The following is an 87194-nucleotide window of genomic DNA, read 5'->3' as shown; positions in this document are numbered from 1 at the left end:
TGTCAGTAAAAACTCTTCAACGTTGGGACAGAGATGGAATTCTCAAAGCAAATCGTACTCCAACTAACAGAAGATATTATATCAATATTACATGTGTTCAGTTGTAGATTGTATGGATTTCGCAAGTAAATAAAAATCAGATAAAGGGGGATGAGGAAATTGCGAAAGAGTTACAAAACGGAAATAAACCCAACGCAGGAACAAATACAAAAGATAAATAAAACAATTGGAACTTGTAGATTTATTTATAATTTTTATATTGCCCATAATAAAGAACTTTATAACAAAGGTGAAAAATTTATGACAGCAAAATCTTTTAGTGTATGGCTAAATAATGAATTTCTACTAAATAGTCCAGAATATTTATGGATAAAAGATGTGAGTTCTAAGTCAGTTAAAAAATCCATGGAAAATGCGTATACTGCTTTTACCAGATTTTTTAAAAAGCAAAGTAGATTTCCCAGATTTAAAAAAAAGAATAAGTCAGATGTGAAAATGTATTTTGTGAAAAATAATCCAAAAGATTGTTTCTGTGAAAGACATCGAATTAATATCCCTACTCTTGGATGGGTAAGATTAAAAGAAAAGGGTTACATTCCAACAACAAAGCAAGGATATGTGATTAAAAGTGGTACAGTCTCCTGCAAGGCTGGAAGATATTATGTATCAGTTTTAATAGAGATTCCTGATTGGAATAAACCACAATTAAATAATTTTGGATTAGGGATTGATTTGGGACTTAAAGATTTTGCAATTATTAGTAATGGTATTACAAAGAAAAATATCAATAAAACTGCAAAAATAAGAAAATTAGAGAAACAATTAAAAAGAGAACAGCGTTGTCTATCGAGAAAATACGAAGACTTAAAAAAACGCAACAATAAAATGAAAGGAGAAGCCACTAGACAAAATATTCAAAAACAAGTCTTAAAGGTACAGAAACTTCATCATAGAATAGACAATATTCGTACCGATTATATCAATAAATGTGTAAATGAGATAGTGAAAACCAAACCATCTTATATTACCATTGAAGATTTGAATGTAAAAGGAATGATGAAGAATAAGCATCTGTCTAAAGCAGTTGCTTCACAGAAATTCTATGAGTTTAGAACAAAACTTGAAGCAAAATGCAAAGAACTGGGAATTGAATTAAGAATTGTAGATAGATGGTATCCATCAAGTAAGCTATGTCATGAATGTGGTTGTATTAAGAGAGATTTAAAACTTTCTGATAGAGAATATATTTGTGAGTGTGGATATCATGCTGATAGAGATTATAATGCAAGCCTTAATTTAAGAGATGCAATATCCTACAAAATAGCATAAAACAAGCGTTTGTAGGCATGTACCGATGGCTTTAGTCGGGAATTTACGACTGTGGACTGTACAAGAACTTGTGAGTAGCGTATTACTTGTAATCGCAAAAGCATACAGGATGAAGCAGTAAGAAAAGTTTGTGAAAACTTTCAATATCTCGATATGGATATATTTGTCCATATTTTGAGTGGCAGGATATCGCAGATGACAACCAATGAAAAAGCTCTGGCACTTCATAAGGAATGGGCCGGAAAAATAGAAACTACTGCCAAATGTAAAGTTGCTTCTAAGGAAGATCTTGCACTTGCCTATACACCAGGTGTTGCAGAACCATGTAAAGTCATTGCACAAGATCCGGAAGCTGTCTATGAATATACGATCAAATCCAACACGGTTGCTGTTGTTTCCGACGGAAGCGCGGTTCTGGGCCTTGGCAATATCGGTGCCAAGGCTGCTATGCCGGTTATGGAGGGAAAGGCTGTTCTTTTTAAGGAATTTGCCAATGTCAACGCCTTTCCAATCTGCCTGGATACTCAGGATGTCGATGAAATTGTAGAAACCGTCGTTCGAATCGCACCTGCTTTTGGCGGTATCAATCTGGAGGATATTTCTGCTCCACGATGTATCGAAATTGAAAACCGCTTAAAAGAGCTTCTGGACATTCCAGTCTTTCATGATGATCAGCATGGAACTGCCATTGTTGTACTGGCAGGTGTCATCAACGCCATGAAGGTAACGGGGCGTACAAAGGAAAGCAGCAAGGTCGTGATCAATGGAGCAGGCTCTGCCGGCATGGCCATTGGAAAGCTTTTACTCCGCTATGGATTTCAGAATGTAACCATGTGTGATATTTCCGGCATTCTTGGTAAGGACTCTGAAGGTCTGAACTGGGCACAGAAAGAGATGGTAGAAGTTACCAACCTTTCCAATGCCAAAGGAACCCTTGCCGATGCATTAAAAGGCGCTGATATCTTCATAGGTGTATCTGCACCAGGCATCGTTACGAAGGAAATGGTCGCTTCCATGAACAAAGATGCTATTATCTTTGCCATGGCCAATCCAGTTCCTGAAATCATGCCAGATTTGGCCAAAGAAGCTGGTGCCCGTATCGTTGGAACCGGACGTTCTGATTTTCCAAACCAGGTGAATAATGTAGAAGTTTTCCCTGGTATTTTTAAAGGTGCCTTAGAAGGACGCGCTTCTCAGATTACAGAAGAGATGAAGCTGGCTGCTGCCACTGCAATCGCTTCTTTAATTCCAGATGATGAATTAAGCGATACCCGCATTCTTCCAGAACCTTTTGATCCAAGACTGGCAGAAACGGTTTCAAAGGCAGTAAAGGATCATATTTAAGATGAGTCATCCCAACTGGCATGGCAAACGGTTCTATTCCTTTGACAGCTATATTAAGGAGCATTTTGGAAAAAAATTATATAAAGTATCTTTAGATGCCGGATGTACCTGTCCCAATCGGGACGGGACTCTGGGATTTGGCGGATGTACCTTCTGCAGCGCGGAGGGCTCAGGTGATTTTGCCTCTTCTTCTCATCAATCCATAACCGAACAGATTGAAGAAGGCATCACATTGATCGCAAAGAAGGCAGAAACAGACCAATACATCGCTTATTTTCAGGCATTTACCAGCACCTATGGACCTGTGGAACGTCTCCGTTCCATGTTTTTAGAAGCCGCCCATCACCCAAAGATTGCGGCCATCTCCATCGGTACCCGTCCAGATTGTCTGCCGAATGAAATTTTATCCCTTTTAGAAGAGATTATGAGCATCAAGCCACTTTTTATCGAATTGGGACTACAGACCATTCATGAAGAAACAGCAAAACATTTTCACCGGGGATATGAACTGGATATATTTGAAGATGCCGTCCATGCGCTTTCCAACCGCCAGATTCCCATCGTCGTCCATCTGATTCTTGGACTTCCCGGCGAAACCAAACAACAGATGCTGGAATCTGTTTCTTATCTAAATCATCTTCCCATTCATGGAGTAAAGCTTTCTATGCTTCATGTGCTTTCCGGTACCCAGATGGGAAAGGAATATGAACAGAATCCTTTTCCAGTCTTTTCTCTGGAAGAATATGTAGATTTTCTTATTTTATGTCTGGAGCACATACGAGAAGATATTGTCATTCATCGTATCACTGGAGATGGACCGAAGGATTTATTAATCGCTCCATTGTGGAGTACACATAAACGGCTGGTACTCAATACCATTGCCCATGAAATGAAAATAAGAAATAGTTATCAGGGCACCCGCGTGTCCATCCATGAGGAATACCGATTTCCTTCATGAGAAAATAAGGAGTGATCAAAACATGCAAAAGGATGCAGCTACCCTTTATAAATTAATCGTTTTGTACATGCTGTATAAAGTGGATTTTCCTTTGACCAATTCACAGATTTCTGAATTTATTTTAGATCAGGGATATACCAATTACTTCAGTCTTCAGACAGCAATCAATGAATTGATTGAATCGGATATGATTCGTGTAGAAAATATCAGAAATTCCTCCCTTTATCATCTGGAAGCCGCTGGAGTTGAAGCCATTGAGATGTTCGAGGATCGTATTTCTGACGGAATCAAACAGGACATTATGACTTATTTTGAGAACAATAAGTATCATCTGCGAAATGAAGTAGAGATCACTGCGGATTACTATCCGAGTAAAAAGGAAGAATATTTTGTTGACTGTAAGATTAAGGAGAAAGGAAATGTCTTATTAGAATTAAAACTAAATGTTCTTTCCAAAGAACAGGCCATTGCTATCTGTGATGACTGGCATAAAGACAGCTCTGATGTCTACTCCTATTTGGTAGAAAAGCTTATGCTAAAGTAATGATTGAAAAACGGAAATATTCCCTTGTTGGAACATTTCCGTTTTTTTATCTTCTACTCTTCTTCCTGTTTCAGGACAAATTCTTCAATAAACTCCCAAATCTCATCTCTGCCCTGCTTCGTCAGTGCAGAATATGGAAAGATTGGTGTATTCCCCCGCAATTTCAATTTGGTACGAATCGCATTGATATGCTTCTTCACCTGGCTTCTTTTCAATTTATCCAGTTTTGTAGCAATAATAACCGGATAATAACCATTGGAGATAATCCAATCGTACATCTGACAGTCATTGGCAGATGGATCATGACGAATATCCACCAACAGGAATACGATTGCCAGCTGCTCTGACTGATGCAGATAATCTTCGATCATCTTTCCCCACTTTTCCTTGACAGATTGGGAAACTTTCGCATAGCCATATCCTGGCAGATCCACAAAATATAATTCTTCATTAATATTATAAAAATTGATGGTCTGAGTCTTTCCCGGCTGTGCAGAGGTTCTTGCATAGGACTTCCGATTCATCAGACCGTTGATCAGGGAAGATTTCCCTACATTGGATTTTCCGGCAAATGCCACCTCGGGAAGAGTATTCTTTGGAATCTTACTGGTGATTCCACAGACCGTCTCTAAATGAATTGATTTTATGACCATAAGCGCTCCTTTCTAAAGAAATGCTCCGGAAATTACCTCTCGCATATTGGATACATATGTAATCGCCAAACCTCCAGTAATCTCTTTATCAATATCTTTTACATTTTTCTGATTCTTTATTGGAAGAAAGACCTCTGTTACGCCTGCATTTTTGGCAGCCAGAAGCTTCTCCTTCAATCCTCCGATCGGAAGTACATTTCCACGGAGGGTCACCTCTCCAGTCATAGCAATATCGCCCCGTACCTTTCGTTCTGTTACAGCAGACAGGATTGCAGTTGAGATGGTAATCCCTGCAGATGGCCCATCCTTTGGTACTGCCCCCTCTGGAACATGGACATGAATGTCATGATTTTCAAAATAATCTTCTGGAATCTTTTCGCACTCACCAATCGAACGAACGTAGCTGACTGCAATCTGTGCAGATTCCTTCATCACATCGCCCAGATTTCCGGTAAGCAAAAGCTTCCCTTTGCCCGGCATCGTGTTGACCTCAATCTGAAGCGTATCGCCGCCTGCACTGGTCCATGCCAGTCCTCTCACCACGCCACATTGAGGCTCTAAGTTGTTATCTTCCTCATCAAATGGAGCCGTTCCCAGCATATCCCGTACTATTTTTTTCGTAATGGTCATATGCTCTTTCTTCTTCTCCAGGATGATTCTGGCTGTCTTACGGCAAATATCGCCAATTTTATGCTCCAAAGAACGAACGCCGGCCTCCCTTGTATAGAATCGAATCATTTCTTTTAAGGCTTCGTTGCGAAATGTGAGTTGTTCTCCACTTAAGCCGTTTGCTTTTTTCTGTTTATCCACAAGATAGTCTTTGGCAATGTGGAATTTCTCATTTTCTGTATAACTGGAAACCTCGATGATTTCCATACGGTCATACAGTGGCTTTGGAATCATAGATGCATCATTGGCGGTTGCGATAAAGAGTACCTCGCTTAAATCCAGAGGAACCTCCAGATAATGGTCTCTGAAATTCACATTCTGCTCACCATCCAGCACTTCTAATAGTGCTGCAGCCGTATCCCCCCTCTGATCCTTTCCTGTCTTGTCAATCTCATCTAGTAAAATCAGTGGATTACACACACCTGCTTTCTTGATTGCCTCTGCAATACGCCCTGGCATAGCTCCGATATACGTCTTTCTATGACCACGAATCTCTGCTTCGTCTCGTACTCCACCCAGAGAAATTCTTACATATTCCTTATCCAATGCTCTGGCAATAGACTTACCAATGGAGGTTTTTCCAGTTCCAGGAGGTCCCACCAGGCAAATGATCGGTGCTTCTCCTTTTTTGGTAAGCGTACGAACTGCAAGGAATTCTATGATTCTCTCCTTAATTTTCTTAAGACCATAGTGATCCTCTTCTAATATCCTGGATGCCTGTATGATATCATGATTTTCTTCTTTTGTACGATTCCAAGGCATCTCCAGCATTGTTTCAATATAATTACGCAGCATACCACTATCTCCTGCCATAGCCGGCATGCTTTTAAAGCGATTGATTTCTTTTGTAATTTTTTTCTTTACTTCTTCAGATGCTTCTAACTTCTCTACTTTTTCCAGAAAAATATCTGCATCTTCTTCTATCGAGGTTTCTCCCAGCTCCTTACGGATAATCTGCATCTGTTCCCGAAGCATATACTCTCGCTGACTTTTATCAACAGCAGCTTTTACCTTTATCTGGATATCCTTCTGCACTCTTGCAATTTCGCATTCCTCTGTCAGAAGCACCAGCATTCTCTCTGCCCTCTGCTTCAAATCGGCAATTTCCAAAATATCCTGCTTCTTTTCCAAAGAAAATGGAAGATGGGTTGCAATTTCATCGATCATCTCTTCCAGACGATTCATATGAAGCACCTTTCCAACAAATTCCCGGTTTAATTTTACATTTTCTGCATAATAAGCTTCCAGCCCGTTTTTCATATAGCCTATATAAGCCTCTTCTTCATAAGAAGCAAATTCCTGAATCGTCTCCACACTTTCCACTTCTACGCGGAAGGATGGATTGCTTTCGCAGACCTCTGTAATTTTACCACGTTCGATTCCCTCTACGAATACACGAATCAGGTTCTGTGGCAGTTTTACGATCTGCTTGATTTTTGCTACCAGCCCAATCTGAAAAAGCTCTGATGCATCTGGATTCTCCTCATTGGGATCCATCTGATTGCTCAGGAAAATCATCTGATTATTTTGCATAGCTTCCTGTACTGCGGCTGCAGATTTCTCTCTGGATACATCAAAATGTACCGTAGTTTTCGGATATATAATCTTTCCTCTCAATGCAATCATAGGTAATACTCTAATCATATTTCCTCCTTATATCCCAAAACAGGCTGCTCTCATAAAGTCAAACTCTATGAAGCAGCCTGATCTTAGGCGATTTCTCCGTTATTCTTTTTTGCACTTCTCTTCGCAGCCAGCGCTTTGACTGCTTTCTTTTCCTCTGAACGGACAATGACCGGATCTGCTCCGTTTTCCACTACGTCCTTGGTAATGATACATTTTTCAATATATTCATCAGATGGAACCTGATACATTAAATCCATGATCACGGATTCCATAATCGCACGAAGCCCTCTGGCTCCTGTATTACGCTCAATTGCACGTTTTGCAATTGCTTTTAATGCTTCTTCTTCAAATTCCAGCTCTACGCCATCTAGTTCAAACAGTTTACAGTATTGCTTCACAATCGCACTCTTTGGCTCTGTCAGAATGCTTACCAATGCTTCCTCATCCAGCTTATCTAAAGAAACGACTACAGGAACACGGCCTACAAATTCTGGGATCAAACCAAATTTGACCAGATCCTGTGGAAGCACCTGCTGCAATAGCATACCAATATCCTTCTTGCTCTGCTGCTCAATCTCAGCATTAAATCCCATGGATTTCTTGCCGGTTCTGGATTCGATAATTTTCTCCAGTCCGTCAAAGGCTCCACCACAAATAAATAAAATATTGGTTGTATCAATCTGAATGAATTCCTGATGTGGATGCTTACGCCCTCCCTGAGGTGGGACAGAAGCAGTGGTTCCTTCGATGATCTTTAACAATGCCTGCTGTACGCCTTCCCCAGATACATCTCTGGTAATAGAAGTATTCTCAGATTTTCTTGTAATCTTATCAATCTCATCAATATAGATAATCCCACATTCCGCACGCTCAATATCATAATCTGCTGCCTGAATGATCTTAAGAAGGATATTTTCTACATCTTCTCCCACATAACCAGCCTCAGTAAGTGCTGTAGCATCTGCGATTGCAAACGGTACATTTAATACTCTTGCCAGAGTCTGCGCTAATAAGGTCTTACCTGAGCCAGTTGGTCCAAGCATCAGAATATTACTCTTCTGCAATTCAACATCGGAATTCTCATTGGCCAGAATTCTTTTATAATGATTATATACGGATACAGCCAAAACCTTTTTCGCCTCGTCCTGTCCAATGACATAATCATCCAGAAATTCTTTTATTTCTTTTGGCTTTAATAAGTTAATGCCATCCTGATTCTCATATGGAACAAATTCATCTGCAATAATCTCACTGCAGACTTCAATACATTCATCACAAATGTAGACACCCTTGGCCTTTGGTCCTGCAATCAGCTTGCGTACCTGGTCCTGGGATTTATTACAGAAAGAGCATCTTAGCTGCTTTCTATCATCCATTCTTCCTGCCATTAATTCTCTACCTCTTACTAATTACACTGTCGATCAGTCCATATTCCATTGCTTCCTGTGCGGACATATAATTATCGCGTTCTGTATCCGCGCAAATCTTTTCATATGGCTGTCCTGTGTTCTCACTTAAAATAGTGTTCAATTTATGTTTTGTCTTTATAATATGATCGGATACGATCTTAATATCCGTTGCCTGCCCCTGAGCACCGCCGGATGGCTGATGGATCATAATTTCTGCATTCGGAAGAGCCATTCTCTTTCCTTTCGTTCCACCAGCTAATAAGAAAGCACCCATGCTGGCAGCCATACCCATACAAATGGTAGATACATCGCATTTGATATACTGCATCGTATCATAAATTGCCATACCAGCCACTACGGATCCACCTGGGCTATTAATATAAAAGCTAATATCTTTGTCCGGATCTTCAGATTCCAAAAAAAGCATCTGAGAAACTACCAGATTCGCAGATACATCTGTTACTTCTTCTCCTAAAAAGATAATTCGATCCTTTAAAAGTCTTGAATAAATATCGTAAGAACGTTCACCTCTACCAGTTTGTTCAATTACATAAGGTACAAAACTCATAGAAATTCCTCCTATCTTTACATAGTACAAAGAAAGGGAAGGTATCTTCCCTTTCTTTTCTTGTCATATTACCTGATCATGTTCTTTACAAAAACACGCCAATTATTTTGCTTCTGCAACTAATAGATCAACCGCTTTCTGAACAGCGATGTCTTTCTTCATCTGTTCTTTTTCAGCATCTCCCATGAATCCCTGAAGTTTTTCAGCTTCCATCTGATACATTTCTGCCATCTTAGCGATTTCTGCATTTAATTCATCATCTGTTGCTTCGATATTCTCAGCTGCAACAACAGCTTCTAATAATAATCTGGATTCGATGCGTTTCTTAGCCTGTGGTTTTAAGTCTTCCATGAATTTTTCCTGAGTCATTCCTGTGAACTGGAAGTACTGTTCTAACTGTAATCCCTGGTAGCTTAAGTTCTGTGCAAATTCCTGAGCCATCTGATTTGTCTGTTCTTCGATCATAGCTTCTGGAATATCCATAGATGCATTTTCCACAGCTTTATCTACAACTTTGTTTTCTTTTTCTGTCTGAGCAGCTTTTTCTTTCTGTTCTACTAATTTTGCTCTGATATCTGCTTTGTATTCGTCTAATGTATCAAATTCAGATACTTCAGATGCAAATTCATCATCGATCACTGGTAATTCTTTTACTTTGATTCCATTGATCTTTACTTCGAATACAGCTGGTTTTCCAGCTAATTCTGGTGCATGATATTCTTCTGGGAAGGTTACATGAACTTCTACTTCTTCACCAATATTCTTACCGATCAACTGTTCTTCAAAGTTATCGATGAAGGATCCAGATCCAATGACTAATGTCTGGTTTTCAGCAGTACCACCTTCAAATTTTTCACCATCAACAGATCCAGAGTAATCGATCAATGCAATATCACCATTTTCAATCGCACGGTCTTCTACTGTGATCTCTCTTGCATTTTCTTCCTGCTGTTTTACTAATTCTGCAGAAACTTCTTCATCTGTTACTTCTTCTACAGTTACTTCTACTTCTAATCCTTTGTATTCACCTAAAGTTACTTCTGGTTTTAAAGCAACTTCTGCAGTAAAGATAAATGGTTTTCCTTTTTCAATCTGTTCAATATCCACTTCTGGTCTGGAAACGATTTCCAAATCGCAGTCTTTCATTTCTTCTGCATAAGCTTTTGGAATAATAATATTCGCTGCTTCTTCATAAAATACTTCTGGTCCATACATCTTTTCAATGAAAGCCTGAGGTACTTTTCCTTTTCTGAATCCAGGAATGTTGAAGTTCTTTTTCTGTTTTTTATAAGCTTCTGTTGTCGCTTTTTTAAATTCTTCCGCATCCACTTCAATGGTCAGCTTAGCCATATTATGTTCCAATTTTTCAACTTGTAAACTCATTTCACAAATCCTCCTAAAATTTATCTTCTATACTGTATTTCTTATCTCAGTCGGAAAAACTATCATAACTTTCCACGTTAGACATTTTGTAATTATATCATAACACAAATATCGTGTCCACTACTTTTCCTCATCAATTCCTTTTTTATACTGATATTCTGCGGATCTTCGGAGAGTTCTTGGTGCTTTACTGATAATATCCACTTCGAATACATCTCCGTCCTGAATATCCTCTTTGGAAATCTCCAGAAGATGCTCATTATGGAAGGTCGTGGAGATTTTATTGCCTGCTACCAGAACATTACAGTAATTGGTAAAATTATTACCGACAATAAATATACTGTCATCAGATTCATATATCTTGGTTACCTCCAGATTCCGACATCCAAAAGTAATATCCGTAGGCTTATATGGATTTTCCTGATCGTAAATATAATTCTTTCCATAGAAAATGTCATACTGCAGATCTGTAAGATTTTTCAGATATGTATCGGAGCCCTTTTGTGTCTGGTGGAACTTTGTTAAGATGCCATCGTGAATGCCAATTCGATCCATAATCGTAGAAGCCAGCTGATATGCTTCGATGTTGCCATCCTGCTTTTTCAATCCTATGTTATCCCAGATAAAGTAGCTTGTCCAATATTTATTACCATAGGTCAGATCCTCATCTTCAATTCCCAAGCTCGGTAAATGATCTCCATACATAACCAGAATCGTCTCTTCATCCCGTTTCTCCAGGGATTCTACTAATTGTTTTACGAAATCATCCATCTCATCTACCTGATTCGCATAGTAGATATATTTGTTACGGAGTGCCTCATCCTCAATTCCTTCTACTTCGATCGTTGGATTCTCCAGGACCTCTGTAGTTGGATAATCACCATGTCCCTGCACGGAAATGGTATAGATAAAATCTTGATCCTCCGTAGAATCCAAGACGTCATTAATCTGTTCTGTCAGAATCGCATCCTCTGCCCAACCATTCTCCGTCCATTTCTTAATATCCATACATTCTTTTGAAGTAAAGGTATCATATCCCAAATTGGAAAATACCAAATCTCTGTCATAGAATGCAGCACTGTTATTGTGAATAGCATGTGCAGTATATCCCTCTGCCTTTAAATCAGTAGGAACACTTTCGGTTGTTTTCTCCTGTAATACTGTCTTATATGGATATTCTGCTGCACCGAACACATCCAGATCCATCTGTGTCATGATCTCAAACTCTGTATTAGCAGTACCTGCCCCATAGGATGGCATCATTGTATGACCGGAAGAATATTCTCTCATATATTTATGGAAATTTTCCAATGGATCCTTATTAAACTTTACACCTTTTACCTGAGTAATATCAAAGTGAGATTCCAGCTGGACAAAAATGATATTCGGCTTTTTCTTTTTTACATTTGATTTTTTTACTTCTTTCTCGCTGGCATCTTCCACATTCTTTACGATCTTCTTCATATGTTCTTCTGAATAATTGCTTGGACGATCGATTCCCGTCTTCAATGCGGTAACACTAAAACAGTATGGAGTACCATAATCAGAATATGCCAGACGGATATTATGAATCTCTGTTGTAATAAATCCATTCTTTAATCCATATTGTGTCGTTCCGATAAACGCTGCCGCAATGATGATCACTCCTGAAAGATTACGTATAAACTTACGCCTTTGATCCTTTCCTTCCTTTTTCTCTTCCGTAGGAAGATATAAAAATCCAGTTACCAGCAGAACAAGTCCAATCATAATCATAGCTGCCATCCCAATAATCTCTGGAATGGAATAATAATTTGTGATAACTGGAAGTACTGATTTCATCAACGTAACATCTACATAGGTAAATGGTGTATTACGGCTGCTAAGCATCATAAAGTTTACAAGGCCCACAATCCCCCATAATGCTGATATGACTATGTATAGAAAAATACGCCGACTTACAATCAAAACAATGGAATATGAGAAGAAAATAATAAATACACTATATAAGAACATCGGTGTATTCTCAGTGATAAATTCCAGCGTACTCACATCGAACGTCTGTCTTCCACAGAATTCTAATACCGTTGCTAACAGCAAAGATAAAATCAGATTCAACAGAAGAGGTTTCTTATATAACGCCTTCATCACATAAGCAATTCCTCTTCCAAATGGCCTTAACACAAATTTAATTTTTTCCTTTATGCAATTTTTGATATTTCTTAGTTGTTTTAATCGTTCCTTCATCATAATTCACCTATTCTATCCTAAATTAACATTGCTATTATAGCATTTTCAAAAAAAACTATCCATATAAAAACTCTTATAATTTTCTTAATATTATAAAAATGTTAATTTTTTGTTAGAAATTACGTTTCCCATTATATAGAAGAATTCCCTTGCACTTTCTCAGTTTATACTTTTTTAACTTGACTTTTTCATACGTTGATGATAATGTTTATTGAGATTTTAGGGAATTCCGGTTTTTCTTCCCAATGATCAAATACAGGAAAGGAGATTTTTTTAGACAAATAGCAAGCGCCAGATCCTGCTCGTTCGTGATAATAAGGGTAGGATGACGAGGAGAAAAGTTATCGAAGATTCGGCGGATGCTTTTCCGTGTCGCTTTGGACACGTATTTCCTGGCAAACCCTGGAAGTAATTTCGGAAACAGATTCAGGATTACCAAAGCATGAAAAACCACCATATGATAATAACAAACAATAGAATAAAAGGAGATTTTTCAATATGTGTGGAATTATTGGATTTACAGGAACCAGTCAGGCAGCAGATATTTTAATCAATGGCTTACAGAGTTTAGAGTACCGCGGTTATGACAGTGCAGGAATCGCACTTGTTCAGGATGATCAGACAAAGGTCATCAAGACAACTGGTAAGGTTGCAGAATTGCGCGACAAGGTTGCTGCTACAGAAGGAACTCATGGAACTTGCGGAATCGGTCATACCCGCTGGGCTACTCATGGCGGTGTTACAACTGTGAACGCTCACCCCCATCAGACACCTAAAGTAACATTGATTCATAATGGAATTATTGAAAACTATAAGGAAGTCGCTGCTGATCTGGCAAAGAAAGGATATACTCCTGTTTCTGAGACAGATACTGAAATCGCAGCATTACTGATCGACTCTTTATACGAAGGTGATCCATTTGATGCTTTAAAAAAAGCAGATGACATCTTAGAAGGTGCTTATGGTTTCTGTGTTATGTTCAAAGACAGACCAGGTACTATCTACTGCATGCGTAACGCAAGCCCATTGGTTGCAACACATACAGAAGACGGTTCTTATATCGGATCTGACGTAGTTGCATTGATTCCTTATTCCAAGGATTATTTCGTTGTACCAGAACACCACATTGTTGTACTGGAAAAAGACGCGATTACTTTATATACTATGGACGAAAAAGAAGTAGAGCCTAAGATGCTTCATGTTGACTGGGATACGACTGCTGCACAAAAAGGTGGATATGATTACTTCATGCAGAAAGAAATCTATGATCAGCCTGAAGCAGTTGCGAATACGATCATGCCTCGTATCCATAATGGTAAAGTTGATTTCTCTGCAGACCATATCAGCGATGACCTGTTTAAAGATATCAACCGTGTAATCATCACTGCATGCGGAACTGCAATGCATGCTGGATTAGTAGGAAGAAGCATCATTGAATCCCTGATCCGCATCCCTGTTACTGTAGAGATTGCTTCCGAATTCCGTTATATGAATCCTATCATGGATGAACATACACTGGTAATCGTAATCACACAGTCCGGTGAGACAGCAGACTCCCTTGCTGCACTTCGTCTTGCCAATGAACGTGGTGCTAAGACTATGTCCATCGTTAACGTAAAAGGTTCTAGTATCGCCCGTGAAAGCGATTATGTATTATATACACATGCTGGTCCGGAAATCGCAGTTGCAAGTACAAAAGCATTTACTGTACAGTGCTGTGGTATGTATCTGATCACAATGAAATTAGCAGAGATCAACGGCATTTTAAACGATGAAGAAATTGCTTCTTATCTGGACAAATTCGTAGAAGCAACTAAGACTATCGGTCCTGTATTAGAAATGGATGAATATATCAAGACTATCGCATACAAAATCAAAGATACCTATTCTGCTTTCTATTTAGGAAGAGGATTAGATTATGCAGTTGCATGCGAAGGTTCTTTAAAATTAAAAGAAATTTCTTATGTAAACTCTGAAGCATACAATGCAGGAGAGTTAAAACATGGTACGATTTCACTTGTTACAGAAGGTGTGCCAATCATCGCTGTTGCTACTCAGGATCATATCTTCTCTAAAACAGTGGCAAATGTAGAGGAAGTAAAAGCACGTGGCGCACACGTAATCTTCATTACTGATGAAGATGTATCTGGTTATGATGGATTATATGATGATCTGATCCAGGTACCTAAGACAGATGACTTCTTCGCTGGTTTTGGAGTTACAGTTGCAATGCAGCTGTTAGCTTACCATACTACTGTTTACAGAGGATACAATGTTGACCAGCCTCGTAACCTTGCAAAATCAGTAACCGTAGAATAAATTTTAATTGCCTTCGTGTTTTTACACGGAGGCTTTTTTTAAGGAGAATGTATGATGTTAAAAGCAGTTATTTTCGACATGGATGGAGTTATCGTAGATACGGAACCTGGATATAAGATTGCTACCGATGAAGTTCTAAGAGAACACGGCATCATCACCTCCGATGAATATCAGGATCAGTTTATCGGAGTTACCAATGAATATATGTGGGGAACCATCATCCGGGAATTTCATCTTCCCCTCACCATCGACCAATGTGTAGATATGGTAAATAAAAAGCGGGCAATCATGGAAGAACGGGATGGTCTTCATCCGCTTCCTGGTGTCATCGACCTGATCAAATATTTCTACGACCATGGCCTGTCACTTGCTATCGCTTCTTCCTCCCCAATGTCTGAAATTAACCGTGTTGTGGATTTATTTGGTATCCGCAAATATTTTCAGGCCTTTATCACCGGAACAGATTGTAAGGAATCCAAGCCACATCCAGAAGTATTCTTACGAGCTTCCAGCGCTTTAGATCTAAAGCCTGAGGAATGCCTGGTTATCGAAGATTCCAAAAACGGTCTGTTAGCTGCCAACCGCGCCGGAATGAAATCCATCGGATTTGCCAATCCGGCATTCGGCAATCAGGACCTGTCTTCTGCTACCAAAGTGGTTCCTTACTTTTCTCAGGTAACCATGGAAATGTGCCAAACGATTATGAACAAATAATTTTAACGCCACTGGCCAATATACTTTGGTCAATGGCGTTATTTTTTCTCATTCCTACTCTATCCCCGGATAAACATAATCTTCTCTTTGGAAATATCAATCTTGACTTTCTGCTCTTGGCCCCGTGTCTCTCCATCCGTATGTACATACTGGCCACTTTCACTTCGCATTACCGCTTCTTTGCAACGGAATTGATATACACCCTTGCACTTTGTATGCCGGCCCATCAATGCCAGAGGAATGATAAACGGAATCTTCCACTTGGAAATTCCCTTTGCCACACATATATCCAGATAGCCATCCTCCGGATCTGCATTTGGACAAAAGCAAAATCCCCCTCCCTCGTATGGCAGTATATGAACAGATGCGAAAAAGAATCCTTCTCCCTCCAATACCTTTCTTCCATCCACTTCCAGAGAACCATGAAAAACCTCCGCTCCGATCAGATACTTAAGTCCAACAACCAGATACACCAGCTTGCCCATCCGCATGCGATTTAAAACTTTTTTTATTTTGGTATGATTGGCTTTATAGCATACCCTGGCATCATATCCCATACCTGCACTGACAAAAAATCTTTTTTCCCTGCCGGATGGAGCTGTCACAATGCCATAATCCAGGCTCATTCTGCGCGGATGATCCAATAACCGGACAAATTCCTTCTTATAACACTTTGAAATCTTCATTCCTCTGGCAAAATCATTACCAGATCCCACGGGAATATACCCCAATTCGATTCCCTTTGTCCGTTCCATTCCATTTAAAAATTCATTCAGTGTTCCATCTCCGCCAAGAACAATAATCCTTCTTTTTCTCGTTCCTGCAGTCAGCCTCTTTGCATAAAGAACCGCTTCCTTCGGTCTTTTCGTCACATAATATTGATAAATCTCCCCTCTTCTTTTTAATTCCTTCTCCAGCTGCTTCCAGACAAACCATCCATATCCTGTCCGACTTACCCCTGGATTAATTACAAAGTATAACATACCTTTCTCCTTTGCTTTTTCATTAAATCTATTGTACCATAGAATATAAGTATATGTATTTTATAAAAGGGGATTTTGCTATGAATTTTGAACATTTAAGATATTTTCTCGTATTATCCAGATTGGAACATTACGGAGCTGCTGCAGAAGAATTATCCATCTCACAGCCTGGATTAAGCCACGCCATCTCTTCCCTGGAGGATGAGCTTGGCGTCCCACTTTTTCGAAAAAAAGGACGTAACATCACACTAAACCAATATGGACGACTGCTGCAAAATGATGCGGAAAAGATTATTTCTCTCGTTGATAAATGCACAGATTCCTTCTCTAACATCTTAGAGGGCGGTGGTGCCCTTCATCTGGCGGGCATTACAAGGCTTGCCAGCCATCTGCTCCCTAATCTGGTTCGTGAATATAAGACGGATACTGACTGCTGTGCAAACTTTCATTTTTATACCGGCAATACTCCAGATGTCCTTCAGGGAGTTCGAGACGGCCGTTATGATATTGGCTTTTGCTTCCGAAGCGATTGGAAGAACGACATTGAAGCCTTCCCATATAGCAAACAGGAGATGTCTGTGATCGTACACCCAGAGCATCCTCTGGCATCCCAGACAGCAGTATCCCTGATGGATACCCTTCCATATCCACAGATCATCTTCAGTACCAAAAGTGCTCTGCGCCCTTCTATGGATGAGTTCTTCGAGCAGATTCATCGTTATCCGAAAGTAGCCTACGAGGTGGAACAGGACGAGCTGATCGCAGAGATGGTATCCTGTGGCTTTGGAATTGCCGTCATGCCAAAATTTCCAAACGTGGAACGACATGGCCTGGTTGCCATCCCCATTACTGAACCACACTGGGAAAATATCTTTTTTATGATTCGGAGAAAGGAAGACTTTCACTCTCCACTGGAAATAGATTTCTGGGAATATTGTAAGAAAAAACATCCTTACAGAGAATAGCAACGCCATTAAAACATTGATTCCTGTAAGGATGCTCCTATTGGGATCAAAAAGGTTAAACTTTGATATTAACTGACAATCCCTTTTGTAAACTGACAATCCGTCGGAGGATACTTAAAATATTTTGATGTGTGTGTGTTAAATTTTTTCTACCCTATTACTTTTATTGGACGGATTCATCGATTTTATTACTTAGTAAAACCGTATTCGGTTCTTCAGGCAATCTTAAATCTTACCTACTGTCTTTCCTGTCATGACACGTATTACTATAATATAAAAATCGATAAATTTCCAATGATTGTTTTGCATCAATTAATTCTAATATTGAATGATTGCAAATTATAACTGATCTGCCAGATCATAAATCAATCGTTCCGTCTTCTCCCATCCCAGACAAGGGTCAGTAATGGATTTTCCGTAAATTCCTTCTCCAATCTTCTGATTACCATCCTCAATATAACTTTCAATCATCAATCCTTTTACCAGGCTCTTTACTTCTGCAGAATGACGGCAGCTGTGCAGTACCTCCTTACTGATACGGATCTGCTCCAAATATTGCTTGCATGAATTAGAATGGTTACAATCCACAACTACAGATGGATTTGCAAGATCTCTTTCCTGATATAATTCATATAAACGGATCAAATCTTCATAATGATAATTCTGACGGTTCTGTCCATGTCGATTTACCAGTCCACGTAAAATCGCATGAGCAAATGGATTTCCTTCTGATTGTACTTCCCATCCACGATATAAGAATGTATGCTGGCTCTGTGCAGCTGTTATGGAATTCATCATTACAGTAAGATCTCCAGAAGTTGGATTCTTCATTCCCACAGGAATTCCTACCCCGCTAGCTGTCAGACGATGCTGCTGATTCTCTACAGAACGGGCGCCAACGGCTACGTACCCTAAAATATCAGAAAGGTATTTATGATTTTCCGGATACAACATCTCATCCGCACAAATCATTTCCGTTTCCTCTACTGCACGTGTATGAAGCTTACGAATGGAAATAATTCCTTCCAGCATATCCGGTTTTTTCTCAGGATCCGGCTGATGGACCATTCCTTTATAGCCTTCTCCTGTCGTTCTAGGCTTATTCGTATAAATTCTTGGAACGATCATAATCCGATCCTTTACTTTATCCTGCATATCTGCCAATCGATATGTATAATCCATAACAGACTCTTCATTGTCCGCAGAACAAGGTCCAATGATCAATAAGAGACGATCATCTTTTCCAGTAAAGATATCCTCCATCTCTTTTAAACGTGTTTCACGAATCTGCTTTACTTTTTCGGATACAGGAAACTGCTCCTTAATCTCCATTGGAATTGGTAATTTTTTAATAAATTTCATCTGCATAGTTTTATCCCTCTCTATTTTATATTTAAATACTCTTTCACTTCAACGCATTAAAGTGTTCGTATAAAAAATAACTCTAAATCCGACATTTGTCAAGACCTAGAGTTATTTTTTTTATTTTATTATGATACCAAGCAATTTTTATACGTTAATTTCTGCTTTCATTCCAAGAATATCTTTATTAGATTCCAAGATAGGATTGATAACCTCTGTAATAAATTCTTCTGTCTGCTGTGGTGCACGACCAACAAAGTTCTTTGGCTCCATAATAGCCTGAAGCTGCTCCATTGTCATTCCGAATGCTGGATCTGCAGCGATACGTTCCAGAAGATCATTTTCCTTTCCTTCTACTTTTACAACCCTTCCAGCAGCCATAGAATGCTGACGAATCTTTTCATGCAGTTCCTGTCTGTCTCCACCAGCTTTTACGGCATCCATCATGATATTCTCTGTTGCCATAAATGGTAATTCCTTCATCAGACGTGATTCGATTACCTTAGGATATACAACCAGTCCATCTACTACATTTAAATATAAGTCTAAAATTCCATCAATTGCCAGGAATCCTTCTGGGACAGAAAGACGCTTATTGGCAGAATCGTCTAAGGTTCTTTCAAACCACTGTGTAGAAGCTACCAGTGCTGGATTCATAGCATCTGACATTACGTAATTTGCCAGAGATGCAATTCTTTCGCTTCTCATTGGGTTACGCTTATAAGCCATGGCTGAGGAACCGATCTGGCTCTTTTCAAATGGCTCTTCAACTTCTTTCAGATGCTGGAGCAGACGAATATCATTGGAGAATTTATGTGCAGACTGTGCAATTCCGCTTAAGACATTGAGTACACGAGAATCTACTTTACGTGAATATGTCTGTCCGGATACTGGCTGACATGCAGAAAATCCCATCTTCTCTGCGATCATTCCATCAATCTTCTTGATTGTCTCATGATCTCCTTCAAATAATTCCAGGAAGCTTGCCTGTGTTCCTGTCGTTCCTTTGGAACCTAACAGTTTCATATTATCGATTACATGATCCAAATCTTCTAAGTCAAGAAGCAGATCCATTAACCATAATGTTGCACGCTTTCCAACGGTGGTTGGCTGCGCAGGCTGGAAATGTGTAAATGCAAGTGTTGGAAGATCCTTGTATTCCATAGCAAATTTAGATAATTCATCAATCACGTTGATCAATTTCTTCTTCACAAGACGCAAAGCTTCTGTCATGATGATAATATCCGTATTATCCCCTACATAACAGGAAGTTGCTCCTAAATGGATGATTCCTTTTGCCTTCGGACACTGCTGTCCATATGCATATACATGAGACATAACATCATGGCGCACTTCTTTTTCACGTGCTTTTGCCACATCATAGTTGATATCTTCTGCATTAGCCTTTAACTCATCAATCTGTTCCTGAGTAATATTCAATCCCAATTCGTGTTCTACTTCTGCTAATGCGATCCATAATTTTCTCCATGTTTTAAACTTCTTATCTGGAGAGAAAATATACTGCATCTCTTTGCTTGCATAACGTTCAGATAATGGACTTTGGTAACGATCTGTCATCTTTTTCTTTCTCCTTTTCCTATCTCTGCTCTTGTATAATTGTTATTTGTCATAATTTCCCCGAATATCTTCTTTCGGCGGTTCCATTGGATATGTTCCGGTAAAGCAGCCTTTACAGATACTCAAGCCTCCGACCAGCTCTTCTAGACGGTCAATTTCCAGATAACCAAGAGAATCTGCACCGATTACTTCACAAATCTCATCGATGGTTCGGTTATAGGCAATCAACTGTTCTCTTGCCGGAACGTCGGTTCCAAAGTAACAAGGCCATAAAAACGGAGGTGAACTAATACGTACATGAACCTCCTTGGCACCGGCATCGCGAAGCATTTTTACGATACGGTCGCTGGTCGTACCTCGTACGATGGAATCATCGATCATAATGATCCTTTTCCCTTCCACGGCTCCACGAAGAACGTTCAACTTCACCTGCACACTGGATTCACGGCTACTCTGCTTTGGTTTAATAAAGGTACGTCCCACATAAGTATTCTTCACAAATGCTGTTCCATATGGAATGCCAGACTCCATCGCATAGCCAAGTGCTGCCGGATTTCCTGATTCTGGTACCCCTACGACCAGATCTGCCTCTACTGGTGAATCCTGTGCCAGGAATCTTCCGGCCTTCACTCTGGATTGATATACACTGATATCATCGATATAACTGTCTGGTCTTGCAAAATAGATATATTCGAAGATACATCTTCCTCTTTCTTCTTCTTTCAGGCACAGACTCTTATCAGATACAATTCCGTCTGGAGTAATGGTTACCAATTCTCCAGGCTCTACATCACGGATAAATTCCGCACCGATAGTATCTAATGCACAGCTTTCAGACGCCAGAATATATGCATTGTCTCTCTTACCGATACAAAGCGGCTTAAATCCAAAAGGATCTCTTAATCCCATCAGCTTCCTTGGAGACATAACTACCAAGGCATATGCGCCTCTGATCTTCTTCGCAGCATTCTTAACCGCATCTTCTACTGTCTTTGTCTTCACACGCTGTCTTGCGATATGATAAGCAATCACTTCGGAATCAATGGTCGTCTGAAAAATCGCACCATCATGCTCCAATTCTTTTCTAAGCTCCAATGCATTAATCAAATTTCCATTGTGCGCCAGTCCTAAAGTACCTTTAATATAATTTAATACCAATGGCTGTGCATTCTCGATACAGCTTTCTCCTGCTGTAGAATAACGTACATGTCCAACGCCGATATCTCCGTTCAGACTACCTAAATCCTCTGGAGTAAATACTTCATTGCACAATCCCATGCCTTTTTTTGATACTATATTGCCTCTTGATCCATTCGTATCGCTCACTGCAATTCCGCAGCTTTCCTGTCCCCGGTGCTGCAAAGCAAACAATCCATAGTAGATTGAAGATGCTACGTTATTGCCGTCAAAATCATACATTCCAAAGACACCACATTCTTCTTTTAAATGGTCAAAATTCTCTTCTGATGCTCTCAACATGCATATCCTCCTGGTTTATTTGTATTTATATTAAATTATTAATATGTAATTATAATCCCAATCGTCTGGCTACCTCAATGTAAGCTTCTTCCACCTCTCCTAGATCCTGGCGAAAGCGATCTTTATCCATCTTATCATTGGTCTCTGTATCCCACAGTCTACAGGTATCTGGGGAAATCTCATCGGCTAAGATAATCTGATCCATATATCTTCCAAACTCAAGTTTAAAATCCACCAGCCGAAGCTTCTTCTCTTCCAGAAATGGCATCAATATCTCATTGATCGTAAGTGCATATTCTACCATCTTATTCATCTCTGTCTGAGACGCAATTCCTAGTGCAGGCATATAAGAAGCATCGATCAACGGATCACCTAATCTATCATCCTTATAGCAAAATTCTACCGTCGGATTTAGCAATTCGAGACCTTCCTCAACAGCCAGTCGCTTACTGAAGCTTCCAGCTGCAGCATTACGGACGATCACTTCCAGTGGCAGGATCTTAACCTTCTTTACAACCGTTTCTCTATCGCTCAATTCCTGAACATAATGAGTTGGAATTCCTTTTTCTTCTAATATTCTGAATATATAATTAGTCATACGATTGTTCACCGCACCTTTTCCTGGAATCGTTCCTTTCTTCTCTCCATTCCATGCGGTTGCATCGTCTTTATAATCAACAATTAGTAAATCCGGATCGTTTGTTTTAAATACCTTTTTCGCCTTCCCTTCATATAAGAGCTCTCTCTTTTCCATAAATACCCCTTTCCAAATACTCTCTCTCAGCCTAAATCGGCATTCATACGATTTAAGCAAACGTATCCTTTAAAATGTTATCATACTTTATGTTCAAAAGCAAACCACATTTCTTACAAATAATTGTGCAAGAATTTTATTTTTTTCATATTTTATCCAAAAAAACTTACATTATTTCAAATTTTTTCTTCTTATTTTTCATCTCATAAAGAAATTCACCTCCCATTTTCAACGAAATAATAAAAAAGAAGCCATGCCCAAAAAGAAACTCCAATCAAATTTCTTTTTTAGAGCAATGGCTCCTGTCATAAATCTCTTTATCCTATGCTTAACTCTTTTTTCGGAAATAAAAGTTTCACCATGAATTGATCTCCATCAATCTTTATCTTGAAATCCCCTCCACAAAGCCCGGTAAAGCTCTGTGCAATGGACAATCCCAATCCATTTCCTTCTGTTGTTCTGGACTTATCCCCTCGATAGAATCTCTCCAGGATTTCTTCTTCGGTAAACTGCATACGGTAGGAGGCCGTATTCTTGATGGACAACATCCATTTTCCTTCTTCTTCACAAATACGAATGTAGATTCTAGACCCCTTCAGAGAATACTTTAATGCATTTTCCAAGATATTTTGTACTACCCGGTACATCCGGTTGGCATCTCCCTCAAAATGCGCCTGCTCCACCTCATAATCTGTAACAATTTCAAAACCACTTGCCTGAATCTTATCCTCCATCTCCACCATAGTCTGATCCATCAGCTTTCTCATATCTAGAATGGAGAAATCCACTTTTGCGTTGCCACTGGTGCTTTTGGCCAGATCAAACAAATCTACAACGATATTTTTCAGTCTCTCGGATTTCTGTCCCAGAATAGTTACATAATCCCTTGCCTCATCAGACAGCGTCTCATCCTTAGCAAGCAGATCCACATAGCTGATAATGGACGTGAGAGGTGTCTTAAGGTCATGGGATACATTGGTGATCAGATCAATCTTCATCCTTTCTCCCTTTAACTGTTCTTCTACACTCTTTTCCATTCCCTGTCCAATGCTCTCCAGATCCTTCGTTGCTTTGTAATAGAGAGAGTCTTCCTCAATATCCGTCTGTGCCCGAAGATTACCGTTAGAAATCTCATAAATCTGCTGCAATACCTTTTCTAGATCCAGAAGGTCCTGAATATCTCTTTGGTAATCATAGAACATCTTTTTAAAAAGAAGTACCATGAAGCATCCACATAAGATTCCAAATGGGAAGAAACCACCCAGCAGGAAAAGTGTACAGATCACACCTGCAATCCCAATGATGATCAGACTTCTTCTCTTCCGCTTTAATTCCTTTTCCTTCTTAGTCAGTGTACTGGACTGCTTATTCTTCCAATAATCCCATTCCTTCTTCTGACCGACCACAGCTTCTTTCGTAAAATGTATTGCCTTATAGCATACAGAGCTTTTGATCAATTTTCGCTCTTTAATTCTACGAACCATGGACATAAAGCAATATCCAAAGACCAACTCTAAGATCAGCATTCCTGCATAACACCAATTGATCAGGTAACTGCTAAAATGTTCAAAGTAAAGAGAAATACTTCCAACGGCACACACTACTGCCAGTACTCCGCTTCCTCCCATAAAAATCAGAAGAATTTCTAACCAGATTCCATCTACCCATGCTCCAAATCTGCTTCTGGCCTTTGGTGAATCAGCAATGATAAGTACGATCAATGCTGCCAGAATGATTCCACAGTATATAGTAAGTAATGAAACAGAATCTTTGCACTGAACTTTCCAATGCTCCCAGGCATTTTTCACTTCCTGAATCCGTGCAGAAGGAATTCGAATCGTCAACTGTATGTTTTCAACATCTCGAATATCGATGGCATCATCCTTCATCCGGTAAACATTGGTATCCCCATAATAATGAACGTTGTCATAATTACCAACTGCTTCCAGATAGTAATCCTTTACAGTCTTAAGACGCCCATTCTCATCATAGTACTCGGATGAATCTACTTGCAGCGTTACTTCTGCCTTTATAATACCAATTCCATCCTGAACATCCTTTTGGGTGATTTTATCTCCATACTGAAGCTTTTTCTTTTTTCCAGAAGTTTGATACTGGATGGTTCCTTCCACATCAGCATTCAGATGCTGATCCACCCCTTTAAACTTTCCTGTTCTTACATACTGGGTCAGATTTGCTTCCAAAACTCTGCTGCAATACCTTTCATAAGTACTACTTTTTTCAAAGCTGGTTCCTGAAAAATAGTCCCCAATCTCAAATTCATTGCCAATCAGCTCATTTCCTGACTCAATTCCCTCAACTAGTATCTGTACTTCTCCGACTCCGACAAAGGTAAACACCAATATCACAGCCACTGCACACCATGTAAAAATTTGTCTGCTAATATTTTTCCATTTTATATCCAATTCCCCACACCACCTTTAAATATTTCGGAACTTTGGGATTGATCTCTATTTTTTCCCGGATTCGTCGAATATGAACCATCACTGTATTCTCTGTTGCAAATGCCTGTTCCTTCCACACTCTTTCGTAGATTTCCTCTGCTGAAAAGACTCTGCCTCTGTTCTTCATAAGAAGCTCTACAATGCGATATTCGGTAGCAGTCAGCTTCACTGGATCACCATCCACATAGATCTGCTTTTCATCCAGATTCAGGAGCAGCCCTCCATTCTCAATGGCATTGCTCTTTTCTTCCTTTGCCTTTTCCCGGTTACCCAGATACAGGTACCGGCGCAGAGAGGATTTTACTCTGGCCACCAGCTCAGCTGGCTGATATGGCTTAGAGATATAATCGTCCGCTCCCATAGAAAGTCCCAAAACCTTATCGCTTTCTTCTGTCTTGGCAGATAATAGTAAGATCGGAATATTTTTACTCTCTCGAATCTTCATCATTGTGGATAATCCATCCATTTTCGGCATCATAATGTCTAAGATGATCAGATGAACTTCCTGTTCCACCAGCTGCTCTAAGGCTTCCAACCCATTGTATGCGCAGAGCACACGATAGCCCTCCATCTCCAAAAGCTTTTGTATTGCCCTTACGATTTCTCTGTCGTCATCTGCAACTAAAATTGTTTCCTGGCTCATAATTCTCCTCCTCCTTGTTCCTGACTTTATAGTAGCAAAAGAATCTTTCTAGAAAGTCAATTGAATTCTGACAAATTTCTTAATTTCCCTATATAAAGAGAACAGGGAATGCCTCCAAAACCAGATGCATTCCCTGTTCTCTTATTTGATCTGCAGTGGAATTCCGGATATGCTCAAATGAACCTCATCGCATACACTTCCAAGAATCTGGTTCACTTTACCAGTAATATCTGAAAATATTCTTCCCATGCGGTAAGGGGATACTACACACATCCCCACCTCATTGGTTACAATGATCAGATTCTTATTCTGCTCCTTTACTGCGTGAATCAATGATTGTATCTCATTTATAATGTCTTCTTCCATATAAGCGATTTCTGCTTTCGAAAGCTCCTCGTAATCCCGATCTTCTTCCATCAGAAAATTCGTGATCAATACAGTGATGCAATCTAATAGTATCGTCCCATATGAAGTTTCCGATACTTCAGACGCTAAATCTCGGTAACCTTCAAAGGTACCCCAGTTTGGATTCCTACGCATCTTATGAAGACGAATCCTCTCTTCCATATCATCATCCGTAGCAATTCCCGTCGCCATATACAGAACATCATCGCCTCCTAATATGGTAGCCTTTTGTTCTGCCAGCTGACTTTTTCCACTTCTGCTTCCTCCTGTCACAAGAATCAATCGTCCCATACTATCACCTCTTTAATTGATACATTCTTTTATCTTGCACTGTCTGTTCGGCCGCTTCCTTCTGATTCTCTGATGCCCATGTATAAATATACTAAGATAATCCCAAATTCTACAAAAATCCATGTCATAGAACTGAAAAATCCGATATCTGCAGCTTTTCCCATGCTATCCAAAATGCTTGTAGTCGCCTTCGCCATAACCGCATATACGAACATCTGTCGAAACGGAAGTTCTTTTCCCATCATCCGTCCCATGCTTTTACCGCAAACCGCAAAGACAAAGCTTCCGAACGCATATCCAATCGCTGCATAGACATACACGATCACAAGTCCTATAGCAATTCCTGTGTAGAACAAAGGCATCATTGCCAACAGATCCTGATTATCAAAAGTGCCCTTCCCCAGATCTGCAAAGTCGATTTCCACGTTCTGACCCACTGCCGCATTCTTCATGCGCATATTATGCTTACTGATCAGAACTTCTACCAGAGTATCATCTTCAAAATCCTCTGCCTTAAATCGATCCACATCATCGTCCGCTACAATCCTGAGTTGATCATTGTTGATCTCGATTCTCTGATCAATCTGAAATTCTCCATCCTTGTATTGGAAATCGGGAAGTGTCTCCATAATAAAATGCTTTGGCCCTCCTATGCTTACGCCAAATCCCAGGATTGGAAAAACCGATCCCAGAAACATCGTCAAAAATGTGATCACCATGATAAAAAAGAGAATGGTTCTTTTGCGAACCTGCACCATGCTCTTATAATCCTTTGGTCTCATCACTGCAGTCTGAAACATCCTGCAAAAACCAATTCTTTCCTTTTGTTCCATAAATCATCTTTCTCCTATTCAAGTCCATCTTGAGGTGGAATGGCATCCTATCCCTGATATACAATGCTCTCCAGTACCTCGTCTGCAGTCTTTTTATCTTTCAAGACTTCGATCAGCTTGGCAGAAAAAGCAATGGCTGTCCCAAGTCCTCTGCTGGTGATGATCTTGCCATCCACTGCCACTTCATCATATACATAATTACTCTTGCTCAATGCCTCTTCGAAACTTGGGTAACTGGTCGCTGTCTTACCATCTAACAGCCCCAGTTCTACAAAGATGCTCGGTGCCGCACAAATAGCTGCGATATACCTTCCTTCTTCATGGTTATTTAAAACCATAGATTCTACGCCCTTATGTGCCTTTAGATTTAAAGTTCCCGGCATACCTCCCGGAAGTACTACCATGTCGGCCTTTTCATCCTTGATCTGTTCAAATACGGTATCTGCAATGACCGGAATCTTATGGGCTCCCATGATCTGTCTCTCTTCCTTAATAGACACAGTTGTCACGTCAATATCTGCACGTCTTAACAAATCAACGACTGTAAGACCTTCAATCTCTTCAAATCCATCTGCTAAAAAAACCAAAACTTTCATTCCATCTGCCTCCTGTTCCTTCTATTCCTCTTATACATTTCTACTGGTGCTCGTGCAAACGGATCACCAGTTCTCTTCATGCATAGAACGCAAGAATTACTTGACATCTTTCTTGCCTAAGTTATATTATACTTCATATGATTTACTTTTGGCAAGCGGGTTCATCCCTACCAGCCAGAGAGGAGTAGAATAATGGAAATTGAACGCAAATATTTATTAAAGCGACCTCCCCATTCCCTGTCCGACTATCCCTGTTCTAAAATCCAACAGGCCTATCTTTGTACGGAACCAGTGATTCGTATTCGAAAAAAGGACGATAACTATATCCTTACATATAAATCTGCAGGGTTAATGGAACGGGAAGAATTAGAAGTCCCTCTGACAGAAGCAAGTTATCATCACCTGCTAAAAAAATGTGATGGCAACATCATCTCAAAGATTCGCTACTATCTTCCGTTAGATTCTGGACTCACTGCAGAAATCGATGTTTTTCAACATGGATTCGACGGTCTGATCATTGCAGAGGTAGAATTCCCAGACCGAGATACTGCCGATCATTTTATGGCACCAATGTGGCTTTCCAACGATGTTACTCAGGATGCCAGATTCCAAAACAGCAATTTATGTATGATGTCTGAAAACGAACGGATTACTTTGCTAAAAGAAATCTTATTCGCTTAATAAATCATACTAACACAAAAGAAAAACCCAGCGTAAACTTCCAGTTACTGTTCAAAAGAAACAGCCTGTTGGTTACGCTGGGTTTTATTCAAGTCCTCCCCAGGGAACCTGGCAAAACACACATCTTATTTCTCACGACAAAATGATACTTTCCGTCTGCGTCATCACCTGATCCATTGTGACATCCAATTCACTGACCGGAACTTCCTCAGCCATAATCTCATTAAAACACAATATAGTTTTCCAGATTTTTGAGTTTTCCAGATATCTGTCATAATATCCTGCTCCATGTCCCATCCGGTTTCCCCGGTGGTCACAGGTCACACAGGGAATGATTCCATATTGAATTTCTTCCTTTTTTATCACCTCTGTATCCAGCTTTGGTTCCAAAATCCCATAAGCTCCTGGATGCAGATCATCCAAGGAATCAATCCTGCGAACTTCCATGATACCTTTGGACATGCAAAGTGGCACTCCCACCTTCTTCCCAGACATTAAGGCATCTGCAAGTATTTTCTGTGTCTGAACTTCTTTTCCAAAACTGACATAACAAAAGATCACTTCTGCCTGTTTATACTTCTCACTGGCAAGAACACGTCTTTCAATCTTTCTGCTCTCTTCCCGGATCCATTCCATGGAATAGCCTGCAAGCTTTTGCACAGTTTCCATCCTCAGTGCCTTCTTATCCTCCAACAGGCTCATAACAAGACCTCACTCCAGTCTGCTTCTTTAAATCCTACCAGTACAAAATCCTCACCAATGATCAATGGTCGCTTTACCAACATCCCATTGGTTGCAAGCAATGCATACTGCTCCTCTTCTGACATCGTTGGAAGCTTATCCTTCAATCCCTCCTGACGATAAATCATCCCGCTGGTATTAAAAAAGCGCTTCAATGGCAAACCGCTTTTCTTATGCCATTCCTTTAACTCCTCTTGGGTTGGATTCTCCTCTACAATATGACGATCTTCAAATTCTACCGAATGGTCCTGCAACCATTTCTTTGCTTTTTTGCATGTACTGCATTTTGGATATTCTACAAATAAAACACTCATATTTCTTTCCTTTCAAAATCATTTTTTTCTTACTGCGGCAAACGTCCTTTCTATCAAATATTCTCAATCTGCCAGTCAATCGGTTCTATGCCATGCTCCTCCAAAAACTGATTGGTCTTGCTAAATGGCTTACTTCCAAAAAATCCACGATATGCAGACAATGGACTTGGATGCGGTGCCTTTAAAATCAAATGATTTGGATTATTTAACATCTTCTCCTTCATCTGAGCAGGACGTCCCCACAAAATAAATACGATCGGACGATCTTGTTCATTTAAAATACGAATGGCCGCATCTGTAAATTCTTCCCACCCGATTCCCCGATGAGAATTGGCCTGATGGGCCCGCACTGTCAAAACAGTATTTAGCATAAGCACTCCCTGCTCAGCCCATTTTGTTAAATACCCATTATTCGGTATATAGCATCCCAGATCATCATGAAGCTCCTGATAGATATTCACCAGAGACGGTGGTGGATCTACCGGCGGCTTGACGGAAAAACAAAGTCCATGTGCCTGTCCATCGTTATGATAAGGATCCTGTCCCAGAATCACTGCCTTCACATTATGAAGCGGTGTCAGATGAAATGCATTGAAGATATCCTCTGCCGGCGGAAAAATCTTATGCGTACGATATTCCTCATTGATCTTCAAATACAATTCTTTATAATAAGGCTTTCCATATTCCGGTTTTAAATACTTGGCCCAATCGTTGCTGATCGGTGGCATAGTATCTCCTCCTTTTTCTATATTTTTCACACTCCATGAGGAGCAGATTCTTATTTTTCTTATTATAACACAGAGAAAGACCCAATTACACATGAATCGGTAATTGGGTCTTCCTTATGATTATTTACATCTGGCCGTTAACGCTCCATTTTCAACATCAATCAGGATAGTATCCTCAGCACGCACACCGTCTCCTAAGATCAAACGTGCTGCCAGTGTTTCCACATTTTTCTGTAGATAACGCTTTAATGGTCTCGCACCATACATTGGTTCATATCCATGATCAGCCACATATTCCTTGGCTGCCTGTGTCAATTCTACAGCTAATTCCTTATCTTCCAGTCTGCGATTTAAATCTTTTACAAGCAGGTCGATGATACTTGTAATATTTTCCTTTGTCAATGGCTTGAACATAATGGTCTCATCCAGACGATTTAAGAATTCTGGACGGAAATGATTTCTCAGATCATTCATAACCATACTTCTGGCCTCTTCGCTGATTTCTCCACTTTCATTGATTCCATCTAATAAATAAGAAGATCCAATATTAGATGTCATAATAATGATGGTATTCTTAAAATCTACCGTCTTGCCCTGAGAATCGGTAACTCTTCCATCATCCAATACCTGTAATAATACGTTGAATACATCTGGGTGTGCCTTTTCAATTTCATCGAAAAGAACAACGGAATATGGTTTTCTTCGAACTGCTTCTGTCAGCTGTCCACCTTCTTCGTATCCAACATATCCTGGAGGAGCTCCGATCAATCTGGATACGGAATATTTCTCCATATATTCACTCATATCCAATCTGACAATGTTATTCTCATTGTCAAACAAGCTTTCTGCCAGGGCTTTCGCTAATTCTGTCTTACCAACTCCGGTAGGTCCAAGGAATAAGAAGGAGCCAATTGGTTTGCTTGGATCCTTAATTCCTGCTTTTGAACGGATGATAGCCTCTGTTACCAGGTCTACCCCTTCATCCTGTCCAATGACTCTCTGATGAAGCACCTGATCCAGGTGAAGAACCTTATTTCTCTCACTTTCTGTTAACTTGGCAACCGGAATTCCTGTCCAACGGGAAATGATCTTGGCAATCTCTTCTTCCGTTACCCGTTCTCTTACCATAGATCGGTCTTCCTTCTTGACCTTCTCTTCTTCCAGTTCCAGCTGTCTCTTAAGCTCTGGCAGCTTTCCATATTGAAGTTCTGCAGCTTTATTGAGATCATAATTTCGCTGTGCAATCTGAATTTCGCTATTGATAGATTCGATTTCTTCTCTTAACTTCTGTACTTTTTCTACAGAAGCCTTCTCATTATTCCAGGTAGCCATACGGGAATTAAAGTCATCCTTCATCTCCGCCAATTCTTTCTGGATATTTTCCAGACGATCCTTGCTTAATTTATCGTCCTCTTTCTTCAATGCAGCTTCTTCGATCTCTAACTGCATAATCTTTCTCTGAATTTCATCCAGTTCTGCTGGCAGAGAGTTCATCTCTGTTTTGATCATGGCACAGGCTTCATCCACCAGGTCAATGGCCTTATCCGGCAGGAATCGGTCTGAAATATATCGATTGGACAGGGTTGCTGCAGCCACTAAAGAACTATCCGTAATCTTAACTCCATGGTATACTTCATAACGTTCCTTAATTCCACGTAAGATGGAAATCGTATCTTCTACTGTAGGCTCATCCACCGTAACCGGCTGAAAACGTCTCTCAAGAGCCTGGTCTTTTTCGATATACATGCGGTATTCATCCAACGTTGTAGCACCGATACAGTGCAGCTCTCCTCTGGCAAGCATTGGCTTTAACATATTGCCTGCATCCATGGCTCCTTCTGTCTTTCCTGCACCTACAATGGTATGAAGCTCATCGATAAACAGAATGATCTGACCGTCACTTTGCTTTACTTCTTCCAAGACTGCTTTTAATCGTTCTTCAAATTCACCTCTGTATTTTGCTCCTGCTACCAGAGATCCCATATCCAAAGCGAAAATCTTCTTGTCCTTTAACTGTTCCGGAACATCCCCACGAACAATTCTCTGCGCAAGTCCTTCTACAACTGCTGTCTTACCAACACCAGGTTCTCCGATCAATACCGGATTATTCTTAGACTTACGAGAAAGAATCCGAACTACATTACGAATCTCCTGATCTCTTCCGATTACTGGATCTAACTTCTGCTCTCTGGCACGCTCTACCAGATCATATCCGTACTTCTCCAGGGTTTCATACGTAGCTTCCGGATTATCGCTGGTCACTTTTTGATTGCCCCGCACCTCCTGAAGTGCCGTTAAGAATCTTTCTCTTGTGATTCCATAACCCCTTAATAACTCCTTGACAGATTTACTTGGATGCTTTAATAAGCTTAAGAATAAATGTTCCACAGATACATATTCGTCTCCCATGGCCTTCATTTCATCTTCAGCGCTGATCAATACTTTATTCAGATCATTGCTGATATAAACCTGACCTCCAGAGACCTTTGGACACTTGCCAAGCATCTGCTGAACCTGAGATAAAAATGCCTCTTTATTAATCCCCATCTTATCCAGAAGCTTTAAGATCAGACTGTCATCGATGGTTAAAATACTGTATAAAAAATGTTCCTGTGTGATTTCCTGATTTCCATACTCATACGCCAGTTTTTCACACTTTTGAATTGTCTCCATTGATTTTGTCGTAAATTTATTAATATTCATAGCCACTCCTCCTTTTCAAGCAAGCTATTGTTCTGTTCTAGTCGTAATATAACACTTATTATTAGCACTGTCAAGCATTGAGTGCTAATTTTTTTGAAAAATATCTATTTTCTTAAAAGAAATTTCCTATTCCATGAAAAAAGCATACACCGTTTCCAATGTATGCCTTACTGATTATTCTTTTTATGACTGCCACCTTTTTAATAATGTAAGAATGTCCTGAAACACCTGCTCTTTTCCATCTTCATGAAAGATCTCATGTCTCATCCCAGGATACAGCTTTGCTTTGGTATTTTTATACCCCACTTCCCGCATAAAACGCACTGCATCCTCAAATGCTTCCCTGCTGTTCATACATGGATCCTCTGCTCCAGATAAGAAAAAGACAGGAAGCTTTGGGTTCTTCATTGTCCAACCCTTTGTGCTATAAGTTTCCTTTACCAATAAGAACAAATTCAAAAATCCATTGAGAGTAAAAATAAATCCACACTTAGGATCCTTATCATATTCTCTTACATTGTCCTTGTTTGCAGAAATCCAACCATTTGGAGAGGTAACATTCTCAAAACCACGATTATAGGCTCCAAATGCCATTTTCTCAAAGAGATTTCCTTTTCTACGCTCCCCTTTGATCTTAATCAATATCTTAGAAAGCAATATGGCCATGCCTACTCCCGGATTATCACCTGGACATCCGCATACGATAAGCCCCTGAATCTCATTATCGTATTTCTTCGTATAAGAGCGTACGACCAAAGATCCCATGCTGTGTCCAAAGAGGTAGAGCGGAAGCTCCGGATAACGCTCTTTGATCCATAAAGTTATCTGATGGGTATCCTGGATCAGAGCCTCTTTTCCATCCTCATAAAAGTATCCATAATCCTCTTCGGAACGCACGCTTTCGCCATGTCCTCTGTGATCATGTATGATGCATACGTATCCTGCATCACACAAATGCTCCATCATCTCCAGATAGCGTTCTTTGTGCTCCGCCATCCCATGGACCAGCTGTACGATTCCAATCGGTTCTGTCTTTGGTAACCCCAGACACATCTGGATTCCCAATCCATCCATATGTGATGTTAATTCATACCGCTGCACCTTCATACCCATAAATACACCTTCTTTTCTATCTCTGGTTAATCGGTACATACTCCTTCGCCTGAGCTACGTTGGCATATGCCGGACGAATGATCTTACCGCCACTTACTAATTCCTCCAGACGATGTGCACTCCAGCCTGAAATTCTTGCAATGGCAAAAATTGGCGTATAAAGTTGCTCTGGAAGACCCAGCATACGATATACAAATCCACTGTAAAAGTCCACGTTAGCACTGACTTCTCTAGCAGACTGTCTTTTCTTTTTGATTTCCTCTGGTGCAATTCTTTCAATCAATGAATACAGTTCATATTCCTCCTGAAGTCCTTTCTCTTCAGCCAGCTTCTGAACAAAGCCTTCTAATGCCTTCGCACGAGGGTCAGAAATAGAATAAATCGCATGCCCCATTCCATAGACTAATCCTGCACCATCAAATGCTTCTTTATTCAAAATTTTATTTAAATAATCACGAATCTCTTCTTCATCTTTCCAATCATGGATATGTTCCTTAATATCATCTAACATTTGAATGACTTTAATATTAGCACCACCATGCTTTGGCCCACGTAAGGATGCCAGTGCTGCTGCAACTGTAGAATAGGTATCCGTTCCAGAAGAAGTAACTACATGAGTCGTAAAGGTTGAGTTGTTACCACCACCATGCTCTGCATGCAGAACCAGACAAAGGTCTAAAATCTTTGCTTCTAACTCTGTATATTTATTATCTGGTCTTAATAAATACAAAATATTCTCAGCAGTAGATAAATGTGCCTGTGGTTTATGAATGAACAGACTCTTTCCATCATGATAATGTGCATATGCCTGATATCCGTAAATAGCCAGTACCGGGAACAAAGCAATCAACTGCAGACTTTGACGAAGTACATTCGGAACAGAAGTATCGCTTGCATAATCATCATAAGAGAATAATGTCAGCACACTTCTTGCAAGTGTATTCATCATATCTCTGCTAGGAGCTTTCATAATAATATCCCTTACAAAGTTTGTCGGAAGCTGACGATATTCAGATAACAAATCATTTAATTGGGCCAATTCCTGTTTATTCGGAAGTTCTCCAAATAATAATAAATATGTAATTTCCTCAAATCCAAATCGGTTTTCATTAATAAACCCATTGACCAAATCTTCTATATTAATCCCACGATAATACAATCTACCATCACATGGAATCATTGCTCTATCTTCAATAACATAAGACACTACTTTTGAGATTTCAGTCAATCCGACTAAAACCCCTTCTCCAGTATCCTCACGAAGTCCACGCTTTACTGCATATCGTTTGAATAATGCAGGATCAATTCCTCTGGAACATTTTTCAGATAACTTTAAAATCTCCGGTGTGACCTCTGAAAATTTATTTGGCATTTCTTTTACCATGACTGTTTCTTCCTTTCTATTATAGCGTAATATCATATCCAAGCTTTTTGAAGGATTGAAAACAAAATCCTTCATAGACCATCAAAAAAATGAAGGTCCGCTGACCTTCCTCTACATAGTATATGCGTTTTGATATTATAACAGATAAAGCTTTTTTTGTCAATCAGTCCTGCACTTCAAAAACAAAAGAAAATTTCCCCAAAAATATTACAAAAGTATGAAAAAATCTTGTAATTTTCTTTAAATAATTGTATAATTGTAGAGATGTTAACCTACAGATAAAAAGACACAAGTATTAAGGAATAGAAATTATTTTTAGAAAGCGAGGACTTTTATGAAACTATTGAAAAAATGCACATCTTTAATTTTGTCATTGGCAATCTGCCTGACATTAACCGTACATATTACAGCTCCTGTATCAGCTGCAACTCTATCAATTGTACGAGCTGGACAAGCCGTAAGCTATACCGGAAAACAGATCACCAAGGTCTCTTATAATGGAAGTTCTTATTCTTTGCAGGACACACCTGCATTGCTTTTAGATGGATATGTAATGGTACCATATTATCAGACCTATGTTACCAATGGACCAAAACTGTCAAAGTCCTATAATTCTGACAGCGGAGTCCTTACTTTAAAGGATTCTAATACTACTGTAAAGTATTACGTCAATGAAACATACGCTTATGTAAATGGCACGAAGAAAAGCATAGGCGTTGCTCCATGCTTTGTTACATATAAGAATACAGACACTTCTGTATTGATGATTCCAGCAAAGACGACCAGCAATTATTTTAATATTTCTTATACCTATGACAGCTCAGTACCAAATATTACTTTAAAGAAAACAACTAATTCTTCTAGTGCAACGGATAACACGGACAGTACAGCCTATACCCGTTATACTACGGCAAACTCTCTGGCTATCCGCAAGTCTGCCTCATCCTCTTCCGATGTGGTCGGACACTACAGTCGTAATACAAAGGTAAGCTGCTATGGAACATCCGGCAACTTTACGAAAGTAAAATATAATGGAAACTATCGTTACTGCGGAACCTCTTATCTGAATACAGAACAGGTATACTACCGCTATGTTAACATTAATTCCTTAAAGATTCGCAAATCTGCATCTTCCGATTCTGAAGGTGTTGGATATTATAAACTTGGTACCAAAGTTCTCTGTTATGGTAAGAGCGGTGACTATACAAAGATTAAATACGATGGTTCTTATCGTTATTTAAAGACATCCTGTCTGACCTCTAAGGCTCCCCTACAGGCATCTGCTTTCTCCGATATGTCTACCAGCGAGTTTATTAAGACAATTGGACCAATTGCTCAGAAAAACTACAAGACAAGCGGTGTTTTAGCTTCTGTTACGATTGCTCAGGCCATCTTAGAGAGCGGCTGGGGCAAATCCGAACTGGCAAAGAACGCCAACAATATGTTCGGTATGAAGAAAAGCCTTTCCGGCAATACCTGGTCTGGAAGCGTATGGACCGGCAGCGTATACAAAAAGAAAACAGCAGAATATCGCTCTGATGGTTCTAAATACTACATTACTGCAGAATTTAGAAAATACAACGGTGTAAACAGCTCCATTGCTGACCATTCTGCTTACCTTTTAGGAGCGAAAAACGGAAGCAAAAAGCGTTACGCAGGCCTTGCCGATACTACCAGCTACAAAAAGCAGCTGACCATTATCAAGAACGGTGGTTATGCAACAGACCCTGACTACGTTTCTTCCCTTTGCAACATTATTGAAAAATATGATCTTACAGATTATGATGTAAAATAAAATCAGAAAAACAGCCTCTCAAGTCTGGATTCTTCTTCCGCCTTGAGAGGCTTATTTTTATCTCCCTCTAAGTTATATCATTTCTTCAATCTGAGATAATGGAAGCTGGGTCTTTCGTGCCGTTTCCTCCAGTCCCATTCCCTCTTCTAAAAATCTTTTGGCCACATACTCTAAAGATTCCCCGATTTCAATCACATGCCCATCCAGATCATATATGCGGATAACTCTCTGTCCCCAGTCATGCTCCATACATCGATGGATATACGTGATCTCATAAGAGCTCTTCTCCAGTTTTTCGATGAAGGAATCCATATGATCTTCTTCAAAATAAAGCTCAGCATCATTGCCACCCATAACTGCTTTTCTATCAATAAAGGTCTCCCACAACTTCTTCTCCTGCAGGACCAGACCTTCCGTTAACACTACATTTTCCCCAAAGTCACTTACCACTTCCAGCCCAAATAAATCTTTATAAAATTTCTTTGAGCACTCTATATCACTTACCACAATTAAAATATTCTTTAATTTCATCTGTGTCTGTTCCCTCCTCTCTGGTATCTTCATTTTATCATAGAAACTTTGTTTTTTACAGGTATTTCCCAACTCTCTTTTCCAGAGTGCTGATCACTCCAAACAATGCCATTGCAATGATACACAGCACCAAAATACTTAACATTACCCAGTCAAGCTTAAATACCTGACTTCCATAGATGATCAGATATCCTAATCCGGCCTTTGCTGCCAAAAATTCTCCAATAATAACTCCCACCAGCGACAACCCGATATTGACCTTCATGGTACTGATAATCAATGGAATGCTGCCAGGAATGATGATATATCGAAGACAATGTGTCTTATTTCCTCCCAAAATGCGTATCAGCTTTAACTGTTCTTCACTGATTTCCATAAATCCGGTATGCAGGTTGATGATACTTCCAAACACAGCAATGGATATAGCTGTAATAATAATGGTCTTCATATTGTTTCCCAGCCAGACAATAAGTATCGGAGCCAGTGCTGACTTTGGAAGACTGTTGAGCAATACAAAAAAAGGCTCCAAAATCTGTGCCAGCATAGGAATCCACCATAAGACCATTGCCACAACAAGGCTCAATACCGTAATAAGCAGGAAACTTCCCAATGTCTCAAACAGTGTAATTCCAATGTGATAGAATAAGGATCCATCTTTTAACATCTCATATCCGGTTACAATGATTCTGCTTGGACTGCTGAAGATAAATCCATTTAACCATCCTTTCCGGGTTCCCATCTCCCAGAAAAATAAAAGGGAAATCAACAGCAAACCCTGCCATAGCTTTATCTGGTATCTTTGGCGCTTATATTGTCTTACGAACCTCTCATGACTCGTTCGCATCATCTTCATTGATCTCCCTCCAAATCTCTTGAAAGTAATCATTGAACTGCCGTTCCTTCCGGCGTTCTTCCGGTGTCAATGTATCGACGGTAAAGGATATCCGCATCTCCTTCACTATGCGGCCAGGTCTGTGGCTCAATACAAAGACCTTATCCGCCATACTGACTGCCTCCTGCAGGTCATGGGTAACCATAACCGTGGAAATATGCTCCTGCTTTATAATCGAACCAATATCATTGGATACCTGAAGCCTTGTCTGGGCATCCAGGGCAGAGAATGGTTCATCTAGCAACAATAGCTTTGGCGATAAAGCCAGCGTACGCACTAGTGCAGCCCTTTGCCGCATTCCTCCCGAAAGCTGTCTTGGATAAGCATTTCTAAATTCATACAGACCGTATCTTTTTAGCATGGCATTGACTCTTGCCAGATTTTCTTCATTGATCTGCTGCTTGATTTCCAAACCTAGAATTACATTTTTATAGATAGAACGCCATTCCAACAGCTGATCTTTCTGAAACATATATCCAATGGGTTTTTGTACAGTCAAAGTTCCCTCATAGTCTTTTAATAAACCTGCGATCACATTTAACAATGTGGTCTTTCCACATCCGCTTGGTCCTACGATTGCCGCAAACTCCCCCGGCATGATAGAAAAGGAAACGGCATCTAAGGATTTCGTTTCTCCATGTAAACTCTGATACGTATAGGAAATGTCTTTCAGAGACAATGCAGTTTCCATAGAATCCTCCATTTTTTTGATACTATAGATTATGCATTACGTAAGATTTTTGACATCAGAAAATCTCTTTGCTACAATAGACAAAAGAAACTTTACAAAAATTGCAGGAGAATCATTATGTATTATGAAGCTATACGAAAGGGTATCTTTCGAAAGCGTCCCAACCGCTTTCTTGCCCATGTAGAAATTGATGGAAAAGAGGAAATCTGTCATGTGAAGAATACCGGCCGGTGCAAGGAACTTCTGATTCCAGGAACCACCGTCTATGTTCAGGAGCATGACAATCCAAAACGAAAAACCAGATTTTCCTTAATTGCGGTGGAGAAAGGGCATAGATTGATCAATATGGATTCCCAGGCACCTAATCAGGCGGTGGAAGAATGGATTCAAAATGGCAATTTTTTTCGTGAACTGTCATTTTTAAAGCGTGAAAAGACATATGGAAGTTCCAGATTTGACCTTTACGCAGAATATGGAAAGCAAAAAGCCTTTATCGAAGTGAAAGGAGTCACATTAGAAGAAGATGGTATTGCCAGATTTCCTGATGCCCCCACTGAGCGCGGCATTAAGCATATAGAGGAACTCATCCACTGTCATCAAAATGGATACGAAGCCTACCTTTTCTTCGTCATTCAAATGAAAGGCATTACACATTTTGAACCGAACCGGCGCACCCATCCGGCTTTTGGCGATGCTCTGCAGAAAGCACAGTCCGCTGGTGTTCACATTCAAGCACTGGACTGTATCATAACACCGGATACGATGCAAATTGATCAGGAAATTCCTGTAATTCTTTCTTAAATTCAATCATTTTTAAAGGAGGTCCGACTATGGATATGAATAAAATCGCACAACTACAGTCCATCATCGACGAAAGCAACCGTATTGTTTTTTTCGGAGGTGCCGGCGTGTCAACGGAAAGCAACATTCCAGATTTTCGAAGCACCGATGGATTATATAACCAGACTTATAAATACCCACCAGAAACCATTGTCAGCGCTACATTTTTCTGGAACAGAACGGAAGAATTCTATGATTTTTATAAAGATCGTATGCTCTATCTGGATGCCAAACCAAACAAAGCACATCAGAAATTGGCTGAGCTGGAACAGGCCGGTAAATTATCCGCTGTCATCACTCAGAACATTGATGGTCTCCATCAGGCTGCTGGAAGCAAAAAGGTCTATGAGCTTCACGGCAGCGTACTAAGAAACTATTGTGTGAAATGCCATAAGTTCTATCCTGTGGAAGCAGTAAAAAATGCACCAGGCGTTCCATATTGTGAATGTGGCGGTCTGATCAAGCCAGACGTGGTTCTCTACGAAGAGGGATTGGATAATGACGTTATCTCCGGCGCAGTTCATGCCATCGCTCAGGCAGACACCCTGATCATCGGCGGAACCTCTCTGGTTGTCTATCCTGCTGCTGGGCTGATCGATTATTTTCATGGAAAACACCTGGTAGTCATCAACCGAGATGCCACATCCAGAGATAAACAAGCTGAGCTTTGTATTTCTGATAGCATCGGAGAAGTACTGGGACAGATTGAGGTACATGCATGAAGAAACGAGACATCATTCTGATTCTTGTTCTTTTCTTCCTTGCAGGAGTCAGCTATTTTCTCATAGCTATTTCTTCTCATACAGGAAATCGTGTCATCGTCACTGTTGATAAAAAAGTAGTCATCGATGAACCCCTGTCTGAGAATCAGGAGCTTACGGTTCCTCTTACAAACGGGGAAAATACTATTGTCATTAAAGACGGACAGGTTGCTATGAAGGAAGCAGACTGTCCTGATCAGATCTGTGTCCGCCATAGGGCAATTTCTAAATCAGGAGAGAGCATCGTCTGCCTTCCACACAAGGTTGTTGTTGAGATTTCCAGTGAGGAAGAACAGGATGTTGATATCGTTGCATGAAAAGGAGAGCGCGTATGATAAAAGCTGATCTACACACCCATACCAACCTTTCCGATGGGTATTATTCAGTAAAAGACTTAATCGACCAAGGAAATCGCATGGGATTAGACTATATGGCCATCACAGACCACGATACTACCGCCGGGCTGATCACTGCTATGACCTACGGAAAAAGAGTAGGATTAAAGATAATTCCTGGAGTGGAATTCTCCACGAGAAACTATAAAACCGGACGAGCTGTCCACATTTTATGCTATTACCCAGGGGATTTATTTGCCTTCCAGGATTTTCTGGATAAAACTCTTGAGATCCGGATAGAAATGAAGTTAAAAACAGCCCGATTATTGGAAAAGGATTTTTCAGTACAGGTAGAGGATTTTCTAAAAGCTTCCAGAGATAGTGAATCTCTCTATAATCCTCATCTGATGCTTCCTTTTTTTGAAATGGGATATACAGACACTTTGATCGGAGATTTTTTCAAGGAACACGCTTCCAGTAAAAGCTCCCGCTATTTCACGATTCCTTATCCCGATGTATACGAGGCATTGGATCTGATTGATCGATATGGAGGTGTTCCAGTCATTGCTCATCCCGGGGAATATGACTCTCTGGAAATTACAGAACAACTTGCCAGCGAAGGCCGCATCAAAGGAATCGAATATAACCATCCTCGGAATACCGAGCACGATAAAAAAGAAATTTTAAGAATTGCACAGGCCTATGACCTATTCCTAACCGGAGGTACCGATTACCATGGTCCTTATACCAAGACAGTACATCCTCTCGGAAGCTATCTATGTCCGGAATATGGATTGAAAAAACTGTTAACGTATGCCAGACCATAAACAAAGTGGATTCCACTTCAAATACCATCAAAATACTCCTCTTATCCCTGAGCAAACAGAAGGTAAGAGGAGTATTCTTTTCTTCTCAACTATTTCTTTTCCTGACAATCTACCGTAATTTCTCCACATTCGGTACATACCGCATAATAGTAGACACAAGTTCCCAAACCAAAAGGAACCTCTCCCATCAAATGCGCTGTTCCTTCTTCCTTTTCACCACAGATCATTGCTACGAATTTCATCGGTTTTCCACACTCGGGACATTTTAATTCTACTTCTTCCTGTGCCCAGATTGGATTGCCTCCGACCTTACATAAAAATTTGGTTCCAAAATCCTTCCAAAACTGTTCTATATCACTGTCATTATATTCTTCCAGCTTTACTGGAATCACAGGCAATGGTGTTGGTATCCTGTCCTCTTCTGTCATAACATCTGCTTCTTCCACATCCTGATAATCCCATTCGATGCGGTTATTGCTGATAACATAGCCCTGTCTCCACCAGCTGGCAGAACAGTTTAAGCAGGAGACCATCGGAATTCTTCCTGCAGTAGGATTGCGAAAATCTTCTAGTCTTGGATCTTCTAAGTCAAGTGTAATAATCTGATGGATATCTCCCTTACATATATTGCAGGCATCCATATCCCATTCATCGCCTCCGAACTGATGCTCATATTGATCCTTTCCCGGAACGGCGATATATGCTTTACATTCACTCATTTCTCTTATGTCCTTTCTTTCTTAACTTCTACTCTCTATTATGCAACGGAATTTTCTTTTCGTCAAATTTCTATCAATTTCTATTCCAGTATTCTGATTAAATCCTCTGCAGATTCTACGATTCTATCTGCACCTGCTGCTTCCAACTCTTCCCGGCTTCCATATCCATATAAGACACCTATGGAATCCACTCCCATGGCTTTTGCTCCGAGAACATCATGTTTACGGTCTCCGATCATGACCACCTCATTCATATTTTGAATATTGCAGGACTCCAACGCATACGCAATCACTTCTGCCTTTTTGGTTCTCGTCTCATCCATATTAGAACCCGCCACATATATAAAATATTTAGACAATCCATAATGCTCCACAATCTGTCTGGCATACTCCTCTGGTTTGGAAGTGGCAATGATCAAGACCTTTCCTCTCTCCTTTAGCACCTTCAATACTTCTTCCATGCCTTCATATACAGAATTCTCATACAGACCTTTGGTTCCATAGTATTCCCGATAGATATCAACCATCTCTACTGCCTCTTCCATTGAATACCCATAATACCTGCGATAAGATTCGATGAGAGGCGGCCCTACAAATTTCAAAAGCTCTTCCTTATCTTCCACGTCGATGCCCTTCTTCTGCAACGAATATGCTACAGAATTGACAATTCCCATTCCAGAATCCGTTAATGTTCCATCCAGATCAAATAATATGTACTGATATTTTCTATTCATATAACTCTCCTATCATTTTTTCCAATAGCTTTCTTTATACACGAGAAAAAAGCACCGCTTTTGCGATGCTTCTTTCCACTAGCATAATGCAAGGAGTTCATTATGCCAGCTTTGAGTAATTGGCTTCGATTGTTTGTAGCAAGGATTCATCCTCAATACCAGAGACTTCTTTTAATACGCCTCTGATTCCCAGTTCTTCCACTTTCTGCTGGAGTTCAACGCTCTGTGGATCCTGGTCATTTTTATAATGAAGTGCAGCGGCGATTCCCACTAATAAATGATCTACAGGTAAGCCATAACCAGCTGCTGTTAATGTTGGTTTTGCCAAACGGTCTGTAGCACTTAATTTACGCAATGGTTCTCTTCCTACACGCACCACATCATCTTTTAAGTAAGGGTTTTTGAAGCGGTTAATGATTTTATCAATATATTTTAAGTGTGCTTCCTTATCTAAACCATGTTTCTTTACAAGGCCCATACCGCTTTCTGTCATAGCACTCTTAACAACTGTAAAGATTTCTTCGTCAGCAATACTTTCGTCGATTGTTGCATATCCTTTTAAGAATCCAAGGTATGCTGTAATACAATGACCTGTATTTAATGTAAATAATTTTCTTTCAATATATGCCATTAAGTTACCAGCCAGGTTCATTCCTTCAATCTGAGGAATTTCTCCTTTGAAAGATGCTTCTTCTACATTCCATTCATAGTAAGCTTCTACTACTACATCGATTGGATTTTCACATCTTACTGGAGGTACGATTCTATCCACAGAACAATCTGGGAATCCTACGTATTTATCAGCATATGCCTTTGCTTCTTCAGAAAGCTGTCCATATACTGCTTCTTTTAACTGTGAGCTTGCTTTGATCGCATTTTCACAGGCAATGATATTCAGATAAGCATCTACGCCTTCTGCCATTCTCTTTTCAATTCCCTGAGCGATTGCTGGAGCAATTCTTGGAAGAATAACCAGTCCAACTGCTGTTGTGATGATTTCTGCTTCTACAATCTCATCTACCATAGCTGGAGTTGTAGAATTTACGCCACTGATATTTGTAATAACCTGTTCGCTGCTTTCAACATCCATAACATGAATTGTATATGTTCCGTCTTCATTAATCTTATCGATCACCTGCTGATTCACATCTGCAAATACTACATGATAGCCAGCATTTGATAATAAACCACCGATAAAACCACGTCCAATGTTACCTGCTCCAATTTGAATTGCTTTTTTCATACTAATACTCCTTTATACCTTGTACTTATCCCGGCCAGATGCAGCCGGGATAAGCAAATCAACCTAGATTATTTAAACATTGCTAATACTTCTTCTACACTGTTTGTTGTTTTTAATTTATTTAACTGTTTTTCATCCCCGATTACTTCTGTGATCTTACCTAATAATGCCAGATGTTCATCACCGATACCAGCAATACCGATTACCAACTGTGCTTTTTCATCACCAAAATCAACACCTTCTGGATACTGAAGTAATACAATACCAGTTTTCTTTACTTTATTTTTTGCATCTGCAGTACCATGAGGAATCGCAACACCCATTCCCATATATACAGAAGCTGTTTCTTCACGTTTGATCATTGCAGGAATGTATTCTTCATCTACATATCCCAACTCATTTAATAATTTACCTGCTGCTGTGATCGCTTCTTCTTTTGAAACCGGTTTTAATCCAACTTTGATTCCTTCTTCTACCATGATCTTGTCATTGGTTGGAGCTTCTTCTACTGCTTCTTCCACTGCTGGAGCTGCTTCTGCTGCTGGAGCCTTTGCAGTTGTAACCTGATCATATAATGCATCTAATGCCGGGTCAGCCAGGAAGTTGTTGATCACAACCATCTGAGCCTGTGGTGCAGATGCTTTTGCCCGGTCTACTAAGATTGCCTGTACAACTGCGATATCACAATCTCCAGGAATATTATCTACAGATGTATTGATAACCGTAACGTCTGGACGTAATGCTTTAATACGATTACGGAATTTTGTTGCTCCCATTGCGGAAGATCCCATACCTGCATCACATGCGAATACGATTTTCTTAACTTCGTCAGCGTTTTTCTTTTCACCAGAAGCTACAGCTGTACCTTTTGCCTCTGCTTTCTTGGCAGCCATATCAGCCTGTGCATCTTCTAAGTTCTTTGCTCCAGACATTTTAACGATTGGAGCTGCAATTACGAAAGATACAACGGTTGCTAAAGCAACACCGATGATTGTTAATAACATCTGTGGTTTTGGTGACATTGATAAGTAAGCGATAATGGATCCTGGAGAGGATGGGCCTACTAAACCACATTTTGTCAATGAGAAGAATGTAATTGCACAAATGTTACCAACGATTGGTGCGATAATAACAACTGGATTCATTAATACATATGGGAAATAGATTTCATGAATACCACCGAAGAAGTGGATGATGATTGCACCCGGTGCGGAATCCTTTGTTGCTTTGTCTTTTGCGAACATCCAGTATGCAAGAAGTACTCCAAGTCCAGGACCAGGGTTTGCTTCTAACATATACATGATAGATTTACCAGTCTGAGCTGCCTGCTCAATACCGATTGGTGTAAAGATACCATGGTTGATAGCATTATTTAAGAATAATACTTTTGCAGGTTCAATAAAAATTGCTGTTAATGGAAGCATATTGGCTTTTACCAGAATATTTACACCTGCCGTTAAAACTGCTAATACAGCACTCATGAATGGTCCGATTACGAAGTAACCAATAATGGCTACGATCATACCAAGAATACCAACTGAGAAGTTATTGATCAACATTTCAAATCCGGCTGGCATATGTCCGTCCATAGCCTGGTCAAATTTCTTGATCACGAATCCGGCAAATGGACCCATAACCATAGCACCCATTAACATAGGCTGTCCATCAAATCCACCAACACCTGCGATACATCCCATTACGGCAATGGCACCCATAACTCCTCCACGGGCTCCACCCACCATCTTACCACCTGTATAAGCAATCAGGGTTGGTAATAAGAATGTCAGCATATATGGCTGAATTGATGCAAGTTTTTCATTAGGAACCCATCCAGCTGGAATAAATAAAGCAGTGATGAATCCCCATGCGATAAATGCGCCGATGTTTGGCATTACCATTGCACTTAAAAATTTACCAAATTTTTGTACAGCGTTCTTCATATTAAAATTCTCCATATTCTTTCATAATACGTTGATAATAGTTACCTAAATATTTCTCCAATTCAAAGGAGACGTTATTTCTTTTCTTTAAACACAGATTTGCAATAATCTGCTCGTTTTCCGCCAGTGAGCCGCTGACCTCACTCATAACCTCCCGATAGATTTTCCTTTTAGACTCCTCTCCTTCTGGTATTAACATGACCATAGCTCCCAAAATGATTCCTTCCCCTGCCAAAAGAGGCTTTTTCAGGGATACATAACCAAATCGGCAATGCTTCACTCCCTTTGTCATACAATGCAGAAACAGCATTCGAAATGTGGAAATATAAGTTCCAGCTATCATCTCCCGTGCTTTTATGTCCTGCTCGATGAGTTCTCCATAGGCTTCATTTCTTGCAAAAAGCATGCTCGCCCTTGCAATCAATGCTTCCTTATCAACCACTTCATCCACGGATGAAATCTTTATGTTCTCCAATACCTGAAGAATCTCTTCCCCAAGAGTCACAAAGTATTCTATCGCTGCTCTTCTGACCCTTTTCTTTCGGATTCCCTTTGCCCTTTGTACATTCCGCCTCTTCTTTAAATCTTTAATGGCATTCCTAAGAACCATCCTGTCATTCTCCAGAAGCACCGGATTGACACATACATAGGGAAAATCCGTATTCAGTTTTACCGTAGATACGATCAGTTCCACTCCTTCTTCCCGTAATGAGTCACCATCAACCTCCGAGGTTGCGATCACTTTTCTTACTACAATTTCTGAAAAGGTCTTTTGCAGATGAACTGCTAACATATGTGAGGTCCCAACTCCACTAGGACAGGCAACGACAATGGCTACTTTTCCGCCTTCGGAGCGTTGTTTCTCTACTGCCGCACAGAAATGCAGAACAATAAATCCCAGCTCCTCATCACAAATCGTATCGACCCCTGACTCTCTTTCCAATATTTTTGCTGCAGCTTTCACTGCTTCATAAATATCACCATACTTTTGCTTTAACATATCCACATTATGATTTTCAATGCGAACATGCATTCTCATCCGGCTTATTGCCGGCCCAATATGATTGCACAACCCATCTATCAGCATCCTGTCATCCAGAAAATCCATATCCAACAGCCTCTCGACTTTTAAGATCATATGTATGACAATCTGCCTGTTTTTCATATTTTCTGTTTCATACTTGTTGATCATCTGCGGTTGCCACACCTTGGCACTTAGAAGCTGCATTGTAACAAATGCAATTTCCTCCTGCGTAATTGACAATTGAAAATCTGCTTCCAGCATACTCCCCATCCAGGTAGCCACCTGATATTCCGGATACCGCATCAAAGCTTCAATTTCTGTTGCAAAATCCTTGATGACATGTCCTTCCCTCATTCTCTGAATGACAACTGCCAAAAGGACAGTCATACGTTGAACGGCATTATCCGTATACCTGGTCTGCAGATTCTGTTCCGCAGCCTTTATCATATCCTGTATGAATGGCACCTTTTCCTCCGCATAAAGGGTAAACAGAGGATGTTTCTTACGCTTCTTTTCTTTCTGATCAGAGACTAAGTTTTCTTCCTTTCCCAGCTCCTCCAAAATCAGCGTAACGACTGCCTGGCGATAATCCTGCTCTTTTCCTGTCCAATAAACGCCCAGTCCTTTCCTTCGAATCAAGATAAGTCCATAATTCTCCATCCACTTTTCGATTTCATCCAGATCACTGACCAGTGTTCCTTCTGAAATCTCAAATTTTGAAGTAAAATAGTAATATTTTAATGGTCCATCATTGGCAAGAATCTCGCTTTCAATCCAAAACAGCCTTTCCTCTTTGCTCATGGCTGAAGATTTCGTTCGGTCCGCTTCTACCAACTCTAAGATCAAAGCACGATTTTCTTCATTCTCCTCCAAATAAATTCCGACTCTCGGCTTTCTGACCATGTGGAAGTCATTCTTCTGCATCCACTCTTCAATCTTTGGTAATTCTCTCAAAATGGTTCTTGAACTTAACTTTAATTTTTCTGAAATGGCCTGAACAGTTACAGGATTGCTGAATGTAAACTGCGCAAGCATTTGAATGATAACCTTTTGTCTTTTTGTTAATCCGGATTCTTTTGACATTGTATTATCTTCCCCTTTGTTTATATTATAGTATCGGTCCCAATAGAACTCAATCAAATGAAATGTCACTTTTGTCACTATTATTTTAAGACATGACCTGTCACTTTGTCCATGTTTTTAAATAATATTTTCTGTTTTTTGTGCAAAAATTTGCTATAATTAAGAAAAAGGAGCAATTGTAGAAAATGGCAGTACTTTCTACAATCACTCCTTTGATTCAACTAAGATTCCCCACATATATAAATCGGCATACCAGCCTGCTCAATCGCATCCCTGTCTCGGTCTTTGATATGATTGTCCGTAATCATACACTCAAAATCTTCCAGTCGTCCAAACTGACACATCGCTTTCTTACCAATCTTATTGCTGGTACAGAGCAAATAGCTCTTATCTGCGGCCTGAATAAATGCCTTCTTCGTATCAGCTGTGTCAAGGCTTGGCGTAAATGCGCCCCGGGAAATAGATAAAGCATTTGGGGAGATAAATGCTTTATCCACGGATAGTCTTTGAATGAATGTTATGGCTTCTGCTCCTGCCGTACATCCATACATGGGGCGCATAATTCCGCCACAAAAAATAATCTTTATATTCTGGCACTGATAGATTTCACCAGCAACCATAATATCATTTGTAATAACCGTCAGATTCTCTACCTCTTTTATCTGTCTGGCCAGATACATATTCGTCGTGCTTCCATCCAGTATAATCGTCTCTCCTGGATTCACAAATCTTGCTGCTGCATGTGCAATCCATTCTTTTTCCTGTCCGTAGAAATCTCTGGATGCAATTCCATCCTGATCTGACAGCATATCTTCTCTGTAAATAGCACCTCCATGGGTCCTTTTAATCAATCCCAATCCTTCCAGCTCCCTTAAATCCGCGCGAATCGTAGCGCCAGACACCTGGAAAGTGTCGATCAGTTCATGAATATTGGCCCGCTTATGCTCTCTCAGAAAAGAAATAATCTGTTCTTTTCTTTCTTCTGCAAACACTTTATAACCACTCCAGATTTTTTATTTTCTTTCATTTACAACTAATATCCTATCATATATTTTCATTTTCTGCAACGTGTATTTTCATTTATTTTTATTACTTCCTTTTCAAACCATCTACGAGATGATATACTAAATGCAACCAATGAATGAGAAAGTTGAGGAAATCCTATGAAAGCAAATGCCACCTGTATCGCCTGTCTCTTAAACAAACAGGAAAAAAATATCCGTCCGTTTCAGGATGAGAAGAAAAAATCAGACTATCTCCATGAAGTATTAAAACTGCTCTACGAACATGGACAAAGCCATTCTTCTCCCTGGCTTTTTATGAAGATCGAAGAAATCTATTCAAAATATTATGAGCCGGTAATGGACTATCCTGCTATCAAGCATAAATACAATCAATTTATGCTATCAAAAGAACCAGTGATCGAGGCCAACATTCGAAAAGCAGATGATATCATCGCTTCCTGTATTCAGTACGTATGTGCCGGTAACTATATCGATTTTGGTGCCATGAGCAAGGTCGATGACTCCATCTTAGACCAGATGCTTTGTAAAGCCCAATCAGAAACTGTTCCTGCAGATCAATTATCTCTTTTCAAGTCAGAACTTGCTCCCGCCAAAACTCTGGTCTATCTGACAGATAATTGTGGGGAGATTGTTATGGATAAGCTTTTTATCAAAATCTTAAAAGAAGAATATCCAGACCTTGCCATTACTGTAATCGTTCGTGGCGGACTGGCTCTTAATGATGCGACCATGGAAGATGCTGACGAAGTTGGTCTTACGAACCTTGTTCCATGCATTGGGAACGGCTCAAAGCTTACGGGAACTGATTTGTGTGGCATCAATGAAGAGTCCAGAAATGCTTTAATGAACGCTGATATTATCATTTCCAAAGGGCAGGGAAACTTTGAAGGGCTCTATGGAGAAGGATTACAACCTTATTTCCTTTTCCTATGCAAATGTGAGTTATTTGTAAGGCGTTTTGGTCTAAAGCAGTTTTCATCTGTTTTTGCACGGGAAGATCATATTCATATTGTATCTGGTGAATAGGATAACCGGCTTGTATAATAAATGAAGAAGAAAATCACAATTCCAGATCTATTTCTTTTTCTGCTAGTTTTCCATCCATCCATTTTCCGACCAGATACTGAACAACTGCAAATACCGGTACTCCAAGGAACATACCGACTGCTCCAAAATAAGCACCACCTACGATAATAGCCAGTAAAATCGCAATCGGACGAACTCCTGTGGAATTTCCCAGAATCTTTGGTCCCAGAATATATCCATCAAACTGCTGCAGCAAGAATACCATAACTCCAAACTTCACGGCTCCATAAGGACTAATAATGGCTATTAAAAAGACCCCTGGAACCGCACCGATAAATGGACCAAAATACGGAATCATATTTGTAACACCTACGATCAGACTGATCAGTACTGCCAGTGGCAGCTTTAACAGTGTCATCAAAATAAAACATAAAATTCCTATGATCAGGGAATCAATGGCTTTTCCTGATAAATATCTGGAAAAGATCTGATTGCACTCCTTCAGGGTCAAGATCAGATTCCGTGCCTGTGAAGTCGAAAATGCCGCATAGACAAACCGTTTTCCTGCATTCAACAATATCTTCTTGTCTAATGACAGATAAATAGAGATAATAATAGCAATGACCATATTGAAAACGATTTTTATTGCCTGCATGGAGAAATCATACAGCATTGGCAAAGATTTTCCCATAAATGCTTCCAGATAACCATAGACCTTTGGCAAATTCTGATTCAGAAAAATATTGATTGCCGCCGGTGTACTTAAATTCTGTCCATGCTTGGTCAAGTTAGTTACCCTGTCCATAATGGATGTATACAAATCCGGTATCAGCGTGGTCAGTTCTGTAATGCTTTCCACCAGCTGTGGAATCACAAACGTCAGGCAGGTTCCCAAAATCCCAAATACTATGATATAAGAAATTACAATGGAAATCAGCTTAAACAACTTTTTACGCTTCACATTCAGCTTTCGCTTGAAAAATGAATAATAAAATAAATTAATAAATGGATTCATCATATAAGCGATCAAAAGCCCGATCAAAAATGGTGACATTACACCAAGAAAATGTCGAATTACTTCCAGAGTAGCCGCCAAATTCAAAATCAAACGGAATATGATGCATCCAGCTAGAATCACAAATATAGAATATACAGAAATCGTAAAATACTTGCTATTCCATTCAAAATTGTGTCTTTTCTTATGTGAATTCATCCTCTCTCCCCTTTCCTTTTTATCTATTTTATATCCAATAAATTCTTTGTAATCAATCCACTTGCTGTCACACTATCTGTAATCAGTATATTGATCATTCCACTGTTTAACGCTCCGCAAATAGCCAGAATCCGATCCTTACCATAAGCCAATCCAATACGCAGTGGAAGCTTCATCAGCTGCTCTCTGCCAATTCCAATAATCCGCTCCTGCATATCGGTCTCTATAATAGTTCCATCCTTTTTGAAAAAATTCCCCAGAATTTCGCCTACTCCACCGTTCTTTTTCAGTCTCTCCATCCGATCTTCTGGAAGCACTCCTGTCTTCACGATAGACGCTTCTTTGGATAGCTGTCCCACTGGCAGAAGACCCACATCCGCTTTTTCTGACAATTCCAGAACTTGTGCGATTGCCGGATCTTTTTTAAAAACCTGCTTGATTTCTGGACTGGAAGCATACATTGGTGCTGGAAGCTGATAGCCGATTCCTTTCAGGACCTCTGCCAGTTCCACCGCATACAGACTGGCATGATTTTTCTGAAAAAGGCGATCTGTCTCTCTGGAAACTACAGTTCCAACAAAAGGAACTACTTTGATTCCTTTCAAGTAAACTGGCTGATTTCTTACATATTTTTTTAAATCATCAATCAGGCTTCCAATAGTCAGACCCCAGGTAATTCCAAGCGTCATATGATCTTTCAAAACACGAAATAAATATTGAGCTGCCTCATAATTGACCTTTTCTCTCACATCTTCTCCTTCTGCCACCGGAACAACAATACATTCCTTTAATCCATACTGTCGCTCTATCTCTTCCTCCAGCAAATGCTGTGAGTTATGTGGGTGATGAATAGTAATACTGACAACTCCTTCCTGCTTTGCCTTCCAAATAGTACGGGAAATGGTAGCTCTGGATACATTCATCTTCTTCGCAATTTCCGCCTGCGACATCTCGTTGGTATAATACATTTCTAACACCCGGAACATAAAACGATCGTCTCCCATTGTCCTCCTCCTTCGTACTTATGTGATGAAATTATGTTCACCCATTGAACATAATTCGATTATAAAATAGGAAATATAGAAAGTCAATGGAACTACGGGGAAAATTGGTGTATAATAGCCTTATATCAACATACTCAGGAGGTAAATAATTATGACTGTTTTAGTAACCGGGGGCGCAGGATATATTGGCAGCCATACCTGCGTAGAATTACTCAATGCGGGCTATCAAGTTGTGGTTGCTGATAACTTATGTAATTCTTGTCAGGAAGCATTAGAACGAGTTCAGGAGATCACAGGGAAAGTATTGACTTTTTATCAGGTAGATATACGCGACGAAGAGGGACTTCGCCAGCTTTTTCAAAAAGAATCCATCGATGCGGTGATTCATTTTGCCGGCTTAAAAGCTGTGGGAGAGTCTGTACAGCAACCAATGAAATATTATGATAATAATATTACCGGCACACTTACCCTTTGCCGTGTTATGAATGAATTCGGCGTTAAGAATATCGTATTCAGTTCTTCTGCAACTGTATATGGAAGTCCAAAGACGGTTCCGATCCTGGAAGATTTCCCACTTTCCGTTACAAATCCTTATGGTCGTACCAAACTGATGCTAGAAGAAATCCTTCAGGATTTCCATACTGCTGATCCAGAATGGAACGTAATCCTTCTTCGTTACTTTAATCCTATCGGAGCGCACAAAAGCGGAAGAATCGGAGAAAATCCAAAAGGAATTCCAAACAATCTGATGCCTTATATTACGCAGGTTGCTGTTGGTAAATTAGAATGTCTTGGTGTATTTGGAGATGATTACGATACCATCGATGGAAGCGGAGTCAGAGACTACATCCATGTTGTGGATCTTGCTCTTGGACATGTAAAAGCCATTGAAAAGATAGCAGAAAATCAGGGTGTTTTGATCTATAATCTGGGTACTGGCAATGGATACAGCGTACTGCAAATGGTCAAAGCCTTTGAAGAGGCATCCGGGCAGAAGATTCCATATGTCATTAAACCACGAAGATCCGGCGACATCGCTACCTGCTATGCTGACTGCTCCAAAGCGAAAAAAGAACTGGGATGGGAAGCACAATATGGCTTAAAGGAAATGTGTGAAGATTCCTGGAGATGGCAGAAAAATAATCCAAATGGATACGAAGAAGCATAAATATGGGGAAAGAGGCTGCTTTCGCAGCCTCTTAATTATCATTTCATCTTTTCTTTTGTCAACCTGCCTGTTTGTCAAAATTTATCAGTTTTTGATGTTCTCTTTCTCTGATCAGGCCTTCTAATAAACAGGCAACGCCCTCATCTACATTCGTCCCACACACCTCTTTTGCTGTCTGTTTTATGGATGCCATGGCATTTCCTACGGCAACGGTGCGGGCAATGGGAAGTTCTAACATGGAACGATCATTTTCACTATCTCCCACTGCAAGAATTTCATCGGGCCCAATTTTCATCTGTCGGGCATAGCTCATAAGAGCCACTCCCTTTCTGGCATCTTTATGTGTCAGTTCAATGTCATAATCGGATGTATAGGTCATGGAAATATCAGACATCTTTTTGCATGCCCTCCTTACCTTCCATAGCCTTTCTGTATTCAAACTACAGCTGCAGATTTTATAGATTTTTACATCTGAATCAAACAGCTGTCCTGCTCCATCAAAATATACGGTCTGTTCAAACAGGGCTTTTAAATCCTCCCCTGTACGAAAATAAATCTTTCCTTCTTTTTGGGATGCTGGAAGTACCTGCTCATGATAGTATTTTGCCATATCAAATGGTGGTACAATGGTTACCTTTCCAATATCCGTATATAGATCCACGTACATGTGGTACTGATCCAGGATATCTATCAACTTCTGTGCCAATTTTTTTGGAAGGACGTGCTGTTCCAATACTTCTCCATATTTATCATATATTACTGCTCCGCCTGAGCAGATAATATCACAGTAAACTCCTGCTATGTCCAGTTCTCGCTTGGCACTACTATATTCTCTGCCTGTATTTACAATAAATTTTCCACCCAGCTGCTGGAAATCTACAATCGCTTTCTTCGTCCGCTCTGTAATCTGACTTCTGTTATTTAGTAATGTTCCGTCCATATCCGCTGAAAACAATCGAATCATTCTATTTCCTCCTCTTTTTATTTTTAATCTACCACCCTAATCATAAGTTTCTATAAAACCCATGTTAAAAAAACATGAAAATTGTGATATAATTAAGTTTCAAATAATATACGAATTTTAATACCAAAATAAAGGAGAATTGGTTATGGTTGCGCAAAACTTAACACTACTTACAGATTTATATGAGCTTACGATGATGCAGGGTTACTACAAATCTGGGGAGAATGAATCTGTTATTTTTGATGTATTTTACCGAAGCAATCCATCTGGCAGCGGTTATGCCATTGCCTGTGGTCTGGAACAGGTGATCGATTATATCAAAAATCTTTCTTTTTCTTATGATGACATTGACTATTTAAGAGGCCTTGGTATCTTTGATGAAGATTTTCTGGAATACCTTGCCGGCTACCATTTTACAGGAGATATCTATGCGATTCCAGAGGGAACCGTCGTATTTCCAAAAGAACCACTCTTAAAAGTCATCGCTCCAATCATGGAGGCCCAGTTAGTAGAAACTGCGATCCTGAATATCATTAACCACCAGAGCCTGATCGCAACAAAAGCATCCCGTGTATGCTATGCTGCCAACGGTGATGGTGTCATGGAATTTGGTCTTCGCCGTGCCCAGGGACCAGATGCCGGAACTTTAGGAGCCAGAGCTGCAGTTATTGGTGGCTGTGTTGGTACTTCCAATGTACTTGCCGGACAGCTTTTTGACGTACCCGTACTAGGAACCCATGCTCACAGCTGGATCATGAGCTTTAAAGATGAATACACAGCCTTTAAGACCTATGCAAAGATGTATCCAGATGCATGTACCCTTTTAGTCGATACTTATGACACATTAAATTCCGGAGTTCCAAACGCAATTCGCGTATTCAAGGAGATGCGTGAGGAAGGTATTCATTCAAAATCTTATGGTATCCGCTTAGACAGCGGTGACCTGGCGTATATTTCCAAAAAAGCCCGTAAGATGTTAGATGATGCTGGATTTGAAGATGCTGTCATTGCTGCCTCCAGCGATCTGGACGAATATCTGATCAACAGCTTAAAGACACAGGGAGCTACGATTTCTTCCTGGGGCGTTGGTACCAACTTAATTACTTCCGCGGACTGTCCTGCATTTGGCGGTGTGTACAAGCTGGCTGCCTTAAAGCCTGCCGATACTGACGAATTTATTCCAAAGATCAAGATTTCTGAAAATCCAATTAAGATCACCAATCCTGGTAATAAAACCGTTTATCGTATCTACGACAAAGAAACAGGTAAGATCAAAGCTGATTTAATCTGTCTTGTTGGTGAAACTTATAATGAAGAAGAAGACCTTCTGATCTTTGACCCTGTTTATACATGGAAAAAATCCATAATCAAGGGTGGTACTTATACTATCCGCGAAATTATCGAACCAGTTTTCATCAAAGGACAATGTGTCTACGAATCTCCAACTACCATGGAAATTCGCAACTATTGTCAGAAAGAACTGGACACACTGTGGGATGAAACCCGCCGGCTTGTCAATCCAAAGGAAGTATATGTGGATCTATCTAAGCCATTATTCGACTTACGAAATGAACTTTTGGATGCAAAGAAATAATTACAGGTAATCAGAAACTATAATATATTAGGAGACACATTTATGACAAAAAAGAAAGTATATCCAAGACTCTCTGGAATTCTGCTTCATCCTACTTCTCTCCCTGGTCCATACGGCATTGGTGATTTAGGACCAGAAGCTTATGAATTCGTAGATAATCTAAAAATATCCGGTCAGAAGTTATGGCAGGTACTGCCTTTAGGACCAGTAGGGGGAAGCAATTCTCCATACCAATCCTATTCCAGCTTTGCAGGGCAGCCATTGATCATCAGTCCGGATCTGCTTGTAGAGGATCGGCTTTTAAGCCCTGAGGATTTATCCATGATCCCTTCTCTTCCAGACGGACATGTGGAATATGATGCTGTAAGAGCCTATAAGCGACCACTTCTGAAAAAAGCGCTGGAGAACTTCCTTTTACTTCCAGATGAACATCCTCTCAAGGAAGAATATGAAGAATTTTGTAAAAAGGAAGCTGAATGGCTGGATGACTATTGCCTCTTTATGGCGATCATGAAGGCAAACGATGGTAAGCCTTGGTATGAATGGGAAGCACCGATCCGAAAAGGTAACAAAACTGCCAAGAAGAAATGGATGAAGATGGATGCAGTAAAAGAGGAATACACCTTCCAAAGCTTTATCCAGTTCCTGTTCTTCCGCCAATGGAGTGCCCTAAAGGCCTATGCCAATGAACAGGGAATCTCTATCATTGGAGATATTCCGATCTTCGCCGCTGCTAACAGTGCCGATGTATGGGCCAATAAAAAACTGTTTAAACTGGACAAGGATGGACATCCGACAGTCGTAGCCGGAGTTCCACCAGATTATTTCAGTGAAACCGGTCAGCTTTGGGGTAATCCGCTTTATAAATGGAATGTCCACAAAAAAGACCGCTATTCCTGGTGGATGAGCCGTATTCGTGCTCAGCTGGTCAAATACGATTATGTTCGCATTGACCATTTCCGCGGACTGGACGAATATTGGGAAGTACCTGCAGACGCCGAAACTGCTATGGATGGAAAGTGGATGCCTGGACCAAAGGCTGACTTCTTCAACGTTATGAGAGAAGAATTGGGAGAGGATCTTCCGATTATTGCTGAAGATCTGGGACTGATTACTCAGTCTGTTCATGACCTAAGAGATCAGTTTGATCTGCCTGGTATGAAGATTCTCCAATTCGCGTTCGAGAACATCGAAGACAATGATTTTCTTCCTTATAATTATCCAAGAAACAGCGTATGCTATACTGGAACTCATGACAACGACACAAGCTCCGGATGGTATCATTCTGCTTCTGAAGAATCCAAAGATAAGATTCGCCGTTATCTAAGCACCGATGGAAGCCACATCAGCTGGGATATGATCCGATGTGCCCTTTCCTCTGTTTCCCGTATGGCAATTATTCCAATTCAGGATATTTTTGAGGATGGAAGTGACCGCAGAATGAATATTCCAGGTGTTGCTCAAGGCAACTGGGGATATCGTTACTACAAAGAACAGTTCCACGATGGTCTGAAGAAAGGACTTCGTGAAATGTCTGAAATTTATGGAAGGTAAAAAATATGATTCGAATTACACTTGTATTGGGTTATTTATTTTTCTTTTTAGTATTTACTTGCCCATACTACTTCATATACAAGCGCTGGGATAAGAATGGATTATCCAAAAAACGTTACAAATCTGCCGCAAAAAAAGTACATAATGCCTTTGGTATCTGTCTATCTATGGCAGGTGCCCAAATTACTATAGACGGAATTTCTAACATCCCAAAGGATCAGGCTGTCTTATATGTTGGCAACCACAGCAGTTATTTTGATATACTGGCACTATTCCATTCTATTCCTGGTGGTGCCGGATTTGTAGCCAAAGATGATATGGCTAAAATTCCTCTACTAAATAAATGGATGACCTTCATCAACTGTCTGTTTATTAACCGAAAGGATGTAGGCCAAGGTATGGCGACGATCAAGCAGGCGGCTCAGTATCTGAAGGATGGCTATTCCATGGTAATCTTTCCAGAAGGTACCAGAAGTCAGGATCCTGAACCCCACGAATTTAAAGAAGGAAGCCTTCGTATTGCCTCTCTGGCAAAGGCACCGATCATTCCGGTTGCTATTTCCGGTACTGCAGACCTGTTAGAAAATAATCCGGGATTCCGTGCACGTCCAGCCACTGTGCATATTACCTTTGGTGAACCTATTGATGTGACCAAGCTGCCTCGTGCAGAGAAAAAGCATCTGGGTGCCACCATTCGCCAATGGATCATCGACACAAGAAAAATACACAATTCATAAAAAAATGTTTCTTTCTTAGAATATTAGTGATATACTAGAAAAGAATGTAAGTAAATACGTAGGAGGAATAGCATATGCCAGGATGGGTAATTTTTTTAATCGTCATTGCGATCATCGGTGTCGGAATGTTCGCTCTTTACAAATTTGGTGATAAACAGCAGAAAAAACAACAGGAACAAAGACAGCAGATGTACGAGAATATGCAGGTTGTTTCCATGCTTGTTATTGATAAAAAGCGTATTCGCATGAGTGATGCAGGTTTTCCAAAAGCAATTTTAGATCAGCTTCCAAAGCGTTCTGCCCGTGCAAAAGCACCAGTTGTAAAGGCAAAGATCGGACCAAAAGTTGTTTCCCTTTTATGCGATGAATCTATCTATGACGAAGTACCAGTAAAAGCAGAAATCAAAGCTCAGATTAGTGGTATTTACATTATGGGCATCAAGAATACCCGTAACGTAGCTCCACCGGAACCTGAGAAGAAAAATTTCCTGCAGAAATGGAGCATGAAGACAAATTCTATGACCGATGACGAAATTATGGCTCGTAATGAGAATTTACGTCAAGGCAAGAATGCCAAAAGCATGCAGCGTGCCAGCAAAGGCGATATGAAGAATAAAGCGCTGAATCCATCAACAAAGAAAAATAAGAGTACAAAGAAAAAGAAAAAAAGATAAGCATATTTAAGACAAATAATGAAGGAGTTGTTGTAAAATGAAGTGAGATGATTTCACTTCTAGAGCACAGCTCCTTTATTTTTTCTGTGGATTTTATAGACTCACTGAAGAAGAAAATAAAACAGGACTGCTGCTTAAGCAGATTCCATTCCTTATCTGCTTTTTGCAACAGTCCTGTTTACTTATTTCCCGTTATACTCAAAATGTTGATAATCTTTACTATTATTCCAATCTCCGCCCCAAGAAAATCCGTACTTTGTAAAAATCTTATAGATTGTATCATCCTTATGGATCATATGCTTCTTGTACTTTCCGGTACACTTTGTCACATCCCTCTCAGCATATGGCTGACCATTTTCTGGAGAAATGCTTTCTCCTTTCACACATGGATTGACCATTGGATTAATGTCAATAGCCAGTCCATAAGCATGGTTGGAAAGTTTGGTAGATCCTTCAATAACACGATAATTAAAAGCGGACGAATTGTTGGCACTCATGGATTTAATATCGTCTGCATCATAATCATCCACCAGATGAAGACTCTGAATCTGATATTTCTTCTGATACAATTCATAGAAAATCTTCACTGTTTTCTCTGCAATCTTCTTATTAACGACTAGTTCTCCATTCTTCACTTTATTATCAAATCCATAATACTTTACTTTCACGTAACGCAGGTCCGATAATTTTATATTTGGATTTTCTGTGTAGGATTTTCCTGTCATACGTTTTTCCACTGCCCTGGAGATAGTGTCATAGTAAAATCCCGTCTTATATGTATAGCGATTTCCACTGGCAGTTTCTACTGATAATGTTTTAGAATATACACCATAGATATTACTTCCACTTACTTTCTTATAGGCACGAACTCTGGCATAATATTTTACCTGTCCTTCCAGCTTCAGAACCGTCTTAGACACAGTATTTATACCGGATACGTTGACCGTTTTTGCATTGGTAAATTTGCTGTTTGTAGCATATTGAATCTGATATCCGGTCATAGTTCCTGTGGCCTTTTTCCACTTTAATTGAAACCCTTTTGTCTTCTTTGTCATACCGGTAACCTGAACTGCTTTTGGACGAATGGTGTACGTTCGTTTTGCTGTTCCGGTATAATTTCCCTTAAAGATAATGCGTACCGTATAACGTCCCGTACTTTTCAGATTTGGATACTTTACCGTATAATTTGAGGAAGAAATCTTCTTACCATTGCTTCCCGTAACCGTAACTGCCGGCTTTTTTACCTTGCCATTAAAGACATAGCTGGTTTTTGCAAGCTTTATGGTCTTTGGATAATAAATGACTTTTTTACTGGAAACCCTACCACATTTGGTACAACGTTTTATGATACTTCCGTCCTTTTTCAAAGTAGCTTTCGTTGTAGTTGTCTTATACTCATGGGAGCAATTTACATTTCCAATGGTATCAAATTCCCGGTTATACTTCACCGCATAGGACTGTGCAGTGGAATTTAACCGACCGTAAATAACTGCATTTTCTTCAATAGTATCTGCAGAATCATAAATCTTACATTCTTTATTATCGATCGTAATACTTCCAAGCTTCTTGCACGCATAAAAAGCCTCTCTTCCCAGTGTCTCTACACTTTTTGGCAATTTCACACTCTTTAAAGCAGAAGAAAAGCAAAACGCATCATTCCCAATCTTCGTTACACCGCTTGGAATGGTGACTCCTGTCAAGCCACTGGAATAAAATGCACTTTCCCCAATTTCCTTAGCACTATCCGGAATCTTATAGTTGGTAACACCGCTTTTTCCAGAATAGGCAATCAATATAGTCTTATCTTTGTTAAAAAGCGTTCCATCCTCTGAAGAATAGGAAGGGTTCTGCTCTGCTACAGTAAGATAACAGCCAGAGAAAGCTCTCTTCCCAATTTTTTTCACACTTTGTGGGATAGAAGCCTTTTCTACAGAGCAAGAAAAAAATGCATCCGCACCAATCTGTTCAATCCCATTAGAAATCGTAACCTGCTCCAAGCTATAGCAACCTTCAAAGGCATCTGCACCAATGGAGGATACTTTCTTTCCATCCAATACTGCTGGAATCACCAGCTTTGTATCATCTCCGGTATATCCAATAATTTGTACAGTTCCATCACTTTGTACTTCATATTCATAATCATTAGCGGTCTGTGCACAGACACTTTTTTCGAATGGCATCTCCACAGCTGTCAGTGTTGCAAAGACCATAATAAATGATATGCACAAACCTATCATCTTTTTTTTCATTCTTAACTCCTTTTCCATTTTCAACCCTTTCTGCTCTATTATATACCATATTTTTTGATTTTTCATTCTATTTTTAAATCTTTTATACATCAGAGCCCTATCCGGTATATAACAAAAAAATTTATAAGAATAGTAATACGGGTTTCTTTGACTATGGGATAATGTGTGAGAACGAAATCATTCCAGTCAGCAATCAAGCTACGGAGCTTTCAAATCTGATACATGTTTTCTCTTGTTCTACATAGGACAGACGAAAATCTTATCTCTCGTCCAGGCACAAATGGCTATGTAAGCAAGCTTCCAGCCATTTGTCCTTATGGACGGGCAAAAGCATCGCTTTTGCCAAAGATTTTCTGCCTGAGAAAACATGTAAGCTCCTTCGCAGATTGCTTTACCGGAATGATTTCGTTCTTTGTAGTATATTTGCTTCTCCCATATTCGTGTGGAGAAACGGAGTGTGGCAAAGAAGAAGGCTTTTTCATAGACCATATCCCCGTTTTCCCCACTTATATAGATGCAAGAAAATACAAAAAAGAACGGAAATGTTCCAGCAAGGCAATATTTGGAGGAGCTTTTTACTATCACTTACATGGTTTGCTCTCGGTCAGAAAATCTTTGCAGAAAGCAACGCTTTCTGCCGTCCGTCAGAGCAAATGGGGAGAAGCTTGCTTAAGAACCATTTGCGGATGGGCGGCATGTAAGATTTTCGTCTGGTCCCCACCACGAGAGCGCTAAAAGCGAAGCGGCTGTGGCGAGTGGCAAAAGTGCAAAGCATGTTAGTGATTGTTAAGCTCTGGAAACCTAATTGCCGGCTGGAATCATTCCGTTCTCATCACTTGCATCTGTATTCCAGAAAACCCGTATTTATCCTACAAAGATATATTACAAAAAAATAAGACCATCACCCCAACTAAAATTTAGTTGGGATGATAGTCAATCTTTGATGTGACTAAAATTTAATAATATTTCTGAATTTATCACCAATAATAGCAGACTCAAATGCATCTTCCACATGATCTAGATCATAAACACCACTGATAAATGGTTTCATATCCACAATTCCTTCAGAAATTAATTTAGCTGCTCTTACAAAATCTCTTTCATTAGAGTTGGCAGTTCCAAGAATCTGAACTGCTCCTTTATGTAACCAATCCGGACTAAAGGAAACTGGTTTATCTGGATAGAATGAGCTGTATAATACAACCTTTCCTCTCTGTCCTGCACATTTGATGGCATCCTCTGCCACTGCAGCAATTGGAGTCGTATCAAAAACTACATTTGCAAGCTGACCATCGGTAATCTCTGCAATTCTTTTATGAAGATCCTCTTTGGCTGGGTTAATGGTATAGCTTGCCCCAAGTCCCTTTGCCTTTTCCATTCTCTCTTCATTCATATCGGATACGATGACTGCTGCGCCTCTTGCTTTTGCCAGACATACATGAAGAAGTCCCATAATACCACATCCGATTACCAATACCATATCACCAAACTGAATATCTGCTGTCTCTACACTGTGAAGTACACAAGATAATGGCTCTGTAATGGTTGCTTCCTCTGGAGTTACTTTGCTATATTTAAATAATTTTGTTGGTGATACCAGAAGATGAGAACTCATTCCACCCATTCCTTTATATGGAAGTCCTTCCTGCTGCTTGGAATGATCAAAATGCTCACAGTTTTGTGTATTTCCAGTTTTACACTGAATACAGTTATCACACGCCAGTGTTACTCCAACAGTAACCTTATCTCCAACCTTCCACTGTCTGCGGTCTACATCCTTACCCATATCAATGATAGTTCCTACCATCTCATGCCCGCCAATAAATGGATAATCTACCTTCTTTACTCCTGTATAAACTCGCTGTTCCCATGTACAGATCGCACATGCCTCTACCTGCACCAGTACCTTATCATCTGTCACCTTTGGAATTGGATACTCTTCCACTGCAATATCCTTTACTCCATGAAAAACAATCGTCTTAGCCATTTCTCCCATCTTTATTACCTCCGATAATCTAATTTTTTTATCATTTTTTATTATATGACCATTGGTTATATTCATATCCTAATAATACCTTGTTTTCTTCACGCTGTCAATATAAAATCCTTATTTTTTCACACTTTTCATTACCACCGGTTATTTGATTAGAAAATTTACTACGATACTCCAATTTATGTTATCGTATTGATAAAAACTCAACTATTTTGAATGAATGACCAATGAACATAAATCGAGTAGGAGGAATTTCTCTTGATTGAGAAATTCCGACCTCTCACACCACCGTGCGTACCGTTCGGTACACGGCGGTTCAATCAACTTAACAAGTAACACACCTTTCGGTGTAGTAATCTAACATTGAGACTAATCCGAATGAGGTTAGTCTCTTATTGCTTATAGCTTGGCATACATCTGAACCTCGACATACTCTTGCGAACCCTTTAGCGTAGGATGTTCGCTTTGCTGCCCATTGGGGCACGCCTAGTTTCATTAAATTCTTTGCCCTGTTTTGTGGTGTTTTCCATTGTTTCCATATACACATACGAAGTCTGAATCGGATATGTTTATCCATTTCTCTGCACAGATGTTTCATACTCCCTATCTTGAAGTAGTTAACCCATCCTCTGATAAGTTGATTGAGTTTCTCCACTTTGTAGCTGTTGCTTACACCCCAGCTACGACAGGTGAGTTCCTTCATCCTCTTCTTGAATTTCTCAACTGATTTTGCATGTGGCTTCGCCTTGTATTGGTGTGCTCTTGAATCAAAATAGAATCCAAATCCAAGGTATTTGAGTCCTTGCGGTTTATCCACTTTACTCTTTGTCATGTTGACCTTAAGCCCTAGTTTCTCCTCAATGAATCGAGAGATATTTCTCATTACTCGATTTGCAGACATTTCACTCCCAACCATAATGATACAGTCATCCGCATATCTCGCGAAATTGAGCCCTCGCTTTTCCATTTCTTTGTCAAGTTCATTGAGCATGATATTCGCTAATAGCGGAGAAAGATTTCCTCCTTGCGGTGTTCCTATTACAGAGTCTTCATACTCATCATCAATCATAATTCCACTGACAAGATACTTTCTCACAATGGAGATGACATCTCCATCCTTGATTGTTCTTCCAATTAAGGTCATCAGCTTGTCATGATTTACTGTGTCAAAGAACTTTTCCAAGTCAATGTCTACAATCCAATCATTACCATCATTCATCATATCAAGTGCTGTTAGGATTGCTTGTTGTGCACACCTATTCGGTCTGAATCCATAACTGTGGTCATGGAATTGTTCCTCATAGATTGGTGTTAGTACCTGTGCAATGGCTTGTTGTACAAATCTGTCTGTTACCGTTGGTACTCCTAGGTTTCTGACACCACCATCAGGCTTTGGTATCTCCACTCTTCGTACTGGTTGAGGTTTGTATTTTCTTGTCCTCAACTGTTCCTTGATGATTTCGCCGTTCTTTGCAAGATGTTCCTTGAGTTCTGTGTACTTCATTCCGTCCACTCCCTCTGCACCTTTGTTTCGTACGACTTGCAGATATGCTCTGTTGAGATTATCACTAGATAATATCTGCTCCATTAGATTACTTGTGTCCATGCGTTCTTTCCTTTCCGTCTCGCTTGATTTGACCATCTTTTACCCGATTGGTTACGGCAGATGTTGTCATTTCTGCAATACGAGACATACTCAAACTGATTGATTGTTCGCCCCTTCACTCCATCCCCATTACAGAGACTTCTTCACTACTATGGGCTCGGCTGATTTCTCACAGTTCGTTGTTACTAGGCTGATGATACCTCTGTGAGACCTCCACGCTTAAGGTGCACGCTCTTTCCTCTCATCTATCCGCCACATTTACTCGTACTTCCAGCAACTTTTGGACTTCATCTCCTTTTGCAGACTTATCCGTATTTCCGAGCCTTATATGTGATTTCTGTCCGTCGGACCAAGAGTTTGCTTACAGCTTCCTTCAGATTCCACCTCACGATGGACACCCTTGCTGTTCGGCTATACACTTCCTCGTTGCCTAGGCGTGTTCGGGACTTTCACCCGTTAGAGCGCGCCCATGGCGCGCAAACAAAAAGAGCCACTGGCGTATCTTTATGCCAATGGCCCTTAACTTCGAAAAGAATCCGGATATCATTCTTTAATCTGCTATACGATTTACCCTTGATCTTAATAACGGTCCTAAGATTAGAGCTGCAACGATCTTAAGCAGGTCTCCTGGAATAAACGGTAATACCCCCGCGGATAATGCTGCTGCAAAAGTAGTATGCATCAGCTTAGATAACCAGAAGGTTCCAAGCACATAATCAATGATGGTTCCAAACACCATCCCGATCACTGCGATCCATCGTTTCCCATTGCCTTTTTCTACGGCATATCCACTGAAAATCGCAATGAAGATCATACCGATCAGATATCCTCCAGTAGGTCCTGCCAGCTTAGCCAATCCCCCTGTAAATCCAGAAAATACTGGTAGTCCTGCAAATCCAATCAATAAATAGACAATATAGCTTACGGTTGCAGACTTCCATCCCAAAAGGAAGACACTTACATATAACACCAGGTTCGTCAGTGAAATTGGTACTGGGGTAATTGGAAGTGGTACAGACATTGGTGCAAGAATACAGGTAATAGCCGTTACCACACCAATCAATACCATTTGCTTAGTTGTAAATATATTTTTCGTTGCTGTTGCTTTCACATTTTCCATGATATGTCACCTCTCACTTATATTTCAGTTGACATATTAACAAAAAAGAAACAGTTTGTCAACTATATTTTTTTTATAGTTAACAAACTGTTTCTTTTACTCTTCGTTTTCAAATGTATACGTTTGACGCTTTCTTGCCATCTCATCGCTTTCCAGGTATTCATCGTAGGTAGTGATCTTATCAATCATCTTGCCCCCTGGAACGATTTCCATAATTCTGTTAGCCGTTGTCTGTACGATCTGGTGGTCACGGGATGAGAACAGCATCGCTCCCGGGAATTTGATCATTCCATTATTCAATGCGGTGATGGATTCCATGTCCAGATGGTTGGTTGGTTCATCCATGACTAATACATTGGCACCAGAAATCATCATCTTGGATAATAAGCAACGTACCTTTTCTCCTCCGGACAGGACAGTCACATCCTTCATACCATCTTCTCCGGAAAATAGCATTCTACCGAGGAAACCGCGTACATAGGTCACATCCTTTTCATCTGAATACTGCATCAACCAGTCTACGATCGGCTCTGAACGTGAAAATTCCTTCCCGCTGTCCTTTGGAAAATATGCCTGAGTTGTCGTAACACCCCATTTATAAGTTCCTTCATCCGGCTCCATCTCTCCCATAAGAATCTGGAACAAGGTGGTCTTCGCAAGCTCATTGCCACCTACAAAGGCTACTTTATCCTCCCTCTGAATGGTAAAGCTGATATCATCAAGCACCTTCACACCATCGATGGTCTTTGAAATTCCATCTACGGTCAATACCTCATTGCCGATTTCACGATTTGGCTTGAATGCAATATATGGATATTTACGGCTGGATGGGCGAATCTCATCCAGTTCAATCTTCTCAAGAGCTTTCTTTCTGGACGTTGCCTGCTTGGATTTTGACGCATTAGCGCTAAAGCGTGAAATAAATTCCTGCAGTTCCTTGATCTTTTCTTCTTTTTTCTTATTGGCTTCCTTCATCTGACGAATCAGCAGCTGGCTGGATTCATACCAGAAGTCATAATTTCCTGCATACAACTGAATCTTCCCATAATCGATATCTGCAATATGGGTACACACTTTGTTAAGAAAATAACGGTCATGAGAAACTACAATTACTGTATTCTCAAAATTGATCAGGAATTCTTCCAACCATGCAATGGCATCTAAATCCAGGTGGTTGGTAGGCTCATCCAGAAGAAGGATATCCGGATTGCCAAACAATGCCTGTGCCAAAAGTACTTTCACCTTTTGAGCTCCATCCATATCCTTCATCATCTTATAATGCAGGTCAGTTTCTATTCCCAGACCATTTAACAGCGTCGCCGCATCTGACTCTGCATTCCATCCATCCATATCGGCAAATTCCGCTTCCAGCTCGCTGGCCTTCATACCATCTTCTTCTGTAAATTTTTCTTTCATATAAATGGCGTCTTTCTCCTTCATGATCTCATATAGACGCGCATTCCCCATAATAACGGTATCTAATACCATATATTCATCATATTTAAAGTGGTCCTGCTGTAAATAAGACATTCTCTGTCCTTCCGTCATAACCACTGAACCATTGGTCGGCTCTATCTGACCGGATAAAATCTTCAGAAATGTAGACTTTCCAGCACCATTGGCCCCAATCAGACCATAACAATTGCCTTCGGTAAACTTAATATTCACATCTTCAAAAAGAGCTTTCTTCCCAACTCTTAGTGTAACTCCTGCTGCACTAATCATATTTATTCAGTTCCTTTCTGTTTGCCTATTCATTTTAACATCGTAAAGGCAAATATATCATGTTTTTGCAAAAATCACAAACCTTTTTCGCTAAAATCGTTGTATTTTTTCAGATTCATCCGTTGTTTTTTCGATTTTTCGGATGACAACATCATATCCATAAGAATCATTGACCTTAATATGGACACGATCTCCCACCTTATGACCTAACAATGCTTTTCCAATCGGTGATTCAATACTGATAATATTATTCAGACTATCCCCTCTCACTGTCGTTACAATCTTAAATATTTCCTCTTCCTGGTCATCTTCGAAATATACCGTAACCGTATTATTCATGCCCACTTCGTCTTCTGCTGACTGATCTTCAAATACCTCTGCATTCCGAATCATCCGTTCCAGATAGCGAATTCTGCTTTCATTCTGATTTTTAAACTTTTTTGCTGCCTTATACTCGAAGTTCTCACTCAAATCTCCATGAGCCCTTGCTTCTTTGACGTCTTCTAACGCCTGTTTTCGCACAACCAGTTTCCGATGCTGTATCTCATCCTTCATCTTCTGAATATCCTGTCTGGTTAACTGATGTCCCATATAAAATCAATCCTTTCTTCCGTCTTTTAAGACTAATATACCAGAACCTCACATCCATCTTCTGTAACAGCTACAGTCACTTCCCACTGGGCAGATGGCAATCCATCCTGCGTGTAGACCGTCCATCCATCTTCCTCATCTGTATATACGCCTGCTTCTCCCATATTCACCATCGGTTCAATCGTAAATACCATACCTGGAACCATGAGCATCTCTGTACCCTTTGGTGCTACATAACTGACAAATGGATCTTCGTGAAATTCCAATCCTACTCCATGTCCACCGATTTCACGCACGATGGTGTACCCATTCTCCTTGGCATGCTTATGGACCTCTTCACTCATATCCCCTAAGAAGGTCCATGGCTTAACATTTTTAATCCCAATCTCAACACATTCCTTTGTTACCTGCACAAGTTTCTTCTTTTCTTCAGAAACCTCTCCAATACAAAACATTCTGGAAGAGTCCGAATAATATCCTTTATAAATGGTTGACACATCAATATTAACGATTTCCCCTTCTTTCAGAATTCGATGCTCATTTGGGATTCCATGGCATACCACCTCATCAATAGATGTGCATACGCTCTTTGGAAATCCACAATAATTCAGGGGAGCAGGAATTCCTCCCAGCTCTGTCGTTTTTGTATAGACCATCTGATCGATCTCTTCTGTAGAGATTCCTGGTTTTATACGTTCTGCTACATAATCCAGCACTGCAATATTGATCTTACCACTTTCTCGAATTCCTTCAATCTGCTCCCGTGTCTTAATAATGTCATGAGAAGGTACCATGTGTCCCTGTCTCGCAAATTGAAGAATTTTATCGTCAAATGCCTCATGGCATTTTTTATATTTCTTTCCACTTCCGCACCAACAGCTGTCGTTACGTCCTAATTTTTCCATATTCGTCATACCCTTTCTTTCTACATGCTGTTTCTATTATAGCACTAATCCACAAAATATCTATGCTGAATTTTCTTACACTTTAAAAGACCAGACAAGTCGAAACTTATCTGGTCCTCCCCCGATTCATTATAAAAATTATGATGTAACTTGGTCCATTCTACCATGGAATCGCCTGGTAAACAAATGCTGCTGCAAGTGCACCGACAATTGGTCCAATAATTGGAATGATTCCATATGCGAAATCAGAATCTCCCTTTCCTTTGATCGGTAATATTGCATGTGCAAGACGTGGTCCAAAGTCACGAGCCGGATTAATTGCATATCCAGTCAGACCACCAAGAGACATACCGATAGATACGATGATTCCAAATACAAACAGCTTATCAACGCCAACGGTTCCTGCTCCACCTACATTGCCAATACCGAGAATTGCAAACACAAGAATAAATGTTCCAATTGCTTCACTTATAAAGTTTAATCCAAAATTGCGGATAGATGGCGCTGTACAGAATACTCCACGTTTTGTTGCTGGATCATCTGTCGCATCAAACTGTCCCAGATAAAGGATATAAACGATACAAGCCCCAACAAAAGCACCTGCTACCTGAGCTACGATATAGCCAGGTACCATAGACCATGAAAAGCTTCCAATTGCTGCCAAAGCAATGGTAAGTGCCGGATTAAAACTTGCTCCAGATGCTGCTCCGAAGATACATGCAGGAATCAAAACCGCAAGCCCCCATGCAAGCGTTACCTGAACAGATCCCCCACCTTTCATACCAGACTTGTTCAAGTTAACATTCGCTACAACGCCATCCCCAAGAACGATCAACATCATAGTTCCTAAAAACTCAGCTAGATATGGTAACATAATAGTCCCTCCTTCTCCTCATATGTGAAAATACCTTCGCTGCTTTGTTAAGTCAAGTGTATCACATATCTCCCAAAAAGTCTTTATTTTTTTGCTTTTTTTTAGTGAAAATACCGGTTTTCTTTCGATAATAAAGGAATAAAGAAAAAAATTCCCCATCCCCTGCTCCCTTGTCATATCCCCACAAAATATACTATAATAATTGAAAAAAAGAGGAGAGCGATTTTATGGCCATCTTATTATCCGATTTATTCCATACTTCAAAGGATATCTATAAGCTTCAGTTGATTGCCGGAAAAGAGGGATTATCCCAATCCGTACTTTGGGTCTATCTGGCAGAGGATATGAACGAGGATTTTTTGCGCGGTGGAGAATTAGTTATTACCACTGGTATGTTTATTCACCAGGATCCCGATTGGATCCTTCATCTGGTCCATGCTGTAAAAAAATGCCATTGCTGCGGACTTATTTTAAATATCGGAAAGCATCTATTCCCGGAACATCTCACCCGGGAAATTCTGGATTTTTGCAATGAGGCACAGCTGCCTCTTTTCTTAATGCCTTGGGAAATTCACATTGCGGACCTGACTCAAGATTACTGCAATCGTATTTTTAAGGAATCCCAGAGAAACGATATGCTGACAGAGGCCATTCAATCCCTTTTTTACTCTTCTGAGCATTTTGCAAGGCATCTTCCTCTGTTAGAATCTCATGGTTACCATCCAAAAGACACCTATCACATAGCTGTTATGGATGTTTCCTTTCCACACATGGATGCCGCTTCCTTTGAAAGAAAGCTTTTCCTCATTACCAACAATTATTTTGGAAATCGAAAGACGACCGATTTCTTCTTTTCAATGAACCAGCAGTTCCTTCTCTTCCTTCATAATCATTCCGAAGAAGAAGTCGGCAGAATCATTGAAGAACTGAGCCATCTATACCATCAGACTTTCCCCGAGGCTTTCTGGCACATCGGTGTAGGCTCCTCCGTTCAAGAGCTGATTCAGTTATCCACTGGTTATTCCCGCGCCCTGGCAGCGCTTTCCTATGCCCAATATTATCATCTGGCCATTGCTCACTTTTCAGCCCTTGGCATTTATAAGATCTTATTTTCTGTTTCTGACCGAAAACTACTGGTAGATTATTATCATGAACAATTGGGCCCATTATTGGAATACGATGGTATACACAACAGCGATTACGCCAAAACTCTCTATTATTATATTAAATATGGCGGAAGCATCCAGCAGGTAGCTGCCAAAATGACCTGCCACAGAAATACCATAAATTATCGGATCAAAAAAATCCGAGCGTTACTTCCCGTATCCATCGATGATAACGAAACATGTTTTTTGCTTTATCTTGCTTATACGATTCAAGACTATCTTCAAATTCCATATTCATAGACAAAAATGAGCTTTCACTGATGCTGCATCTGCGTTCTGCACCAGCGAAAGCTCTTGCTTTCGAAAATTATTTATTTAAAAAATTTTCAATTCGTTTTCGCATCATCTCTTCGCCCATGATGTGATAGATGGTCCACTGATCTGGTGAGCTTGCCTGTCCAGTAGTGGCAATACGGATAATTTCTGCAATATGAGAAACATTTCCTTTATATGCATCTGGATTCTTCTTATATTCTTTCATATTACCTGTAAATCCTAAGCTCTCTCCAATCTCCTTTAACTTATTGAACCATGTATTAGCATCATCGTTGTGATCATAGCCTTCTAAATATGCTTCAAGCACTGCCTTTACCGTCTCATCATCATACTTCTGCTCATCGATCTGAGTATAAGTTTCATCAAAGTAATAGTGAACCGTACTCATAATCTGTTTTGCATTGATATAATCTTTTCTGCGGCGTTTGTTGCCCACGCCCATACCAAGCTCTAAAATCTTGATAAATTTCTCTTTATCTGCAAAATAGACATTCAGCATATCTGGATGATAAGTTTCTACCCATGTATATAAGAATTCATAGATATCTTCTGGTTCCAGCTTAGAAAACTCATTTTTACAAATGTTATTCAACTTCATAATATCAAACAATGCACCAGACTGGCTCATCTTCTTTACGCTGTACTTAAAGTCTGTAATCGGATCATTTGGATGCTTATCATACCATTCCTCAAAATTGGAATTCAACAATGTCATTAAGTATACCTTTACCCCCTGAGGATGATATCCATCCTGACGATAATAATCTAAGGATAATTCTGGATCTTTTCTCTTAGATAATTTTCTCTTTCCTCCATTTTCCATCTTCATCAGATGTGCAGTATGAGCATATTTTGGAAGCTTGAATCCCAATACCTTATGCAGTTCTACGTGAGTCGGAACAGAAGATAACCATTCCTCTCCGCGAATGACCAGTGTAGTGTGCATCAGATGATCATCAATGGCATGTGCAAAATGATACGTAGGGATTCCATCTCTCTTTAAGATGACTACATCCATAATATTCTCTGGGAATTTAATACTTCCTCGGATAGCATCGCGGAAGATAATCTCCTGATCTTCTTTTCCCTGAGAACGAAGACGCAGTACATATGGTATGCCTGCCTTCACTCTTTCTTCTACTTCTTCATAGCTCAAATCACGACAGCGAGTCCATGTCGTATGGTATCCGGTAATTACATTCTGAGCCTTCTGCTCTTCCTTGATCTGAGCAATTTCTTCCTCAGTACAAAAGCATGGATATGCCAGTCCTCTTGCCACCAGATCTTTCGCATATACATGATAGATATCCGCTCTTTGGCGCTGGAAATATGGTCCATAGACATTGCTTTCTTCGGTATCCACACCGGCTCCCTGATCAAACTCAATGCCAAAGTAACGAAGTACAGAGATAATCGTCTCTACTGCCCCTTCTACTTTTCTCTTATTATCAGTATCTTCTATACGTAAATAAAATACACCGCCGCTCTGATGAGCAATTCTTTCATCGGCCAATGCGCTATATAAGTTACCCAAATGAATAAATCCTGTCGGACTAGGACCCATACGGGTTACCTGTGCTCCTTCAGGCAGATTTCTAGGTGGAAATTTTGCTTCCATTTCATCGATAGTTGCTGTTACATCTGGAAACAATAAATCTGCTAACTTTTGATAATCCATGATCTCTCCTCTTTTCTTCAAATTTTCTTTCTGTTTCTTATCGAGCATCACTCTTTATAGTCTAACTATTCTAGTTTAATTGATAATCTATGATTTCGCAAGTATTCCTGCAAAACTTCTCATAAAATATGCCATTATTTCTATCCTTCTTTCTCATGAAACTCCCGCTCCATACAAAATGCAAGCACCGACTTCATCTGCGGAGAAATCCATTTGTCCTTATGATACAAAAGTTGCTTCCAAACCTGAATATGCAGATCACATATATTCAGATAGGCAAGTCTGCCCTCCTGCACACCTCGATCTGTAACATAATCCGGAAGCACTGAAATCCCATTTCCCTGCTCTACCAGATCGCAGATCAGCCTTGTACTCCCAATTTCCAATATTGGCTGAATCTCCAAAGACATTCCAGCCAGCTGATCATCCAGAATTCTACGATAGCTCATCCCCTTTTCCGTCAGAAGAAAGGACTCTCCTATCAAATCTTTTACCGAAAGACTTTCCCTCTGGCATAACGGATGATCCTTCCCTGCCACAAAATGAATCTGCACCTGTTCCTCTCTTGCAATCACATACTCAGTATTGTATATATGATTATCCAAAGTCAGAATGGCATCTACTTCATTATGATTCATAAGCCGGAACATCTCTTTGGTGCCTGCGGCAATGATCTTAAGCGTAATCCCCGGATATTTTCTTCGGAATTCTTCATATCCCTCTCCCAACAACGAGTCACATAAAGAATCTGCCATAGCCAGACGAATGTGCCCGCAGATCTGCTGTTTGGAATGCATCTGATTCTCCATCTCTTTTGTCAGCTGATGAATCTGATGCGCATAGGAAAGCACTTCCCTTCCTTTATCCGTCAAGGCTATCGTATGACGGATCCGTTCAAAAAGCTGGGCATCCAGTTCCTCTTCCAGCTGCTTGATCTGAAAAGATACGGTAGACTGGGAATATCCTAACAGTTCCCCTGCTTTTGTAAAGCTGTTAAGCTCTGCCACATGAATAAAGGTAATCAAGTTCTTAATATCCATACTTTCTTCTCCATCTAATATTTCGATTCTAACTATTATAATTATCAATTTTACAAATGTATACTTATACTATAAACTATAAAGGTAATGCACTCAACTGTAAGATGAAAGGATGATTCCATGAATTTATTTACCAGCATATATCAGTTCCTTTGGGGCGATCTGATCACGATTCCTCTTCCTGGAGGAAGCTCCATCGGACTTTCTCTCTTAATCTTAATTTTAATACCCGCAGGTATATTTTTTACCATACGAACCCGATTGGTTTCCATTCGCCTATTTCCAGAAATGCTTAGAATTGCTGTTGAAAAACGCAATGGCTCCACCGGAAATGCCATCTCCGGCCTTCAGGCATTGATCATTTCCACCGCCACAAGAGTAGGTATGGGAAATCTGGTAGGTGTGGTAGCTGCCATTTCCGCCGGAGGCGCAGGTGCAGTCTTCTGGATGTGGATCACCGCATTGCTTGGTTCTTCCACTGCTTTTGCAGAAGCTACGCTTGCACAGATTTACAAAGAAAAGGACCCTCTCTATGGTGGATATCGCGGTGGTCCTGCTTATTATATTCACGCATTTTTTACAAAGAAGCGAAAAGGCGAAGTCGGTGGACGACGTTACTCTCTGATCGCAATACTTTTTGCCATCTCTGGCCTGATCTGCTGGTGCGGCATCAGTCAGGTAATCAGTAACTCGGTGTCTGCTTCCCTTTATAACGCTTTTCACATTCCACCACTTTACAGTACCATCGCACTGGTAGCTGTGGCGGCTGTGATCGTTCTTCGAAAAAACGCAACAGTGAAAGTGCTGGATGTGATCGTACCGATTATGGCAAGCTGCTATTTTATCATTACGATTTTTATTATTTTGAAAAACATCGGACAGCTTCCAGCTGTCTTTGAAACCATTTTTTCCGAAGCCTTTGGCATACGTCAGATTGCTGCTGGAGGATTTGGAGCCGTGTTAATGAACGGGGTAAAACGAGGCCTGTTCTCCAACGAAGCCGGTTCCGGTTCCGCTCCATGTGCCGCCGCAGCATCCGATATCAGCCACCCTGCAAAAGCCGGACTGTTACAGGCTTTCGGTGTATTTATCGATACCATCGTCATCTGCAGCTGTTCTGCCATGATCATGCTGTTAGCTCCACAGAAGCTGATTCAGGGACTTGTTGGTATGGACCTTTTGCAGACTGCTATGCACTACCATCTGGGAGAATTTGGCATCATCTTTATTGCCATTACCTTATGGCTGTTTAGCTTCTCCACCTTCATTGGCATCTTATTCTATGCAAGATCCAATGTGGCTTATCTCTTCGGAGATAACTGGCTTTCCCAGACCTTATATAAAATCCTGGCACTGGTCATGCTATTTATCGGTGGTCTTGCCACCTATACCTTCGTATGGGATCTTGGAGATGTGGGAATCGGCCTTATGACCATTTTCAACATGCTTGTGCTGATTCCATTATCTGGACAGGCAGTTGCTTCCTTACAGGATTATGAAAGCAACTTTATTGAAAAACAAAAGAAATAAAAGAAAAGAAAAACTTCTACTCCAGCATCTAAAATGCCAGTTCGTAGAAGTTTTCTTTTTATACACAACTATGTTAAAACAAGGACTGATAAATCTCCATTACTGTCTCCCCATCCAGCTCTACATAATTGTTATTCATCAGTCTGGTCTGCTGTGTCATGACTGTTTCGGTATAGGTGACCAGTTCTTCCTGTGTCACACCGTATTCATGCAATGCCTTTTTCGGAAGAATCTGATCCAGTAAAGCCTCAATGGCAACATAAATCTGATCGCTCTCGCAGCTTAAAATATCCGCCAGGAATGCATTTAAATCCTTAATGGCTCCATCTGGATCTATCGCCTGATAGGTCTTATATACTCCGGTGAACATAGCATAGTTGGCTTCCCCATGTGGCACATGATGCGTTGCTCCCAACGGGTAGCTCATGGCATGAACGGCTGCACAGCCAGCATTTCCAAATGCAATCCCTGCCATGCAGGAAGCATATAGGAAATTTCCGGCAAGCCTTCTCTTAGCCTCATCTCCGCCTTTGGCTACTGCCTGAAATCCCTTTAAGATCATAGACATTGCCTGCAGAGAATATGCCTGAGTGAATGCATTTGCTTTTGGCGATGTATAGGATTCGATGGAATGAATCAACGCATCGATGGCACTTGTGGCAAAGAATTTTAACGGAATGTCCTTTACCAGCTCTGGTATCAGTACTGCTTCATCAGCATAAAGTTCATCTACTGCAAGTCCGAACTTACTGTTAATTGTAGTCAGCTCCAGAATGGAGATATTGGTCACCTCACTTCCTGTTCCACAGGTCGTTGGAATCAATACCAGCTTTTTGCTTCGGATGGCAGGAATCTTCTTTTGGAATAGATCCACAACGGGAGAAACTTTTTCCAGAGAAAACAATTTAGCCACATCGATGACGGTTCCGCCTCCAATAGCAATGACACGGTCATAATCAATTCCTGCTATTTCCTTACAGATTCCTTCTACTAAAAGGTCTGTCGGCTCTCCTTTTGGATAATTGGCAAAATTTACAATATGAATTCCTTCCCTGGATAACAGGGAGCCAAATCTTTTATAAACAGATCCACTGACAAACACCAGATCTTTTTTATCCATGCTATATTCTTTTGTAAACTCTTCTACTGTGTCCATCATTTTTATGACGGGTATCACGCTAAACTGTTTCATCTTTTTTCCTTTCTCATTCTACATGCAGGCTTTGATGGCATTTTCTAAAATGGTAAGTCCTGCTTCTAGCTGTTCATCTGTCATAACCAATGGTGCTAAGAAACGAATGACATTTCCATAAATACCTGCATTTTCCACCATCAATCCATGCTGAGCAGCTTCCTGTACAATGGCTTTTACGATCTCTGCATTTGGCTCTTTGCTTGCTTTGTCTTTTACAAATTCCAAACCGATCATACCTCCTAATCCACGGACATCACCGACTACTTCATATTTTTCTTTCCATTCACCATAACGTCTCATCACCTTTTTGCCGATTTCCATGGAACGTCCTGCAAAATCATCTCTCTGCATAATTTCAATTACCTTCAATGCTGCTGCACAAGCCAGTGGATTTCCTGAGAATGTTCCTCCAATGGTTCCTGGGAGTACTGCATCCATAATTTCTTCTCTTGCTGTAATCGCAGATAATGGAAGGCCTGCTGCGATGGATTTTGCACTTGTCATAATATCCGGTGCTGCTCCTGCTTCTGCCCAATATTCAGATGCGAACATTTTTCCTGTACGGCAGAATCCTGTCTGCACTTCATCAGCAACTAATAAGATGCCATGTTCATCACAGATCTTGCGAACTGCTTTTACCCATTCGATCGGCGCTGGAATGAACCCACCTTCCCCCTGTAATGGTTCTACTACAATGGCTGCCACATACTGTGCTGGTGAGCATTCTTCGAAGACCTTTTCGATAGTCTCTGCATAATATGCAATGGCTGCTTCTTCTGGCATTCCTTCTGGTTTTCTATAAAGATATGGGAACTGTGCACGGTATACACCGTCTGGGAATGGTCCCATACCAACTGCATATGCTTTTTTGGATGTCATGCTCATGGTCAACATGGTTCTACCATGAAATGCTCCAGAGAATACGATAATATTTGGTCGTTTTGTATATGCTTTTGCAACTTTTACTGCATTTTCATCTGCTTCTGCACCACTGTTGGCGAAGAAGGTCTTTTTCTTATCCCCTCTTACTGGTACAATTTCATTCATCTTCTCTGCTAATGCCACATAGCCCTCATGGGTTACGATATTCTGCATTCCATGAAAATACTTTTCTGCCTGAGCCTTTACTGCTTCTACCACTTCTGGATGAGTAAATCCTGCATTTAAGACACCTACGCCTCCAATCCAGTCTAAGAATTTATTGCCATCCACATCCTGAATCATGGCTCCGTCACCTTTTTCGATGACAACTGGATAAGCACATCCAATGGCATTTGGAATGGCTTCTTTTCTTCTTGCGATCACTTCCTGTGCTTTTGGTCCTGGTACAGTTGCGGTAACGATTTCTGGTAATGCTGTTCTTAATGTGCTCATAATCCTTGCTCCTTTTCTCTACAAAAAAAGCATGACAACCCTCGTTCTATTGACGCCTTTGCCATGCTTTTTGTTCTTCTTATTTTCGATGAACTTACTATAGCACAATTTAAAATGAATATCTATGGCCTGAAAGCCCAATCTTTTCCCATTTCTTTGTGTTGTTAGCACAAATCACGAGCAAAGCAATCCAAGAATACCATTACTTTCCTTCATAAACAACCACGGATCCTATGTCATAACCTTCCAACCGCTTTCTTCCTTCTAAACCTGCTAATTCAATCAGGAAGATCATCTTCACCACTTCACCACCCAATTCCTCGATCAGCTTTGCCGCAGCTTCAATGGTTCCACCCGTGGCAATCAGATCGTCCACCAGAACTACCTTCTGACCTGGCTGAATGGAATCCTTGTGCATCTCAATCTCAGCCGTTCCATATTCCAATTCGTATTCCTTAGATACCGTCTCCCTTGGCAGTTTTCCTTTCTTTCTTACCAGGACAAATGGTTTCTTTAAATTATATGCAATCGGTGCTCCGAATAAAAATCCTCTGGACTCCGTTCCTGCTAATACATCAAATTTCACACCATCTAATAGCTTCTGTAGCTCATCGATGGCCAATTGAAATCCTTCTGCGTCCTGCAGCACACTGGTCACATCTCGGAAAATAATTCCCTTCTCTGGAAAATCCGGTATTGCTTTTATATAATCTTCTACTTTTTTCATCATCTTTATCGTCCTTCCATCCTCTGTTTTACTTGTTCTGATCACTGTTCATTATACCTTTTCCAGAATACTTTCTCAAGTCAAGAATCCATATACGAATGCCCTCTATAAAAATATCAGTTCTTTTAAACATTGTATCTCTAGTTCCACCATGCTATACTCTCAAATAGAGCATTTCACATTTCAAGACAAATTTCTAAGAATCATAAGAGAGGATTACTATGAAACAAAAACAACCTACACTACCGCCCATCGGGATGCGTATTATCAAATCCGCCATTGGAGTATTTTTAGGCTTTATCATCTATTTTCTCCGTGGCTGCCAGGGGACTCCATTCTATACTGCACTATCTGTATTATGGTGTACCAGAGCTTATAACGATGAAGCCCATAAAATGGCATTTCAACGAAGCATCGGCACCTTTATTGGAGGTTTTTATGGCCTGATCTTTATCCTGGCTGAACGCTTTTGGTTTCCAGGTGTTTCTGAATTCTGGCGATATACGATCATTTCTTTTTCTCTGATTCTGGTACTCTACACTACAGTTCTGCTGAAAAAGAAAAATGCTTCTTATTTTGCCTGCGTTGTTTATCTAAGTGTTGTCGTACTGCATATTACCGATACAAACCCTTATCTATTTGTATTTAACCGTGTCCTGGACACTCTGGTTGGCATTGGCGTTGCCTTGGCCATCAGCATGTTCCATCTTCCGCGTAAGAAGAACAGGGATATTCTCTTCGTATCCGGTATGGATGATACCCTACTGCCTTACAATGGAGAATCTTTAAGCCCTTATAACAAAGTCGAATTAAACCGAATGTTGGATGATGGAGCTCTCTTTACTGTCAGCACCATGCGAACTCCGGCCGCTCTTGTGAAAAATCTCCAGGATATTCGCATTCATCTTCCAGTGATCGCCATGGATGGCGCAGTTCTTTATGACATAAAAGAGAACTCCTATCTATACAAATATGAAGCTTCCTACACAGATCTCCTTCCAATCATTACCATGATTCGTAATCACGGACATCATATTTTTTACAATCGAATTGTAGGGGATTTATGGATCATTTATTATAGAGATTTCCATAATGAAGCAGAAAAGAGTATTTATAAAAATCTTCGACGTTCCCCATACCGCAATTATCTAAAAAAAGAGCCACCAGTAGATGCACTCTTTGTCTATTTGATGATCGTGGATGAGACATCAAAGATTGAAAAGCTATACACGGATATAAAAACACTGGGATGGAATCATCAATATAAAATTCTGGAATATGCTTCCAAGGAATATCCAGGATATTCCTATATAAAGATTTATCACAAAGATGCCACCCGACAGAATATGCTTCTGCAACTGCAGAAAATGTGCAATGCAAGAGATGTCATCACCTTTGGAAGCATTGATGGCGCTTATGATGTAGTCGTGCATGCTGATTACAATCACACAGTAAAAACCTTAAAAAGGCTGTACGAGCCCTGTATCTGGACAAATTAGTAGCAGTGACCCAGTCTCCATGCTATAATATACTTATCAAAGGTGTCGTATTCCATCCGAAAAGATGGTGGAAAGGAGTTTTTTATGCGATATGAATTGATTGGTACTATTATGCCGGCAGTTGAAGTCACATTGTCTTCAGGCGAAGCCATGTATACCCAGAGCGGGGGCATGTGTTGGATGAACGAAAATATGAAGATGTCTACCAATACCAGAGGCGGCCTTTTAAAAGGAATCGGACGTATGTTCGCCGGGGAATCCATCTTCATGGCAACTTATACTGCCACATCTGATCCCGGTATCGTTGCATTTTCCTCTACTGTACCTGGAGAAATCCTTCCAGTAGATTTAAGCAGCTACCGCAGTCTGATCTGCCAGAAAGGTGCCTTCCTCTGCGCCGAAGATTCTGTTCATACAGAAATCACCTTCACGAAAAAGCTTTCTTCTGGCCTTTTTGGTGGAGAAGGATTTATTCTCCAACGGTTATCCGGCTCTGGCATGGTCTTTTTAGAAATCGATGGAAATAAAGTCATCAAAGATCTTGCTCCTGGTGAAAGCATCAAAGTCGATACTGGCAATCTGGTTGCTTTTGAAGATACCGTAAATTATGAAATTGAGATGGTAAAAGGTGGGATGAACATCTTCCTTGGTGGAGAAGGACTTTTCCTCACCAGACTTACCGGTCCTGGTAAAGTCATCTTTCAGACCCAGAACTTTGCAGAATTCGCCGGAAGAATTGCTGGTCTCATCCCAACCGGTTCCTGATAGTATAAAAGAATCCTGCAGAGCAGGATTCTACGCCTGCGGCGGGTCGCTCTTGCGACATCTTCCGATCCGCCGCAGTGCGATCCCCACGGAGTGTTTTTGTGGAATAGGAAAAGAAATTTCCTATTCCACAAAAAAATATCCCTGCAGGAAATATCAATATTGATTCCTACAGGGATATTTTATTTCTCATTTAAAAAATCAAACGGATGCCCATCTTCCGATTCCAGAAAGTGCATCAGCATATATGCACACATAATTGCAACATTTTCCTCTTTTAAAATCCTCTTTACTTCTTTTTTATCCGCTAATACAATCTCTATCTCTTCTGAGTCTTCCTGACCATCCATATTGGGAATTCCTTTCGCATATCCATAAACGGTCCCACAAGATTCATCTGTCATCCCGATTGTCGTAAAATATGGCTTGCTGTACATATCCTCAACATCAATAGGTTCCAGGGTAAGCCCCGTCTCTTCCTTTAATTCACGGACTCCGGCTTCTTTAAAATCTTCTCCCTGTTCCACCAGTCCTGCCGGAAATTCATAAATATATCCATCAATCGGATACCGATACTGTCGAATCAACACTACCTGATCCCGATTTTCTCCATAGACACTATAAATAATGACTCCATCTGCCGTATTTTCATGAGTCACCGCTTTCATCTGATCCACTTCTCTGGCTCTGGATGCCACATAGTATTTCGATTCTCTTCCGCTTTTATGAGTTACATCCATCGTAAAGAAATTTAAGAATTTATATCTTGTCTCCTGTGTAATCTTGCGAATCAATCCCATCGCATACATTCCTTTCTATTCTTCATTCTGATATACCAATGCCTCTTCCGAAGTCTTGATCAAATAGGACATTGCTTCCACCGGATATCTTCCAACCGCGGTTTCCCCAGTCAGCATTACAGAAGAAGCCCCATCCAAAACTGCATTGAAGATATCGCAGACCTCTGCTCGCGTCGGTACTGCTCGCACTTCCATGGAAGAAAGCATCTGGGTAACGACCATAAACCCTTTTCCAGCTTTCCGGCATTGGGCCGCAATCTCCTTCTGAATTCTCGGCAGCTTCCATAACTCTACCGCATTTCCAAGATCTCCTCTTGCGATCACAATTTCATCTGCTGCGTCCAACAAATCCGGAAGCATCTCTACTCCCTCCAGATTCTCAAGCTTGGCAAAGATTCGAATGTCTTCTGAATCATTTTTCTTAAGCTCCTCCCGTAATATGAGAAGATCCTCCTTATTTCTTACGAACGGAAGCATCACACCGGTTACTCCGTATTCCTTTGCTACCTTTAGATTCTCTTTATCTGCCTCTGTCAGAGTCGGAACCGGAATACTCAATCCAGGAAGAGCAATACTCTTCCTCTGAACTACTTTTCCACCACGAATAACTTTACAACGAATGTCTTCCGCTTCTTCTCCCAACCGTTCTTCCACTCTTAATAAAATCTTACCATCATCGATCAATATCTCCTGCCCTTCGATCAGATATGGTAAAATCACCTTTGGAAGCGGTAAAGAATCCAGATAAACCTCTTGATGATCCTGCCATTCTAAATCAATGTTCATTCTACCGATTCTTAGTTCCGGTCCTTGCAGATCCACTAATAATTCGGGCTTTAAGATGCCTTCCTTTGTTGCTGCTGCCTGAAAGTGAAAGATCCAGTCTTTACTGGATTCTAGACTCTTATGGGAAAGATTCAGACGAATTCCTGTCATTCCCTGTCGAAACATCCTTCTCAAAATACTCATATCCGCACATGCTGGTCCTAAAGTTCCATAATAAACCATGGTCATCCCCCTTTAGACTGGTATTATTTACCGTTTATGTTTTCCATTATATCGAAAACTTCCCAATCGGTCAAATTCTCAATACCGCCTCTAAAACTCCGCCTGCAATGCAGCGGGCTTTATCTGAAATCGTATCGCAGTTTTCCTTTTCTCCTTCTCTTGGATCAATGTCTGCAATTTTAAATCCTTTTGTCACCGGATATCCATCTCGGATAATTCCTCTCAAAATTCCTGTAAGAGATGCTTCCACCCGGTATTGTTCTTCTCTCCCTTCAATGAAACCCAACAACTGGCCTTTCTCCACTCGTTCTCCAATATGGCATATCTGGTGAAATACCCCTTTTCCAGGTGCATGAATCACTCGTTCTTTTCCATATCCTGCAATGACTCCTGGAATCCCTGTATTAGGATAAGCACTTCCCTTTTCTATAATCCTTCCCAGATTATGCCCCCTTTTGGTCTCAATCACATAATCCACATCAACACCTGCTTCAAATCCGGGACCTAATGCGATCGTCCTCGATGCCATTCCCCGATGTGTTCCCAGATTCCTCTTAGCCAGAATCGCATCAATTACCACTTTCGGATGACATTCTTCAATAATCCTTCCCTCTGGATCCACCATAAGAGGAATATACCCTTTTGCAACCTGTTCATCCGCCTCCTCCAATGAGTGTACCAGCCTGCACTCCAAATCCTCTACCTTCTGACTTCCAGAATAAACTGCATCCGAAAATGCCACATTCCTTCGAATTGCAGATGGTCTTTCACATTCCAGAACCAATACCCGAAATCCACTTTTCCACAACTTATAAATCGTACCTGTTGCCAGGTCTCCGCCTCCGCGGACAATAATCCAATCTTTTTTCATAATGATTCCTCCTGCCTTTTATTTTATCAAAAAAGACTATTGGATAATACTATTTTTTGTACACTAAATACGGGTTTCTTTGACTATGGGATAATGTGTGAGAACGAAATCATTCCGGTCAGCAATCAGGCTACGGAGCTTCCAAATCTGATACATGTTTTTCTTTTTTCTACACCATAACAGACGAAAATCTTATCTCTCGTCCAGGGACAAATGGCTATGTAAGCAAGCTTCCAGCCATTTGTCCTTATGGACGACCAAAAGCATTGCTTTTGCCAAAGATTTTCTACCTGAGAAAACATGTAAGCTCCTTCGCAGATTGCTTTACCGGAATGGTTTCGTTCTTTGTAGTATATTGGCTTCTCCCATATTCGTGTGGAGAAACGGAACATGGCAAAGAAGAAAACTTCTCCGAAAGCGACATATGCGGAATGTTAGAACAACCTGTTGGCTGGATTCTATCACCAGAACTGCTTCAGGCATCGAAGATGACTGTTTTCCATAGGACAGTTGGTAGGGAAGTTTACTTACCTTTCCAACTGTTATGGAAAAAAGGAATGCAGTTCGTCTTGTGCCATGCCAAGCCCGACTAGCGGAGCGGATTAGGGTTTGGCTCGGGGTAAATCCAGACAGCTTTGGTTGTTCTTACGTTCTGGCATCCTGGGCGCAGGAGGAGAAATTTTCTTCTTCATTTAGTCCACAAAACCCGTAGTTATCCCACTTGCTCCTCGAAACCAAATTTTTTATGTAACAAAAAACTGCCATATAAAACGAACTTTCGTTTCATATGACAGTTTTATACATACTAAATTAGTTTACAGCCTGAATCTGTTTTGTTAAACCAATACGGTTTGTTTTGAAGTGGAAGAATGGACGTTCTGGAAGCTGATAGATTGCAACTGGACGTTCATGTGCTTCTAATACTTCATTGATTTCATCTGCTACATCTTCAATTGTATATCCTTTTTCTAGCACTACATATAAATATGGAAGATAATATCCTGGATGCTCATCATCTGGAATAATGACAAAGAAGTTATCTTCGACTCCTTCAATGTTTGCATCCACTACACGGTTTTCCATTGTAAGAGCGATCAGACGTCCTCCACCATAACGCTGAGAATTACCACGAGTCAATACATAGAAAATACCATCCTCATTTACATATCCGATGTCTCCCGTATGTAACCATACCTCTCCATCTTCATGTTTGATCAATGCCTTACGTGTAGCTTCTTCATTATCATAACCCAGCATATTACCTGGACCAGCCTTACAGATTTCTCCTAATTCATTATAGCCTAATTCCTCTGTGGTACCTGGCTTGAAGATTCCCATATTACACAATGGCAATGGAATTCCAATATTACCATCTCCATAAGGATATTCCTCTGGACTAGGGAAAGTACAGTTGGAACCTGCTTCACTCTGTCCATAAGCTGCAGCAAAGGTGATATTACAATTATGCTTTTTCACATATTCCTGCGCTCTTGCCAGCTGTCCATTATTATAAGCTTCGCATCCAACACCTGCTGCCAGAAGATGAGAAAGATCATAATCTTCCGGAATACGCTTGCTGTTCATAACGATTGCAAAGAACATTGGGATCAATGGCCAAATATTTGGTTTTACACGCATCAATTCCAAATCCACGTCATTTACATCACAGAATGGATTTAAGATCAGATATTTATTAGATGTTAATGGTGTAATCATCATTGATACTACAACTGCAACCAGACTAGGTGGAAGACAGGTAATCATCCATTTTGGACGGAAACCGTCACTCACACCATATGGTGACATCTGGAAAATAATTCCCAACATCGTATATGCAGAATGAATTACCTGCTTAGAAGGTCCAGTAGAACCACTTGTATATGCACGGAAAAGCGGACGATTAATATCAGCTGTTTCTTCCACATCACCTGTATATTGCTCTCCTAACCCTAAGAATTCTTTCCATGTCATTGTTGCTGGTCCCTGTGCAGAGCATTCTGTATATTTTGCTTCTATCGCAGCTTCAATATAATCTGGCATTGTATCACGGTCAGCCATATAATAT

General features: G+C 40.3%; 75 protein-coding genes and 2 pseudogenes (1 of these 77 cut by a window edge). 26 read left to right on the top strand and 51 right to left on the bottom strand.

Annotated elements, in window-relative coordinates:
* The 6 genes and pseudogenes from BHF69_RS14795 to BHF69_RS01530 all read left to right on the top strand — a co-directional run.
* Positions 1-80, top strand: a pseudogene (locus tag BHF69_RS14795) (MerR family DNA-binding transcriptional regulator); the annotation flags it as partial.
* Positions 61-221, top strand: a pseudogene (locus BHF69_RS14790) (IS607 family transposase); the annotation flags it as partial. The pseudogenes BHF69_RS14795 and BHF69_RS14790, both read left to right, overlap by 20 nt.
* Positions 151-1329 (top strand): RNA-guided endonuclease InsQ/TnpB family protein, encoded by a 1179-nt coding sequence (locus tag BHF69_RS01545; RefSeq protein ID WP_075669308.1) that lies wholly within the window; start codon positions 151-153, stop codon positions 1327-1329. The pseudogene BHF69_RS14790 and the gene BHF69_RS01545, both read left to right, overlap by 71 nt.
* Positions 1330-1524: 195 nt before the next feature.
* Complete coding sequence (locus BHF69_RS01540; RefSeq protein WP_075669307.1) at positions 1525-2673, top strand: NAD(P)-dependent malic enzyme; 1149 nt, start codon at positions 1525-1527, stop codon at positions 2671-2673.
* A 1-nt stretch (position 2674) separates the two neighbouring features.
* Positions 2675-3631 (top strand): TIGR01212 family radical SAM protein, encoded by a 957-nt coding sequence (locus tag BHF69_RS01535; RefSeq protein WP_075669306.1) that lies wholly within the window; start codon positions 2675-2677, stop codon positions 3629-3631.
* A gap of 22 nt (positions 3632-3653) precedes the next feature.
* Positions 3654-4175, top strand: a complete 522-nt coding sequence (locus BHF69_RS01530; protein WP_075669305.1) for a DUF4364 family protein — start codon at positions 3654-3656, stop codon at positions 4173-4175.
* Between the two features lie 53 nt (positions 4176-4228).
* On the opposite strand, the gene yihA is transcribed toward BHF69_RS01530, so the two are convergent.
* The 6 genes from yihA to BHF69_RS01500 all read right to left on the bottom strand — a co-directional run bounded on the left by yihA (position 4229) and on the right by BHF69_RS01500 (position 12712).
* Positions 4229-4828, bottom strand: a complete 600-nt coding sequence (yihA, locus tag BHF69_RS01525; protein ID WP_075669304.1) for a ribosome biogenesis GTP-binding protein YihA/YsxC — start codon at positions 4826-4828, stop codon at positions 4229-4231.
* Between the two features lie 12 nt (positions 4829-4840).
* Complete coding sequence (gene lon / locus BHF69_RS01520) at positions 4841-7141, bottom strand: endopeptidase La (protein ID WP_075669303.1); 2301 nt, start codon at positions 7139-7141, stop codon at positions 4841-4843.
* Between the two features lie 65 nt (positions 7142-7206).
* Positions 7207-8511 carry an ATP-dependent Clp protease ATP-binding subunit ClpX gene (clpX, locus tag BHF69_RS01515; protein ID WP_075669302.1) on the bottom strand — a complete coding sequence of 435 codons (1305 nt, stop codon included), beginning with the start codon at positions 8509-8511 and terminating at the stop codon, positions 7207-7209.
* 7 nt (positions 8512-8518) lie between these two features.
* Entirely contained in the window at positions 8519-9100 is a 582-nt protein-coding gene (clpP, locus tag BHF69_RS01510) for an ATP-dependent Clp endopeptidase proteolytic subunit ClpP (protein WP_075669301.1), read from the bottom strand.
* A gap of 102 nt (positions 9101-9202) precedes the next feature.
* A complete protein-coding gene (gene tig / locus BHF69_RS01505; RefSeq protein WP_075669300.1) occupies positions 9203-10483 on the bottom strand; it encodes a trigger factor in 1281 nt (426 codons plus the stop codon).
* Between the two features lie 120 nt (positions 10484-10603).
* A complete protein-coding gene (locus tag BHF69_RS01500) occupies positions 10604-12712 on the bottom strand; it encodes an LTA synthase family protein (RefSeq protein WP_242946081.1) in 2109 nt (702 codons plus the stop codon).
* 498 nt (positions 12713-13210) lie between these two features.
* Here BHF69_RS01500 and glmS point away from each other — a divergent pair, with 498 nt between their 5' ends.
* Both glmS and BHF69_RS01490 read left to right on the top strand, forming a co-directional pair.
* Positions 13211-15031 carry a glutamine--fructose-6-phosphate transaminase (isomerizing) gene (gene glmS / locus BHF69_RS01495; protein WP_075669299.1) on the top strand — a complete coding sequence of 607 codons (1821 nt, stop codon included), beginning with the start codon at positions 13211-13213 and terminating at the stop codon, positions 15029-15031.
* 51 nt (positions 15032-15082) lie between these two features.
* Positions 15083-15745, top strand: a complete 663-nt coding sequence (locus BHF69_RS01490; protein ID WP_083650916.1) for an HAD family hydrolase — start codon at positions 15083-15085, stop codon at positions 15743-15745.
* A 59-nt stretch (positions 15746-15804) separates the two neighbouring features.
* Here the strand turns inward: BHF69_RS01490 and BHF69_RS01485 are convergent, their stop codons facing one another.
* A complete protein-coding gene (locus BHF69_RS01485) occupies positions 15805-16728 on the bottom strand; it encodes a diacylglycerol/lipid kinase family protein (RefSeq protein ID WP_075669297.1) in 924 nt (307 codons plus the stop codon).
* An 80-nt stretch (positions 16729-16808) separates the two neighbouring features.
* On the opposite strand from BHF69_RS01485, the gene BHF69_RS01480 reads away from it, so the two are divergent.
* Positions 16809-17693 (top strand): LysR family transcriptional regulator, encoded by an 885-nt coding sequence (locus BHF69_RS01480; RefSeq protein ID WP_075669296.1) that lies wholly within the window; start codon positions 16809-16811, stop codon positions 17691-17693.
* Positions 17694-18032: 339 nt separating this feature from the next.
* Here the strand turns inward: BHF69_RS01480 and BHF69_RS01475 are convergent, their stop codons facing one another.
* The 9 genes from BHF69_RS01475 to BHF69_RS01435 all read right to left on the bottom strand — a co-directional run bounded on the left by BHF69_RS01475 (position 18033) and on the right by BHF69_RS01435 (position 28099).
* Positions 18033-19061, bottom strand: coding sequence for a 3-deoxy-7-phosphoheptulonate synthase (locus BHF69_RS01475; protein WP_075669295.1), 1029 nt, complete (start codon positions 19059-19061; stop codon positions 18033-18035).
* 141 nt (positions 19062-19202) lie between these two features.
* Entirely contained in the window at positions 19203-20633 is a 1431-nt protein-coding gene (purB, locus tag BHF69_RS01470; RefSeq protein ID WP_075669294.1) for an adenylosuccinate lyase, read from the bottom strand.
* Positions 20634-20675: 42 nt separating this feature from the next.
* The gene (gene purF, locus BHF69_RS01465; protein WP_075669293.1) at positions 20676-22112 is read right to left on the bottom strand and encodes an amidophosphoribosyltransferase; all 1437 of its coding nucleotides are present in this window, start codon (positions 22110-22112) and stop codon (positions 20676-20678) included.
* A gap of 49 nt (positions 22113-22161) precedes the next feature.
* Positions 22162-22866, bottom strand: a complete 705-nt coding sequence (gene purC / locus BHF69_RS01460) for a phosphoribosylaminoimidazolesuccinocarboxamide synthase (protein ID WP_075669292.1) — start codon at positions 22864-22866, stop codon at positions 22162-22164.
* A gap of 317 nt (positions 22867-23183) precedes the next feature.
* Positions 23184-25292, bottom strand: a complete 2109-nt coding sequence (locus tag BHF69_RS01455; RefSeq protein ID WP_242946080.1) for a sensor histidine kinase — start codon at positions 25290-25292, stop codon at positions 23184-23186.
* Entirely contained in the window at positions 25267-25974 is a 708-nt protein-coding gene (locus BHF69_RS01450) for a response regulator transcription factor (RefSeq protein WP_075669290.1), read from the bottom strand. The genes BHF69_RS01455 and BHF69_RS01450 overlap by 26 nt, the downstream gene beginning before the upstream one ends.
* A 141-nt stretch (positions 25975-26115) precedes the next feature.
* Complete coding sequence (gene cobU, locus BHF69_RS01445) at positions 26116-26670, bottom strand: bifunctional adenosylcobinamide kinase/adenosylcobinamide-phosphate guanylyltransferase (RefSeq protein WP_075669289.1); 555 nt, start codon at positions 26668-26670, stop codon at positions 26116-26118.
* Positions 26671-26699: 29 nt separating this feature from the next.
* Positions 26700-27503 (bottom strand): DUF1189 family protein, encoded by an 804-nt coding sequence (locus BHF69_RS01440; RefSeq protein WP_075669288.1) that lies wholly within the window; start codon positions 27501-27503, stop codon positions 26700-26702.
* Between the two features lie 47 nt (positions 27504-27550).
* Positions 27551-28099 (bottom strand): DJ-1 family glyoxalase III, encoded by a 549-nt coding sequence (locus tag BHF69_RS01435; RefSeq protein WP_075669287.1) that lies wholly within the window; start codon positions 28097-28099, stop codon positions 27551-27553.
* A gap of 192 nt (positions 28100-28291) precedes the next feature.
* Here BHF69_RS01435 and BHF69_RS01430 point away from each other — a divergent pair, with 192 nt between their 5' ends.
* Positions 28292-28780: a CYTH domain-containing protein gene (locus BHF69_RS01430; RefSeq protein ID WP_075669286.1), complete on the top strand. Its 489-nt coding sequence runs from the start codon at positions 28292-28294 to the stop codon at positions 28778-28780.
* Between the two features lie 132 nt (positions 28781-28912).
* On the opposite strand, the gene BHF69_RS01425 is transcribed toward BHF69_RS01430, so the two are convergent.
* The 6 genes from BHF69_RS01425 to BHF69_RS01400 all read right to left on the bottom strand — a co-directional run bounded on the left by BHF69_RS01425 (position 28913) and on the right by BHF69_RS01400 (position 35763).
* Positions 28913-29482, bottom strand: a complete 570-nt coding sequence (locus BHF69_RS01425) for a 5-formyltetrahydrofolate cyclo-ligase (RefSeq protein WP_075669285.1) — start codon at positions 29480-29482, stop codon at positions 28913-28915.
* Positions 29479-29835, bottom strand: a complete 357-nt coding sequence (locus BHF69_RS01420; RefSeq protein ID WP_075669284.1) for an arsenate reductase family protein — start codon at positions 29833-29835, stop codon at positions 29479-29481. Before BHF69_RS01420 ends, BHF69_RS01425 begins: the two co-directional genes overlap by 4 nt.
* A gap of 53 nt (positions 29836-29888) precedes the next feature.
* Positions 29889-30563, bottom strand: coding sequence for a uracil-DNA glycosylase (locus tag BHF69_RS01415; RefSeq protein ID WP_075669283.1), 675 nt, complete (start codon positions 30561-30563; stop codon positions 29889-29891).
* A gap of 120 nt (positions 30564-30683) precedes the next feature.
* Positions 30684-33266, bottom strand: a complete 2583-nt coding sequence (gene clpB / locus BHF69_RS01410; protein ID WP_075669282.1) for an ATP-dependent chaperone ClpB — start codon at positions 33264-33266, stop codon at positions 30684-30686.
* Between the two features lie 183 nt (positions 33267-33449).
* A complete protein-coding gene (locus BHF69_RS01405; protein ID WP_242946078.1) occupies positions 33450-34418 on the bottom strand; it encodes an alpha/beta fold hydrolase in 969 nt (322 codons plus the stop codon).
* Positions 34396-35763 carry a citrate/2-methylcitrate synthase gene (locus tag BHF69_RS01400; protein ID WP_075669332.1) on the bottom strand — a complete coding sequence of 456 codons (1368 nt, stop codon included), beginning with the start codon at positions 35761-35763 and terminating at the stop codon, positions 34396-34398. Before BHF69_RS01400 ends, BHF69_RS01405 begins: the two co-directional genes overlap by 23 nt.
* Positions 35764-36097: 334 nt before the next feature.
* On the opposite strand from BHF69_RS01400, the gene BHF69_RS14625 reads away from it, so the two are divergent.
* On the top strand, positions 36098-37558 hold the full coding sequence (locus BHF69_RS14625) for a glucosaminidase domain-containing protein (RefSeq protein WP_075669281.1): 1461 nt from the start codon (positions 36098-36100) through the stop codon (positions 37556-37558).
* A 72-nt stretch (positions 37559-37630) separates the two neighbouring features.
* Here the strand turns inward: BHF69_RS14625 and BHF69_RS01390 are convergent, their stop codons facing one another.
* The 3 genes from BHF69_RS01390 to BHF69_RS01380 are packed head-to-tail and all read right to left on the bottom strand — an operon-like array spanning position 37631 to position 39672.
* The gene (locus tag BHF69_RS01390) at positions 37631-38089 is read right to left on the bottom strand and encodes a VOC family protein (RefSeq protein ID WP_075669280.1); all 459 of its coding nucleotides are present in this window, start codon (positions 38087-38089) and stop codon (positions 37631-37633) included.
* Between the two features lie 55 nt (positions 38090-38144).
* Complete coding sequence (locus tag BHF69_RS01385) at positions 38145-38942, bottom strand: ABC transporter permease (RefSeq protein WP_075669279.1); 798 nt, start codon at positions 38940-38942, stop codon at positions 38145-38147.
* Positions 38917-39672 carry an ABC transporter ATP-binding protein gene (locus tag BHF69_RS01380; protein ID WP_075669278.1) on the bottom strand — a complete coding sequence of 252 codons (756 nt, stop codon included), beginning with the start codon at positions 39670-39672 and terminating at the stop codon, positions 38917-38919. Before BHF69_RS01380 ends, BHF69_RS01385 begins: the two co-directional genes overlap by 26 nt.
* A gap of 117 nt (positions 39673-39789) precedes the next feature.
* Here BHF69_RS01380 and sfsA point away from each other — a divergent pair, with 117 nt between their 5' ends.
* From sfsA to BHF69_RS01360, 4 genes are read left to right on the top strand one after another with little or no spacing between them, the layout of a single operon-like run.
* A complete protein-coding gene (gene sfsA / locus BHF69_RS01375; RefSeq protein ID WP_075669277.1) occupies positions 39790-40473 on the top strand; it encodes a DNA/RNA nuclease SfsA in 684 nt (227 codons plus the stop codon).
* A 35-nt stretch (positions 40474-40508) separates the two neighbouring features.
* A complete protein-coding gene (locus BHF69_RS01370; protein WP_075669330.1) occupies positions 40509-41234 on the top strand; it encodes an NAD-dependent protein deacylase in 726 nt (241 codons plus the stop codon).
* A complete protein-coding gene (locus tag BHF69_RS01365; protein WP_075669276.1) occupies positions 41231-41590 on the top strand; it encodes a NusG domain II-containing protein in 360 nt (119 codons plus the stop codon). Before BHF69_RS01370 ends, BHF69_RS01365 begins: the two co-directional genes overlap by 4 nt.
* A gap of 14 nt (positions 41591-41604) precedes the next feature.
* Positions 41605-42435 (top strand): PHP domain-containing protein, encoded by an 831-nt coding sequence (locus BHF69_RS01360; RefSeq protein ID WP_158022536.1) that lies wholly within the window; start codon positions 41605-41607, stop codon positions 42433-42435.
* Positions 42436-42524: 89 nt separating this feature from the next.
* On the opposite strand, the gene BHF69_RS01355 is transcribed toward BHF69_RS01360, so the two are convergent.
* The 6 genes from BHF69_RS01355 to BHF69_RS01330 all read right to left on the bottom strand — a co-directional run bounded on the left by BHF69_RS01355 (position 42525) and on the right by BHF69_RS01330 (position 50170).
* Positions 42525-43154, bottom strand: a complete 630-nt coding sequence (locus BHF69_RS01355) for a hypothetical protein (RefSeq protein ID WP_075669275.1) — start codon at positions 43152-43154, stop codon at positions 42525-42527.
* Between the two features lie 80 nt (positions 43155-43234).
* Positions 43235-43888 (bottom strand): HAD family hydrolase, encoded by a 654-nt coding sequence (locus tag BHF69_RS01350; RefSeq protein WP_075669274.1) that lies wholly within the window; start codon positions 43886-43888, stop codon positions 43235-43237.
* A gap of 100 nt (positions 43889-43988) precedes the next feature.
* Positions 43989-45131: a mannitol-1-phosphate 5-dehydrogenase gene (locus BHF69_RS01345; protein WP_075669273.1), complete on the bottom strand. Its 1143-nt coding sequence runs from the start codon at positions 45129-45131 to the stop codon at positions 43989-43991.
* A gap of 68 nt (positions 45132-45199) precedes the next feature.
* Positions 45200-47071 (bottom strand): PTS mannitol transporter subunit IICBA, encoded by a 1872-nt coding sequence (locus BHF69_RS01340; RefSeq protein ID WP_075669272.1) that lies wholly within the window; start codon positions 47069-47071, stop codon positions 45200-45202.
* A gap of 1 nt (position 47072) precedes the next feature.
* Positions 47073-49178: a BglG family transcription antiterminator gene (locus tag BHF69_RS01335; RefSeq protein WP_075669271.1), complete on the bottom strand. Its 2106-nt coding sequence runs from the start codon at positions 49176-49178 to the stop codon at positions 47073-47075.
* Between the two features lie 221 nt (positions 49179-49399).
* A complete protein-coding gene (locus BHF69_RS01330; RefSeq protein ID WP_075669270.1) occupies positions 49400-50170 on the bottom strand; it encodes a DeoR/GlpR family DNA-binding transcription regulator in 771 nt (256 codons plus the stop codon).
* Between the two features lie 171 nt (positions 50171-50341).
* Here BHF69_RS01330 and BHF69_RS01325 point away from each other — a divergent pair, with 171 nt between their 5' ends.
* Complete coding sequence (locus BHF69_RS01325; RefSeq protein WP_075669269.1) at positions 50342-51229, top strand: damage-control phosphatase ARMT1 family protein; 888 nt, start codon at positions 50342-50344, stop codon at positions 51227-51229.
* Positions 51230-51263: 34 nt separating this feature from the next.
* Here the strand turns inward: BHF69_RS01325 and BHF69_RS01320 are convergent, their stop codons facing one another.
* Both BHF69_RS01320 and BHF69_RS01315 read right to left on the bottom strand, forming a co-directional pair.
* The gene (locus BHF69_RS01320; RefSeq protein WP_075669268.1) at positions 51264-52442 is read right to left on the bottom strand and encodes an AI-2E family transporter; all 1179 of its coding nucleotides are present in this window, start codon (positions 52440-52442) and stop codon (positions 51264-51266) included.
* Between the two features lie 23 nt (positions 52443-52465).
* Positions 52466-53446 carry a sugar-binding transcriptional regulator gene (locus BHF69_RS01315; protein WP_075669267.1) on the bottom strand — a complete coding sequence of 327 codons (981 nt, stop codon included), beginning with the start codon at positions 53444-53446 and terminating at the stop codon, positions 52466-52468.
* Positions 53447-53597: 151 nt separating this feature from the next.
* On the opposite strand from BHF69_RS01315, the gene galE reads away from it, so the two are divergent.
* Complete coding sequence (gene galE / locus BHF69_RS01310; RefSeq protein WP_075669266.1) at positions 53598-54614, top strand: UDP-glucose 4-epimerase GalE; 1017 nt, start codon at positions 53598-53600, stop codon at positions 54612-54614.
* A gap of 58 nt (positions 54615-54672) precedes the next feature.
* Here galE and BHF69_RS01305 read toward each other — a convergent pair whose 3' ends face one another.
* Positions 54673-55578, bottom strand: a complete 906-nt coding sequence (locus tag BHF69_RS01305; protein ID WP_075669265.1) for a Cof-type HAD-IIB family hydrolase — start codon at positions 55576-55578, stop codon at positions 54673-54675.
* 145 nt (positions 55579-55723) lie between these two features.
* On the opposite strand from BHF69_RS01305, the gene BHF69_RS01300 reads away from it, so the two are divergent.
* The 4 genes from BHF69_RS01300 to BHF69_RS01285 all read left to right on the top strand — a co-directional run bounded on the left by BHF69_RS01300 (position 55724) and on the right by BHF69_RS01285 (position 60137).
* Positions 55724-57172 (top strand): nicotinate phosphoribosyltransferase, encoded by a 1449-nt coding sequence (locus BHF69_RS01300; RefSeq protein ID WP_075669264.1) that lies wholly within the window; start codon positions 55724-55726, stop codon positions 57170-57172.
* A 42-nt stretch (positions 57173-57214) separates the two neighbouring features.
* On the top strand, positions 57215-58726 hold the full coding sequence (malQ, locus tag BHF69_RS01295; protein WP_075669263.1) for a 4-alpha-glucanotransferase: 1512 nt from the start codon (positions 57215-57217) through the stop codon (positions 58724-58726).
* 5 nt (positions 58727-58731) lie between these two features.
* On the top strand, positions 58732-59463 hold the full coding sequence (locus BHF69_RS01290; protein ID WP_075669262.1) for a lysophospholipid acyltransferase family protein: 732 nt from the start codon (positions 58732-58734) through the stop codon (positions 59461-59463).
* Between the two features lie 74 nt (positions 59464-59537).
* A complete protein-coding gene (locus BHF69_RS01285) occupies positions 59538-60137 on the top strand; it encodes a hypothetical protein (protein ID WP_075669261.1) in 600 nt (199 codons plus the stop codon).
* A 182-nt stretch (positions 60138-60319) separates the two neighbouring features.
* On the opposite strand, the gene BHF69_RS13720 is transcribed toward BHF69_RS01285, so the two are convergent.
* From BHF69_RS13720 to BHF69_RS01230, 8 genes are all read right to left on the bottom strand, one after another.
* Positions 60320-62386 (bottom strand): leucine-rich repeat protein, encoded by a 2067-nt coding sequence (locus BHF69_RS13720; protein ID WP_158022535.1) that lies wholly within the window; start codon positions 62384-62386, stop codon positions 60320-60322.
* Positions 62387-63335: 949 nt separating this feature from the next.
* Complete coding sequence (locus BHF69_RS01260; protein ID WP_075669259.1) at positions 63336-64382, bottom strand: zinc-dependent alcohol dehydrogenase; 1047 nt, start codon at positions 64380-64382, stop codon at positions 63336-63338.
* Positions 64383-64704: 322 nt separating this feature from the next.
* Entirely contained in the window at positions 64705-65985 is a 1281-nt protein-coding gene (ltrA, locus tag BHF69_RS01255) for a group II intron reverse transcriptase/maturase (protein ID WP_158022527.1), read from the bottom strand.
* Positions 65986-66535: 550 nt separating this feature from the next.
* Positions 66536-67105 (bottom strand): biotin transporter BioY, encoded by a 570-nt coding sequence (locus tag BHF69_RS01250; RefSeq protein WP_075669258.1) that lies wholly within the window; start codon positions 67103-67105, stop codon positions 66536-66538.
* Positions 67106-67201: 96 nt separating this feature from the next.
* The gene (locus tag BHF69_RS01245) at positions 67202-68830 is read right to left on the bottom strand and encodes an ABC-F family ATP-binding cassette domain-containing protein (RefSeq protein WP_075669257.1); all 1629 of its coding nucleotides are present in this window, start codon (positions 68828-68830) and stop codon (positions 67202-67204) included.
* Positions 68831-68920: 90 nt separating this feature from the next.
* Complete coding sequence (gene greA, locus BHF69_RS01240; protein ID WP_075669256.1) at positions 68921-69421, bottom strand: transcription elongation factor GreA; 501 nt, start codon at positions 69419-69421, stop codon at positions 68921-68923.
* Between the two features lie 32 nt (positions 69422-69453).
* Positions 69454-70326, bottom strand: coding sequence for a methionyl aminopeptidase (locus BHF69_RS01235; RefSeq protein ID WP_075669327.1), 873 nt, complete (start codon positions 70324-70326; stop codon positions 69454-69456).
* A 160-nt stretch (positions 70327-70486) separates the two neighbouring features.
* Positions 70487-71200, bottom strand: coding sequence for an MIP/aquaporin family protein (locus BHF69_RS01230; protein WP_075669255.1), 714 nt, complete (start codon positions 71198-71200; stop codon positions 70487-70489).
* Positions 71201-71427: 227 nt separating this feature from the next.
* On the opposite strand from BHF69_RS01230, the gene BHF69_RS01225 reads away from it, so the two are divergent.
* Positions 71428-72606, top strand: a complete 1179-nt coding sequence (locus BHF69_RS01225; RefSeq protein ID WP_075669254.1) for a PucR family transcriptional regulator — start codon at positions 71428-71430, stop codon at positions 72604-72606.
* 67 nt (positions 72607-72673) lie between these two features.
* Here the strand turns inward: BHF69_RS01225 and gltX are convergent, their stop codons facing one another.
* Positions 72674-74320 carry a glutamate--tRNA ligase gene (gene gltX / locus BHF69_RS01220; RefSeq protein WP_075669326.1) on the bottom strand — a complete coding sequence of 549 codons (1647 nt, stop codon included), beginning with the start codon at positions 74318-74320 and terminating at the stop codon, positions 72674-72676.
* Positions 74321-74460: 140 nt separating this feature from the next.
* On the bottom strand, positions 74461-75360 hold the full coding sequence (locus tag BHF69_RS01215) for a LysR family transcriptional regulator (RefSeq protein ID WP_075669253.1): 900 nt from the start codon (positions 75358-75360) through the stop codon (positions 74461-74463).
* Between the two features lie 120 nt (positions 75361-75480).
* On the opposite strand from BHF69_RS01215, the gene BHF69_RS01210 reads away from it, so the two are divergent.
* The gene (locus BHF69_RS01210; protein WP_075669252.1) at positions 75481-76890 is read left to right on the top strand and encodes an alanine/glycine:cation symporter family protein; all 1410 of its coding nucleotides are present in this window, start codon (positions 75481-75483) and stop codon (positions 76888-76890) included.
* Positions 76891-76963: 73 nt separating this feature from the next.
* Here BHF69_RS01210 and BHF69_RS01205 read toward each other — a convergent pair whose 3' ends face one another.
* The 3 genes from BHF69_RS01205 to BHF69_RS01195 form a co-directional block, all read right to left on the bottom strand.
* A complete protein-coding gene (locus BHF69_RS01205) occupies positions 76964-78082 on the bottom strand; it encodes a 4-hydroxybutyrate dehydrogenase (RefSeq protein ID WP_075669251.1) in 1119 nt (372 codons plus the stop codon).
* An 18-nt stretch (positions 78083-78100) separates the two neighbouring features.
* On the bottom strand, positions 78101-79459 hold the full coding sequence (locus tag BHF69_RS01200; RefSeq protein ID WP_075669250.1) for an aspartate aminotransferase family protein: 1359 nt from the start codon (positions 79457-79459) through the stop codon (positions 78101-78103).
* A gap of 202 nt (positions 79460-79661) precedes the next feature.
* On the bottom strand, positions 79662-80186 hold the full coding sequence (locus tag BHF69_RS01195) for an adenine phosphoribosyltransferase (RefSeq protein WP_075669325.1): 525 nt from the start codon (positions 80184-80186) through the stop codon (positions 79662-79664).
* A 221-nt stretch (positions 80187-80407) separates the two neighbouring features.
* Here BHF69_RS01195 and BHF69_RS01190 point away from each other — a divergent pair, with 221 nt between their 5' ends.
* Both BHF69_RS01190 and BHF69_RS01185 read left to right on the top strand, forming a co-directional pair.
* Positions 80408-81685 (top strand): HAD hydrolase family protein, encoded by a 1278-nt coding sequence (locus BHF69_RS01190; protein WP_083650905.1) that lies wholly within the window; start codon positions 80408-80410, stop codon positions 81683-81685.
* Between the two features lie 84 nt (positions 81686-81769).
* Positions 81770-82450, top strand: a complete 681-nt coding sequence (locus tag BHF69_RS01185) for a TIGR00266 family protein (protein ID WP_075669249.1) — start codon at positions 81770-81772, stop codon at positions 82448-82450.
* A gap of 182 nt (positions 82451-82632) precedes the next feature.
* Here BHF69_RS01185 and BHF69_RS01180 read toward each other — a convergent pair whose 3' ends face one another.
* From BHF69_RS01180 to yqeB, 3 genes are all read right to left on the bottom strand, one after another.
* On the bottom strand, positions 82633-83250 hold the full coding sequence (locus BHF69_RS01180) for an NUDIX hydrolase (RefSeq protein ID WP_075669248.1): 618 nt from the start codon (positions 83248-83250) through the stop codon (positions 82633-82635).
* A 15-nt stretch (positions 83251-83265) separates the two neighbouring features.
* Positions 83266-84258: a pyruvate kinase gene (locus BHF69_RS01175; RefSeq protein ID WP_075669247.1), complete on the bottom strand. Its 993-nt coding sequence runs from the start codon at positions 84256-84258 to the stop codon at positions 83266-83268.
* Between the two features lie 70 nt (positions 84259-84328).
* Positions 84329-85129, bottom strand: coding sequence for a selenium-dependent molybdenum cofactor biosynthesis protein YqeB (yqeB, locus tag BHF69_RS01170; RefSeq protein WP_075669246.1), 801 nt, complete (start codon positions 85127-85129; stop codon positions 84329-84331).
* A gap of 431 nt (positions 85130-85560) precedes the next feature.
* Between yqeB and BHF69_RS14090 the strand changes: the two genes are divergently transcribed.
* Positions 85561-85722, top strand: a complete 162-nt coding sequence (locus tag BHF69_RS14090) for a hypothetical protein (RefSeq protein WP_158022526.1) — start codon at positions 85561-85563, stop codon at positions 85720-85722.
* A 217-nt stretch (positions 85723-85939) separates the two neighbouring features.
* On the opposite strand, the gene BHF69_RS01160 is transcribed toward BHF69_RS14090, so the two are convergent.
* Positions 85940-87194, bottom strand: partial view of a class I adenylate-forming enzyme family protein gene (locus BHF69_RS01160; RefSeq protein ID WP_075669244.1) — the 3' portion only. Its footprint extends 470 nt past the window's final position; the window shows 1255 of its 1725 coding nt (coding positions 471-1725); its start codon lies off the right edge, out of view; it ends in the stop codon at positions 85940-85942.

The sequence above is a fragment of the Anaerostipes sp. 992a genome, assembly GCF_001940245.1.
In the GTDB taxonomy this organism is placed as follows: domain Bacteria; phylum Bacillota; class Clostridia; order Lachnospirales; family Lachnospiraceae; genus Fimousia.
This window is presented reverse-complemented; position numbering and strand designations above follow the sequence as displayed.

Bases quoted from the DNA above. Each gene is read 5' to 3' on its own strand.
- BHF69_RS01545 (WP_075669308.1), top strand. From the start codon at position 151: ATGAGGAAATTGCGAAAGAGTTACAAAACGGAAATAAACCCAACGCAG.
- BHF69_RS01540 (WP_075669307.1), top strand. From the start codon at position 1,525: ATGACAACCAATGAAAAAGCTCTGGCACTTCATAAGGAATGGGCCGGA.
- BHF69_RS01535 (WP_075669306.1), top strand. From the start codon at position 2,675: ATGAGTCATCCCAACTGGCATGGCAAACGGTTCTATTCCTTTGACAGC.
- BHF69_RS01530 (WP_075669305.1), top strand. From the start codon at position 3,654: ATGCAAAAGGATGCAGCTACCCTTTATAAATTAATCGTTTTGTACATG.
- yihA (WP_075669304.1), bottom strand. From the start codon at position 4,828: ATGGTCATAAAATCAATTCATTTAGAGACGGTCTGTGGAATCACCAGT.
- lon (WP_075669303.1), bottom strand. From the start codon at position 7,141: ATGATTAGAGTATTACCTATGATTGCATTGAGAGGAAAGATTATATAT.
- clpX (WP_075669302.1), bottom strand. From the start codon at position 8,511: ATGGCAGGAAGAATGGATGATAGAAAGCAGCTAAGATGCTCTTTCTGT.
- clpP (WP_075669301.1), bottom strand. From the start codon at position 9,100: ATGAGTTTTGTACCTTATGTAATTGAACAAACTGGTAGAGGTGAACGT.
- tig (WP_075669300.1), bottom strand. From the start codon at position 10,483: ATGAGTTTACAAGTTGAAAAATTGGAACATAATATGGCTAAGCTGACC.
- BHF69_RS01500 (WP_242946081.1), bottom strand. From the start codon at position 12,712: ATGATGAAGGAACGATTAAAACAACTAAGAAATATCAAAAATTGCATA.
- glmS (WP_075669299.1), top strand. From the start codon at position 13,211: ATGTGTGGAATTATTGGATTTACAGGAACCAGTCAGGCAGCAGATATT.
- BHF69_RS01490 (WP_083650916.1), top strand. From the start codon at position 15,083: ATGATGTTAAAAGCAGTTATTTTCGACATGGATGGAGTTATCGTAGAT.
- BHF69_RS01485 (WP_075669297.1), bottom strand. From the start codon at position 16,728: ATGTTATACTTTGTAATTAATCCAGGGGTAAGTCGGACAGGATATGGA.
- BHF69_RS01480 (WP_075669296.1), top strand. From the start codon at position 16,809: ATGAATTTTGAACATTTAAGATATTTTCTCGTATTATCCAGATTGGAA.
- BHF69_RS01475 (WP_075669295.1), bottom strand. From the start codon at position 19,061: ATGCAGATGAAATTTATTAAAAAATTACCAATTCCAATGGAGATTAAG.
- purB (WP_075669294.1), bottom strand. From the start codon at position 20,633: ATGACAGATCGTTACCAAAGTCCATTATCTGAACGTTATGCAAGCAAA.
- purF (WP_075669293.1), bottom strand. From the start codon at position 22,112: ATGTTGAGAGCATCAGAAGAGAATTTTGACCATTTAAAAGAAGAATGT.
- purC (WP_075669292.1), bottom strand. From the start codon at position 22,866: ATGGAAAAGAGAGAGCTCTTATATGAAGGGAAGGCGAAAAAGGTATTT.
- BHF69_RS01450 (WP_075669290.1), bottom strand. From the start codon at position 25,974: ATGAGCCAGGAAACAATTTTAGTTGCAGATGACGACAGAGAAATCGTA.
- cobU (WP_075669289.1), bottom strand. From the start codon at position 26,670: ATGGGACGATTGATTCTTGTGACAGGAGGAAGCAGAAGTGGAAAAAGT.
- BHF69_RS01440 (WP_075669288.1), bottom strand. From the start codon at position 27,503: ATGGAACAAAAGGAAAGAATTGGTTTTTGCAGGATGTTTCAGACTGCA.
- BHF69_RS01435 (WP_075669287.1), bottom strand. From the start codon at position 28,099: ATGAAAGTTTTGGTTTTTTTAGCAGATGGATTTGAAGAGATTGAAGGT.
- BHF69_RS01430 (WP_075669286.1), top strand. From the start codon at position 28,292: ATGGAAATTGAACGCAAATATTTATTAAAGCGACCTCCCCATTCCCTG.
- BHF69_RS01425 (WP_075669285.1), bottom strand. From the start codon at position 29,482: ATGAGCCTGTTGGAGGATAAGAAGGCACTGAGGATGGAAACTGTGCAA.
- BHF69_RS01420 (WP_075669284.1), bottom strand. From the start codon at position 29,835: ATGAGTGTTTTATTTGTAGAATATCCAAAATGCAGTACATGCAAAAAA.
- BHF69_RS01415 (WP_075669283.1), bottom strand. From the start codon at position 30,563: ATGCCACCGATCAGCAACGATTGGGCCAAGTATTTAAAACCGGAATAT.
- clpB (WP_075669282.1), bottom strand. From the start codon at position 33,266: ATGAATATTAATAAATTTACGACAAAATCAATGGAGACAATTCAAAAG.
- BHF69_RS01405 (WP_242946078.1), bottom strand. From the start codon at position 34,418: ATGTACCGATTAACCAGAGATAGAAAAGAAGGTGTATTTATGGGTATG.
- BHF69_RS01400 (WP_075669332.1), bottom strand. From the start codon at position 35,763: ATGGTAAAAGAAATGCCAAATAAATTTTCAGAGGTCACACCGGAGATT.
- BHF69_RS14625 (WP_075669281.1), top strand. From the start codon at position 36,098: ATGAAACTATTGAAAAAATGCACATCTTTAATTTTGTCATTGGCAATC.
- BHF69_RS01390 (WP_075669280.1), bottom strand. From the start codon at position 38,089: ATGAAATTAAAGAATATTTTAATTGTGGTAAGTGATATAGAGTGCTCA.
- BHF69_RS01385 (WP_075669279.1), bottom strand. From the start codon at position 38,942: ATGAAGATGATGCGAACGAGTCATGAGAGGTTCGTAAGACAATATAAG.
- BHF69_RS01380 (WP_075669278.1), bottom strand. From the start codon at position 39,672: ATGGAAACTGCATTGTCTCTGAAAGACATTTCCTATACGTATCAGAGT.
- sfsA (WP_075669277.1), top strand. From the start codon at position 39,790: ATGTATTATGAAGCTATACGAAAGGGTATCTTTCGAAAGCGTCCCAAC.
- BHF69_RS01370 (WP_075669330.1), top strand. From the start codon at position 40,509: ATGAATAAAATCGCACAACTACAGTCCATCATCGACGAAAGCAACCGT.
- BHF69_RS01365 (WP_075669276.1), top strand. From the start codon at position 41,231: ATGAAGAAACGAGACATCATTCTGATTCTTGTTCTTTTCTTCCTTGCA.
- BHF69_RS01360 (WP_158022536.1), top strand. From the start codon at position 41,605: ATGATAAAAGCTGATCTACACACCCATACCAACCTTTCCGATGGGTAT.
- BHF69_RS01355 (WP_075669275.1), bottom strand. From the start codon at position 43,154: ATGAGTGAATGTAAAGCATATATCGCCGTTCCGGGAAAGGATCAATAT.
- BHF69_RS01350 (WP_075669274.1), bottom strand. From the start codon at position 43,888: ATGAATAGAAAATATCAGTACATATTATTTGATCTGGATGGAACATTA.
- BHF69_RS01345 (WP_075669273.1), bottom strand. From the start codon at position 45,131: ATGAAAAAAGCAATTCAAATTGGAGCAGGTAACATTGGACGTGGTTTT.
- BHF69_RS01340 (WP_075669272.1), bottom strand. From the start codon at position 47,071: ATGAAGAACGCTGTACAAAAATTTGGTAAATTTTTAAGTGCAATGGTA.
- BHF69_RS01335 (WP_075669271.1), bottom strand. From the start codon at position 49,178: ATGTCAAAAGAATCCGGATTAACAAAAAGACAAAAGGTTATCATTCAA.
- BHF69_RS01325 (WP_075669269.1), top strand. From the start codon at position 50,342: ATGAAAGCAAATGCCACCTGTATCGCCTGTCTCTTAAACAAACAGGAA.
- BHF69_RS01320 (WP_075669268.1), bottom strand. From the start codon at position 52,442: ATGAATTCACATAAGAAAAGACACAATTTTGAATGGAATAGCAAGTAT.
- BHF69_RS01315 (WP_075669267.1), bottom strand. From the start codon at position 53,446: ATGGGAGACGATCGTTTTATGTTCCGGGTGTTAGAAATGTATTATACC.
- galE (WP_075669266.1), top strand. From the start codon at position 53,598: ATGACTGTTTTAGTAACCGGGGGCGCAGGATATATTGGCAGCCATACC.
- BHF69_RS01305 (WP_075669265.1), bottom strand. From the start codon at position 55,578: ATGATTCGATTGTTTTCAGCGGATATGGACGGAACATTACTAAATAAC.
- BHF69_RS01300 (WP_075669264.1), top strand. From the start codon at position 55,724: ATGGTTGCGCAAAACTTAACACTACTTACAGATTTATATGAGCTTACG.
- malQ (WP_075669263.1), top strand. From the start codon at position 57,215: ATGACAAAAAAGAAAGTATATCCAAGACTCTCTGGAATTCTGCTTCAT.
- BHF69_RS01290 (WP_075669262.1), top strand. From the start codon at position 58,732: ATGATTCGAATTACACTTGTATTGGGTTATTTATTTTTCTTTTTAGTA.
- BHF69_RS01285 (WP_075669261.1), top strand. From the start codon at position 59,538: ATGCCAGGATGGGTAATTTTTTTAATCGTCATTGCGATCATCGGTGTC.
- BHF69_RS13720 (WP_158022535.1), bottom strand. From the start codon at position 62,386: ATGAAAAAAAAGATGATAGGTTTGTGCATATCATTTATTATGGTCTTT.
- BHF69_RS01260 (WP_075669259.1), bottom strand. From the start codon at position 64,382: ATGGGAGAAATGGCTAAGACGATTGTTTTTCATGGAGTAAAGGATATT.
- ltrA (WP_158022527.1), bottom strand. From the start codon at position 65,985: ATGGACACAAGTAATCTAATGGAGCAGATATTATCTAGTGATAATCTC.
- BHF69_RS01250 (WP_075669258.1), bottom strand. From the start codon at position 67,105: ATGGAAAATGTGAAAGCAACAGCAACGAAAAATATATTTACAACTAAG.
- BHF69_RS01245 (WP_075669257.1), bottom strand. From the start codon at position 68,830: ATGATTAGTGCAGCAGGAGTTACACTAAGAGTTGGGAAGAAAGCTCTT.
- greA (WP_075669256.1), bottom strand. From the start codon at position 69,421: ATGGGACATCAGTTAACCAGACAGGATATTCAGAAGATGAAGGATGAG.
- BHF69_RS01235 (WP_075669327.1), bottom strand. From the start codon at position 70,326: ATGGAAAAATTAGGACGTAACGACAGCTGTTGGTGCGGAAGTGGAAAG.
- BHF69_RS01230 (WP_075669255.1), bottom strand. From the start codon at position 71,200: ATGTTACCATATCTAGCTGAGTTTTTAGGAACTATGATGTTGATCGTT.
- BHF69_RS01225 (WP_075669254.1), top strand. From the start codon at position 71,428: ATGGCCATCTTATTATCCGATTTATTCCATACTTCAAAGGATATCTAT.
- gltX (WP_075669326.1), bottom strand. From the start codon at position 74,320: ATGGATTATCAAAAGTTAGCAGATTTATTGTTTCCAGATGTAACAGCA.
- BHF69_RS01215 (WP_075669253.1), bottom strand. From the start codon at position 75,360: ATGGATATTAAGAACTTGATTACCTTTATTCATGTGGCAGAGCTTAAC.
- BHF69_RS01210 (WP_075669252.1), top strand. From the start codon at position 75,481: ATGAATTTATTTACCAGCATATATCAGTTCCTTTGGGGCGATCTGATC.
- BHF69_RS01205 (WP_075669251.1), bottom strand. From the start codon at position 78,082: ATGAAACAGTTTAGCGTGATACCCGTCATAAAAATGATGGACACAGTA.
- BHF69_RS01200 (WP_075669250.1), bottom strand. From the start codon at position 79,459: ATGAGCACATTAAGAACAGCATTACCAGAAATCGTTACCGCAACTGTA.
- BHF69_RS01195 (WP_075669325.1), bottom strand. From the start codon at position 80,186: ATGAAAAAAGTAGAAGATTATATAAAAGCAATACCGGATTTTCCAGAG.
- BHF69_RS01190 (WP_083650905.1), top strand. From the start codon at position 80,408: ATGAAACAAAAACAACCTACACTACCGCCCATCGGGATGCGTATTATC.
- BHF69_RS01185 (WP_075669249.1), top strand. From the start codon at position 81,770: ATGCGATATGAATTGATTGGTACTATTATGCCGGCAGTTGAAGTCACA.
- BHF69_RS01180 (WP_075669248.1), bottom strand. From the start codon at position 83,250: ATGGGATTGATTCGCAAGATTACACAGGAGACAAGATATAAATTCTTA.
- BHF69_RS01175 (WP_075669247.1), bottom strand. From the start codon at position 84,258: ATGGTTTATTATGGAACTTTAGGACCAGCATGTGCGGATATGAGTATT.
- yqeB (WP_075669246.1), bottom strand. From the start codon at position 85,129: ATGAAAAAAGATTGGATTATTGTCCGCGGAGGCGGAGACCTGGCAACA.
- BHF69_RS14090 (WP_158022526.1), top strand. From the start codon at position 85,561: ATGTTAGAACAACCTGTTGGCTGGATTCTATCACCAGAACTGCTTCAG.